Origin of the sequence: Kitasatospora sp. NPDC048407, assembly GCF_043200475.1 — a bacterium.
Lineage (GTDB): Bacteria > Actinomycetota > Actinomycetes > Streptomycetales > Streptomycetaceae > Kitasatospora.
Genome location: NZ_JBICXW010000021.1, coordinates 1 through 109,633 on the forward strand (window position 1 = coordinate 1; position 109,633 = coordinate 109,633).

Here is a 109,633-nt window from a genome sequence, read left to right on the forward strand (position 1 = left end):
TACGTCATGCTCGACCGCACCGGCCGCGTCCAGCTCCCCGCCAAGTTCCTCGCCGCCCTCGGCATGGAACACCGGGTCGCCGCCGACCTCGCCGCCGACCACATCGCCCTGTACCCGGACGACACCGACCAGGACTAACCGCTGGGCGGCGCCGCCAGCAGGCGGCGCAGCGCGGTCGGGGTGTGGCCGAGGTGGTGGCGGGCGGTGCGGGTGAGGTGTGCCTGGTCGGCGTAGCCGAGGTCGGCGGCGAGGGTGCCGAGGCTGGTCTCGCCGGCCTCCAGGCGGTCGAGCGCGCGGGCCAGGCGGACCCGGTGACGGTAGTGGGTGACGGTGACGCCGAGCTCGCGCGGGAACGCCCGGCTCAGCCGGTACGGGGACGCGCCGAGCAGCTCGGCCAGTCCGAGCAGCGTGCCGGACGCCGGGTGGTCGGCGGCGATCGCCTCCCGGGCGGCCGCGACCAGCGCCCGGTCCTTCGCGGCGGCCGGCCGGCTGTCCGTGCAGGGCGCCGGCCCGGTCGCCGTCCGGGTGACGGCGTTCGCCAGCAGGGCGAGCAGCTGTTCGGTGACGGCGAAGTCGACGTCCCCCGAGCGGGCGGCGAGCAGTACCCGCCGGTGCGCGAGGTCGAGCGGCGGGTCTACGTAGAACGCGCCCGCGCGGGTCTCCCCCGCCGTTGCGTGCCAGAGCGTGGGGGTGACGCTGATCGCCGTGCAGTCGTCGCCGCCCGCCGGGTGCGCGAACGACTCCTCCTCGCCGGGGACGCCCAGGTAGCCGAGGCTCGGGTCGAGGTCGGCGCCCGTCCCGTCGGTCCGGCGCCGGAACCGGCCGCGCCGGACCAGCACCACCCGGTGCCCGCCGTGCACCTCGGGCGGCGACCACCCGGTGTGGTCGCTGCGGCAGGCGACGGCGCTGATGTCGAAGTCGGGCCCGGCCGCGACGGGTTGGAGGGAGAGCACTGCCGCACCGTACTCGCCGGTACTGACAACGACCGTCGCCCGCAAGGATCTTCAAGACTCGGACGGACGGGGTGGGCGAGGCTCGTCACCGGAGCCGCAGTGGCTTCGTCCCTTCCCCGAGGAGTCTCCCGATGTCCACCCTCACCAAGCTCGCCACCATCTCGATCGACTGCGCCGACCCGATGGCGCTCGCCGCCTTCTACCGCCACGCCACCGGCTGGGAACTCACCGACAACGGCCCGGAGTTCGCCGCCCTCTCGGCCGGCCCCGACGGTCCCGGACTGGCCTTCGTCCACGTCCCGGGCTACCACGCCCCGGAATGGCCCGAGGGCGCCAAGTACCTGCACCTCGACTTCACCGTCGCCGGCCTCGACCGCGCCGTCACCGAACTGCTCGAACTCGGCGCCGCCCGCCCCGAGTTCCAGCCCGGCGACGGCGAATGGGTGGTCCTCACCGACCCCGAGGGCCACCCGTTCTGCCTGGTCCCCGCCGCGAGCTGACCACCAACTCCGCTGCGAGGAGCACCCGTTCATGGCAACGATCCACCGCGAGACCCTGCTCGACACCGCCCCGGACACGGGCTGGGCCGCCCTCCGCGACTAGGCCTGTCCGGTCGAAGGGCTAACGGCAACCGTCGGCCCGCCCTCCGCGTGACGTGGGGGGCGGGCCGTCGGGCATCAGCGCTCCGGGTCCCACTCCACCAGCTGGTCGAAGACCCGGCGTTCGCCGCCGAGCTTCACACTCTCCAGCGGGAGGCGGCCGTAGAGCATGAGCGCCATGTCGCTCGCCGGGCCCTCGGCGGTGGCGGTGCCCGTGGCGTCCGCCGGGACGGGCACGAGCACGGCGCCGTCGGCGGAGACCTGGTTGCGCCAGGAGCGGCCCTCGGTGGCGTGGTAGTCGGCGGTGGCGGGCTCGTGCGGCCAGGCCTCCGTCGTGGTGCACACGGTGGAGAGGAACTCCTCCACCGTGTCGACCGCGACCTCGGCGGGCAGCGGCTCGGCCGCGCCGATGGTGAACTGCGCGTCCCAGGTGTGCACGGTGATCTCGTGCAGCTGGCGCCGGGCCACGGCACGACTGGTCAGCGGGGTCTGCGACTTGCCCCACCAGCCCCAGCAGACCCGGCCGGGGCCGGCCTCGCGCAGCGCGTCCAGCAGCAGCTCGGTGGACTCGGCGAGCCAGCCGACCAGTGCCTCGCGTTCCTCGGGCGCCGTCGCCTCGCCGAGCGGCGCCAGCTTCGCGGTGGCCGCCGGCCCGGCCGCGATCGTCGCGGCCCAGGCGCGGCGGCCCTCACCGATGTGCTGGACGAGGTCGCGCAGCGTCCACCCCGGGCAGGAGGGCACCGGCGCGTCGAGGGACGGCGCGGCGGCGATCGCGGCGCGGAAGGCCGCCGAGCGGTCGTCGATCAGGCGCAGCACATCGGCGAAGGCGGGACCGGCGAAGTCAGGATTGTTTTCCACGCGCGGTTGTCTATCACCCGTGCCGGCCCGCCGAACAGTGGTTTTCCCGGCGGCGCGGCCGTCACCAGCGCATCCGGACGTCCTCCGCCCACCCCAACAGGCCGTCCACCGCGACTCGTTGGCCGTCGTCGGTGCGGATGCTGCCGTTGTAGTGGCCGAAGCACTGGTCGGTGCGGTTGGCGAGCAGACCGGCCTCGGTGCGGACCCGCCGGTCATGGAAGGGCGTGAAGGTCAGCTCCACCTGGTCGCTGCCGGGGGTGCTGATCCGCCAGGGCGCGAGCAGGTCCGCCGGGTCGTACTGCCAGTCGAGTTCGGTGCCGATCTTGCTGAGCCGGCCGTCCACGCACAGCGCGTTCTCGGTGGAGCCCGTCCCCGCCGTCCACTGCCCGCCGAACTGAAGCCCGACCACATGCCCGTCCGTACGGCCGGACGCGGCGCCCCAGTTCCAGCCGAGCGAACGCGGCCAGCGGCCCCGCCCGTGGTCGAGCACACCCCAGGCGTCCTCGTCGAACGCGTACGTGCGCCCCCCGAGCCGCACGGTGCCGGTGGCCGGGCGGGCGGTGTGCTTCGAGGTGTACTGAAAGCGCTTCCCGTCCCAGGGAACGACCACCGACATCGTCTCGTGGCCGTCGGGCATCGCCACCAGCAGATCCACCTCGAGCGTCCGCAGATCGGCCGTGAGCGCCCGAGCCAACAGCCGCGTGCCGCCGGGTTCGTGGCGGATCGCCACCCGGACCTGGCGACGGCTGGGACGCTCCGGGCCGACCGTGAGATCCGCCCCGTACGGCCCGCCGGAACCCGCGATGCCCTCCGGCATGGCCGTGCGGCGCAGCGGCACACCGGGGGCGAGCGCGGTGCGTTCGTGGTCCTCCAGCACGCCGTGCTCGTCCCAGGCGAGGAAGTGGACGGCGTCCAGCGTGAGGAAGTCCAGGTCGCTGACGGTCAACGCGACCAGGTGCGTCGGCGTGGTCACACACCAGTACTCGAACCGCTTGGTCCGCCCCCACCCCCGCAGATTCCCCCGGTGCAGCGGGGTCCGCGACCAGCCCACCGCCCCGGGGTTGAGCTCCCCGCCGGGGAGGCACAGATCGACGGGTTCCTTGATCTCACGCTCATGGGTCACCATCCGCGCACCCTACTGCCGCGGTGAGAGCACGACCAGGGACGGACCCACCCAACTGGGGCAACCGCGCCCCGGGTTGCTCGGTGTCAGGCACTGAGCAGCCCGAGGGCGGACGTGCTGATGGCAGGGCCGCTCACGGGCGCCGCCGTCGCGGGGTTCAGGGGGCGGTTCGGGTCTTCGCACATGATGCGGCCCCCGAGCACCCCGTCCAGCAGGCCGGACTTGACGGCGTCGCACAGGTCGGCCCAGTGGTCCGGGTCGAGCACGAGCACGCGGTTCCGGTGGTCGTCGGCCACGGTCAGGACCACGCCATCCGTCGATTCGGCGATGAGCACGCCGGCTGGGACCAGGATGCCGTCCGGATCGGGCCGGATCGCCCGCCACACCAGGTCGCGGTGGGCGGGCGAGAAGTGCGGGACGGGAACGGGTAGGCGGCTCAACGCTGTGGCACCTCGGCTTCTTCTTCGGAGGGCGGGCGGACTTCGGACCACACGCCGTTGCGGCGCGGGACCTTGTCGTGGCCGTACGCGTCGCCGCTGGCGAGTACGCGGAGGACTGCCATCGTCATGTCAGTCGTCATCTCCGACGGGTCTATTCGGATCGTGACCTTGAGGCCCCCGCCCCTGACCGCCAGGGTGAGCGCGGGACGTCCGAACAACTTGTGCAGCGCGTCCGAGATCCACCTCGCGCGGTCACGGACACTCTTCGAGCGGCGGTCTTCGACACTCTTCGGGTCATGCGTCATCTGAGCAGCTTTCCGTTCAATCACGCCGCGCGGGTGTTCGCGGCCATCACGGGCCGGCGCGCGGCGGCGGGGCTCGCGCCAGGTGTGACCACCATGGTGTGAAGCCACCGGCGCCGGTCGGCTGCCCGCTCCTGCCATGTCGCCCCGTGCCCCTCAGCACGGACGGGCACCACGCGGACAGCCGACCGTTCCACAGCCGCCCACCCGGGAGCGAGCCGGGTGAGCGGCCCCATCGCTGCGCACCGGGAGTGGTCGGCGACGGGCACCCGGGCGACTCATCGGGTGGGCTGGTCGCCCGCCTCAGCTCCGTGGCGCGGGCGCTGGGGCGGGCTGTACAGGGGGCCGGGTCACAGGAGGCTCCGGCTCCGGCTTCATCGGCGGACGGCGGCGAGCCGCCCCGCGCGGGACGAACCCGAGGTCCGCCAGCGACCTGTCCGGCCACATGTGCCGGAACACCCGCCGGTAGACGTAGTAGGGACAGCGGATCTCACCGGCCTCCACCCGCCCGACGTAGCGCGCGTCGCACGACACCTGCTCGCCGATCTCCCGACCGGCCCTGCGAATCCTCGTGGCGAACTCCCTCGGCGAGAGGTCGCCTCGCAGCTCCCGCATCGCCAGGTTGGGAACAAGCGCGAGCCTGTAGGTATGCATGATGGTCACCGCCTGTCTCCGTCCTGTCGTCGGTGTGTAACCAGCATCGACAGGAACAGGTACGGTGAACAGGGTGGGACCCGTGACAGTGATGCACTGTCAGGAGCAGAGGAAGAGAAGCGAGTTGGCCAGACGGGCATTCGAGCGCAGCACCAGCACGCCCCAGCCCAACATGACCCAAGCCGGCTTCGGATGGCTCCTGGAGCACTTCCGCGCCAAGGCCGGCCTGAGCATCGCGGAGTTGTCGCGGAAGGTGAACTGTGACGCGTCACTCGTATCCCGCTTCGAGAAGGGCGAGCGCGTACCGAGCATCGACATGGTTGAGCGACTCAGCCAGCTGCTCGGCGCCGACCGCCTGTTGATCGACGCGTACCACCGGGTGAGCTGGTACCAGGAGGGAGAGATCCATCCCAAGTGGTTCCGGGTGTACGCCGGACGGGAACGCCTGGCGGTGGAAGTGCTGAAGTACTCGATTGCGCTGGTCCCAGGTCCGGGCCAGCACCGCGACTACGCGGAGGCCCTGTTCCGGCGCGGGGAAGTCGATCCCGACCCCGCCGTCATAGCGGAGAAGGTGGCGGCGCGACTGACCCGTCAAGAACGGTTCCTCGCCGATGACGGGCCACGCCTGGTGATGATCCTGGACGAGGCCGCGATCCGCAGGACAGTCGGCGGGCCACAGGTGATGCACCGGCAGCTCGCACATCTCCGGCACCTGATGCGCCGCCCGAACATTGTCGTTCAGATTGCTCCGCTCGAACTCGGAGAACGCACTCCGGCCGCTTCGTCGTTCACGCTCCTCACCATGTCGGACGGCGAGCGACACCTCTACTCGGAGAGCCTGAACAGCGGGCACTTCACCACCGATCCCAGGGAAATCAACCGCTTCTCACGGGCCTATGATCGGCTTCGCGGCAGTGCACTCTCCGTTGCCGACTCGGCCGCCCTGATCCGTAGCGTCATGGAAGGACTGGTCAATCCCATGCAGCGAACTGGCGCTCCATCGCTTCGACACCTCGCCTACTTCAAGAGCGCGTCATACAGCGACAGCAACGGCGGGGACTGCGTCCAACCCGCCATCAACCTGGCAGAGTCGCACGGCGTGGTTCTCGTCCGGGACAGCAAGGACCCGAACGGGCCCGTCCTCACGGTCTCCCCCACTGCCTGGGCTGCTTTCGCTGAAGCGGCGGGAAGCGGGAAGTTCGGAATCGCCTGACACCAACTTGTCGAACCCACACCGCAGTTGAGCCCCCGACAAGCTCGCCGGGGGCTTCGCTTTCCCGATGCGGCGATTGCGAGCAACTCCCGTGGCGCGCCCGGCCGTTGGCATCGGGGGCCTGGCGCCGGAAACCCGCTGCGCAGTCGATCAGCACGCCGGGAAGATCCCAGAAACAGCAAAGGGCCCCGCCCTGGTCTTCCCGGCCGACACCTGGTCGTCCTTCATCGACGCCGTCAGGACCGGCCACTTCGGCAACCTGTGACCGCCCGCGCGCCACGAAGCCCCGCAGCTCAGGATTCCGGGCGGCGGGGTTTGGGGTTTCCAGAGGCGTCGAGAAGCTCCGCCCAATCGCAAGGCCGCGACGCAGGGCAGTGACCTGCACCCGATCACGGCCTTGCGGACGGAGCGTACGCCTGTCGCGCTTCGCGCCTACTTCGTGGCACCCTCCGCGACGGCCGGCTCCGCAGGTACGGCCCTCAGCGTCGCCGCCTTGCGCATGCCCGGGATGGCGAGGGTGACCAGCGCAGCCAGCACGGCCGCCCCGGCGCCGATCAGGAACGCGGTCCGGAAGCCACCCTCCGACGGCAGCGTGCGCCCGTGGAAGTTGGTCGTCATGTGCGCCAGCACCACACCGATGACGGCGGACGACGTGGACGTACCGATCGACCGCATCAGCGCGTTGAGCCCGTTCGCGGCGGCGGTCTCCGAGGCCGGCACGGCCCCCATGATCAGCGCGGGCATGGCCGCGTACGCGAACGCGATGCCGCCGCTGATCAGGCAGGAGAACACCAGGACGCCCCAGGCGTGGCCCATCAGTCCGAGCGCGGCGAGGTAACCCGCGGTGATGATCACGGCGCCGACCAGCAGCGAGACCTTGGGCCCCTTGGCCCGCGAGAGCTTCGCGGAGATCGGCGACAGCAGCATCATCACCAGGCCGGCGGGCGCCATCCACAGGCCGGCGGCGACCATCGACTGGCCGAGGCCGTAGCCGGTGCTGGTGGGCAGCTGGAGCAGCTGCGGGGAGACCAGGCTCATCGCGTACATCGCGAAGCCGATCACCACGGAGGCGAGGTTGGTCATCAGCACCTGGCGGCGGGCGCTGGTGCGCAGGTCGACCAGCGGCTGTTCGGTGCGCAGTTCCCACCAGCCCCAGACGGGGAGCACGACGGCCGCGACGGCGAACATGCCGAGGGTGGTGCCGGACGCCCAGCCCCAGTCGCTGCCCTTGGAGACGGCGAGCAGCAGGGCGACCAGGCCGATGGCGAGGCCGATCGCGCCGACCACGTCGAAGCGTCCGCCGGAGCGCACCGGGGATTCGGGGACGAGCGCGACGACGGCGCCGGCGATCAGCACGCCGAGCGCGGCGGAGATCCAGAACAGGGCGTGCCAGCTGGCGTGCTGGGCGATGACGGCGGACAGCGGCAGGCCGAACGCGCCGCCGATGCCGAGCGAGGAGCTCATCAGCGCCATGGACGAGCCGAGCTTCTGCGGCGGCAGTTCGTCGCGCATGATGCTGATGCCGAGCGGGATGACGCCGGCGCCGATGCCCTGCAGGGCGCGGCCGATCACCATCGGCGCGAGCGCGTTGCTGAAGCCGCAGATCAGCGAGCCGATGACGAGCAGGGTGAGGCTGATCAGCAGCACCTTGCGCTTACCGTACATGTCGCCGAGTCGGCCGAGCACCGGGGTGGCGACGGCACCGGCCAGCAGGGTGGCGGTGATCGCCCAGGACGCGTTGGCGGCGGAGGTGTGGAGCAGGTCCGGCAGTTGGGGGATCAGCGGGACGACCAGGGTCTGCATCAGCGAGACCACGATGCCCGCGCCGGCGAGCACTCCGACGACGGGGCCGGTGCGTGCCTGACTCATGGGGTTCTTCTCATCTCTTCGGTTTCTCCGACTAGCTTCATATGCATGATGCACATCATGTGTACCATACACATAAGACCCTCGCGGGATATGCTGCCGAAAAGCGACGCACCGGACGGAGGAGCATGCCGCACACCAAGGAACTCGCCCTGATCGAGCGGGAAATGATGCTGCTCGCCCGCCACCAGGTGCTCGCCACCGCCCGCACCTCCGGCAGCCCCGAAAGCCTCGACCGCAGCGCGTACACCCTGCTCAGCCGGATCGAGACCGAGGGCCCGCTCACCATCGGCCAACTCGCCGAGGCGTTCGGGCTGGACACCTCCACCGTCAACCGGCAGACCGCCGCCATGCTGCGGGCCGGCCTGGTCGACCGGATCCCCGACCCGGACGGCGGGATGGCCCGCAAACTGCGCATCACCGAGGAGGGGCTGCGCCGCCTCCACCGCGACCGCGACTGGACCATCCGAGGGCTGGCCAAGGTGGTCGACGAGTGGACGACCGAGGACCTCGCCGGGTTCGCCGAGGTACTGGAGCGCTTCAACCGCGACATCGAGAAGATCCAGGGCCGCCCCTGGCCGCGCGACTGACGCTCCGGCCCTGTTCGTTCTGCCAGCCCGGCGTCAATTCGCGCCGCCGAACGCTCCCCCGACCGCGTTGCACCCGAGTGGGTGGCGAGCGCGGCACGGCCCGGGAACTGCCGGGTAAAACCTGTCACCCGACGCCCGGCAGCCACCACCGCCGAAACGGTCAGGCCCTACGATCACCCCCAGGAGCGGACACCCGGGGCCCCGGGTCGGACCGTGCGGGAAAGGGCGGACGAGGCGAAGTGGCCGAAACGGCGATCGATCTCAATGCGGACCTCGGCGAGGGCTTCGGCCGCTGGAGCCTCACCGACGACGAGGCCCTGCTGTCCGTGGTCACCAGCGCCAACGTCGCCTGCGGCTTCCACGCCGGTGACCCGTCCACCATGCGCCGGGTCTGCGCCCTGGCCGCCGAACGCGGGGTGCGGATCGGCGCCCAGGTCTCCTACCGCGACCTCGCCGGGTTCGGCCGCCGCGCGATGGACGTCCCGCCGGAGGAACTCGCCGACGAGATCGCGTACCAGATCGGCGCCCTCCAGGTGTTCGCCCGCGCCGCCGGCTCCCGGGTGTCGTACGTCAAGCCGCACGGCGCCCTCTACAACCGGGTCGTCCACGACAACGAGCAGGCGGAGGCGGTGGTTTCGGGCGTCCTGCGCTCCGGCGCGATCTGCGACGGCCCGCTGCCGCTGCTCGGCCTGCCCGGCTCCCGCCTGCTGGCCGTCGCCGAGGGCGTGGGCCTCCCCGTCGTCACCGAGGCGTTCGCCGACCGCGCCTACACCTGGGCCGGCACCCTCGTCCCGCGCCGCGACCCCGACGCCGTCGTCCACGACCCTGAGGCCGTCATCTCCCGCGCCGTCGGCATCGCCCGCGACGGCACCGTCACCGCCGTCGGCGGCGAGCCCATCGCCGTCCAGGCCCGCTCGCTCTGCGTCCACGGCGACACCCCCGGCGCCGCACAACTCGCCTGGCGGGTAAGGGGCGCGCTCGCCACGGCAGGCGTCCGGGTGGAGGCCTTCACCTGACGGCCCGGCGCCGCCGAGAAATTCTCGAATTCGCCGCGCCGCGCCCGCCCGAGAACACCCCTTCCCCGCCCTCCGCGACACCCGCACGCCCCTCCCGCCCCCACCCGCGACCGTGGCGGCGGGGCCCGCCGAACCCCCCTCCAGCGCCGCTTGCGAGCCTTCGCCACACCACCCCTGACCTGGTGTTTTCCCGGATTTCCCCTAGGGTTGGGGCACTGCCTGAGCACATCGGAGGGGACACCGTGACGCATGCGTACGACGCCAGTCAGATCGTGGTGCTGGAGGGCGTGGAGGCCGTCCGGAAACGGCCCGGAATGTACATCGGCTCGACCGGCGAACGGGGCCTTCACCACCTGCTGTACGAGGTGGCCGAGTCGGCCGTGGACGAAGTGCTACTCGGACGCGCCGGCCGGGTGGAGGTCGTCCTGCTGGCCGACGGAAGCGTGCGGGTCACCCACGACGGCACGTACGAACGCTCCCTCGACGCGCAGTTGACGGTCATGCAGACGATCAGCAGGTACCGGAGCGATCGCCGCGTGGTCAGCCGGTTCGACCTCGGCCTCTTCGTGGTCAACGCACTGTCCGACCGGCTGGTCGCGGAGGAGCGGCGCGACGGGGTGACGGCCCGCCAGGAGTACTCCCGCGGCAAGCCGATCACCCCGCCCCACCCGACCGAACCGGCGGACGGCACCGGCACGACGATCACCTTCCGGCCCGACCCGGAGATCTTCACGACAGCCGTCTTCGACCGCTCCACCGTGGCCGAGTACTTTCGCGAACTCGCCGCACTGAACCGCACCTTGGACCTGGTCCTGACCGACGAACGCGGCGACGCACCGCACACCGAACGCTTCCACGCCCCGGACGGCGCCCGGGAGTTCCTCGCCCACCTCGGCGCCGACCCGGCCGAGGCGATCGTCTTCGAACGCGAGGACGACCGCATGGGCGGGTCGATGGAGATCGCCCTCGCCCCGGCCGGCGACGGCGAACCACGGATCGCGCAGTTCGCCAACTCCCGTCGCACCCACGGCGGCACCCACCTGGAGGGCTTCCGCGACGCCGTGACGGCCGTACTCGGCGCCGACGCCCGGCTGACGGCGATCATCTCGGTGAAGCTGGACACACCCGAGTTCGAAGGCGCCTGCCGCGACGTCCTCGGCAACACCCCGGTCCGAACCTGCGTCGCCGAGGCCGTCCAGCACGCCCTGGAGACCTGGCGGGACCAACACCCGGAGCGGGCAGCCGCCTTGACCGCCCGCTGACGCCACCTGCCGGCGCCTCAGACCTCGACCCGGGCCACCCCCGGGTCGAGGTACCGCACCGTCACCGCCGCACTGTGCGCCGCCAGCAGCTCCTCCAACTCCTCTGCCGCCAGCACCAACTGCTCCCCGTCCGGCTGCAGCGTCTCCAGCATGAACACCGCGTCGACCGCGTGCTCCGTGACCCGGGTCCGGTGCGCGTCGCGGTGGTTCCAGTGGCGCGTGAGCACGCCCGCCGCATCCCGGTAGATCACCTCACCGGCCTTCGGTCGCTCCACCGTCTCCGGCTCCCCGAGCGGCGTGAACTCCTCGCTCCCGTCGGCGAATCCGATCACCACCTCGCCCTCCACCGCCGCCAGGTCGAACGCCCCCGCCGGCAGCCCGTGCCGGACGGACACCACGTTGTACGAGTCCACGGCGGGGTTGATCCGAGGCAGCACCCCCTGCTTGGCCATCCGCCGCCCCAGCGCATCCACACTCGGCCGAATCCGCCGCGGATTGGTCCCGAACGCCCGGTACGCGGCATGCCAGACGTCGATCCGCGCATCCCCCTCACCGGCCGGCTGCCAGTCGCCACCGGCGAGTTCACCCTCCAACCTCTCCAGCGCAGCGACGGTGCCGGGCCACGGCTCCGTCCCACGAATGCCGCGCGCGGTGATGAGCGCGATCCGAGCGCCGGGAAAGGCCTCGGCGACGGCGGGGTGCAGGTGCACAAGTGTCATGTGGTGGTGCTCCGTTCAGAGAGGTACCAGCAAATCAGACGGGGCCCGGCACGACCTGGCCGCCCTCGCCCTCGCCCTCGCCCTCCTCCTGCAAGAGTTCGACGACGATCTCGATACCGAGCGCGTAGGCCGGCGTGCCCGAGGTGATGAGCGCGGTCTCGGCGACTCCGATGAGGTCGGCGATTCCGGCGCCCGCGTGGAGTGCTCCCCGGGCGTGGATCCGGGCCGGTTCGGGTCGGCCGAGAGCCAGCAACTGCCCGAAGTGGACCAGCTGTTGCACACGACCGCCGAGTGGGCTCTCGGCCAGGACGATGTGGCGCAGGGTCGTGAACGCCTCCTCCGTCGTTAGCCGGCCGAAGGCCTGGGCCACCCGCAGACGGTCCTCCACTGCGCGCGGGACGGCTCCGAGCGTCGTGCGGTAACGAGCCCGCAGGGCTTCGGAACGTTCGGCGAAGGTGTGGTCGGTCATGACGAGACCCGTGCGATCGAGGCCCGGACAGCCTCCAGGGCGCCCGCGGGGAAGTCCACGGCCCCGCCGATCGCCGCCGCGGCGATCTCGGCCTGTGCGCTCTCCTCGATCGCCACCACAAGGTGGCCGGCCGCCACCGCGTCCGGGCCGAACACCAGCAGCCCGTGGTTGGCCAGCAGGACTGCGGCTGTCGTCGGCCGCCGTTCCAGGACCTCGGCAATACCCCGGACCGACACGTCCGACCCGCGCGGCCCCCAGGGCACCACCGGTACGTCCTCGGGCTGTCCGAAGCGCAGCATCGGTTCGGTGCGGCACGGCAGCGGCCGGTGGGCCACCGCGAAGGCCGTCGCGGCGGGCGAGTGGGTGTGGATGATCGCGCCCACCTGCGGACGAGCGCGGTAGACGACGCTGTGCATGGTGATGATCTCGGCGCTGACGGACCGCAGTTCTCCCTCCAGGACCTGCCCGTCGAGACCGACGGTCGCCAGCTGGTGGGGCTCCAGGTCGCGGACGAAGCCGGGGGTCAGCAGAAAGCGGTCGGCGTCGAGCCTGACGCTCAGGTTGGCGTGCCCGGAGTACGACATCACCCCCGCCACAAAGAGCTGTCGAGCAGCCTCAATGAGCTGGTGAGCCCGGTCCTTCACCTCTGCCGCGTGTGCCATCTCTCTCCCATCTCCCAATTCCCTTTCGGCGGTGGCCGGTTCGCCACCGCTGCACGTGCCGCCCACTCTGCGACTTGAACTAAGGTTCAAGTCAAGCGCCGGACCAGCGCGACGGCGGAGAGAGAGGATCGGCGGAGCATGCGCATGACGATCGGTCAACTTGCCGAGATCACCGATGTCCCCGCGTCGGCCATCCGGTTCTGGGAACGCCACGGCCTGCTGCCAGCACCCGAACGCCAGAGCGGGCAGCGACGCTATCCGCCACAGGCCGCAGAGCGAATCATGCTGCTGCGCAAGTTCCAGCAAGCCGGCCTGAGCCTGGCCGAGGTCAGAGAGTTCCAGCAGGACCAGCCGCGGCGGCAGGCGATGATCCGCGCCAAGGTCGCCGAGATCGAACAGCGCATGATCGATCTCGACCACGCCCACCAACTCCTGACCCATGCCCTCCAGTGCGGCCAGTCGGACATCGTCAGTTGCCCGACCTTCCGGGACCAGATGGCGACCTGGAGCCACTCCGACTGACGCCCGATCGACGGCACCCCGCTCGGCGACGCCGGAACGAGTCAGACGCCGGGCGGCGGCGTCAGGCCGAAGCGCGAGATGACGTCGGGCAGCCAGTCGGGCCGCCCGAACCGGAGCCCGTACTTGGCGGCGAGCGCCGGAATCGCATCCTCCGTCCCCGGCGGCCCGTCGGAGAACCCAAGGACTCACCGACCACGCGGCGGTCGAGCTCATGGTCACCCTGCCGGGAGCGGTCGGCACCAAGCCCTGACATCAGGGCTCACCAATGAACGCGCGCCCGCCGTCGGCCCGTTGGCTTGTCCCGGGGCGGTGCCTCCGGACGGCAACTGGCGTGTCGCGTACACGGTCGAGGATGATCGTGGGGCGGGTGCTCCCTGTGGAGACCGCCGCGACGTCTGTAGCAACCTGCGTCGCACACTGCCGAGCCCGATCGTTCCCGGTCCACGAGCCGGACTCGGAAACATCGGACCCGGACCGGACGGGGGTGGACGTGCCCAGCACCGAACTGAGCCACAGCTACGACATCGCGGCGCCGCCCGCCGCCGTGCTTGCCCATCTGGCGGATCCCGAGAACTACATCGGGCTCTCCCCTCTGCTCGTGGACGTGCGGGACGTGCAGCACGAGGACGGGGTCACGCACTACGTGGCCGTTGAACGCTTCCGGTTCCTCGGACTGATCCAGCACGACAACGTCATCCGGGTCACCCTGCGCACCGACGACGCCGGGCTGCCGGACGAGGCGACGGTCAGCGGCGAGGTGGTCAGCCCGGGTGGTGTGCGGATGGACTACCGCTTCGCCGTCACCGCCCGAGGCGCCGACGGCTCCCTGGTGCTCGATCGACTGCGGCTGCACGCCCCGTTCGGCCTGCTCCGCTACGCGGCCGGGAAGGCCGGAGCAGTGCAGGCCGAACGCGGCCGGGTGCTGGCCCGGCGACTGGGCGGCGGCAGCTGAACCGGGCGGAGCCGCAGACGTCACCGAGCGCACTGCGCTGCTTCGTCGCGTCGGGCCGGACGGCGGGTTGAGCACCCTCCCGCTGGACGTCCCGGACGTCCCGGACGTCCCGGACGTCCCGGACGTCCCGGACGTCCCGGACGTCCCGGGCGGGATGCGCGGCCGGCACCGGGAGCCGTCCGGTTGATCTGGTGCGGCCGAGTCGGCGTCAGCTAGCATCCCTCGTGACCGTGTTCAGTCATTTATGCGAGCTCATGGGGGCGGGTCGTGCGACCCAGAATCGGCATCACCGCGCGCTTACGCAGGTCGGTACAGAGCCACGCTGTCCACCAGGCATACGTCGAACAGGTCGCGCGCGCAGGCGGTGTACCGATCATCATCCCGTTCGGCGACGAGAAGCTGTGCGAGCCGATCCTGTCCGCGCTGGACGGTCTGCTGCTCACCGGCGGCGAGGACATCGATCCCGCCCACGCTGCCGGAACGCCCCGGCAGGAGGGGTACGACTACCACCCCGAGCGCGACGTGTTCGAGCTCCGGCTGGTCGAGTTGGCCCTCGACGCCGGGATGCCGACGCTCGGGATCTGCCGCGGCTGCCAGGTCCTCCATGTCGCGGCCGGGAACCGGCTGATCCCGCACATCCCCGACGAGACCGACGGCAGCGTCTCCCACCGGCTCTCGGTCTCCGAATCCTCGCGGCACCGGGTCGAGCTCGTCGCCGACGGTGAGGTGGCGCGGGCGTACGGGGAGCGCTCCCTGCTGGTCACCTCCTACCACCATCAAGGGCTGGCGATGCCCGAGCGGGCCGATCCGCGGTGGCGGGCGACCGCGCATTCCGACGACTCGCTCGTCGAGGCCATCGAGTTCACGGGCGACAGCTGGGTGGTGGGCGTGCTCTGGCATCCGGAGCTGCCCGCGGCACCGGACCCGGCCGGCGGTGCGGACCCGTTGATCTCCGCCTTCGTCTCCGCTGCGGGGCGCCGGAATGTTTGAGGTCCACCGGCTCGGCCCCGGGGATCTCGGGCTCATCCTCGATATGCAGGAACGCATCCGCGCGGGCCTGGCCGACCAGACGATCTTCCAGCCCAGTACGGAGGAGTTCATCTCCTACTGCCTCGCGGACGGCGGCCATTGCTACGGCGTCTCCCACGACGGCGAAACGGTCGCGTACCGGATGGTCTATTTTCCGCGTGATCGCGAGTTCAACCTCGCCAAGGACACCGCGCTCCCGGCCACCGAGTACGACCGGGTCGCGCACTGGGACACCATCGCCGTCCTGCCCGACTGGCGCGGACACCGACTGGCCCGGCTGCTGAACACCCGGGCCCTGGCCGATCTGGTGGCCACCGACGTCCGCCATCTCTTCGCCACCAGCTCACCGCGCAACCCGCACGGGATCCGTTCGCTGATCGAGACGGGCTTCCGGCCGATCCGGCTGGTGGAGAAGTTCGGCGGAAAACTCAGGTTCCTGTTCTACCGGTCCACTCCGGCCGGCTGGCCCGAGGCCGCCGGTCCGGCACAGGCCGTCGCGCTGGCGTCCACCACAGAGCTGGAACTCGCCTTCCAGGACGGGTGGATCGGCACCGGCATCACGATCGACGACTCCGGGCCCCGACTTGTCATGCAGAAGTGGTCTCTTCCCTCCAACGACGAAAGGTTCTTCTCGTGACCAAGGTCCTGATGGCCACAGTCACTTCAGGGCTCGAGGGTTCGGACTTCCTGAAGTCCGGAAACATCGTCCACGCACCGGAGTTGTCGCTCGCGTCGGACGAACGGGTGGTCGACTGCGCCATCCAGCACGGTGCCGATGCCCTGATCACACCTCGACGGCCCGATGACTCGGCACTGCGCCTGTGGTCGGAGTCCGTTCCCGGCCCCAAGTTCCTCTCCTATGTGATCGGCATACCGGGAGCGACCCGGCTGCCCGGCATCACCGAATTCCAGCAGAACGACACCGACTTGGACGCCCTGGCCACGGCTCTGCGACGCTGCGAGCAGCAGTTCGCCCTCGGCCGGCCTTCCGTCGGCGGCGATCCGCAGAACCGTGAGGTCGTCCTGATCGGCGCCGGGATCGTCAACCTGGTCACCGCGCTGGAGCTGACCGACAACGGCTACCACGTCACCGTGCTCGACAAGTCCCCGTCACCCGGAAGCAAGGACTGGCGGCAGTACGGCTGCACCCACGCGGGCGACGATGCCCGGATGTTCACCTTCACCGAGATGGACAGCTACAACAACCAGGACTTCCACGGCAGCGCCCCGTCCTGGTTCCGGGCACCGGTCACCGAGAACGGCTGGCTGGCCAAGAGCGGCTCCGCCCTGCCGAGTTCGGAACGGGCCTGGATCGAGGAGTTCCAGCGCGTTCCCGCCTGGCTCGCGCGGGCCTACAACGAGGACATCTTCGCCTTCACCGCGGAGGCCTTCCACGGCTGGAACCGGTTACGCGGCGACCACCCCGACCTCTTCGAGGACGCGGTGTTCGCCGAGGACATCCTGCGGCTCTACTCCGACCCGCGCGGGCTCGAGGCCGCGCTGGCCCGCCACCGCCGGATCGGCGCCGTGCGCCGCGAGTTGACGCCTGCCGAGGTCGCCCGTGACTTTCCCGGTCTGGCCCGGCCCGTCCAGGACGGGGAGCTGGCCGGTGGCCTGCTGGTACCCGGATTCACGGTGAACGTCCACAAGTTCGCCGGGAAGATCATCGCGCAGCTCGAAGCCCGGGGCGCCGTCTTCCACTGGGACACCCCGGTCCGCGGCGTACGGCGGGACGACGCCGGGAGGCTCACCGGATTCACCTGCGACCGACCCGTTCCCGAGACCGCACACGTCGTGGCCTCGCCGGGATTCGAGGGACAGGAATTGCTCGCCGGATCTCCGTGCGAGGGGCGGATCCACGGTGTGCTGGGCGGTTGGATCCGGATCAGCAACAAGGGCATCGACCTGACGCACTCGCTCAAGGTCGCCCGCAAGGGACACGTGACCGAGGACGCCAACGTCACGGTCGCCGTGGACAGCGACGGCCAGGAGATCCTGATCGTCGGCTCCGGCTACGGGTACGTCGGCACCACGACGGACGGCATCGACGAACGGCAGCTCGCGGCGATGCGGGAGGGCATCCGCGACACCATCGAGCGGCTGTTCCCCGACCGGGCCGAACTGCCTGAATCCTCCGACCCGGCCGAGAACTACGCTTTCAAGTTCTGCGTCCGCCCCTGGACCGCGACCTCACTGGGCCTCTACCACGCCGAAACCACGGTGAACGAGCGCCTGTTCATCATCAACGGCGGCCACAACACCGGCGGTTTCGCCCAGGCGCCCGCGATCGGCCGCGCCGTCCTCGCCTCGCTCCGCGGCGAGCCGCACCCGATGCACGCGCTCTACCACCCGGAACGCTTCACTGCCTTCATCGAGGGAGGAAACCACTGATGGGCAACCTCGATCCCGCCGACTGGCAGGAGTTCCGGGACCTCGGCAAGCGGATGATCGACGACATGGCCGACTACCTCGAGGGCGTCCGTGACCGCCCGGTCTGGCAGCCCGTCCCCGACAAGGTCCGCACGGCCCTCGACACCGAACTGCCGCGCAGCGGTACGCCGATGGCCACCGTGTACGAGGAGTTCTGCGAGTCGATCCTGCCGTATCCGCGCGGCAACATCCATCCGCGCTTCTGGGGCTGGGCCAACGGCTCCGGCGTGCCCATCGCCGCCTACGCCGATCTGCTCGCCTCCGTCATCAACTGCACGCTCGGTTCGGGCGAGAACGCGGCGATGCTGGTCGAGCGGCAGGTGATCGAATGGCTCAAGCAGGCCTTCGACTGGCCCGCCGAAGCCTCCGGGGTGCTGACCAGCGGCTGTTCGATGGGTCAGATCATCGCCCTCGCCGCCGCGCGCCAGGCCGGCGGGAGTTGGGACATCCGTCGCCACGGCAACCTCGGCGGTCCGCAGCTCACCGTCTACGGATCCGTCGAGACGCACCACTCGTTCGAGAAGGCGGCCGAACTCCTGGGAATCGGACGGGAGTTCTTCCGCCAGATTCCGGTCGACCGGGACTTCAGGATCGACCCGGCCGCGCTGCGCGACGCGATCCGGCGCGACCGCGAGGCGGGGTTCCATCCGCTGTGCGTGGTCGGAAACGTCGGCACCGTCAACACCGGTGCCATCGACCCCCTGGAAGAGTTGGTGGCCGTCACGCGCGAGGAGGGGCTCTGGCTCCATCTCGACGGCGCCTTCGGCGCGTTCGCCTATCTGCTGCCGACCCACCGACGGCTGCTGGCATGCCTGAACCAGGCGGACTCGCTCGTCTTCGATCTCCACAAGTGGCTCTATCTGCCGTTCGACGTCAGCTGCGTCCTGGTCAACCGGCCGGACGGCCTCGAAGCGGCCTTCAGCTCGAACGCGGACTACATCAGCCGGACCGACCGCGGCCCCGCGGCGTACGAAGTCGCGTTCTCCGACCGGAGCATCGAGCAGTCCAGGCGTTTCCGGGCACTGAAGGTCTGGTTCGCGCTCAGGACACACGGCCTCGACGCCTTTGCCGACGCGATCTCGGGCAACATCGCACAGATCTCCCACCTGACCCAACTGGCCGACGCCTCAAGCAGTCTGGAGGTCGTCTCCCGCAGCCTGCTGAACATCGCCTGCCTGCGCTACGTCTGGCCGGACGCCGAGGCGGACCAACTCGACCGGGTCAACCGGGAGATACTGTCACAGCTCCAGGTCGGTGGCTTGGCGATGCCCTCGCACACCGTCATCGACGGGAAGTTCGTCATCCGAGTCGCCAACAACAACCACAGGACGACAGTGGCCGACATCGAATTCCTGGTCGACCGGATCCAGGCGATCGGCGACCAGCTCACCGACCGTCCGCCGAAGGCCCCCGCAGGTGATTCCCGTTAAGGCACCCAACTACTCGATCGGCCTCCCGGCGGCACTGGCCGCGACCGCCCTGTGGGGATTCACCTTCCTCGGGCCCGCCGCCATCGCCCCGGTCAACATCTACTACCTGGTGGTGGGCAGGTACGCGGTCTTCGGCCTGATGTCGATGGCCGTCCTGGCGCTCAACCTCGGCAAGGCACGGAGGATGGGGGCGCGGAGCTTCCTGAAGGCCATGCACCTGGGCGTGGTCGGATACATCGGCTTCTACCTGCTGCTGTCCCTGTCCGCCACGATCGGCGGCGGAGTCCTCGCGTCCACCCTGACGGGCCTGATCCCCGCGATGGTCGCCCTGGCCTCCAACGTCTTCGAGAAGGTGCTGAGTTGGCGACGGCTCCTGCTGCCGACCCTCATCGTCTCCGGCGGTCTGCTCCTGGTCGACCGCGGCTCCGCGGCCGACCGGGCCGACGGCTCCGCGAACCACATCCTGATCGGGATCGCCCTCGGCTTCGCGGCCTGCCTGGCCTGGGCCTACTTCGTCATCGTCAACGGAATCATCCTCAAGCGCGCCAAGGTGCCCGTCGACAACGCGGTGTGGACCGCCAGCATCGGCCTCGGCGCGTTCTGCGGATCCACCCTCCTGATCCCGCTGGCCCGATCCGGCAGCGGCCCCTCGCCATTCGCCGACCCCGGCACCTTCTGGCCGTACCTGGGCTGGTGCGCCGCACTGGCGCTCCTCGGCTCCTGGTGCGCCACCTGGTTCTGGAGCGCGGCAACGAAACGCCTGCCCACGACGATCATGGGCCCGATCATCGGAATGGAGGCCGTCTTCGGCGTGGTGTTCAACCTCCTGTGGCAGCACCGCCTGCCCGGCTTCTACGAACTCACCGGCGCCCTGCTGGTCGTGACCGGCGTCTTCCTCTGCGCCTACCTGTTCAACCGCGCGGCGGCCGCACCACCACCTGTGCTCAGGGCGGCCGAGTCGCCTTGATCCTTCACGCCCGGCCGCCCGTCAACCGGCCGACCGGGACGTCGCTCTGTGGGTGCGTTTGGCCAGCAGGCCCGCGAGCAGCATGACGAGCAGGCTGATTCCGACGCCGCAGAACGTCCACAGCACCCGGTAGCCCTCGGCGGCGTAGTCGGAGGGCTGCGGGAGGTCCACCAGAACGAGAACGCCCGCGGCGATGGCCGCGCAGTAGAGCGCGTAGTTCCAGAAGCGAATCGCCGCGCCGTGCACCAGCAGTACGAGTGCGACCACTTCGAGTCCGCGTAGGACGGCGAAGAATCGCAGCCCGTGCTCGCTGGTGGGAATCAACAGCAGCAGCGCAGCCGCGACCGCGCCGATCAACGCGCCGGTCAGCCGCTGCGCAGAGACCAGCGTGGCCTGCTCCAGATTCGGCTTCATCGCGACCATGGCAGCGATCGGCATCCAGTAGCCGTGCGACAGGTCCAGCCCGAAGGCGAGCGCGACAGTGCCGGCGATGGCCAGGGCGCGGATCACCGCGAACATGATCAGCGGCCGGGTCAGTTTCCGGCGCGAGGTGTCGCCCGGGAGTTCCGTCACCGGCTGGGGCCTGTCCACGCGTCCCTGAATCAACCATCCGGCGAACGTGACGACGATCCACAACGCCGAGCCACCTGCCCAGGCAACCGTCTGGGCCCAGGTGTAGCTGGTGATGCGCGCGTGCTGATGGAAGCTGGAGGCGGCGCCGAGGGTGACGATGAACCAGAGGTTGAGGAGCATGGCGGTGACGAACCTTCGCGTCCCGTACGCGACCGCCAGGCCGGCCACGAGGGTGACCACGAAGGCCGCGAGCACCAGCCAGCCCCAGGCGTCCCCGCCGATGCCGAACCCGAGCGCGGTCACCCCCGCACCGAGCAGGGCGAAGACGGCGATGTGCGACACCCGGCTCCGGTAGCTGCCGCCCGGGTCGTCCAGCGCTGCGAACAACAGGCCGAAAACCGCGCTGAGCAAGTACTGCTCGTGCCCGATCGCCCAGAAGACGACCAGCGGCACCAGCGCGACATCGAGGAACATCACCGCCCGCGGCCAGTTCAGGCCCGCCGGGTTGAGTGCGAACACTTTCGAGAGCCCACTCGTGATCCTCCGGCGGGCCGGCTGTCCGGCTCGACTGCTGGTACCGGTCATGGACACCCTCTCTCTCGCGGCATTTCACCGTTCACGTCACTTCAGGCGCATTGTTCGATCCTCTCGGCGTTGCCGTGCGGCGGCCCGCCGGGCCGTCCGTGACGAGGGCCTGTTCACCCGGCGCTGTTACTCGTGCGCCCCCAGATGGTTCAACCCTGAGGCGGGTACGGACACTCAGGCGGCTTCCTCGGTGCGCTCGGGCAACAGCAGCACCGCGCCGATCAAGAAGCACACCGCGCCGATCAGTGTCTGCGTGTTCGCCCGGTCGAGGTTGTGAACCTGGCCGGTCACCGGGCTGACCCAGCCGGCCACGGCGGAGACTCCGAACGCGATGGAACCGATCAGATTGACCAGCGTGATCCACCAGGCCCAGGTTCGGGGGCGCCAGGCCAGCCACCCGTGGCAGGCCTCGTACCAGGCGAGCGCGCTGGCCACCAGGAAGCAGACCGAGCCGATCGCGTCGGGCCGCCACACATGCCGGTGTGCCGCCTGCGCGGAGAGGTTGTCGGCCATGGCGAGTGCGGTGCTGACGTTGAAGTAGACGGTCCCGAGAAGTTGGACCGCGGTGGCCCACCAGTCGATCCGGCCGGGCTGGACGACGAAGAAACGTCGGCGGCGAGGATTCTGCGCCGGTAACGAGGCGTCGACTGCCTCCCGGTAACAGAGGAACGAAGCCGTGGTGAAGAACAGCGAACCGACGAAGTAGGTGATCGCGTCGCCGCGCGACGACCCGAACGCATTGGCGTACCCCGGGATCGAGCCGACCGCGAACAGCAGCGACCCGACGGCGAACAGGACGGCGATCCACCATCCGCGCGCCGCGGGCGCCCACCACGTCGATCCGGCGGCCGGCTCCTGGTGCTTGCGGTGGCGCCGCGATCCCCGGCGGACGAGCACCCCGTTCGGGCCCACGTGCTCCACGAACGTCAGCGCGGCACCGCGGCCCCGACCCCGACCGGCCTTCTGTCCCCCGGTCATCACGACGACCTGCCCGTTCGCCTCATCGCTCTTCTCCCTCACCCTGACCCGGAACCGTGCGCCGCCGACGCTGCCCTCGTCTCCCTGGAGGAGCTGGCGACCCTGCTCCGTTCTCACCACGCGTGATCCCAATGGGTGTCACATCACGCCGTTCACCGCACATGCCCAGCGGGACACGCTCAGGATTCCCCGGCCGGACGCCCTGCGCATCCGCCACCGCCTCACCGAACTCCAGAAGGCGCTGGACGAATCCGACGACGGTCGGCGGCGAACGGCCCGTCGCAGGCCGAGTCATTCAGGCACTCCTGCTCAGCTGGTGGCTCGCAGTGCGTTGCGGTCCGGCTGCGGGAGCCACCAGTCGGCGACAGCAGCCTTCACCATCCCCGCGGCCAAGCGGGCACGAAGGCTGCAGGCCATGGGCGAACCCGAGCACGCCAACGCGAGCTGAGCCCGGAACACGAAGAAGGCCCCGACCACTGAGTCGGGGCCTTTCGTTTGCCCTGGCGGGCGAAGGCGGAGGATACGAGATTCGAACTCATGAGGGGTTCCACACCCCGGTCGCCATGCAGCGAGTTGCGAAGTCGCCTTCGAGCCGGGGCGCCACGCTCACCGCTCCCCGACATCACTCATTCGTGTTCAGCAGTCAGGATGACAAGAGCCCACTGAATGAATCGAGCCGGAGTCCTCACCTACGGCTTCACATCGAGACGCACGAGCGCGCCGATCTCGACGAGTTGGTCCGGCAGCGCCAAGTCGGAAACGCCCATGACCGTGCTGGTGGGGCGGTGCTCCCCGAAGTACTCGGCGTGGAGGCGTGCTGTCGTGTCGAAGTTCTCGCGCAGGTTCCGCACCAGAACCGTGGTCTCTACTATCTGGCTGCGCTCGGCCCCGAACTGCTTCAGTACCAGGTCCAGGTTCTCCAGCGTGGTGCGGACCTGCAGTTCGAAGTCGTCGGCACCCACGAAAGTGCCGTGACGGTCATGGGACAGCTGCCCCGACACATAAACCGTGTCACCGACCTGAGTGGCCTGGCTGTATCCGTACAACGATTCCCACGGCATGCCGAACCCGAATGCCTTCACCTGAGTACTCATGACTCACTCCCTTGATACAACTTGTGGGCCGCTGGCTGCGGATAGGTCCTTACGCGAAGAATTTACGGGTTCGTGTAAACGACGATTGTCCGGAAGTGCCTTCGAAGTGTTCTTCGTGCGCACAAAATTGGCTGCGTTGGGCCCCTTCGGTCGCTGGTGTGATGAGCGGAACCATCCGGACTGTTCCCGCCCGCACCCGGAAAAGCGCTTGCCGCGCCCGCGCCCGAGTGATCTGCTCGCCCGATGGACATCCGCCTGCGCACCGACCGACTGACCCTCCGTCGCCTCTCCCCCGCCGACCTCCCCGCCGTCACGGCGCTGTGCGGCGACCCGGAGGTGATGCGGCACCTGGAGGACGGCCGTCCGATGCCCGCAGCGCAGGTCGCCGAGGAGGTGCTCCCGGCGGTGCTCGACGAGTACGACCGACTGCCGGCCGGCCTCGGCTGCTGGGCGCTGGCCACCGGCACGGAGAGCTTCCTCGGCTGGGCGGCCCTGCGCCCGGCCCACTCGGTGGGGCTGGAGACCGGCCCGTCCGGCGGACTGGAGATCGGCTACCGCCTGCTGCCCGCCGCCTGGGGCCGGGGGTACGCGACGGAGGCAGCCGTCGCCCTGGTGCGCGCAGCGTTCACCGAGCTGAAGGCGGAACGGGTGGTGGGCACCACCATGGCGGTGAACTCCGCCTCCCGGCGGGTACTTGAGCGGGCCGGACTGCGCCACGTCCGCACCTTCTTCGAGGACTGGCCGGACCCGATCCCGGGCAGCGAGCACGGCGACGTGGTCTACGAGCTGACCCGCACCGACTGGGCGGCGAGCCACCCGGCCTGACCGGGCGGGCGTCAGGAGTCCAGGAACGCCAGGAAGTTCGGCCAGGCCTGCATGTGCGCAGCCTGGTTCGCGGCAGCGTCGCCCCCGAGGTCGATCGGCGAACCGACGACGGGGGCCACGGTGCTCCCGGTGGGCAGGTACGGGATGCCGGCGACCGCGTGTCCGGCACCGGCGTGGAGCACGGCCTGCCGGTTCGGCGCGGCGGCGGTCGGGGTGCCGAGTTGGAGCGCCCACCGGGGCGACGGCCAGAGCCGGTCGCGCTCGCCGGCAACGGCCAGGATGGACGCGGGGGTCCGGTCCAGCGCGATCGGGCCGGCCGGAACGGGCGCCCCGTTCAGCGTCCAGGCCGCCCCGTCCGGCAGCCCGGCGTTGACCTCGGCGGACGGCGCGTACACCATCACCCGCCGTACCAAGTCGGGCAGTTGGCCGGCCACCAGCAGCGCGAGCTCGCTGCCGCGCGAGTTGCCCTCCACCGTGATGTCGCGGCTGCCGGTCCGCTCGGCCAGCAGCCGGGCGGCGCCGACGGCGTACTCGACGGGGATGTTCTGCAGGGTGTCCGGCAGTCCGGGCAGGCCGAAGTAGGCAACGGCCAGCGCGGGGTGGCCGTGCGAGGCGAGCAGCGCGGCGGCGGCGACGCCCGAGTTGCCGCCCTCGGAGCCGCCGAGCAGCAGGACGGGGGATTTGGCGGGCGTTCCGGCGGGCGGCAGGTAGAGGGTGCCGGCCACGTGGTCGGTGGCGGGGTTCAGTTCGGTGCGGGTGACGCCGTCGGCGGTCCAGCGGCGGAGCACGGTGAATTCGCCGGTGGCTCCGTCGTCGGCGACGGCGGTGATCCGGACCGGGAGGGCGGCCGCGTCGTCGGCGGCGGGTGGCGGCGGGCTGAACACGGTGTTGGCGCTGCCGTTGGTCGGCAGCATCGACCAGAACAGGCCCATCCCGTCGGCATGGTGGTAGGAGCCCCTGATGGGCGCGTCGCCCTCGAGGTGGACCTCGCCCCGGCCGTCGGCAAGGTAGACGGCGGTGGACCGCCAGCCGATGCCGGCCTGGTCCTCGGCCTCCGCGGTGACGGTCACCACCTGGCCCGACGACATTCCGGCCACCACCAGCCGCACGGGCCGGTCCGCGAGCGCTCTCCGGTCGTCGAAGAGAATGGCCAGACGGTGCGTTCCCGTCCGCTTCGGCGTGCAGCCGGTCGAGCCGGTGAGCAGCAGCGCGGCCAGGGCGATGCCCAGGCTGCGGCGCGTTGTCCAGACCATCCGATCCCCCCGTGTTTCGGAGCATTCTGCCCCCGGCATGAGTCCCCATCAAATGCGCCGGCCTCGAACTCCGCTTCCGCACCCGGAGGTTGGGCACCACGACGGCCGCCCGCCCGTCCTCACCCTCTGAGCGTCGAACCCCTCCGGACACCCGGAGGAAAGGTCCGCGACACCTGGAGCCCCTATTGTCCGGGCCACACCGGTCCGAGCCCCCGAGCCGCCGCCGGGCCATCTCACGAGCGAACAGGACTGACGCCATGCTGAACCACCGATCGATATCCGCGGGGTTTGTCCGGTGATCGACTGGTTCCACGGGGCCGTGCTCGGTCTCGTACAGGGTCTGACCGAGTTCCTGCCGGTCTCCTCCAGCGCGCACCTGCGGGTGTTCTCGGCCCTCGCGGGCTGGGACGACCCGGGCGCGGCGTTCACGGCGGTGACGCAGTTGGGTACCGAGTCCGCGGTGCTGATCTACTTCCGCCGCGACATCGGCGCGATCATCAAGGCGTGGACGCTGTCGCTGTTCCGGGCCGAGTGGCGGCGGGACCAGAACGCGAAGCTCGGCTGGTACGTGATCGTCGGCACGCTGCCGATCGGCATCATCGGCAAGCTGTTCCAGGACACCATCGAGACCACGCTGCGCGACCTGCGGCTGATCGGCACCACGCTGATCGTGTTCGGTCTGATCCTCGCCGTCGCCGACCGCTCGCGCGCGGTCCGCAACGCCCGCCCGATCAGCTCGCTGACCTTCCCGCACGCGCTGATGTACGGCGCCGCGCAGTCGCTGGCGCTGATCCCGGGCGTCTCCCGCTCGGGCGGCACGATCAGCGCCGGTCTGTTCCTCGGCTACAGCCGCGAGGCCGCCGCCCGGTACTCGTTCCTGCTGGCCATCCCGGCGGTGCTGGCCTCCGGCACGCTCGAACTCTTCAAGATCGGCGAGGGCCCGGCACCTGCCTGGGGGCCGACCATTCTGGCCACCGTGATCGCCTTCGCGGTCGGCTACGCGGCGATCTCCTGGTTCCTGAAGTACATCTCGCACAACAGCTTCATGCCGTTCGTGATCTACCGCGTCCTGCTCGGCATCACCATCATCGGCCTGGTCACCGCGGGCGTCCTCGCCCCGGACGCGGGCGCGATGCACTGACCTGCCACCACCCCGGAAGGGGCGGGCCCCGGAACGACCGGGCGGCCCGCCCCTTTTTCGTGCGCGCTACTTGTCGTAGAGCATCCACCACTGGTGCAGTCGGCCGTCGGCCGGCTCGATGGTCACGGACTGGTCCTCCCCGTTGGCCTGAAGGACCATCTCCGGGTCCTCGTTGCTGGCGATGGTGCTGCGCTCCCGGTCGGTGTCGACCACCCACTTCTGGTACTCGTCGTCCGGGTCGCAGACCAGTTGGGTCACGGAGTGCCCGTCGCCGGCGTCCGCGATGCACTTCCCGTAGTGGCCGCCCTTGATGGTGTAGACGCCCAGGCCGTCGGACGTCTCGGCGACCTTGGTGAACGTCCAGTCCTGGTAGCCGAGTTCGGAGTCCCGGGTCAAGAAGGCGGCTCCGAGGTACTCGTCCAGGTTGGTGCCGTCGCTCGCGGCCTGGACGGACTTGCTGAACGACTCGCCCTCGGCCCTCGCCGGACCGCCTCCGAGGACGACGACGCCGGCGAGTGAGACCGCCGCCGCGAGGGTGGCGGCGGCCTTCCTGGTGATGTGCACTGCCTCTCCTTGTCCGAGCTGTTCGCGGACACCTGGGGCCCGGACCGGGCCCGTCCGCCCAGTCGCGAAGCTAGAGCGCGCACCACCGGTTCGCGCCCGCCACGATCCGCGTCGCCCTGATCGGCCACGGCAATTCACCTGAGCAGCGCACACTGCCCGCCCGACACGCCGCAGCCACCTGCATTGCTTGTGATTCGATCAGGTGTGCGATTTGATGCGGTGCCATGACACTCGCTTGGAAACTGGTCGTTGACAGCGCCGACGCCTCCGCCATCGCCGAGTTCTGGGCCGCCGCCCTCGAGTACGAGGTCGAGGACCCCACCGCGCTGATCGACTCCCTGCTCGCCGCCGGTCGCCTCCCCGCCGCCGCCGTGCTCGAACTCCCGGACGGCCGCAAGCAGTTCCGCGGCTTCTCCGCCGTCCGCCACCCCGACGACCCGCACGACCCCGTCAGCGGCATCGGCAAGGGCCGGCGCATCCTCTTCCAGGACGTCCCCGAAGCCAAGTCCACCAAGAACCGCCTCCACCTCGACATCCACTCCGACGGCCGACTCGAACCCACGGTCGAGCGCCTGGAGTCCCTCGGCGCCAAGCGCGTCAAGGAACACGACCAGGGCCCGGTCGGCCACTGGTGGATCATGCTCGACCCCGAGGGCAACGAGTTCTGCGTCGCCTGACGTCCCGTCACCCCGCCCCTGGTGCGGCCGGCCGGCACGGACGGGCATCCTCGCGCTGTGCGAAGATGCCCGCCATGACGACGACTTGAAGAGCGCCCGGCCGCCGCCCGTACTGGCTGAAGGTCCACCCCTGGGAGCCCCGCCGCGACGGGGACCGCTACCTGTGCGGTGACTGCGACGCCCCCGTCCGCTCGTACCTGTACCGGCTCCACCCGCCCGAGTCGTCCGGCTACGAGCGCTGCGTCCGGCTCGGCTGGTGTGCCGGTTGCCGGGTGTACTCCACCGCGCTGGTCTTCGTCCCGCGCGGGCGCGTGCTGACCGATGCGCTCGCCGGCCTTCCCGCCGAGGAGCGCGAACGGCTGCTCCGCAAGGAACACCTGCTGGTGGCCCACCTGGCCAGGCTGGATCGGACACAGAGTCCCTGACGGCCCGTCACAACCCCGGCCGCCCGTCCGCGAGGTGGTCGCCGAGCGGGGTGCGGTGGTAGAGGACGCGGCGGCCGAGGCGGGTGCGGTCGACCAGGGCGGTGTCGCGCAGGACGGCGAGGTGGCCGCCGACGGTGCCGACGGACTGGCCCATCAGGGTGGCGAGTTCGCTGGTGGTGGCGGGAATGTCGAGGTGGCGGAGGATCGCCGCGCGGCCGGCGCCGACCAGCCGGGCGAGGGCCTGGTCACCGGCGGCGGCGGGGCCGGGTACGCCCGTTCCGCGGGCGGGGTAGACCAGGGCGTGCGGGCGGCCGGGTGCATGGCACAGCCAGGAGCTGCTGCGGGAGCTGACCGGGACGAACAGCATCCCGTCCGGCCCGACCACCTGGTCCGGGCCGGGCCGGTCGCTGAACCGGATGGCGTCGGCGCCGACCCACGCGGTGCGTCGGCTCATCAGGTGCAGGGCGCGCGGCCAGCCGTGCGCGGCGAGCAGTCCGGCCCGGTGGGTGACGTCGCGCTGCAGGACGGCCCGGCGGGCCGGCCACTCGGCGGCGAGGTGGGTGTCCCAGACCGCGCGGAACAACTCGGCGGCCCGCGCGCCGTGTTGGCGTCCGGTGAGCCAGTCCAGGTGCCGGTCGCTCTCCCAGCTGTGCGCCAGCGACAGCCGCAGGCTCTCCCGTACCGCCTCGTCCGGCACCCGCGCCGCCTCGGCGAGTTCGGACTCCAGGGTGGTCTCCATCCCGCCGCCGGGCGGCACCACCAGATGCTCGGGAAGCCACTTCGTGGCCGAGATCAGCCCGACCAGCCCCCGCGCGTACGGGTCCGCCCGCAGCCGGGCGTGGAACTCGACGCGATGCCGGGCATGCCACTCCGGATGCCACGAATCCGCTGCGGGGCGGGCGAGTTGGACGATCGCGGCGAGCGTCTCGGCGAACGGCGACAGCGCGAACCGGGAACGTGACAGCGCCAGCGAGTCCAGTCGCAGCATCACCATGGCGAACGTCCGCCCCTTCCTCAGCTTTCGTCGGTCGCCGAAACGATAGAGGCCCGGCGGTGCGGCCTCGCACACTCTGCGGGTGCTTCCACCACTCCTTCACCACCCCGGTTTCCGCTGGTTCTTCGCCGGCCGCGCGATCTCCCTGCTCGGCAGCGCGATGGCGCCGGTGGCACTGGCGTTCGCGGTGCTCGACGGCTCCGGCCGAGCCACCGACCTGGGCGTCGTCCTCGCGCTGCGGACGCTCCCCCTGCTGGCGTTCCTGCTGCTGGGCGGCGCGATCGCCGACCGCCTCCCGCGCCGCACCGTCCTGCTCGCCACCCACCTCGGGGCCGGCCTCACCCAGGGCCTGGTTGCGGCACTGCTGCTGACCGGCCACTACGCGCTCGGCCCGATCGCCGCCCTCGAGTTCCTCAACGGCCTGCTCACCGCGTTCACCTCGCCCGCGCTGGTCGGCGTGCTGCCCGAACTCGTCCCGCGTGAGCAACTGCGGCCCGCGAACGCCCTGTTGGGCATCGCCGCCAACGGCAGCAAGGTACTCGGCCCGGCACTGGCCGGACTCCTCGTGGCGGGCGTGGGCGCCGGCTGGGCGGTGGCGGGCGACGCCCTCAGCTACCTGCCCGCCGCGCTCTGCCTCGCCCGCCTCCCGGCCGGCCGGATCCGCGCCCAACGGGCATCCCTGCTACCGGAGTTGCGCGAAGGCTGGACGGCCTTCCGGCGCACCCGCTGGATCTGGTGGACGACCTGGTCCTACTGCGCGACCAACCTGCTGCTCACCGGCCCGTGGCAGATCCTCGGCCCACAGCTCTCCGGCCCCGCCCTCTGGGGCACCCTGCTCGCCGCCCGCGGCACCGGCCTCCTGCTGGCGGGCGCCGCCCTCTACCGGCTCGCCCTCCCCCGCCTGCTCGCCGCCGGCCAACTCGCTGGCCTGACCCTCCCGTTGCCCCTCCTCGCCCTCGGCCTGCACGCCCCCACCCCCTGGCTCCTCGCCGCCGCCCTCACCGCCGGCCTCGGCAGCGCCCTCGCCACCACCGCCTGGGACACCTCACTCCAGGAACACCTCCCACCCGACCTCCTGTCCCGCGTCTCCTCCCACGCCGACGTCTTCTCCTACCTCGCCATCCCCCTCGGCCAGCTGGCCTGCGGCCCCCTCGCCACCCACTACAGCCCCCACCTGCTGGCCACCACAGCCGCCCTCACCCAGGCCACCCTGACCCTCCTCCCCCTCCTCTCCCCCCACGTCCGCACCCTCCCCCACCTCAAACCGGCCTGACCACAACCCCGAACCCCGCTCCGCAGTCCGGACAGGCTGAACTCCCGCTCGTACAACCGGGCTGGGGGCCGTCGAGTTGGTCCGTCTCGGCCGGTCGCACCGGCACCGCATGCGTCGTCCCGTCGTGGGCAGCCGCGATCTGCGCCAGGCGGGGCAACGCCGCCCAGCTCGCCGGGTACGCGGTGTCCAGCTGCGGGCACAGGTGGTCCATCAACTCCGGCCAGCGGGCGGCCGGGTCGGCGGCGAAGCGTTCGAGTAGCGCCGGTAGGTGGTCCGCCGGTCCGCAGGCGTCGGTGAGCAGTGACCAGTCCATCAGTGCGGCCGTGCGCGACGGCTACTTGTCGCGGCGGGAGGACCTGCGACGCACCGCGAAGGCGATCAGCGTGCCGAGCACCACGACCGCGGCGAGGCCGCCGAGGACGATCGTGGTGATGCTTTCGGTGTCCTTCTCGGACACGACGGGCGTGCCCGAGGCGGTGGCGGACACCGACGGCGCGGCAGAGGACGGCGCGGTGGCGGACGGCGCGGCGGAGTCGCTGGCAGCGGCCGAAGGCGTCGCGGCAGCGGGAAGCGGGGTGGCTCCGGCGGCGGCCGGGCGGAGGGCGAGGACGGGGGCCGGGTGTTCCGGCTTGCTGTCGCCCTGCGGGAGTTCGATCCACCGGTCGGTGTGACCGTCGGAGTAGTCGACCAGGGTCTTGAACACCACCGAAGTGGCGGCGGGGAGTTGACGGACCTTCACGGAGAACTCCGCGGCCGCGCCGGGCGCGAGGGCCGGCCCGGCGACCGTCCAGCCGTCGGCGGTGGGGGTGAATGCCCAGCCGTCGGGGGTCTTGACGGAGGTGATGTCGGCGGGGGCGAGCCCGGCGGGCAGCGTGACCTTGAGGCCGGTGATGCCCGCCGTGGAGGACTCGCCCTCGGCGGAGAAGGTGACGGTGGCATCGACGCTGAGCGCCTGCGCGGTCGAGGTGTTGACCTCGACGTGGGCGGCGGCGCCGCCGGCCGCCCCGAGGAGCATCCCTGCGGTGAGGAGGGCTGTCAGGGCGTGGCGCGGAGCTCGCGATCGCTGCATGGGCGTGACTCTACCGGTCGCGGGCCGTCAGACGGCCGCGAACGGCGGCATGGACCTCGGCTTCCTCGGCGGGGTCGGCGGCGAGTCGGCGCAGACGTTCGAGGACGCGGGCGTCACCGGTGGTGGTGACGTGGGTGGCGGCGAGTTCCCGGGTGGATTCCTCGCAGTCCCACAGGCATTCGACGGCCGGGCCCTCCCCGAAGTACGGGTCGGTGACGGCGAGTGCCTGGGCGGCCCGGCCGCGCAGTTCGGAGGAGGCCGCTTCGCCGTAGACGTGCCGCAGGGCTGGCACGGCCGCGGCGGCGCGCAGTCGGCCGATGCCGTCGACGAGGCTGCCGAGGGCGGTGCCGGTGACACCGTTCAGCGAGATCCATTGGTGGAGCGCGGCGACCACCAGCGGTGCGTCGCACGCTTCGCCGGCGTCGGCGAGGAGGCGGACGGCGGCCTGGCCGAGGGCGCTGTCGGCACTGCCGGTCGCCGGGTCGGCCCAGCGGCGGGCGTGCTTGAGCGCCTCGGGACCTCGCATCCGGCCGAGCAGTTCCAGCGAGGTGGCGACGATCCGGTGGTCCAGGTCGGCGGCGGCGGTCTCGATGTATTCGGCGGCGGCCGGGTCGCGTTGTTCGACCAGGTGCCGGAGGGCGGCGCAGCGGGCGCCGGCGGGGCCACCGGCGGCGGCCTCGTGCAGCAGTGCCGCGTCCTCGGGTCGGACGACGGCGGTGAGGCAGCGGGCGGCCGCGGCGGCGCGCCGGGCGAGGGCGCCGGGTTCGCGGCTTTCGCCCTGGTCGGCCCAGGCGAGGACGTCGGCGGTGGACCAACCGGGCGTGACGCCGGGGCGGTTGAGTTGCCGCTGCCACAGGTCGAAGGGGGACTGCTCGCTCGCGGTGGCGATCCGCGGGTGGTGGACGGCCCACAGCCGCCAGACCCGTGGCTCGTACGCGGCGCGGATGGCTTCGCGCAGTTCGGCGTCGCCCTCCGGACCGGCCGGGAAGCGGCGCAGGACGGCGGGAGCCAGGGCGAGCAGCGCCTCGTCGGTGTCGCGCAGGGCGAGTTCGTCGAGGGCCCAGGCCCAGTTGGTCCCGGTGGTGGTGTAGGCGCGCAGCAGGTCGAGGGCGTCGCGGCGGCCGTAACCGGCGAGGTGGCCGAGTACGGCCAGGGCGAGGCCGGTGCGGGCCTCGTCGGTGTCGGTGGCGTCCTCGGGGGAGGTGAGGTGGAGTTCGAGGCCGGTGAGGGGGGCCTCCAACTCCATGTAGAGCCGCGCGTAGTACAAGGAGCGGTTCTCGACCTGCCAGTCGGCGCGGGGGTCGTTGGTCACGCAGCTCTCGACGGCGGTGATCGCCTCGTCGCGGTCTGCGGCCAACGCATGCAGCTGCCCGTCCCCGCGGCCTCTCTGGAGGAGGCCGAGGAGGCTGGCGCTGGGCGCTATCACTGGCTCGAACATGAGGTCAGCATCCGTTGCGGCGGTCGTCAAGGCAACGGGATTTCCGTCGCCGGGGTCGGTTGGCACAGCTCAGGCGCCCGGGCGCCGGAATCACCGAAGGTTACCGGCTCGGGGGCCGATCCGCACACAGGGCAACGGATTTCCGCAGGTACGGCCAGTCCGAGCCGGTTCCGTCCGTACCGGATCGACCGGTTCCGGACGTCGGGTCCGCGCGCCGGGCGCGTGCCACACACTTGTCACGCGCCCGTCACGCACCGGCGGCTCAGATCGGCCGGGGGTCCCGGGGCGCGGGCAGTGCGTCGCGGATCCGTTCGCGCAGTTCGGCGACGGCCGGCAGGCCCTGGTGGCGTTCGGCGAGCCGGTCCATCTCGCGGAGCCGGTCCCAGGTGCGCTTGGAGGAGGTCTGGTCGATCCCGTCGAGGACGCTGTTCGCCTGCGTCACGGCCGCCTCGGGTTCGCCGGCGATCCAGTGCGCGGAGGCCAGCGTGATCCGGTCGAGCAGCGCGGAGCGTTCCCGGCCGGTCTTCTGCCGCAGCCGGACGGCCTCTTGCGCGTGGTGGACGGCCAACGGGACGGCGCCGGCGTCGTGTTCGGCGAGGGTGCGGTGAACGAGCGCCTGCATGCCGTGCATTTCGGCCTCGTCGAACAGCTGCATCCAGCCGGGGGCGGGCCGGTCGGCCTCCTGGACGAAGAGGTGTTCGGCCTCGCCGAGGGTCCGGCGGGTGGCGTCGGAGCGGCCGAGCGAGGCGTGCGCCCAGGCTTCGACGGTGCACAGCATGGCGCGGGTGCGGGGCAGTGCGCCGTCGGCGGGGCGGGTGCCGGCCCGGGCGAGCTGCATGAGTTCGAGTGCCTCGTCGGCGCGGCCGAGGTGGAGCATCTGGCGGGCGGCGCGGGAGACGGCCTCGGCGGCCCGGGGTCGGTCTTCGGCCTCCCGGGCGGCCTGGGCGGCGATCACGAAGTAGCGCTGGGCGGTGGGTTCGAGTCCGACGTCGTGGGACATCCAGCCGGCCAGTACGGCGAGGTTGGCGGCGACCGTCCAGAGCCGGCGTTCCAGGGCGGCGGGGTGGCCGTGGGTGAGCAGGCCGCCGACTTCGTTGAGCTGGCCGACCACGGCCTTGCGCTGGAGTCCGCCGCCGCGGGAGGCGTCCCAGGCGCGGAACACCTCGACCGAGCGTTCGAGGGCGGTGACTTCCTCCTCGCCGACCGGGCCGGCTTCGTAGACGTCGGCCACGGGGCCGGGGCCCCGGGTGCGGGGGCCGCTGGCGGCTTCGGCGGCCGCGCCGCCGGTGAGCCAGTCGTGCAGGTTGTCGGCGATGACCGCGCCCGCCGCGAGGGCCGCGGAGGCGCCGACCAGTCCGCGTCTGTTCAGCATGAGGTCCATTCCCGTGAACTCGGTGAGGACCGCGGCCGTCCGATCCGGTGCCCCGGGTTCCGTCGGCGGTGGTGCCGTGCTGCCGGACCTGGCGGATCGGTGCCGTTCGAGACCTAAGTCCTCAGTGGTGACGACACGGCCGAGCCGCTCGGTGAACACCGCCGCCAGCACCCTCGGCACCGGGTCGCGCGGGATTTCGCCCTGCTCGATCCAGCGCCGGACCCGGGAGGTGTCGGTGGACAGCTGCTGCTCGCCCAGTGCGGCACCCCGCCGGTTGACCAACCGTGCCAGTTCGCCCTTCGACCAGCCGGTCAGTGCGAAGTGGTCGGCCAGTCTGCTGTTCGGCCCCCTGCTCAAATGAGCCCCCAGGTTCATCGGCTGGCTCACGACCCTAGTGGCTCTGTCACATGCCAAGCGACCATTCGCCAGGGTTCGCCAGGGTCCGCTATGTGGCGTGCCAGTGCCGATCGGGTGTCAGGTAGGTATGCGCCACCCCGACTTCGCGTCGGAACGGCCCCCGACCGGCCCGGATGTCGACCCGACGGCCAGTCAGGAGCCGGTCCCAGCCGCGTGGTTCAGGGGGTGGCGCAACCGGGTGGCGCGGGGGCACCGGGCATGGCACGGACGGTCGGAGCGGACGCATTTCCCCAGGGTGCGGCCGGTTCGCCGGGTCCGGCTCCGTGCCCGGCGCCCGCTCCCCACCCGGCGGCCCGACCCCAGTCGTGTCCGGGCCCCGTGAAGCTTTGCCGCCGGTCAAGGAAGGACCCTCACCCGCCCATGTACTCCACAGCCAGCACCGGTACTCGACCGACCGCCCCGATCGGGGTGGACGGCGCGGCCGCGCGCCCGCCACGCTCCGGTCTGCGCCCCCCGACCGCCGGTGCGGGCCGTCCCGTGCCGCGCACCGTGGAGCTGCGCGACCCGCGCGGGCGCACCACCCTGGTGACCCGTCCGATGCCGGAGCAGACGGGCCGGATCGGCCGTCCGATGCCCGGGCGGGGCGTCGAGGCGTTCGTGGACCGGGTGGATCCGGCCGCGCTGCAGACCCCGGCGGTGCGTGCGGTGCTCGCCAACGTCGCGCGGATATGTCCCGCGTTCCTGCCCCGGCAGGTGCTGCGGGAGGGCAGCCGGCACATCCTGGTCGCGGGCACCATCGGCCGGGCCCCGGTGGTGGCCAAGTGCCTGGCGCCGGGGGCGCTGCGCGGCCCGCAGGCGGCACAGCTGATGGACCGGTTCCACCACGAGGTGGCGGTGTACCGGGCGTTCGTGCGACACCGCCCGCCGGTCCGGCTGCCGCGCCTGGTGGCGGCCGACCACGACCGCTGCGTACTGGTGCTGGAGCGGGTCCCGGGCCGTCCGGCGGCCCGCGAGCGGCACCCGGCGAACGCGCCGACGCCGGGCGAGGTGCGCGCGGTGCTCGGCGCGGTACGCACGCTGAACCTGTGGCGGCCGCCGACGGACGTGTTCGACCAGCCGCTGGACTACCAGACGGAGATCGCCCGCTTCCACTCGCTCGGCCTGCTGACCGACCGCGACGCGGGCGACCTGCGCGGCCTGCTGCACGGGCTGTCCTCCGTCCCGCGCCAGCTCTGCCACGGCGACGCGCTGCTGGGCAACGTGCTGCTGGCCCCGTCCGGCCCGGTCCTGCTCGACTGGGAACAGGCCGGCTGGTACCTGCCGGGCTACGACCTGGCGGTGCTGTGGAGCGTCCTGTCGGGCGACACCGCGGCCCGCCGCCAGATCAGCCAACTCGCCCAGTCCGGCGGCACGTTGGCCCGGGACGCGTTCCTGGTCAACCTGACGCTGGTACTGATGCGGGAGCTCCGGATGCACGACCTCCCGGGCGCGGGCGAGGAGCAGCGGATCATGATCCGCCGGCTCTACGACGACGCGTCCCTGGCCCGCCGCGCGGTCCGCGCGGCGGTCGGCACCCGCTAAGCCGTCCCCAACAGGGCTTCGCCGAGGGCGTCCAGGACGGCGTCCTCGGCGGGCAGTTGGGTGCGCAGGCCGAGGGTGTCGCGCAGGTGGCGCTCCAGCGGGTGGCGGCGGTCGAGGCCGGCGCAGCCGGTGAGGGCGAGTGCCTGCTGGACGGTGTCGGCGGCGGTGCGGGCCGCCAGCAGCTGGACGGCGGGGGCGCGCCCGGCGGCGGCCGGGTCGGCGTCGATGCGGGTGGCGAGGCCGTGCACGAGTTCCTCGGCGCCGGTGAGCCGGGCGTCGAGTTCGCCGATCGGGCGGCGGTGGGCGGCGCTGCCGCGCAGGTGTCCGGCGGACCAGTCGAGGGCGGCCCGGGCGGTGCCCAGCAGGACGGCGGCGAGGGCGAGTTGACGCCGGGCGGCGGCCAGCGGGTGGCCGGCCGGGGCGGGGGTGCGGGGCAGCAGGACGGCGTCGGTGCCGACCCGGGCGCCGTCCAGCAGGACGTCGTGGCCGGCGGCGGCGCGCAGGCCGAGTTGGTCGGCGGCGGGGTCTATCTCGAGTCCGGGGCTGTCGGCGCGGATCAGGAACAGGCCGGTGCGGGGCCGCTGTTCCTCGGTGCGGGCTTCGACGGCGAGCCAGGCGAGCGCTTCGGCGCCGGGACACTGCGCGGCGCGGCCGCTGAGTCGCCAGGCGTCGCCGTGCCAGTGGGCGGTGACGGCGGGCGGCCGGCCGGGGGCGGCGCGCAGGGTGCCGACCAGGGCGGGGCCGCGGCGGGATTCGGTGAGCAGTCGCCGGTAGAGCGCGGCGGGCCAGGGCGCGCCGGCGGCCTGTTCGGCGTGGTGCAGCAGGGTGTGCGCGGTGAGCAGCGCGACGGACGCGTCGCCTCGGCCGAGCCGGGCCAACACCCGTACGGTGTCGGCGAGTCCGGCGCCGGGTCCGCCGTAGCGGTGGCCGACGGTCAGGGTGAGCAGCCCGGCTTCGTGGACGGCTTCGATGCCCTGGTACGGGAAGGTGCCGTCGCGGTCGTGTTCGGCGGCGCGGGCGGCGAGCAGGTCGACCACCCGGGGCAGCCGGCCGAGGACCCGTTCGAGGGCGGTCTCGTCCCGGCTGTTCGCAGAATCGGTTCCGCGTGCGGCGTCGGTCGGGCTTCCGGCGGCGACGGCGGGGGTGTGCGCGGGGGTGCGGGGCATGGCGGCGGTCCTCCGGGCGGGCGTGGTCGGTCGGGCGGTCCTGGACTCGGGAAGGGTCAGGACGCCGGACAGGCCGCGCCGGCGGTGCGCCGGAGGTCCACGTGCAGGCGGCGGGTGAGCAGCAGTGGCCGGGGCATCGCGCGCCTAGTCCTGCTGGAACATCTCCGCCGGAAGCGGCTTCAGGAGCTGGTAGAGGTCGTCCGAAATCGGCCGGTCCCAGGAGGCGATGGTGACCTGGACGTCGTCGCTGCGCCCGAACTGGGAGCAGTACAGGCGCCCTTCGCTGACCTTGACCTTCCGGACGATCAGCAGGTCGTCGCCGAGCATGACCGGGAAGTCCTCGGCGGAGACGAAGTCCACCGGCTCGTCGTTCTCCAGGGCGGCGAGCAGCTGCCGGACCTCGAAGGGCACGCCGTCCTCGCTCTCGCGGGCGGGTGACCCCTGCGGGACGTTGCCGATCAGCATCGCGGGGCCGCGGCCACCGAGCAGGTCGTAGCGCAGGAAAATGCCTTGGCAGGATCCGTCCGGACCGGCCATGATCATGGCCCCGAACAGGCCGGGCCAGTCGCCCGGGTCCATCGCCAGGACGTCGAAGTCCGGGCCGGCGGGCTGTCCGGAGCGACGGCGGAGAAATGACATGGGCCCATCGTACGTGCCCGGTGGGCGGGGGCAGGTGAGTGGGTCCGCGATCAGGCCGGGATCTACGCTCAGGGACCAATGTTGACTCTGAGCAACCGTCCGGGCTACGTTCGGTTCAGCACGACGGCCGCCCCGGGCGAGATCCACAGGGTGCGGCTTGTCGCAGCGTGCCTTGCGCGCATTCCCTCACTGCGCACGCGGTCGTGTGAACGTCAGTCGTGTGAACTCACAAGCACCATTTGCTGATTCAATCGGTCTTCCAACTCTTCGCCGCCGCGGAGAGCCTGCGCGACGCGGCAAGCGTCGGAGCGGTGGACGGGCCGGAGGAAGCGGCACACAAGAGCCATAGGAAACACCGAGCCAGGTCCGCGGGGGCCCTCCCGCCGTCGCGTTCGCGGACCTTGCCCGGATCACCGCCGCGTGGGGGCGTGCGGAATCCGGGTTTTGGCCCTGCCGGGGAGTAGCTCTTCCCGGTCGGGCTCGCTCCCGTCGCGACGGCTGCCGCACTCTGTGCGGTTCTGGGTGGGAGGGCCCGTCATCGGCGCCGGTGACGGGCAGCACAAGCGGGCGCCGTGCCAGACCGCGTGGGGGCGGTCGGCACGGCGTCTGCCTGCTCTTACTCTCTGGCAGGCTTGTCGGACAGTCAACAAGTTTCGGCCCATCAGAACTCTTTTGTAACCTCGGAGTATGCCCGCTCGTCACCTTCGCGAGCGGTTTCGACGGGTGCGGATCAGGGCAGTCCGGGCGTACCGGTCACCTTCGAAACGGCCGAAATCCGCCCGCGTGCGGCCGAATTCGACACCGGGGGGGCCGAATTCGGCCCGGTGGGTGCCGAGTTCGGCCACCGCGCGGGGTGCCGGCGCCCTCGTCAGCCGTGGTCAGCCCTGGGTCTGCCGGTTGGGGTCGAATTCGCCGTCCCGCGCGCCGAGGACGAAGGCCCGCCATTCGGCGGGGGTGAAGATCAGCGCCGGGCCGTCCGGCTCCGCGCCGTTGCGCATCGCGATGTAGCCGTCGACGAAGGCGATCTGCACACCGTTCGGGTCGTCGTTCGCGGACTGCCACTCGGCTCCGCTCACATCCAGCTCGATCTTGCGCCGGTCCGCCGCCTGTGCCGCCATGGTGGTGCTCCCTCCGCTGCCGTACCGGCCCTTGCCGATCTGTGCCGACAGCCGACCCGTGTCGGTCTCTGTCGGTGTTCGAGCGGCCAGCCTAGCCATCGCGGGCGGCGGGTTCGGCGGATCGCGCCGGGTCTGCCCCGCGGGTGGTCGAGATGGTCCGATCCGGCCGTGTCCGGCCGACACCTGTGCTAAAGGCAGGCCACGGGGGCCCGTTCGAGGTAGGGATGGGTGGCGATCAGTCAGCCACACACCGGGGAGCAGCCGATGGACCAGCGGGACGGCAGCCGCGCCGACGTCATCCCGATCACCACCGCGCCGTCCGCCCCGGCGGCGGGCACCGCGACCGGCACGCTGCCCGCCCCGACGCCCACGGTGCCGCGGCCGTCGCGGCCGGCCGGGCACGGGCGGGTCGGCGTGGTGCTGGTCTCGCACAGCCACGAGGTGGCGGACGCGGTGCGGGCGCTGGCCCTGGCGGTGGCGGAGTCGGGCGATCCGGCGCCGGTGGTGGCGACCGGCGGCTCGATCGCGGACGGTCTGGGCACCAGCGCGGTGCTGGTGGCGACGGCGGCCCGGCGGGTCGACCAGGGCCACGGCGTGGTGGTGCTGTGCGACCTGGAGAGCGCGGTCGACACGGTGCTGGCGCTGCTGAGCGAGGCCGACGAGCACCTCCTGCCGTTCCCGGTGCGGTTCGCGGACGCGCCGTTCGTGGAGGGCGCGGTGGCGGCGGTGGCGACCGCGACGGCCGGCGGCGATCTGGCGGCGGTGCTGAACGCGGCGGAGGAGGCCGGGCGGCGCCCGAAGCGCTGAAACCCGCCGTGCGGCTGCCCGTTCTCGGCCGGTCGTCGTACGGGATTGTGGCCGATGGGACGGTTTGGGTGCGACTGACCGGGTTTTCGGCCCGGTGGGCCCGGACGCGCGGCTAGAGTCGGCGCATCGGCCCGGTGGGGGGATCCCCGGGGCCCGGCGGAGGGGTGGTGTGCGGCGATGCGAGTGGTGATCACCGGCGGGGCCGGGTTCATCGGGGCCAATCTGGCCCGGGAGTTGACGGCCCGTCCGGAGGTGTCGGAGGTCCGGGTGGTGGACGACCTGTCCACCGGCAGCAAGGCCAACCTGGCGGGGGTGGACGTCACGCTGTTCGAGGGCACCATCCTCGATCCGGCGCTGCTGGACGCGGCGTTCACGGGGGCGGACGCGGTGGTGCACCTGGCGGCGCTGCCCTCGGTGCCGCGCTCGGTGGCGGCGCCGCTGGCCAGCCACCACGCCAATGCCACCGGCACGCTGGAGGTGCTGGAGGCGGCCCGCCGGGCCGGCGGGCTGTACGTGGCGGCGGCGTCCTCGTCCTCGGTGTACGGCGCCAACCGCGAGTTGCCCAAGCGCGAGTCGATGCGCACCGCGCCGATGAGCCCCTACGCGGTCTCCAAGCTCGCCACCGAGGCGTATCTCGGGGCCTACCACCACTGCTACGGCCTGGGCGTGCTCCCGCTGCGTTTCTTCAACGTCTTCGGCCCGCTCCAGCCCGCCGGCCACGCGTACGCCGCCGTCGTCCCGGCCTTCCTCGACGCGGCGCTGCACGGCCGGCCGGTGACGGTCCATGGGGACGGTCTGCAGAGCCGCGACTTCACCTATGTCGGCACGGTCGCGCAGGTGCTCGCCGAGGCGGTGCTGCGCCGGGTGGTCAGCGCCGATCCGGTCAACCTGGCGTTCGGCACCCGCACCACCCTGCTGGAGCTGATCGCCCTGCTCGGTGAGGCGCTGGGCGAGCCGGTCGCCGCCGAGCACGTCGATCCCCGGCCGGGGGACGTCCGGGATTCCCAGGCCGACAACTCCCGCCTGCGCGAGCTGTTCCCCGACATACGGCCCGTCCCGCTGTCGGAGGGCCTGCACCGCACCGCGGCCTGGTTCCGGACGCCCTGAGCCGCCGCCCGGCGCGAACTGCCGCCCCGGGGTGCGCCGTTGCGCGCTCCGGGGGCACGGCGGTCAGCCGGTCAGGCTTCGCCCAGTTCGAAGTACGCCGTGCTGTTTCCGGCCAGCGCCAGCTCGATCCGTTTGCGTGCGGACGCGTCCAGCTCGGGCAGCGCGTCCGGGTGGAACCAGCCGACCTCGAGCGATTCGTCGTCGTTCACCCGCGCCTCCCCCGCCAACGGGCGGCAGCGGAAGGTCAGTTCCAGGTACTGGGCGTGGTCCCCGTTCGGGTACTCGATCACCGGCGAGACGGTCACCGAGGTCAGCGCCTCCGGCAGCACCGTCACACCCGTCTCCTCCAGACACTCCCGCACCGCCGCGTCCGCGGGCTGCTCCCCCGGATCGACGATCCCCCCGACCAGCGACCACTCCCCGTTGTCCGCCCGCCGCCCGAGCAGCACCCGCCCGTCCTCGTCCACCGGCACCACACCGACACCGGACAGCCACAGCGGCCGGTGGCCCACCAGTTCGCGCAGCTCGGCCAGAAACACAGGAATTCCCATGCCCAGGAGCCTAACCGGCGCCGATCAGGGCATCGGCCGGGCCGGGGCGCCGATCACGGTGGTGCGCGCCGGCACGTCGCGGGTGACGACGGCCCCCGCGCCGACGAACGCGGCGGGGCCGACGGCGCGGCCCTGGAGGACGACGGCGCCCGAGCCGACGGTGGCGTCGTCGTGCAGCAGGACGGCGCCGGAGACGTTCGCGCCCGGGTAGACGGTGACGCGGGCGCCGAGGCGGGCGTCGTGGCCGACGGTGGCGTTGTAGTGGACCTGGCTGTGCGCGCCGAGGACGACGCTGCTGGAGACGTGCGCGCCGCCCATCACCAGACAGCCGGCGGCGAGTTCGGTCTCCGGCGCGACGATCGCCCGCGGGTGCACCAGGGTGGCCGGGCTGCCGCCCGCCGCGTCCAGCAGCAGGGCCAGCCGGGCCCGCACCGCCGGATCGGCGATCCCGATCAAGTACGGTGCCCCGGAGGGGAGTTCACCGGGCTTGCGAACGGGCAGCCCGCGCACCCGCTCCCCCGCCAGCCGGTCGTCCAGGAACCCGGCGACGGGCACACCCGCCGCGATCGCGACGTCCAGCGCCTCCCGGCCGACCCCACCCGCACCAGCGATCCACAGCATCCCGCCCCGCCTCCACTCGCACCGACTGCCCCGGACCATACGGCAGACCGGACGGCCGCGGGGTGAGCCGCTTCCGCCCGGCCGCACACGCCGAATCGTTTTTGTCAGCCGCGCAGCTCCTCCCGGGCCAGCCGGGGCGCGGCCGCGGTGGCCTGTCGCGGCAGCACCACCCGCGGCGCGGCCGGGGCAGGCGCCTCGGCGGGGACCGGGAAGCCCGGGTTGACGCCGCCGGCCGCGGTGATGCCGGTGGGGCGCAGCAGCATCCTGGCGGTGCCGACCAGGATGCGCAGGTCGAGCAGCAGGGTGCGGTGTTCGATGTACCAGAGGTCGAGTTCGATCCTTTCGGGCCAGCTGATCGAGTTGCGGCCGCGGATCTGCGCCCAGCCGGTGAGGCCGGGGCGCAGCGCAAGGCGGCCGCGTTGCCGGGGTGAGTAGTGGACGACCTGTTCGGGCAGGGTGGGGCGGGGGCCGATGACGCCCATGTCGCCGCGGACGACGTTCCACAGTTGTGGGAGTTCGTCGAGGCTGGTCTTCCGCAGCAGCGCGCCGAGGCGGGTGATGCGCGGGGCATCGGGCTCGTCCGGGTGGCGCTTGTCGCGCATGGTGCGGAACTTGAGGATGCGGAACTCCTGGCCGTGGCGGCCGGAGCGGGTCTGCCGGAAGATCACCGGTCCGCCCATGGTGGCGCGGATCAGGAGGGCGATCACCAGGCCGAGCGGGACGGCGATGATCCCGGCCAGTGCGGTGACCGCGAGGTCCCCCCCTCGCTTCATTTCTCCCCCAGTGGGTTGCTGCGTGGTGGTGTGGTGGGCCCCTGCCGGGGCTGGTGGTGGGCGCGCCGGGCTGCTGGCGCGCGTGACGGTGGCGCTCGGGGCAAGGCGGTGAACGTGGTGCGGGTGGCGCCGGGTCAGTCGGTGGTCCAGGGCAGGCCGCGCCGGTGGGCGACGGCGGCGTAGGTCTCCAGGGAGATCCGGGCGACGGTGCGCTGGTCGAACTGTTCGAGGGCGCGGCGGCGGGCCGCCGTGCCCAGGCGGGTCCGCAGGTGCGGCTCGGTGAGGAGCCGGTCGAGCGTGTCGGTGAGGGCGGCGGCGTCGGCGGCGGGGGCGAGCAGCAGGTGCTGGTCGTGGGTGCCGATCTCGCGGCAGCCGCGGATGTCGCTGAGCACCATGGGCAGGCCGCTGGCGGCGGCTTCCATGCCGGAGCGGGAGAACCCTTCCCGGTAGGAGGGGAGGACGAAGACGTCGAGCGCGGCGTACACGGCGGGCATGTCGTCGCGGCTGCCGAGGAATTCGAGTCCGGCTTCGGCGGCGCGCAGCGCGTCGGGCTTGTCGGGGTCGTCCGGTCCGATCCACACGAAGCGGGCCTTGCCGGCCAGTGCCCGGGCGGCTTCGGCGTATTCGCGGATGCCCTTCTCTGCGACCCGCCGGCCGACTCCGCCGACCAGCAGTTCGTCGTCCCGTACGCCCAGCTGCTCCCTTACTGCTGCGCGCAGCGCGTCCCGTTCCGGCCCGGGCGCGGGGAAGCGGTCGAGGTCGACGCCGTTGCCGACCACCCGGGCGCGCCGGGCGGGGACGCCCCAGCGGGCGAGGGTGCGGTGGTCCTCGGCGTTCTGGTACAGCTCGGCGTGCGAGAACCGGGCGGCGAACGCTTCGGCGCCGAGCACCAGCAACCGCTTGGCGAGCGGGTCGTGGGCCTGCGCCCAGAGTCCGTGGCAGGTGTTGACGACGACCGGCACCCGGGCGAGCCGCCCGAGGACGCGGCCGAGGACGCCGGTCTTCGGGTTGTGGGTGTGCAGCACGTCGGGCCGGATCTCGCGCAGCGCGGCGAGCAGTTCGCGGGCGGCGGCGAGGTCGGCGGCGGGCTGCCAGGCGCGGGTGAGCGAGCGCAACGGCCGGTACTGGACGCCGAGCTGCTCGACCCGCTGCCGGTAGGGGCCGGGGGCGCTGAGGCCGTACGTCGCCAGGCCGTGTTCGACGTCGACGGCCAGTTCGGTGGCCAGCAGCAGGTGCAGCGACATGTCGACGGTGGTGAGGTGGGCGACTCGCAGCGGCCGCCCGCCCTCGCCCCGGAACCGCAAGGGCTCAGGCACGGGCGCCCACCGCCTTCGCGGTGGCGACGATCCGGGCGTAGGCGCGTTCGGGGACCAGCCGGCCGTAGAGCTTGGCCCGGAAGAAGTCGATCGGGTCGGTGCGGCGGACCGGGACGCGGTGGAAGCGGACCGGGTCGCCCCCGGGCAGGTTGCGCCCGACCCGCCCGGTGGCGCTGGTGCGGAACCGGGCCCGCAGCGCGGCCTCCATGTGCGGGACGGGCGTGCCCCAGGTGTAGGCGAAGTGGCGCGGGCGGGTGCCGAGGTGTTCCTCGACGTCGTCGCCGCAGGCGTCGAGTTCGCTGGTGGTGAGCAGCGCGGGGCGGGCGTGGCTGCGGGTGTGGTTGGCGACGGTGCACAGCCCGGACGCGGCCATCTCGCGCAGTTGCTCCCAGCTCAGCCCGGTGGCGGGGGCGCCTTTGGCGGTGGAGCCCTCCCAGCGCATCGGGCCTCCGACCATGCCGCTGGCCAGGTAGACGGTGAACGGCAGGCCGCGTTCCCGAAGGATCGGCCAGGCGGTGTCGTAGGTGTCGGCGAAGCCGTCGTCGAAGGTGAGGACGGTGCTGGGGGTGCGCAGGCCGGCGTCGAGCCGGTCGGCGGCGGTGTCCAGCGGGACCACGCGGCCGGGCGGGAGCTCGGCGAGCAGGTCGGCCTGGGCGGTGAAGTCGGCGGTGGCGAGGTCGAGCTCGTCAGTGGTGCCGCCGCCGATCCGGTGGTAGATGAGGACGGTGGCGCCCTCGCCGGGAGCGCGGCCGGCCGCGCGGGCCAGCTGATGTTTGACCTTCGTCCTGATGCCTGTGGCGTCGCCGGCGGTGCTCGCCATGACGTCCCCCCTCGCGGTGCCCCCGCACCGACCCCTGGTGAAACTCCCCCGGCCCGCGGCTTGCGCGGGCGATGGGTTTCACAGTAGGGGGAAGTGTGGTGTCACTGCTGGGGAAACGTGAAAGAAGTGCGTAGGTAAGCCGAAAATCGGTCGATCTGACCGGCACTGTCCGTTTGGCCGACACCTTCCGGTCGCCCGGCCGGTTCGCCCCTCCCGGGAGCCGGTCGCCGGGGGCGTCAGGCGCGGGGTGTCAGCACGCGGCGCGGGGCGTCAGGCGCGGGGTGTCAGCACGCGGCGCGGGGCGTCAGGCGCGGGGCGTCAGGACGCAGCGTCGCGGCCGGGCCGCAGCAGCGCCAGGCCGACCCGGGCGAGCAGCAGCACCCCGGTGGCCAGGCAGCCGGCCACCGCCATCACCCAGCCGGGGCCGTCGCTCTCCGGGACCAGCACGGCGACCAGGATGCCGAGCACCACGCAGCCCGCGCCGACCAGGGACAGCAGCAACTGGTGGCGGCGCAGGGCGCAGCCGCCGAACACGGTGGACCAGCGCGTAGCGGCGCGATCACTTGGGGTGTCTGCCATGCCCTCCACGGTAACCCGGCCCCGCGCACCGGGCCACGGCCTTTGGGCCCTGGCCAGGAGGCACGGCCCGGTCCCGCAAGGGTCGAGCGGCCGACTCCCCCGTCCGCCGTCCGGACGGTTCCGCGCTGCCGTTCGGACGGTTCCGCGCGGTCGTTCGGACGGTTCCGCGCGGTCGTTCGGACGGTTCCGGTCGGCCGTTCCGGGGCGCCCGCGAAATCTCGCCGTCCGCCGTACAACCATCCCGCCACTTCGGTGGTCTCCACTACATTGAGCGATCCAGGAGCCGTCCGACGAGCGGGATTGGGAGTACCCGCCGCGGGCTAGATCACTCGGGAGCGGAGCCGCCGTTCCCGGGGTCGGAGGCCGGGCTCCGCCTGCCGACGGTACCGCCACGCCGCATGCCGGCGACCGAGGGGGGAACCGTGCCGTACGCCACCGCCACCGCCACCACCGCCGCCGCCGTCTGCGCCCCGCCCCAGCCTGCCGCCGTACCCGCCGTACCCGCCGTCGCCGCGCCCGCCGTCGCACCGGACCAGCCCCGGGACCGGAGCAGCTGGCTGCGGTTCAGCCCGGCCCAGCCGTTGTTCCGGGCCAGGGCCGCGCAGCGGCTGGCCGTGCTCGCCTATCACGGCATCACCGATCCACGGTCGTTCGGCGCCCAGCTCGACCGGCTCCGACGGCTGGCCACCCCGGTGTCGGTGCAGGACGTGGAGCGTTCGCTGGCCGAGTGCCGGCCGCTGCCGCCGCGCTCGGTGCTGGTGACCTTCGACGACCCGGACCGCACCGTGCTGCGGCACGCCCTGCCGGAGCTGGTGGCGCGCCGGATCCCGGCGGCCGCGTTCGTGATCGCCGAGGTGGTCGGCACCGAGCAGCCGTTCTGGTGGCACGAGGCGGCGTTCCTGGCCCGGCACGGCGGCCGGGCCCGGCTGCTGCCCCGCGGCGGGGACCCGGCTCGGGTGCTGGCGCTGCTCAAGGCGCTGCCCGACCCGGACCGCCGCCGCAGCCTGGCCGAGCTGCGGGTCTCCGCGTCCCGCCGCCCGCCGGCCCAGGAGCAGCTGCACCCGGAGGACCTGCGGGCGCTGCGCGAGGCGGACGTCACGGTGGGCAACCACACCCTCGGGCACCCGTCGCTGCGGCGCTGCGACGAGGCGACGGTGCACGCGGAGATCGCGGGCGCGCACCGGGCGCTGACCCACTGGCTGGGCGAGGCCCCGTCCGCGTTCGCGTACCCGGACGGCGGGTTCGACGAGCGGGCGGACGCGGTGCTGCGCCAGCTCGGCTACCGGCTGGGCTTCCTGTCCGACCACCGCCTGGGCCCCCGGCTGCCGGCCCACCCGCTGCGGATCAGCCGTCTCCAGGTGGACTCCACCACCTCGACCCGCCGTTTCGACACCATCCTGTCGGGCCTGGAGCCGGCGGTTCAGCGCCTGCTGGGCGCCCAGGCGTAACGGTTCGCCTCGGTACCGACCGGGCCGTCACGCGCGGTCGCGCGGCAGCAGCGCGGCAAGCACGGTGTATCCGGCGAGAACCCGACCCGGCCGCGCCGCCCCACGCGTCAGCCGGACGGAGCAGATCCGGGTTCAGCTCCCGCTCGGGGCCATCTCCCACGGCTCCTGCGGCAGGGGCTCTCCCGTCTCCAGCAGCGACTTCAGGTTCGCCAGGACGGCCGGCCAGCCGTGCGAGATCGCCCGCAGCGCGGTGCGGTCGCGCAGCTTCTCGTGGGTGACGGTCAGCCGGACGATGTCCCGGCCCGGCTCGATCAGGAAGGTGACGGTGGCGGCCTGGTCGATGAACAGGTCCGGCCGGTCCTCGAAGGTGAGCACCAGCCGGGTCGGCGGCTCGGCCACCAGCACATGGCCCGTGACGTCGGCCGTACCGGAGCCGTCGGTGCGGCGGTGCTCCCAGGTGGATCCGGCCTGCCAGTCGGAGACGTTGGCGTGGCCCCAGAAGCGGGCCGTCAGCTCGGGGTCGGTAAGCGCTTTCCACACCTGCTCCGGGGCGGCCCGGATGTAGGTGGCGTACACGTAGGCCGGGATGGCACCGGTCTCGGATTCGCTGCTCATGGCGCACTCCTCCTCTGCCGGGCCATCGTGCAGACGGGTTCCGGCCTGCCGCAAACGCGGGCGGCGGGCGGGCCTCGGCCCCCGTGCGCGGTGCAGGTGGCCCCCCACTGGCCGGGCCGGGGTCCGTGCCGGTCAGGGAGTAGAGTCGTTGCTCGTGAAGATCGCCCTCGTGGACTCCGGAATCGGACTGCTCGCCGCCACCGCCGCGCTGCGCCGCCTGCGGCCCGACGCGGACCTGGTCATCTCCTGCGACCCCGACGGCATGCCGTGGGGCCCCCGCACCCCCGAGGACATCACCGAGCACGCCCTCGCCTGCGCCCGCGCCGCCGTCGCCCACCGGCCCGACGCTCTGGTGGTCGCCTGCAACACCGCGACCGTGCACGCGCTCGCCCGGCTGCGCGCCGAGTTCGAGCCCGAACTGCCGGTGATCGGCACCGTCCCCGCGATCAAGCCGGCCACCGCGGCGGGCGGCGTGGTCGCCATCTGGGCCACCCCCGCCACCACCGGCAGCGCCTACCAGCGCGGCCTGATCGCCGAATTCGGCGGCGACGCCACCGAGGTCCACGAGGTGGCCTGCCCCGGCCTGGCCGAGGCCGTCGAGCACGCCGACGAGGACGCCATTGCCGCCGCGATCGCCTACGCCGCGGCCCGCACCCCCGCCTCGACCACCGACGTCGTCCTCGGCTGCACCCACTACGAGCTCGTCGACGACCGCATCGCCTCCGCGCTGGCCGTCCCCGCCCGCTTCCACGGCTCCGCCGACGCCGTCGCCGCCCAGGCGCTGCGCCGCGTCTCCCCCGGTGCCCCGGGCGCCGGCACCCTCACCGTCCTGCACTCCGGCCGCCCGGCCGCGCTGCAGACCGCCGCCCTCAACTACCCGCAGGGCGAGATCCTGATCGGCGCCCGCGTCTGACCTTCCGGGCGTCGCGCACCACCGACCGATCGCGCTGCCGGCCCTGCCGCCGACCACGACGGCGCCCGCGCTGATCGCCGCCCGGCTGCCACCTGCCGATCCCCGCACTCCACCGGGGCACCCCACCCGCCCGCGCCCACCCGCCCGCGCCCCGCGGCCTCGCGGCAGCCCGTCGCAGCCCGTCGCGCCTCGGGGTCGCCCCGCCGCTGGTGGGGCAGACTGCCGGGGTGACCGTCCTGTGGTGGGTGTCGGTGGTGGCGCTGGCGGCGTGGGTGTGGCTGGCGGTGTGTCACGGCGGGTTCTGGCGGACCGATCAGCGGTTGCCGCCCGGGGGTCCGGAGCCGTCGCGGTGGCCTGACGTGGTGGCCGTGGTGCCGGCCCGCGACGAGGCCGGCGTGCTGCCGCTCTCCCTTCCGACGCTGCTGGCGCAGCAGTACCCAGGCCGGGCCCGGGTGGTCCTGGTGGATGACCACAGCACCGACGGCACGGCCGAGTTGGCGCTCGCGCTGGCGGCGGCCGGTCCGGGGCTCGCGCTGGAGGTGACCACTCCCCCGCCTCTCCCCGAGGGCTGGACGGGCAAGTTGTGGGCGTTGCGGCACGGCGTCGAGCACGCGGGCCACGCCGAGTGGCTACTGCTGACCGACGCCGACATCGCGCACCGGCCCGGCTCCCTGCGGGCACTGGTCGCGGCGGGCGAGGGACACGGCCTGGACCTGGTGTCGCAGATGGCGCGCCTGCGGGTGGCGTCCGGCTGGGAGCGGCTGATCGTCCCGGCGTTCGTGTACTTCTTCGCGCAGCTGTACCCGTTCCGCCGCTCCAACCGCCCCGCCTCCCGCACCGCCGCCGCGGCCGGCGGCTGTTCGCTGGTGCGCCGCCGGGCGCTCGAACGGGCGGGCGGGGTGGCGGCGATCCGGGGCGCGGTGATCGACGACGTGTCGCTCGCCCGCGCGGTCAAGCGCACCGGCGGCCGCACCTGGCTGGGGCTCGCCGACCGGGTCGACTCCGTCCGCCCCTACCCCGGGCTGTCGCCGCTGTGGCGGATGGTCTCCCGCAGCGCGTACGCCCAACTCCGTTACTCCCCACTGCTGTTGCTCGGCACGGTGCTCGGCCTGACGCTGATCTACCTGGTGCCGCCGATCGCCGCCGTGACCGGTCTGCTCGCGGGCTTCCAGTGGACGGCCGGCGCCGGGTTCGCCGGGTGGGCGGTGATGGCGGGCACGTACGCGCCGATGCTGCGCTACTACGGCCGTCCGGTGACGGAGGCCCCGCTGCTCCCCTTCACCGCGCTGCTGTACCTGCTGATGACGGTCGACTCCGCCGTCCAGCACTGGCGCGGACGCGGCGCGGCCTGGAAGGGCCGGACGTACCCGCACCCGCAGCGCGCCGAGGGCAGGATGGACTGATGGAACGTCAGGAGCTCGGACGCATCGCCCACCGCGACCACCCCGTGGCCGCCCCGCTGTCGGACGCGTCGGTGCACCGCCTGCTGGAACGCCAGCTGCGGCGCTGCCCGAACAGCTCGGCCCTCGACCTCGGCTGCGGCGAAGCCGCTTGGCTGGTACGGGCGTTGACCATGCACCCCAACTTGCAGGCCATCGGCGTGGACACCGACCCGGCCGCCCTCGACGACGGCCGGCGGGCCGCCGAACGCGCGGGCGTCGAAGGCCGCCTCGCCCTGCACCACGCCGACGTACGGGAATTCGAGGCCGCCGATTCCTTCGACGCCGTCCTCTCGGTCGGCGCGACGTACGCCTTCGGCGGCCTGCTGCCGACCCTCGAAGCCGTCCGCCCGCTGCTCGCCCCGGGCGGCACCCTGCTGCTCGGCGAGAGCTACTGGGAGGACGGCCGACCTACCGACCACGCACGCGAGTTCTTCGGCGACGACCTCACCGACCTGTCCGGCGTCCTCGCCACCCTCCGCGCCGCCGGCTGGTGGCCGATCGCCGGACACACCTCCACCCGCGAAGAGCTCGACACCTACGAATGGTCCTGGACCGGCTCCCTCACCGACTGGGCCCTCGACCAACCCCCGGGCCCCGACCGCGACCAGGCCCTCGCCGCCGCCACCCGCCACCGCCACCAGTGGCTGAACGAGTACCGCGACGGCTTCGGCTTCGTCACCCTCCTGCTGCGGCCGGCCGTTAGCGCGTGAGCAGCCGCCGGGCCGTCGGCTTCACGTACTCGTAGCGGGTCATCTGCTCGAGGTCGCGGAGCCAGGCGGTGCGGCCGGGGGGTTGGCGGAGGAGTTCGCGGTAGATCTCCTCGAAGGCGGTGGAGACGTGGTCGAGGGAGAACCGGCCGACCACCCAGTCGCGGCCCCAACTGCCGAGCTCGGCGCGGCGATCCGGGGAGTCGGCCAGGACGCGGATCTGGGCGGCGAGGGCCTTGGAGTCGGCGGGGCCGTCGCCGTGGCCGTACATGCAGCGGGAGGCGTGGGGTTCGACCAGGGGGCCGGGTTCGTGGATGGCGGTGTAGCCGTTCGCGCCGTGGACGATGACGGGCTTGGCGAAGGCCAGGCCGCGCAGCGCGGAGCCGCCCATGCCGAGGACGAGGTCGGCGGCCTCGTAGGCGGGGCGGGGGTCGGAGCGCTGGCCGGTGAAGACGATGGCCTCGCGGCCGAGTTCGGTGTTGAGGCGGGCGGCTTCGGCGCGCAGCGGCTCCTCGCTGGGGCCGCCGCCGACGACGGCGAGGACGAGGGACGGGTCGTCGAGCAGGCGGACGGCGGCCATGGTGCGGCGGACGCCGGCGTCCTTCTCCAGGCCGGAGACCAGGCGGGTGACGATGCACAGCAGCAACTGGCCGTCCCCGGCGCCGACTTCGGCGCGGAAGGGGGAGCCGGGGACGGATCCGGGGGCGTCGAGGACGGTGTTGACGGGGGGTTCGATGAGTCGCAGGTCGCGGTGCCCGAAGGCCCGCGCGTCGCCCATCAGTGCACCGAGGCCGAGGACCAGGGGCTGGTGGCGGGGCATGCCGCGGAGCATCCGGATGCCGTAGAAGGTGGTGACGATCGGCAGGCGGCCCTGTCGGCCGGGGCCGAAGTAGGCGTTGCGGGCGGCCCGGACCTCCCAGGCGTGGACGAGTTGGGAGCCGTGTTCGTCGGCGAGGCGGCTCAGGCGGGCGCGGATGACCGCGTGCGGGGTGTCGGGGTCGCCGGCGACGACGAGGTCGAGGTCGTGTTCGGCCGCGAGTTCGACGAGTGGCGCGGGGCCGTCGACTCCCTGGGCGAACAGGACGGGTTGGTGGCCGCGGTCGCGCAGGGTGCGGGCGATGTCGACGGCGTTGAGCTGGGCTCCGCCGAGGGCCAGGTTGTTGAGGTGGACCAGGACACGGACCGAACGCACGGTCACTCCTCCCACTGGTGCGGTACGAAGACCGGCGCGGCGAGCACGACCGCGCGCGGCGGGGTGTCCAGCATCGGGCCGAACACGTCGAACTGGCCGGCGGAGTGCCAGCTCATCAGGGTGCCCCCGTCGGTCTTGCCGATCGAGTAGACGCCGGTCCACAGGGTGTAGCGGCCGCGCGGCAGCGGCAGCCGGGGGATGACGCAGGCCACCCGGTGGTCGCCGCCGGCCAGCCGGATCTCGTGGCTGATCTGGAAGATCGGGCTGGAGGTGCCCTCGCTGACGCCGAGGTGCAGGGTGGCGTCGCCGCGGTAGTCGCCGCCGAGGGTGAGTTCGACGGTGACGGGCTCGTCGGTGTGCAGGTTCTCCTCGCCGTCCTCGCCGCGCACCTCGTACTTCAGCAGTTGCAGCGGCTCGCCGACCCGGGCGGTGGCCTCGGACTGGGCCTCGATGGAGTCGCGGTAGCCGGCCAGCGCGTCCTTGATGCCGGCGTCCACCCGGACGGTGCCCTGTTCCAGCCAGACGCCGCGCCGGCAGATCGACTGGACGGCGGGGAGGTCGTGCGAGACGAAGACGATGGTGGTGCCCTGTTCGGCGACTTCGCGCATCCGGTCCAGGCAGCGCTGCTGGAAGACGGCGTCGCCGACGGCGAGGACTTCGTCGACCAGCAGGACGTGCGGCTCCAAGTACGCGGCGACCGCGAAGCCGAGGCGCATCTGCATGCCCGACGAGTAGAACTTCACCTGCCGGTCGATGGCGCCGCCGAGCCGGGCGAACTCGACGATGTCGTCGAAGCGTCCGGCGACCTCGCGGCGCTTGAGGCCGAGCAGCGCGCCGAACAGGTAGATGTTCTCCCGGCCCGTCAGGTCGGGGTGGATGCCGGCCCGGATCTCGATCAGGGCGCCGATCCGGCCGCGCACGTCGATGACGCCCGCGTACGGGTACATGACCCGGGTGAGCATCTTCAACAGGGTTGACTTTCCTGACCCGTTGGAGCCGATCAGGCCGACGGACTCGCCGGGTTCGATGTGCAGGTTGATGTCGCGCAGCGCCCAGCGCCAGTCCTCGCCGCGGTCGCCGCGCAGCCGGCGGGCGGCCTGTTCGACCCGGTCGCGCAGCAGCATCCGCTGCTGGTCGGCGCGGAAGCGCTTCCAGACCTGTTCGGTGCGGATGGTGCCCAGTGGGTAGTCACGCGACATCGGCGATCCCCGTTTCCAGCTTCTTGAAGAACAGGTACCCGCCGACCAGGAACACCAGCGAACTGACCGCCGCGATCAGCGTCATCCGGGCGTCCGGTGCCTCGCCGTACAGCAGTGCCTTCCGGTAGCCCTCGATGACCGCGCCGAGCGGGTTGACGCCGACGTAGATCTCCTGCAGCCGGTGCGGGATCTTGGCCAGCGGGTAGGCGACGGGGGTGGCGAACACTCCCATCTGGGTGATGATCGGCAGCAGGTGGCGGACGTCGCGCAGGTACACCACGGCCACCGAGAGGATCAGCGCGATGCCGTAGGTGAACGCGAACTGGATCAGCAGCAGCGGCAGCGCCCACAGGAAGGTCGCGGCGGGGGCGGTCCAGAACACCAGGAACATCAGCGCGAGCACGCCGACGCCGATCACCATGTCCACCGTGGCGACCAGCATGGTGGCGAGCGGGAACACCTCGCGCGGGCAGTACACCTTGTTCAGCAGGCTGAGGTTGTTGGCCAGGCTGAGCGCGCCCTGGTTCATCGTGTTGCTGAAGAACTGCCAGACGATCAGGCCGACATAGGCGAACAGCGTGTACGGGGCGGCGCCGGTCTCGATCTTGACGGCACGGTGGAACACCAGGGTGAAGATGGCGCACAGCGCGAGCGGGGTGAGCACCGCCCAGGCGAAGCCGAGCACCGCCTGCTTGTACCGGGCCCGCAGGTCGCGTTCGGCCAGCGCGCGCACCAACTCCCTTGCCGCCCACAGCTCGTGGGCGACCTGGACGGGGCGCAGCCGCCGTTTGAAGACCAGTTCGGGCGGTGGCCCGGCCGGGATCGCGACGCCGGGAGGTGCCGGTTCGCCCTCGCGGTCGTCGATGACCTGTGCGCGCTGTCCCCCCACGGACTCCCGCCCTCTCCGAGCACGGTGCGGCCGCGCCCGGTGTCTGTGTCGACTGTGTCGGAGCCGGGCGGACGAGACGGTCCGGGCGGCCCGGCGACCACCATGGCACAAAGTGTGGGGGCGGCGGGCGGGTTCCGTGAAGATTGCGCCAGCTCAGGCCGGTTGTCGACGGGTTGTCGACGGGTTGTCGACGGTTTCGGGCCGAACTTCCCTGCTGGGCAGCGGAGTTCGCCTCGATCAGTGGCCGGCGTTCCGGTCGGTCAGTGGCCGGGGCTCCGGTAGGTCGGTGGCCGGGGCTCCGGTCGGTCAGTGGCCGGCGTTCCCGTCGGCGACCAGTTGGTCGAGCGCGGCAGGCACGTTCTCCACGCCGCCGGCCCGGGTGGGCGAGGTGCGGCCGTTGCCGTCGACCACCACAGTGGGCAGTTCGTTGACCCGGTAGTCGGAGAACAGCTTGGGCGCCTGCTCCACGGCCCGGTCCACCTCGGGGGAGTGATAGGCCGAACGGAACTTGGCGGCGTCCATGCCGTGTGCGGCCGCCCACTGAGTGGCGCGCTGCTCGGTGGTCAGATCGGCGTGCTCGTCGCGGACGGCGCGGAACACGGCGGCCTGCTGGCGGTCCACCTCGCCGAGCCGGTCCAGGGTGTAGAACAGCCGTGCGTGGGTGCGCTGTTCGGCCTCGTCCGGGCTGCCCACCCAGATCGCCGGGACGCGGCGCAGCTTCACGTCCGACTGGTGCCTGGCGGCCCAGTTGGTGAGCGGGGACTCCAACCGGGCGGAGTGCGAGCAGTTGTACCAGAAGAACTCGACGGCCTCATGGGTACGGGCGGCCTTCGGCCCGTTGGCCTGCGGTCCGCCGGCTTGCGGTCCACCGGCTTGCGGCCCGCTGGCCGGGGCCTGCTGCTGCGCGGGAGCGTCCGGTCGGGCGGCCGGGGGTGCCCCGTGGTGGTTGGCCGGCCTTGGCTGCTGGGCGGCGGCGAGGTACTGACCGGGTGCCATCAGCTGCTTCCCGGTCAGGCCGTGCGGTGTGGCCGGATAGGCGGACACGGCGTGTGCGGCGGCGGCCGGGGCGGCGACCAGGCCCCCGGCGACGGCGATCAGGACGGTGGTTCTCAACAGCGGCTTCACCAGGGCAGCGTGGCAGCCCGCCCGGGCACGGGCCAGGCGATCCGGCGCCGGTCGGCCGAATTCGCCGGAACGGAGCAGCACCGCTCGAACTGGCGTCGGAGAGACGAACGTTGGGGAGACGGACGCTGGGGAGACGGGCGCCGGGGAGACCGGCCGGTTCCCGGCGGGCGGGCGGCGCCCCCGCACACCCGCCCACCGGAACCCGGCTACCGGCGGCCCCGGGTCACTTGCCGAGGGCGCGCAGCTGGGCCTTGGCGTCGGCCTCGGAGGTCTGCGGGACGCCGATCTGGACCTGGTCGGAGCCCTCCTCCTTCATCGGGCAGTACCGGGCGTCCTTGACCGGCATGGGAAGGCTGAGCACGCCCTCGTTGCGGACCAGCACCAGCAGCGAGCCGGTGGTGCAGGACGCGTTCGGGGCGACGGGCGGCGAGGCGAGCCAGGTGACGGCCTGGTAGATCGGCACGTTGGGGTGCAGCACGGTGCCGTTGGCCTTGTCGGTGGCGAAGGTGCCGGAGCCGAGGACGCCGCTGGCGAGCTTCTGGAACTGCGCGGTGTGGTCGGTGCGCAGGTCGGGCTTGCCGTAGACGACGCACTCCGTGCCGGTGGTGTTGGTGAGCTTGATGACGCCGGTGATCCGCGGGTCGGCGCTCCGGTCGAGGGTCAGCTCCGCCTTGACGTCGCTCTCCTTCTCGGAGTTGCCGCAGATGCGGATGTCGGCGGCGGGCTTGGCGCCCGGGGCGGAGGACTTGCCGCCGGAGCCTTCGGTGGAGCCCGAGGCGGTGGCGGACGGCTGGCCGGCCGGGTTGCTCGCGGCGGAGCTGGTGGCGGGCGCCGGGTTGGCGGTGGTGTCCGGGTCACAGGCCGTCAGGGCGAGCACGGAGCAGGCCAACAGAGCGAGCGCGGCGGGCTTGTGGAGGTTCATCGGAGGCTCCTGTGGGGGCGTGGTGCGCGGTCCGCCGGTGGGCGGGCAAGCGTCACCACGCGTCCGGTTGTCGGACGGTTCCTCCGGTTTCCGTCCGCTTACACCGCTGTTACACAGCGGCGCTTTCCGGCAGGGGTGAACTCCGCTCAGGGCAAGGTCGGTTCGGGTGCAGAAGGCTTCGCATGCGTGACACTTTTTACCTCGACGCGGTCCAGCTCCACGCCCCAGCCGGCCGCGGCGGGCCTGACCTCACGCAGCAGAGCGAGCCGCAGTTCCTCGCGCGCGGTGGACAGTTCGTCGAAGGTACGCTGCTCGGCCTCGGTGCGCAGCACCACCAGCGCGAGGTGGCAGATCGCCACGCCGTAGTTCCGCACCTCGACGATCGCCGCCACCGGATCCGCCACCCGGAAGGTCAACGCCGCCTCGACGCACGCCCGTTGGCCGTCCTTGGTCCGCCCCTGGAACGGCACCGCCACGCAGGTGTCGGACACATCGACGCGCTGCAACTGGTCGGCGAACGGCACCAGCAGAGTCAGCCCCGGCCGCAACGTCCGCTCACGCACCTTGCCGAGCCGGAACACCACCCCGCGCTCGTTCGCCCCCACCCGCTTCACACTCAGCCGCGCCAGCAGCAGCACCACCAGCCCCGCGACGATCAGCCCCGCCATCGGATCCCTCCCCCGCCCTCGGCCTCTGCCCAGTATGGGCGGCGGGCCGTCGATCGTCAGGGGTCGGTAGCGGTCGATAAAGTTCGACCGTGAGCCTTGAGGAACTGCGCGGCCATGTCCACTGGTTGACGTCGGTCGCCATTCGGACCGACCTGCGACCCAGCGAGGCTGTCATCGAACTGCGCTCCGAGAGCGCCCGTGCGACCTTGCGTCTGATGGGCATCGTGCACGCGAGAGCCGACCTGGGCGACCCGGACGGCGGCTTGGTGGACGAGGTCCTCGTCCGGGAACTGCCCCAGTACGGCCCATGGCCGCCCGAAGCCCGCCACCTCCTGCATCACCACAACAACCGCTGCGCGCTGCAGTGGCTGACCATCACCGGGCCGAGCGAGGAAGTGGAGATCCTCGCCGAGGAGTTCGGCGAACGCTAGGCCCTTCATCCCCGCCTGCTATCCACCCACGGCACCATCAGCACGAACCCCGGTGGCACGACGCGCTCCTGCAACCGGCCGCGCCGGAACATCAGGCCACGCTCGGCCGCGCGCACCCGCCGCACGCTCCCCCGCGCCACCGGCAGCACCAGGAACACCACCACGAGCCCCGGAAGAATCAGCCAAGCCATTGGTCCCCCCGTCCTCGCTCCGCGCCCACTACGGGACGGCCTCCTTCAACCGCCATCGGCCGTGGGCGACTTGGCGCAGCGGATACCGGGCGGGGAGTCCGCGCCAGCCGAATCCGAGGCGTCCCACCGCAGCGGGGCCAACGCGTAGGCAGGTGCCGGGCGGGCCTACGCGCTGGCCCGGTGGGCGTACGGGCGGTCGGGGCAGTGCGGGCAGGCGAACAGGTGCAGGCTGCCCATGTCGCCGAGCATCAGATCGGCGGCGCTCTGGATCAACCGCCGTTCGTCGTAGGGCAGTTCCCAGACGGTTCCGGCGGCCGGGGTGTCCTCGACCGCGAGCCAGGTGCGCCAGCTCTCGCCGTCGAACTCGGCGCTGCCGACGGACAGCAGGTGGTCCATCCGGCGCTCGCAGCTGGGGCAGTGCGGCCAGTCCGGGTCCTGGCTCCAGGTGGGGTAGCCGCCGGCCTTGGTCCCGTCAGGCACCGACAGGTGGTACTCGTACGACCAGCCCGTCTCCTCCTCGACCTGCTCGAACCGCTCCTCCAGTGCGTCGTGGAGGTGTTCCGGCAGGTCCCAGGAGGGGTACTCGGTGATGCGTTCGGGGTGCAGCACGCACGGGTCGGGCAGGTAGCTGTGGGGAGCGCCGTCGGGCCGGGGCGGGTCGGCGGGTTCGAGGTCGGCGCGTGAGCCGTCCCACCAGTACACCTGTGGCCGCGGCGCGTAGCCCTCCTCGTGGTCGAACGGGCACCACAGCACCTGGAGCACGTCCGTGCCGTCCGGGAACGGCAGTTCGGGCACGTCGGCGGCGAGCAGTTGCACCACCGGCACCAGCGGAACGGGCCCCGCACCGCGCGGCGGCGCGTACGCCGTACGCGGGTGCTCATCCGTGCAGTGCGGCCACGACTCGGCACGCGGCCACCGCACCGGGCCGCCCAGCGAACTCTCCCCCGGCCCGGGCTCCCCGCGCCTGGGATGCAGCCGCACAGCGTCCCGCCGCAGCGCCGCCACCTCGGGGAACAGCGCCTCGACGTCGAGCGGACGGGACGGGCTGGTGCGGACCATCGAACGTACTCCCTCCATCGGAATCCTGCCGGTCGGCAGCGTAGCCGCGGCCGGAGACACCCGATCGTCAGGCACCGTCGGCGACTTGGCGCAGGAGGTGCTGCCAGCGGGTGGCGACGGCGGTGAGGTCGAAGTGGGTGAGGGCGTGTTCGCGGGCGGCCTGGCCGTACGGGGTGCGGTCGGTGGCGAGGAGGGTACGGAGGGCTTCGGCGGTGGCGGACGGGTCGTCCGGGGGTGTGAGCAGGCCGGTCCGGCCGTCGCGGACGATGTCGGAGACCCAGCCGACGTCGGTGGCAACGGCCGGAAGGGCGGCGAGGGCGGCTTCGATCAGGACGCCCGGGACGCCCTCGGAGTCGCTGGTGAGCAGCAGCAGGTCGGCGGCCCGGTAGAGCGGGGCGGGGTCGGCGAGCGAGCCGAGCAGGTGGGTACGGGGGCCGGCTTCGGCGGTGAGGCGTTCGCGGAGCGGGCCTTCGCCGGCGAGCGCGAGGTGGACGTCCTCGGGGAGTTGGGCGTGGGCGGCGAGGGCGAGGTCCGGGCGCTTCTCCGGGCTGAGGGCGCCGACCCAGGCGATCAGCGGGCCGCCGGCGGGCAGCCCGAGAGCCTCGCGGGCGGCAGCCTTCTCGGCGGGGCCGGCCGGGGGCGAAAAGCGTTCGGCGGGACGGGCGTTGGGCAGTACGTGCAGTCGACGGGCGGGCAGCCGGAAGCGGGTGCGCAACAGCTCCACGCCCTGCGGGGAGATCGCGGCAACGGCGGCGGCCCGGTGCAGGAACGCGCCGACTCGCAGACGGCGGGCGGGAGTTGACGTCCAGTGCCGGGGGTCGCCGATGTTGACGTAGACGAACGGGGTGCGGGCGGCGAGCAGTCCGAGCGCACACGCCTGGAGCGTGGACGACCCGTGCGCCACCACCACGTCGGCCCGGCGGGCGGCCCGCCGCAGCGCACGCAAGGTAGCCGGGTGGTGGCGGGACGGCCCCAACACGGCGACGGGGTCGGCCGAATCGGCGTCCGGGTGCGGGTGCAGCGCGACCAACTCGGACGCCTGGCCACGACGCACCAGTTCGGCATGCAGATCGCGGGCGAGACACTGCGCGCCCCGGGCGCGCGGATCGGTGATCACGTGCAGAACGCGCGGCTCGGCCATGCGCCCGACCCTACCGAGACGCCTCGCGCCGGCGGGCCGAGTTCACCCAACTGCGCCCTCCTGTGCACTGGTTGACCCAAACCTTGATCGCACGGGTCCTACCTCCTGGCGGCGGCGAGGAGGTCACATATCGGGCCGCGGGGCACCTCTACGGGTGACGTCATTGATATCAACTGGGGCGACTCGCGCTGGGAACTTGAGCTGACGCAGCGCCCGTTCGACACGCACTCCCCGCAGTCGAGCACTACGCGCGGAAAGGCCCGCTGGCGCGGTCACAGTCCACCCAAGCCCCGGCGGCAGATGTCCGCGGGACCTCAGCCGCGCCCCCACGCACCACGGCTCAATGGCGCGCACACTCGCCGAGGAGACCTCGACCCGCGACCAGTTGGCGGCGGCGCTTGCACCAAGCTCGTCCAGGACCCGGCGGTAGAGCTTGGCCCGCGTGTGGGTCCGGATCCACACGGTGACGCGGAGGTCGACCGTCCACCAAGGCACGCCGAACAGCTGGCCGCGAAGGCAATCGCAGCGAGCACCGCAGTGAAACTCCGCCATCACCGCCATCTCCCGCCCAGGCCCGCCACACCAGAATTGACGGTGCACAAAAGGCTCAAATCACCCTCCAGCCATACATATTCAGCACCAAGGGGAATGAAGAACCGGAATCTTCCTCATTGATCTCCGCAAATTGGGCCCAATGAGATGCGTCCGGCTGGCAAAGTCGGCATCGAACAGCCCACCAACCTCGCCCGACAGGAGCCATTACTTGTTACGCAAGATCAGCACTGCCGCCACGGTCCTCATCACCGCTGCCGTGGTCACGACCACCTCGCTCGTCACCGCCCCACTCGCCGGAGCGTCGACACCGCCGAACGATAAAAACGATCAAGGGCTCACCCCTGGCTCCCCCAGTTCTTCCACCATCGTCACGGTGGACAAGGCAACCCTCCATCGCCAGTACCAGTTGGATGCCCTCGCGGACCGAATCACCGGCAAGTCCGGGACCGAGGCGGAGCACACCGGCGGATATGCCGGAGCCGTGGTGAAGGCCAAGGACGGGGAGCTCGCCTTGTACTGGAAGGGGGCGGTGCCGCAGAGCGTCAAGGATGCACAGAAGGACGCCGCCGCCCAGGGGCTCAAGGTCTCCGTCACCCAATCCTCCTACTCGGCGAAAGAATTGGAAGATGCCCGCCGAAGGCTGGAGGGAGCGGTCAAGGGCAAGGACGCAACAACTGAGCCCGTCGCAGCATGGAACTCCATAGCCGTCTTGTCGAACGGCACCGGTCTGTACATCAGCTACAACAGCCCCACATCCCAAACCCTGGCGAACCCCTCGCCCTCCGAGGTGCCGGCTCAACGCGTGACCACCGTGTCGGCCCAAGAGTTCGCCACCCGCGCCCAGGCCCTGGCAGGCGTCCCGGTCCAGGCTGCCGAAGGACCGGAGGGTACTGACACGTACAGCCGCCACGACGACTCGTCCGCCTTCTGGGCAGGCGCCGAACTCAACACGCCTGGCCATCAGTTCTGTACATCCGGGTTCGCCGGATCGCATGGTGGCAGCGACGTCGTTCTCACCGCTTCACACTGTGGAACCTCCGGAACCTTCACTACCGGGACCGGCAACATCGAGGGGTGGGCACAGTCCTCCGACCTCGGTTTCGACACAACCTTCATCACACTCAACGGCTCCGCTGGAAACCAGTTCTACGACGGCGCGTGGAACGATCCCAACGGATACCACAAGCACGTCGCGAGCTGGGGCCTCAACCATGATGGCGACTATGTCTGCACATCGGGCGCCATGTCCGGCGTCAAGTGCAATATCCAGGTCAGGTACGCCGGAGTTGATTCCAACATTGGTGGAATCACTCGGCACAATGTGGTTCAGGCGATGCGCACCAACACCGGCGACCACGCTGCCGCACAAGGAGACAGCGGCGGCCCGGTTGTCACCAGCCCTGACGGCACCTATGGAAATGACATGCAGGCCCGCGGTCTGATCAGCGGATCCTGGGGACAATACGTCGTGTGTCCGACATGGGGTGTCGGCATCGCCATGGAAACCACCTGCTACGAAGGCGTGCAGTTCATCGGCATGTCTGCCATTGTGAACACGCTCGGCTTCACCTTGTACACCTGATGCATCGAGGAGTCCCCCGTGAATCAGTCCGTCATTCGTACTGCCGCCGTGACGCTACTCGCCATGGGCCTGGCTGCATGCGGCACCACTCACGGGGGCTCTCCCATCTCTCCTCCGCCCGCCGCAGACGCCGAGGGACAAATCATGTCTGTGACCGGAGACGGATTCACGCTCTGCGGCATCTCCAACACCGCCACCCCGGCCGGCCGTCACTATCGGGTAGACGTCTGCGGCGACACGGCGAAGGCCTACGCGGCGCTCGAGCAGCGCTTCCCGGGGTTGACCGATGTTCACACGTATCAGCCCGACGAGGGAGGAAAGCACACTCCGCAGCAACTCGTCACCCGGTACTGGGTGAATCGCACCACTGGTGACGGCTTCACCATCACCTCGACTCGGATCACCTCTGATGGCACAATCGCGGTCGGTGTCGACGGTGACCTCGACAAGGCCCGGTCTGTCCTGAACAAGCAGTTCCCGAACTGGACGACCGTCCACGCGGAAGCGTCATCCAATCCGCTTTAGTACTGCAACAGGGCCCACCGCAGCGGGTGTTGGCCACAGCGTCAATGGCTGAGGCCTCTCACGGCAGGCACCACGGCGGTACCGGCGCCGGCAAACATGCTCGAACAGCTGCGGGCCGTGAGGCACGTGGGATGACCGGGTGGCATCGCCACGGGGTCGGCGAACTCGGCCTCCGGTGCGGGTGCAGCGCGACCAGCTCGGACGCCTGGCCGTGACACACCAGTTCAGCATGCAGGTCACAGCCGAGACGCTGGGCGCCACGGGCGCGCGGATCGGCGCTCATGTGCAGAACGCGCGGCTCAACCGTACTGAGACCTTTTCGGAGCGGCAGGGCTCGATCGGCCAACTGCGCTTTCCCGCACCGCCGGTTGGTCCACCGTCACGTTCGCAAGAAGGAGCGAGGGCCGCACCAAGTGGCACGGCCCTCGCTCTGGGTGTGGGGCGCCCCGTTCCCGCCCTCGTCGTGGATCTGCACGGTGGTGGTGAGCTGTTCGGTGTGCTCTGTCACTTGTGCGCGTTGCTGAGCTGCGGTGTTGGTGAGGAATCGAACCCCTGCGCTGCTCTTCGCGCGCCAGGGCCGGATGAACCGCCGGCCGCGGTGTGTGCACGCCTCCACGACTACCTGCTTCCCACACCCGGTCTGTGGGGAGGTCAGTCCTCGATCAGGTCGATCTCCCAGTTGGTGCGCTGGATCAAGGTGTCCACCTCGCGGATCTCCTTGGCCAGCAGGTCTGCCTGGGCGCGGAGTTCGGCGACCGGGAGGGCGGACAGGATCCGGAGTTCGGACCGCAGCTGCCGGACGGCTCCGCGCTGGTCGCGGCCGGAGGCGGCGTCGGCGGCGGAGGTGAGGACCGAGTGGCGCAGGCGCAGGACGTCGCGGCGGGCGAGGGCGTCGGTGAGGGTGCCGCCGCCTTCGACGATCACGGTGGCGTTGGTGCGGTTGATCCGGCGGATCAGCAGCTCCAGTTCGTCCAGCACCTCTGCGGCCTGGGCCAGGATCTCGGCGGCGTTCTCGGCCGGCTCCTCGCCCTCCTGGTAGCGGGCGCTGCCGACGACTCGGGCCCGCAACTGCTCCACCTGCCGCACCGCAGCCGCGCGCTGTGCGAGCGCTTCAGCCAGTTTCACCGCACCATCACCTCTACGTACGAATGATCGTCCGGTAAGTATGCACACCAGCACGACGGCGCAGCTCGCGGGGGGCTCACACAGACCGGCCGTCGGCGAGCTCGCGCAGCGCCGGAAGGTTGCCGGCGAGGAACTCGTCCACCGGAACGCCGCCGCGTGGAGGCGCGAGCACGACACCCCGGAACAGGCCGGCCGCCTGCTCGACCTCGCCCTGACCGGCATGCTCACCACCGCCCCGCCGGCGGCCAGCTGACCGGTTTCGCGGACGCGGGCCCGGCTGGGCTGGGATGCTGAGCGGCGGTCAGGGGGTGGCCTTGGCGAGGGGGTTGCTGCGGTGCGCGTGGTGTACGTGATCGACAGTGTGAGCCGGGTGGGTGGCGCCGAGCAGGGCCTGGCGGCGATGGCCCCGTTGCTGGTGCGGGCGGGCGTGGAGTTGCAGGTGGCGTTCCTGAAGGAGTCGCCGGGCGGGTTCCAGGCCGAGCTGCGGGCGGCGGGCGCCGAACCGGTGCCGGTGCTGCGCGGCTCGCGTCCGGCCCGACTGGCCGCGCTGCGCGCCGAGTTCCGCCGCCGCCGGCCGGACCTGGTGCACACCACGCTGTACGAGTCGGACGTGCTGGGCCGCCCGGCGGCGCTCGCGGCGCGGGTGCCGGTGGTCTCCAGCCTGGTGAACTCGGCGTACGGGCCGGAGCATCTGCGGGCCCGCGGTCTGAGCCCGTGGAAGGTGCGGGCCGCGCAGGGCGTGGACGCGCTGACCGCGCAGGGCGTGCGCCGCTTCCACGCGCTGACCGATCACGTCGCGGACGCGATGGCGGCCCGCCTGCTGGTGCCGCGCCGCCGGATCGACGTGGTGCCGCGCGGCCGCGACCCGCTGCTGCTCGGCTCGGTGACGCCGCAGCGGCGGGCGGCGGTGCGGGCGGAGTTGGGGCTGGACGAGGAGGTGCCGGTGGTGCTGGCGGCGGCCCGGCAGCAGTACCAGAAGGGCCTGGACGTACTGCTCTCCGCCTGGCCCGCGGTGCGCGCGGCACGCGCGGACGCGGTGCTGCTGCTGGCCGGCAGCCGGGGCGCCGAGACGGCCCGGCTGGAGGAGCTGGCCGCCCGGACGTCGGGGGTGCGGTTCCTGGGGCCGCGGGACGACGTGTTCGACCTGATGGCGGCGGCGGACGCGTGCGCGGTGCCCTCGCGCTGGGAAGGGCTGGGCAGCGCGGCGATGGAGGCGATGGGCGTCGGGGTGCCGCTGGTGTGCGCGGACGTCCCGGCGCTGCGCGAGACGGTCGGCTCGGAGGACTACGCGCTGCTGGTGCCCCCGCAGCGGCCCGGCGAGCTGGCGGCCGCGCTGCTGCGGACGCTGGACGGGCGCGGCGAGGCGCTGGTGCGGGCGAAGGCGGCCCGGGCGCGTTTCCTGACCAGGTTCACGCTCCAGCAGGTCTCCGCCCGGATGGTCGAGTTCTACGAACGCGCACTGACCTGACGCGGGGCGGACGGTTCGCTCCCTCACCAACCCTTCACCGGATCTGACTATTCGTCACCTCGCCTGCGGGCGTCCGGAATACGTCCACAGCTTGGCACCGGAATCGCCAAAGTGCTTGCGCCGCAGGTCCGGGCCGGGAAGCATCGTTCGCCAGGGGATGTGGTCTGGGGGGACCGTCCAACTGTGCGCGGCCGCAGCCGCATGGACCGCCCGTCGGGCGGGGGCGCGGGCGTCGGGACGAGGCGAGGGGAACCAACCGGTGGAACCGGCAAATCTGTTCACCGTTCTGCGGCGGTACTGGCGGCTGCTGGCCGGCTGTACGGTCGCCGCGCTGATCGTGGGATTCGTGCTGACGCCGACCGGTGACACGGTGGACAACGGCAAGTGGCAGTGCAAGGTGGCGATAACTCCCGTCGCGGGCGCGGCGGACACCGTCCGGGCCGACCAGGTGCTGTCGTACGCGCAGGGCTCGGCGGTGACCACGGCGGCGGCGCAGAAGCTGCACATCACGGACGTCGCGGGCCTGTCGGCGCGCCGTACGGTGGCGGCCGCGTCCACCCAGATGCTGGTGTTCACCACCACCGGCCCGACCCAGCAGTCCTGCGCGGACCTGGCGGCGGCGCTGTCGGAGGCCACCATCACCGGCTACGGCCAGGAGTCGAAGAAGAGCGCCGACGAGTCGATCAAGCGGCTGCGCGCCCAGGCCGATGCCCAGCAGCAGCAACTCGACGATCTGCAGAAGCAGTTCAGCCGTGCGAATGCGACCGATCAGGCCAAGCTTCAGCCGCAGCTGTCCACCGCGACGGCGGCGCTGACCAAGACCCTGGGCGCGATCGCCGACCTGCAGAACTACAGCCAGACCGACGCGATCCAGCAGTGGGGGTCGATCGACGCGAAGGAGCTCGGCGGCAACCTGCTGACCTCGCCGACCCGCAGCGTCCGCCTCGTGCTGGCGGTGGTGCTGGGCCTGGCGCTCGGCGTGGTGGCGGCGCTGATGCTGTCCCGGATGGACACCCGGCTGCGCACCCGCGACGGCGTCGAGGAGGCGTTCAACCTGCCGGTGATCGGCGAGATCCCCCGGCTGTCGCGGCGCCTGCGCCGGCTGCGCGAGCCGCTGGTGACGGCCCGCCCGGAGGATCCGGCGACCGAGGCGTACCGCTCGCTGCGCTCCACCCTGCTGCTGACCGGCCCGCGCGCGCTCTCGGTGCAGCTCGGCCAGGGCGGTCTGGACCCGGACGACCGGCGGGCCCGGCGGGCCACCGGCCCGGCGCCGGTGGTGCTGGTGATGTCGGGGCGCTCCGGGGACGGGCGGACCACCACGGTGGCCAACCTGGCGGCGACGCTCGCCGAGACCGGACGCCAAGTCCTGGTGCTGGACTGCGACTTCCGCCAGCCGGGCCTGCGCGGCCAGTTCGGGGTGGACGAGGGCCCCGGCATGGCCGAGCTGCTGTCGGGCGAGCAGCTGCCGAACCTGGTGGACCTGATCCGCCGCACCAACGTGTCGGGCGTGGCGCTGATCACCGGTGGCAACACCACCGCGTACCCGGCGGCGCTGGTGCTGCGCGCCGGGGAGGTGCTGGAGCTGGCCCGCCGGCACGCGGACGTGGTGCTGATCGACTCCTCGCCGCTGCTGCACGCCAACGACGCCTACGACCTGGTGCAGCACGCGGACACGGTGCTGGTGACGGTGATGGCGGGCAACGTCCGCCCGGAGGAGGCGGACCGGGTCTCCGAACTGCTTGCCCGCACCGGCGTGCCGGTGGCGGGCGTGGCACTGCTGGGCGCCGAGGGCACCACGGGACGGCGCAAGCGCACCCCGCGACCGGGCCGCGCACCCGCCGAAAAGACCGCCGGGAAGGCCACTGGGAAGGCCACTGGGAAGGCCACTGGCAAAGCCGCAGCGAAGACCGCCCCGCCCGTCCCCGAGCAGCAGCGCCGCGCCGAGCCGCCGCCCCGGGTGGAGCCGCAGCGCCGCGCGGGCGAGCACCAGCGGCCCGCCGACCCGCGTCCGGGCGCGCCGGTGTACGGCGAGGGCCCGGACCGCCGGGACGGCGCGACGAGTTGGGGCCGCCGGCCGGCCGAACTGCCCCCGGAGGAGCCGGCGGAGACCACCCTGCAGCTGCGCCTGGGCGAGGAGCGGTGACGGGGCGGCCGGCCCGGGTGCTCTGGCTGGCCAAGGGCCTGGGCCGGGGCGGCGCGGAGCAGCTGCTGGTCAACTGCGCGCGCCACGCGGACCGTTCGCGCTACGCGATCGAGGTGGCGTACGTGCTGCCGCACAAGGACGCGCTGGTGCCCGCGCTGGCGGCGGCCGGCGTCCCGGTGCACTGCCTGGGCGCGGCGCCGGCCCGGCGCTGGCCGCTGCGGCTGCGGGCGCTGCTCGCGGAGCGCCGGTACGACCTGGTGCACACCCACATGCCGGTGCCGGCGGTCGCGGCCCGGCTGCTGCCGGGCCGTCGGAAGCTCGTCCACACCGAGCACAACCTGTGGGAGCGCTACCGGCTGCCGACCCGCTGGGCGAACGCGCTCACGTACGGACGCAACGACGCGGTGATCGCCGTCTCGCACGCGGTGGCGGCGGGCATCGAGCGCCGACGCCCGGGCGACTGGCTGACGGTGGTGCACCACGGCCCGGACCTCGGCGACGCCCCGTCGGGCCCGGCCGCCCGCCGCGCGGTCCGGGCCGAACTCGGCCTGCCCGAGGACGCGTTGGTGATCGGCACGGTCGGCAACCTGACGGCGAAGAAGGACCAGGCCACACTGCTGGCCGCGTTCGCCCTGCTGCGCGGCGAGCACCCGAACTCCCGGCTGGTGCTGGTCGGTTCGGGCCCGCTGGAGGCGCAGCTGCGCGAACGGGCGGACGAGGGCGTGCTGTTCGCGGGCTCCCGGGGGGACGTGCCGGCGCTGCTGCCGGGCTTGGACGTGTTCTGCCTGAGCTCGCGCCAGGAGGGCCTGCCGGTGGCGCTGATGGAGGCGATGACCAGCGGCCTGCCGTCGGTGGTGACCAGGGTCGGCGGCATGCCGGAGGTGCTGGACGACGGCGTCGAGGGCCGCCTGGTGCCGCCCGGCGACCCGGCCGAACTGGCCGCCTCGTTGGCCGAGTTGGCGGCCGATCCGGAGCTGCGGGCGCGAATGGGCGCAGCCGCCCGGGAGCGGTCGAAGTCCTTCGACGTGGCGGGCGCGCAGCGGGCGATCGAGCGGGTCTACGCACGGGTGCTGGCCCGCTGAGTCCGGAGGGGACGAGCACGACGTGAGCGGTGAACTGACGTACCGCGGGCTGGAGTCGGCGGATGTGCCGATGGTCCTGGAGCTGCTGACGGCTTCGCTGGCGGGCGGCCCGACGGGGCGGCGCAGCGCCGAGTTCTTCGACTGGAAGCACCGGGCGAACCCGTTCGGGTCGAGTCCGGGGCTGGTGGCCGTCGCACCGGACGGGCGGATCGTGGGCGTGCGGCTGTTCCTGCGCTGGTCGTGGCTGGGTGCGCGGGGCCGCGAGGTGGCGGCGGTGCGGCCGGTGGACACCGCGACCCATCCGGACTTCCAGAAGCGCGGGATCTTCCGCCGGCTGACCATGGAGCTGCTCGAACAGGTCGCCGGTGAGGCCGAGTTGGTGTTCAACACGCCGAACGCCAACAGTCTGCCGGGCTACCTGCGGATGGGCTGGCGGGAGCTGGGCCGGGTGCCGGTGGCGCTGCGGGTGGCCCGGCCGCTGTCGTTCGCCCGGGGCGCGCGGGCGGCGCTGGCCCGCCGCCCGGGCCCGTCGGGGCCGCCGCACTGCGAACTGCCCACCGCCGCCGACTGGTTCGCGTTCCCGGACCCGCGGCTGCCGGAGCTGCTGGCGGAGCGGGAGCTGGCGGACGCCGCCGAGCCGCGGCTGCGCACGGCGCGCACCGCCCGGTACCTGGCCTGGCGGTACGGGGCCGCGCCGGGCCTGGACTACCGGGTGGTGACGGTGGAGCGCGGCGGCGAGCTGGTCGGGCTGGCGTTCGGCCGGCCCCGGCGGCGCGGCCCGCTGGCCGAGTTCACCCTCGCCGAGCTGATCGTCCGCCCCGGCGACCGGGCGGCGGCCGCCGGGCTGCTGCGCGCCGCCGCCGCGTCCGGCTGCGACCACGCGGCGACCCACCTGGCGCCGGGCACCGAGGCGGCGGAGGCGGGCCTGCGGGCGGGCTGCCTGACGGCGCCGCGCACCGGCATGGTGCTGGCCGCCCGCACCCCGACCGGGCCGCTGCCCGCCGAACGCACCCTCGCCGACTGGCGGTTCAGCCTCGGCGACCTGGAGGTCTTCTGATGGCGACGGCCCCCGTCGGCCCTCCCCGGCCGCTCCTCCGGTTGCGCGAGGCGGTGCGGCGCGGTCGGCTCACGGCGCTCGCCTGGGCGCTGGTGATGGGCTACGTGACGGTGTTCGTGCTGGCGATGGTGCACACCACGTACGACACCTGGGGGGCGCTGCTGGTCGCGCCGGCGCTGATGGCGATCGGCACCCCGATCCTGGCCCGGATCGCGGCGAACAATCCCGAACGCGGCGTCTTCAAGCTGCTGATCATCGCGATGGGAGCCAAGCTGGCCTGCGCGTTCCCGCGCTACCTGATGGCGTTCGTGCTGTACGGCGGCGCGGCGGACGCCAAGATGTACGACCAGAAGGGCTCGGACCTCGCCCAGTACCTGACCACCACCGACCTGCTCGGCGGGCTGCACTACGACCTGGGCATGAAGGTCGCGGGCACCGGCTTCGTCATCATCGTCACCGGGGTGGTCTACGCGATCACCGGCCCGACCCTGGTCGGCGGGTTCCTGGTGTTCTCCTGGCTGGGTTTCTGGGGGCTGCTGTTCTTCTGGCGGGCGTTGCAGATCGCCTTCCCGGAGGCCGATTCGCGGCGCTACGCGAAGCTGGTGTTCTTCCTGCCCTCGCTGCTGTTCTGGCCGTCCAGCATCGGCAAGGACGCCTGGATGATGTTCTGCCTGGGCCTGACCACGTACGGCGTGGCCCGGCTGCTGGACCGCCGCTTCGGCGCGTTCGTGTGCATAGCGGTGGGCTCGCTGGGCACCGCGATGGTCCGCCCGCACGTCACGGTGCTGGCGGGCGCCGGGCTCACCGTCGCGTACGTGCTGCGCAAGCGGCCGCAGCAGGTGTCCGCGCTGGGGCCGCTGCGCACGGTGCTGACGGTGGCGGTGCTGGGCGTCGGCGTGATGCTGATGCTGCAACAGGTGTCGACGTTCTTCGGCACCAGCGGCACCGGCGGGGACGCCGTCAACCAGGTGCTGTCGGAGACCTCGCGGCGCACCTCGCAGGGCTCCTCGGTGATCAACGCCGCGACGGCGGAGGACCCGGCGCCCGCGTTCAGCCTGAACCCGGCGCGGCTGCCGATGTCGGTGATCAGCGTGCTGTTCCGGCCTTTCCCGTTCGAGGCGTCGAACATCCAGAACCTGATCCAGTCGGTGGAGTGCTTCGCGCTGCTGGTGATGTTCGTCCGGGCCTGGCCGCAACTCGCCCGGATCCCGAAGCTGTTCGTCCAGCGCTCGTACGTCGCCTTCGCGGTGGTGTACACCCTGCTGTTCTGCTGGGCGTTCTCCACCATCAACAACATGGGCATCCTGTCCCGCGAGCGGGTGCAGGTGCTGCCGCTGGTCCTGGTGCTGCTGGCGATCCCCCGGCCGGCCGGCTCCGGCCGGGTGGCGCGCAGGCGGCGCCCGCCGGTGTGGCGGGTGCAGCCCGGCCAGTGGGGCGGCGGCCCGGGGCCCGAACCTCCGGTCGCCGTCGGCGCACCGGACCCGTACCGAACCCAGGGGGGATCGACCACATGACCACCGACCAACTGCGCCCCGCCGTCCTCGACGGCGCCCCGGCCTTCCCCGACGGCCTGCCGCTGACCCGCGTCCGGGTGCCCGACCGCGAACGGCTGCTCGGCAAGCTCGCCGAGGTGCTCGACTCGGGGATGCTCACCAACGGGCCCACCGTCCGCCAACTGGAGGAGCAGGCAGCCGAGTTGCTGGGCGTGCCGCACGTCGTGGCGGTGTCGAACTGCACGGCCGGCCTGATGCTCGTCCTGCAGGCCGCCGGGGTCGGCGGCCACCGCCCGGTACTGATGCCCGGCTTCACCTTCTCCGCCACCGCGCACGCCGCGCACTGGGCGGGCGGCACCCCGCTGTTCGCCGAGGCCCGCGAGCAGGACATCACCCTCGACCCGGCGGACGCCGAGGCCCGGCTGAAGGCCGCCGACGCGCCCGCCGCGATGATGGCCACCCACGTGTACGGGACGCCCTGCCAGACCGAGGAGCTGCAACGGATCGCCGACACGGCCGGCGTCCCGCTGGTGTACGACGCCGCGCACGGCCTCGGCTCGGCCCGGCGCGGCGTGCCGGTCGGCAACTTCGGCCTGGCCGAGGTGTTCTCGATGAGCCCGACCAAGGTCGCGGTGGCCGGCGAGGGCGGCCTGGTCGCCACCCGCGACGCGGCACTCGCCGCCACCCTGCGCACCGCCCGCGACTACGGCAACCCCGGCGACTACGACACCCTGTTCCCCGGCCTGAACGCCCGGATGAGCGAACTGCACGCCGCCGTCGGCCTGACCTGGCTGGCCGGCCTGTCCGCCCGGGTCGCCCACCGCGGCACGCTGGTCGCCGAGTTCGCCCGCGCCACCGCCGGCCTGCCCGGTCTGCGGCTCGCCCTGCCGGAGGACGGCGACACCTCCACCTTCAAGGACCTCACGCTGATCCTCGACGCCGGTGCGTTCGGTTTGAACAGCCGTGAGCTGGCCGCCGCGCTGAAGGCCGAGGGCATCGACACCCGCCGCTACTTCCACCCGCCCGTCCACCGGCAGCGTGCCTACGCCCACCTCGGCCAGGCGGAGGAACTGCCGCGCACCGACCGGCTCGCCGACTCGGTGCTGACCGTCCCGCTGTGGTCGCACATGAACGCCGCCACCGTCCGCCGGGTCGCCGACGCGGTGGTGCGGGTGCGGTCCTTCGCACCGGAGGTCCGGGCGGCACTGGGCGACGTCTGAGCTACGCCGTGCGGCGTCTGAGCTACGCCGTGCGGCGTCGGCGCATCGCCGTGCGGCGTCCGCGCATCGCCGTGCAACCCCTGAGCGGGTCTCGCAAGCCGGTTCGGCGGATTCGTCGGATCAGGTGAACTCGGTTGGACCGCCCGGAGGTTGGCCCGCCAGGATGGCGGGCATGTTCAAGGGATTCCGCAGCTTCCTGCTGCGCGGCAACGTGGTCGACCTCGCGGTCGGCATCGTCATCGGCGCCGCGTTCACCGCCGTCGTCACCGGTTTCGTCGCAGCCTTCCTGACCCCGCTGGTCGGTGTCGCCTCCGGCGCGGTCGGCGACTTCAGCAAGGAGGCGTTCACCGTCGCCGACGTCACCTTCCCGTACGGCGCCTTCCTCCAGGCGATGATCAGCTTCGTGCTGGTCGCCGCCGTCATCTACTTCGCCGTCGTGCTGCCCGTCGCCAAGCTCCAGAACCGGTTCAACCCGGTCAAGGACGCCCCGGTGGCCAAGGCCGACTGCCCCGAGTGCCTCAGCACCGTCCCCGCCGCCGCCACCCGCTGCGCGCACTGCACCAGCGAACTGACCGGCCGCCCGGGCTTCCCCGTCCAGGCCACCGCCGCGAAGGTCGCCCGCTGAGCCACGCACGCCCCCGCACACCCCCGCACCACCCGGCCCGGACGGCACACCCGCCGCCCGGGCCGAAGCCTGTCCGGAACCCGCCGCCCCGCCCCCTCGCCGTTTGACCGCACCGGCCCGGTGCCGATAGTGATCCCCGTCGTCCCCGTGGCAGTCGGGGGCGTCAACCACCGTGCGGGGAGGGCTCGATGGGCACACTCGGCTGGCTGCTCGTGATCGCGGCGGTGGCGGCCGCGGCCGTGCTGTGGCGCTGGCTCCAGTACCCGGGCGCGTGGCGCTACGCGTTCGAGGCGCGGTACGCCGACCACCGGCGTGATCTCGGCACCCACCGCAGCCATCTCTGCGCGGTCCGGCGCGCCTCCCGCCGCACCGTCTCCACCGCCCGCGACGGCGCCGCCCGGGCCGCTGCCGCGCACCGTTCCCGGGTCGTCGCGGCCCAGGCCGAGGTCGACCGGCTGCGCGACCCCGGCCGCGGCGCCGAGGGCGAAACGCTCGGCTCGCTGCGCCTGTTCGAGCACAAGCTGGTGCTGACCACCAACGGCCGCGCCGCCGATCACGCGCTCGACGCCGTCCTGCTGCACGCCGACCACACGGCCGGCGCCAGCCACCTCCACCTGGTGCTCCCCGACGGCGCCCAACGCGAACTGCCGTTCGCACACAGCGAGTTCGCCGAGGAGAAGATCCGCGCCTTCGTCATCGCCGCACGCGACGGCGTGGCCCGCGCGAAGACCGCCCGACTGGAACGCGAGGCGAAACTTCCCGCCGCCGAGGCCGCCCTGACCGAGGTCCGCGCCGACACCGCCGAGGTGGACCGGGCCCGCGAGCGGCTGGACGAGATCCGCGCCGAGCAGGACGCCGACCCCGCCATCGCCGAAGCCGAACAGGCATTCGAAGCCGCCTGCGGCCGCTGGCAGAAGCTCACCGGCACCCGACCCCTCCGCCCCCGCGCCGCCCGATGAGATCGCGCACGGACCATACGTCTGGGATGGCCGAAATGAGCCGAACCCGTTCGCCCGACTAGCTCCGGGATTGTCCGATTTCGGCTCGCGAAGAGTCCGTAAACATGTGAACTCCGGGCCCTCCCGCTCTCCTCAGCAGGCATGTTGTGGGCTTACGGTAGGCCCCATGACCTCGCCCCGCTCCTACGACGGAGTCGGCTACCCCTCTCCGTCCTTCTCCTCCTCCTCCGGCACGCCCATCTACGACAGCCTGGTCGCAGAGCGTGGCATCCCGCAGATCGCACCCATCAACGTGCCCCCGGCCAACGCGGCCCCCACCTGGTCCACCGCCTACGGCGCCGGCTTCACCGGCGGGCTCGGCGGCGGCTTCGACTCCCCCGCGTCGAACCTGCCCGCTCTGCCCCCGGCCCGCCTCGCCCTCGGCCCCGGCCCGAGCAGCAGCCCGGTGCCCGCCCCGCACATCCCGGTGCAGCCCGGGTACGCGGCCGCGCCCGTGCCGCCGCAGCCGTTCATGCCCAGCCAGCGCCCGGCCGCCCCGGCCTACCCGCAACCGGCCCCGGCGAACACCTTCGCCACCGCGCCGCAGAGCTTCGCCCCCCAGCAGCAGTTCGGCGGCCAGGCCCAGCAGTTCGGCGGCGGCCAGCAGTTCGCCCCCTCCCAGTTCGGCAGCCAGCAGCAGTTCGGCGCCCAGCCGGTCGCCCAGCAGCAGAGCTTCGGCGACCAGTCGTTCGGCGGCAACACCCTGCGCCCGGCCCAGCCCAACCCGCCGCAGCAGTACCCCCAGTACCGCCAGTACCCCCAGGCAGGCTGACGGGCAACACCCCTCCCCACAGGGGCAAGGTCTCATAGCAAGTAGTTCTTACTGATATCCCCGCGCCCTCGAGGGCCGGACGAATCGCACTCGTTCCCCGCGTCCCGCCAGGGGCGCGGGGAACTGCGCGAAGGGGGACGGGAACGCCGGTGAGGTCCGTCCGACCGGCAGGCCCTCGCTCCCCGGACGGCCTCTGGCAGGATGGGCCGCATGCCAACGCTCGCGTCCCTCCACGTGTACCCCGTCAAGTCCATGTACCGCCTCAGCCCGGCCACCGCCGAGGTGCACCCGTGGGGCCTGGCCGGTGACCGTCGCTGGATGCTCGTGGACGCGGAGGGCGTCGCCCTCACCCAGCGCGACGAGCCGTCAATCGGCCAGTTCCGCCCCGCCCCGTCCGCTGATGGCACGTCACTCACCCTGACCGCCCCGGACGGCGACGCCCACACCGTCCCCGCGCCGTCCCTCACCACGGGTGCCCCCGAGGCGACCGTCGAGGTCTTCGGCACCCGTTTCTCCGCCGCCACCGCCGCGAAGGAGACGTCCGCCTGGCTGGCCGAGCACCTGCCCGCGAAGCTCGGCGAGGTGCGGCTGGTGCACCTGGACCGCCCGGAGGTGTCCCGTCCGATCAACCCGAAGTACGCGGGGCCGGACGAGACGGTGTCGATGGCGGACGGCTACCCGCTGCTGCTGACCACCAGCGCCTCGCTGGCCGAGCTGAACGCCCGGATCGCCGAGGACCACCCGGGCGACGAGCGGAAGGGCGCGGCGCTGCCGATGGAGCGGTTCCGGCCGAACCTGGTGGTGTCCGGCACCGAGCCGTGGGCGGAGGACGGCTGGCGCCGGGTCCGGGTCGGCGGCCTGGAGTTCCGGGTGGCGAAGCCCTGCGCCCGCTGCGTGGTGACCACCACCGACCAGGAGTCGGGTGAGCGTCGCGGCCCGGAGCCGCTGCGCGCGCTGGGCCGGCACCACCGGTTCGGCCAGAAGCTGGTGTTCGGACAGAACCTGATCCCGGTCCGTCCCACTCCCACCGCAGAGACCGCGGAGGTGCTGGGAACGCTGACGGTCGGCGACGAGGTGGAGGTCCTGGAGGCGGTGGAGGCCCCGCTGCCGGACCGCCGCTGACGGGCACCCGGAACCACCCCCCGGCTCATTCGTTGAACCGGGCGACGGCCCGGTCGGCCTCTCGCGCTACGGTGGGGGTGATCGCGCAGCGTCTCGCACGCACTCGACGAAGGCGGGGATGACAGATCGTCATGGGTGAGCTCAGGGTCCGGGTCACGCAGGACAGCGCCTCCCGGTGGCGGCGGCGCAGCGGGGAGTACGCGACGCTCCGCGAGGCCCTGGAAGTGGCCGAGCCGGGTGACACCCTGACGGTGCGGGCGGGGACCTTCCGCGAGGCGGTGCTGGTCGACAAGCCGGTGACGCTGGTCGCCGAGCATGGTCCCGGCAGTGTGCGGATCTCGCCGCCGGAGAGCGCGGTGCGCGGCGGCACGGCGTTGACGGTGACGGCGGGCGCGACGATCCGCGGCCTGACCATCGAGGGTTCCGACCGTTCGATCCCGGCGGTGCTGCTGGCCCGCGCGGACGGCGCGGTGCTGGCGGACTGCCGGATCGAGACGTCCTCCGCGGTGGGCGTGGAGCTCGCCGACGGCGCCCGCGCGCAGTTGGTCAACTGCACGGTGGAGAACCCGTCCGGTCTGGGTGTCCGGCTGCGTGCGCAGGCCGACGCGGAGTTGGTGGACTGCGAGATCTCGGCGGCGGGCCAGAGCGGTCTGGCGGTGCTGTCGGGTTCGAAGCTGCGCGCGGAGCGGCTGCGGGTGCACCACACGGGCGGCGCGGGTGTGCTGCTGGCCGACCCGGGGTCGCTGGCGGAGCTGATCGGCTGCCAGGTGTACGAGGTGCGCGGTTCGGGCGTGCAGGCCGAGGCGCAGGCGGTGGGGCGGCTGACGGACTGCACGGTGCAGCGGGTGTCCGGCAACGGGCTGAGCCTGGACACCGGTGCGGAGCTGGAGCTGACGTCCTGCCGGGTGCACGAGGTGCCGGAGAACGCGGCGGACCTGCGCGGCGGCGCCAAGCTGACGCTGCGGCAGGTGACGGTGCACGCGTTCGGCCGGGGCGCGCTGTCGGTGTGGGACGGCGGGACGAAGGTGTTCGCGGAGAGCAGCCGCTTCCACTCCGCGCAGGGCGACTACCCGGCGCTGTGGGTGAGCGACGGCGCGGCCCTGGAGCTCGCCGACTGTTCCCTCGACGATCTGCCGGACGCGCTGTTCGTCCTCGACCAGGGTTCGTCCGCCTCGGCCCGCGACTGCTCGTTCACGGCGATCCGCTCCTCGGCGGTCTCGGTCTCGGGCGGGGCGAGCGCGGACCTGTCGGGCTGCCGGATCCAAGGCGCGGGCACCGGCCTGTGGTTCCGCGACCACGGCTCGGGCGGCCTGCTGACGGACTGCGAGATCGCGGACGTCGCCACCGGTGTGATCGTCACCAAGGGCGCGGACCCGGTGCTGCGCGAGTGCACCGTGCGCGGCGCGAGCGAGGCCGGGGTGTACGTGTCGGCGCAGGGACGCGGCGAGTTCGACACCGTGCGGGTGTCGCAGGGCGGCGGGTTCGGCTTCCACGTGATCGACGGCTGCCGGACGAAGCTGGTGCGCTGCCGGGCGGAGCGCAACGACCGGGCCGGCTTCGAGTTCTCCGAGCCCGGCCCGATCGCCGAGGGCTGCACCTCGGACGACGCCGCGCCGCTGCCCGCCCCGCGCCCCGCCGAACCGGCCGCTCCCCCGCTGGCGACGCTGGCGCCCGCCGTCCTGACCTCGTCTTCGTCCGTTGGCCCCGCCCTCGCCGTGATCGCCCCCATCCCGGACTGCCGCCCGGCCGAGGAGGCGCTGGCCGAACTGGACTCCCTGGTCGGCCTGGCGACGGTCAAGCAGGAGGTGCGGACCCTGATCGACATGATCTCGGTCGGCCGGGCGCGGCAGCGCGCGGGCCTGAAGGCCCCGTCGCCGCGCCGGCACCTGGTCTTCACGGGCTCCCCCGGCACCGGCAAGACCACCGTCGCCCGCCTGTACGGCGAGATCCTGGCATCACTCGGCGTCCTCCAGCGCGGCCACCTGGTGGAGGTGGCCCGCCTCGACCTGGTCGGCGAGCACATCGGCTCCACCGCGATCCGCACCGCCGCCGCGTTCGACAAGGCGCGCGGCGGGGTGCTGTTCATCGACGAGGCGTACGCGCTGGCCCCCGAGGACGGCGGGCGGGACTTCGGCCGGGAGGCGATCGACACCCTGGTGAAGCTGATGGAGGACCACCGCGACGAGGTGGTGATCATCGTGGCGGGCTACACCGCCGAGATGGAGCGCTTCCTCGCCGCCAACCCCGGCCTGTCGTCCCGTTTCTCCCGCACCGTCACCTTCCCCGACTACACCGCCGACGAGCTCCTCGACATCGCCCGCGCCCAGGCCACCGAGCACGAGTACCACCTCGACGCGGCCACCGAGGCCGCCCTGCACGCCCACTTCACCACCCTCGACCGCGGCGTCGGTTTCGGCAACGGCCGCACCGCCCGCCAGGTCTTCGAGAGCATGATCGAACGCCACGCCTCCCGGGTCGCCCACCTCACCGACCCCACCACCGAGGACCTGCAACTCCTGGTCCCCGCCGACCTCCCGTCCTGAGTTCTCCGCCCAGGCGTTCAGACCAGCCGGCCGCCGCCGTCCACGTGCAGGACGGTGCCGGTGACGTACGGGCTGTCGATGGCGTACAGCACGGCCTTGACCAGGTCCTCCGGGGTGCCGACCCGGCGGGCCGGGTTACGGGTGGCGACTCCCTTCAGAAACTCCTCCTTCCCCGCCCCGAGACCGTCCCAGGAGCCGCTGTCGACGATGCCCGGCGAGACGGCGTTGACCCGCACCGGGGCGAGCTCCACCGCGAGGGCCTGCACCAGGAACGCCAACGCCCCGTTGGTGGTGGCCATCACCGTCCGGGCGGGCGCGGGACGCCAGGCGGCGACACCGGAGAAGAACGTCATCGACCCGTCCTCGGCGAACTGCCCCGCCAGGTGCTTGGCCAGCAGCATCGGACCGATCACCTTCGCGTCGAACGCCCGCCGGATGTCCGCGAGTTCGAGCTCTTCGAGCGGCCCGTTGGCGGGCATCGCGGCCGTCGACACCAGGTGGTCGACCCGCCCGGCCCGGGCCGCCAGCGCCTCGATCGACGCCTCGTCCGCCAGATCGACGGGCACCACGGTGGACGGGCCGGCCAGCTCGCCCGCCGTCCACTCCAGCTTCCGCGGATCGGGCCCGGCGAGCACGAGTTCCGCCCCGGCGGCGGAGGCGGCGTGCGCGAGCAGCCGGCCGGTGCGCGAACCGGCACCGACCACGACGACGCGACGACCAGTAAGACCTTCAGACATGTGCGGAGCTCCTATCAGCTCGATTGGGACTCCTTCACCCTCCCGGACCTGCGCCGATAGGTCCAAGGCTTGTTCTTCACCCCACCCATAAACTGCGTGCATGGCAGCAACGCTCCGGCAGCTCGAATACCTGGTCACCGTGGTCGACACCGGCTCCTTCACCCGGGCCGCCGAACACCTCCACGTCACCCAGCCCGCCCTCTCCCACCAGGTCCGGGCCCTGGAATCCGCCCTCGGCGGCCCCCTCCTCGAACGACTCCCGCGCGCCGTCCGCCCCACCCCGCTCGGCCGGGCCGTCCTGCCGCACGCCCGCGCCGTCCTCGCCGACGCCCAGCGCCTGCACGCCGCGGCCCGCCGCACCGCCGGCCTGGAGGACGGCGAACTCGAGGTCGCCACCGTCCACTCCATCGCCCTCGGCATCCTCCCGCCGGTCCTGCGCGCCTGGCGCCGCCAGCACCCCACCGTCCGCATCCGCCTGCGCGAATACCCGCACGCCGACCTGCTGCGCGCCGCGATGGCCGCCGGCGGCGCGGACCTCGCCATCGGCCCGGTACCCACCGACTGGGACGGCCCCGTACGGGAGTTGGGCGTCGAGGAGTTCGCCCTCGTCCTCCCCACCGACGACCCGCTCGCCAACCCCCCGGACGGCACCCTCCCCCTCGCCGCCCTCGCCGACCGCGCCTGGGTCCACTACGCCCCCGGCCACGGCCTCGCCGAACTCCTCGACCAGTCCTGCGCCCGCGCCGGCTTCCTCCCCCACCCCGCCGTCCGCACCGAACAGACCGCCGCCGCCCCCATGCTCGCCGCCGCCGGCCTCGGCCCCGCCCTCGTCCCCGCCACCACCCTCCCCCCCACCCTCGACGCCGCCATCCTCCGCCCCCACCCCCCGATCCACCGCCCCCTCGCCGCCTACACCCGCACCCGCCCCGACCGCCTCACCACCACCTTCACCGAAACCCTGGCCACCCACGTCGGCCTGGCACCGCGCCCGGCATGATTGCTGTCACCTCCCGGACGCACCGACGCAACGGGCAGGCGACGAACGCGGCTTCGGAAGGATGCGGAATGAGCAACCTGGGCAAATATCAGGACATCGTGATGGAGGCGAAGCGCGCGGGCGGCGTCGACAAGTTGATCGAGATCATCGAGAAGAACGCTGCCGGCAAGAGCCACGCGAAGGGCGTCAAAGACGGCGCCGTCGGCACCGTGGCAGTGGCCGTCCTGATAGCCGGCGGAGCCGTCGCCAAGCGCGCCTGGAACCGCCGAAAGACCCGCCAGGCCGAAGAGGCCAAGGCACAACTGCGAACCATCGCCGAGTCCGGCTCACCTGACGGCTCCGGTCAGTAGAACCACTGACCCACCGGACCGGCCCTCAGCTCGCGAGGGCGCGTTCGATCCGCTCCCGCTGCCGTACCGCTCGCGGGTCGCGGTAGCCGGCCAGCAGGGCGAGCGCGGCGGTCCAGTGGCGGCGGGCGGCTTCCGTGTCGAGGCCGTGCAGGGCGTGGGCCAGTCCGTCGAGGCTGCGGGATTCGTGCCAGGGGTCGCCGAGTTCGTGGTGGGTGGTGGCGGCGCGGCGGAAGAAGGCGGCGGCCTCGTCGGGGCGGTCGAGGTGGAGTTTGGTCTGTCCGGCGCCATGCCAGGCGAGGGCCTCACGGCTGCGGTCGCCGAGACGGCGGTACAGGACGGCGGAGCGGTGGTAGGAGTCGAGCGCTTCGGCGTACTGGCCGACGGCCTGCTGGCTGTCGCCGAGGGTGATCAGCCAGAACGCCTCCAGCCGGTGGTTGCGCAGGGCGAGTGCGATCTCGACCGCGTCCCGAGCCGCCGCCAACGCGCCGACCAGATCGCCCTGTTCGCGCAGGATCTCGCCGAGCAGGCGCAGGGCGTTGCCCTCCGCGCGTCGGTCGCCCGAGGCGCGGTGTGCGGCGAGGACCTGCTCGGCGGCGGCCCGGGCCGGTTCGGGCCGCCCGGCGTGGTGGTGGGTACCGGCCAGGTTGGCGAGCACGGTGGTCTCCCAGTGGGTCTCGCCGAGCTGCCGGAACGTGGCGATGGCCTGGTCGAAGTGGGCGGCCGCTTCGTCGAGTTGACGCCGCCGCAGGTGGCCCAGGCCGAGCAGGTTCAGCGCATGGGCCTCGTTGCCGCGGTCGCCCAGCTCGCGGAAGAGCGCGAGGGCGTCACGGTGGTGCGCCTCGGCGGCGTCGAGGCGGTTGACCCGGGTGTGGGCTATCCCGAGGTCGATGAGCAGCAGGGCCTTCGCGGACCGGTCCTGCAACCGGTCGGCCGCTGCCAGGCCGAGGCGGCCGGCCGGAATCCAGTCGGCACCCGGCGCGGAGGGGGCGGGCGCGTTGAAGAGTGCGGCGGCCAACTGCCAGGTCGGGCGGTCGAGTCCGGCCGCGGCAGCGGCGCCGACGGCGTGCAGGAGGTTGGTCCGGTCCCGCTCGGCCCAATCGGCGGCGGCGTTGTGGTCGGCGAAGGTCAGCGGCTGCACACCGTCCGCCGGCGGATCGAGCGGGAGCCGGGCCTCGGCCGGGCTCAGCCACTGCTGGGCGGCGTCGGCGGTGTGCAGGTACCAGTCGAGCACCCGCCGGAGCGCGTCCTGTCGCTGCGCGGGCGACTCCTCCTGCTGGGCCTGGTCGGTGGCGTAGGCGCGCAGCAGGTCGTGGAACTGGTACCGGTCGGGGGCGGTCTGTTCGACGAGGTGCGCGCCGACCAGGGTGTCCAGGAGCTGCCGGGCCCGAGCGGTGGTCAGTTCGGCCAGCGCGGCGGCGGCGTGCAGCCCGAACTCCGGCCCCGGGTGCAGGCCCAGCCGCCGGAACAGCCGGGCAGCCGGCTCGGGCAGGGCGCGGTAGGACCAGGCGAAGACGGTGCGGACGGCGTCGCTCTCCTCCTCGTCGCCGACGCTCAGCACGTCCCACAGCGCGGATTCGTCCCGCAGGTCGGCGATCAGGTCGTCCAGCCCCAGATGCGGCAGGCTGGCGGCGCGCTCGGCCGCGATCCGCAGGGCGAGCGGGAGTTGGGCGCACAGCCGGGCGAGTTCGGCGAGTTCGGCGGGGTCGTCCGCCGACCGGTGGTCGGCGGTGACGGCACGCAGCAACGCGACGGCCTCAGGCTCGGGGAGGGTGCCCAGGGTGAGGCGCCGGGCACCGTCGCGCACGGCGAGCCCGGACAGTCGGCTGCGGCTGGTGACGATCACCAGGCAGCCCGCGCTGCCGGGCAGCAACGGCCGGACCTGGGCGACAGTGGCGGCATTGTCCAGCACCACCAGCACCTGGCGGTCGGCCAGCAGGGACCGGTAGAGCGCGGCAGCGGCGTCCTGGTCCGGCGGGACGGACGCGGCGGGAACACCGAGCGAGACCAGGAACCGGTCCAGTGCCTCGCGGGCGGTGACGGGCCGCCCGGGGTCGTAGCCGCGCAGGTTGACGTACAGCTGCCCGTCCGGGAACCGGTCCCGCGCCCGGTGGGCCCAACGCAGCGCGAGCGAGGTCTTCCCGGCCCCGGCGGTACCCGCGATGACACACACCGGTGCGTCGTGGCCGGCCAATACCGCGTCCAGCTCGCGCAGTTCCGCGGTCCGGTTGACGAATCCCCGGACGTCCGCCGGGAGTTGGCGTGGCGTGGGGGCAACGCGCTCGGGCTCCGAGAGGCCGTGCAGGTGGATACCGCCACTCACCGTCCCCACCTGGACGGCCTGGTGCGCGTTCCCCGACAGCTCGTTGTGCGACCCGCCGCCGCTGTGCCCGTCGATCGTCTACACCTCCTCCGTGCGAGGCGGCGCCAGGGGTGCCACTTCGCGGGCGAACCAGGACGCAACATCCTCCCCTCGGCGGTACAGCGACTGGATGAACTCCTGCCATTCGTCGACGGGTTCGGGGCCGGTCCAACGGATCGCGCCGTCCGGCGTACCCGTTGCCGTGTACAGCACCTGGTACAGGGTGCGGCCGCCGAGCACCACGATCTCGGGCAGCGGCCCGGAGTCCTCCGCCAACTCCTCGGCCGGCACGATCCGCACGCGCTCCCCGCACTCGGCGCGCATCCGCAGCGAGTGCAGCTCCCATTGCAGGTAGCCGGTCAGCGGCCGCTCGACCACTCGGACCCGGTGGAAGAACGATCCGCGCTCCTCGTCCTCCCGCCCGATCGCCTCCAGCGCGCCGCGCCGCTCCTCCAACAGCCGCAGCGCGCCCGCCCAGTCGCCACGCCGCAGCGCGTCCCGGCTCGGGCTGTTCTGCTCCTCGAAGTACTGGCGCCGTTCGAGCTTCCAGGAGTCCCGCCCCCGGATCTCCGCATCCCGTTCCCGGAAGTCTCGCCGATACTCCTCCCTGGTGAGCCGGCACCCGTTCTCGGGGTTCAGCGCCGGGGCGCGAAGCTCAGGCATCCGGGATGTCCGGCTTCGCGGCAGCGAGCATCGCACCGGGGATGACGACCAGGCGTTCGCCCTCGCCGACCCGGACGCCTTCGGGCAGCCGGCCGCGATAGGCCTCGGTCACGTCCGCGCCGATGACGGCGACGTCGCCGTTGGCGAGTTGCCAGATGTCCGGGCATTCGTCGCGGCCGTCGGAAGAGCCCAGCTCTGCGGCCGACTTCCCCAGCCGCCTGGCGAACGGTGCGGACAGGTCAACGTGCCATGCGTTGCTCATGCTTGTCTCCTCCGCTGACACAACACCGGCCCATCACCCTATCGCTGACCGTCCGTCAGCACACGATGCCTGCGCGTGCCATTCGCTTGGCCGGTCCGTCATGCCTACGGCGCCGGGAAGCAGCCGTTCGTGCCCGCGCCCGTCAGCAGGGTGCCGATGGCGAGGGCGGTGGCGGCGATGCCGAGGGTGACGGCGGCGAGGCGGAGGAGTTCGGGGTCTTCGAGGTGGCGACGGATGCCGCGGGAGAGGAGGCCGGTGATGGCGCCGGCGGCGGTCAGGAGGGCGAAGCAGAGGGGGGTGAAGAGGAGGAGGGTGGTGCGGCTGCCGGGGTCGAGGTGGGTGGCGCAGCCCATCCAGTTGTGGGCAATGGTGCGGACGGTGACCACCGTGGTGGCGGCGGCGAGGGCCGTGCCCAGGGTGGCGGTGGCGGGGCGTCCCAGCAGGTTCACGGTGTGTCTCCTTCGCGGGGCCGCGCCCGTCGCGCCCGCCCGCCAGGACGGACGGGCTGCGCGGCGGGGCGGTTGCACCCGGCGGAAGGTCAGAAGACGGCGGTGAAGGCGGCCATCCGGCTGTCGTCGAGTTCGGGGCGGAGTCGGCCGCCGCGGGCGAGGGTGGCCATGCCGTGGAGGGTGGACCAGGCGAGTTCGGTGTAGCCGGCGGGGTCGAGGCCGGCGGCGGTGGCGCTCGCGGTGGCGGGGTCGGCGATGGCGGCGAAGGCTTCGTGCAGGGCGGCGGGTGCGTCGGGGGTGCCGAAGGGCAGGGGGTTGGCCATGGTGAAGATGGCGTCGTAGAGGGCGGGGTTGGCGGCGGCGAACGCCAGGTACGCGCGGGCGACGGCGGCGAACGCGGCCCGGGGGTCGTCCAATTCGGCGGCTGCGGCGCGGAGTTGGACGGCGAGTTCGGCGCAGCCCTCGACGGCGACGGCGGCGACGATCGCGTCCTTGCCGGCGAAGTGGCTGTACAGGACGGGCTGGCTGTATTCGATGCGTTCGGCGAGACGGCGGGTGGTGACGGCGTCCCAGCCTTCGGTCTCGGCGAGTTCGCGGGCGGCCCGGACGATCAGCTGTTCGCGTTCGGCGCGTTCGCGCGCCCTGCGTTCCTTGATAGCCATGCCCGAAACCCTAGCAGCGCTAGACAACTGACGGACCGCCGGTCTAGCGTTGTTCACATCGCTAGCGCCGCTAACAGGCAGGCAGCGCAGCCCACTTCACGAGCAAGCCAGGGGGAACCACCATGTCCGCAACCACCATCAGCACGAGGGTCCACGTCGCCACCGTCGGCACGGTGCTGCTCGGCCTGTTCCCGCTCTGGTTCGGCCTCAGCTACATCCTCGCCCCGGAGTCCACCGCCCCGAGCTTCGGCCTCCCGGCGTGGCCGCACGGCGACGCGGCGATGTTCCTGATCACCAAGGGCATCCGCGACGTGGTCTCCGGCCTCGTCCCGCTGGCGCTGCTGCTGCTCGGGCAGCGCCGGGCCTCGGGCTGGGCGATGCTGGTCACGGCGCTCGTCCCGATCGGCGACGCGACCACCATCCTGACCCACCACGGCAGCGCCCTGACCGCGTTCACGATCCACTTCGCGACGGCCGCGGTCATGATCGCCGTCGCCGCCCTGGTCCTGACCGAGCGCAAGACCAAGTGACGAACCCTCAGCCGTCCGCCCAGTCGCCGCCCGCGAGGAACGCCTCCAGGGCGGCGCGGTGCGGCCCGGGGTCGATGCGTTCGGCGGCGAGCCACTGGGCGGAGTAGTACTTGTCGAGGTAGCGGTCGCCGGGGTCGCAGATCAGGGTGACGACGCTGCCGGTGCGGCCGTCGGCGCGCATCTCGGCGACGATCTTGAGCGCGCTGTACAGGCCGGTGCCGGTGGAGGCGCCGGCCTTCTTGCCGAGGACGGCCTCCAGCAGGTGGATGGCGGCGACGGACGCGGCGTCGGGGACGCGCATCATCCGGTCGATCGCGCCGGGCACGAAGGACGGTTCCATCCGGGGGCGGCCGATGCCCTCGATCCGGGAGGAGGTGGAGACGGTGGCGTCGGGGTCGCGGTGCACCCAGCCGTCGAAGAAGCAGGAGTTCTCCGGGTCGGCGACGCAGATCCGGGTGTCGTACTGCATGTAGTGCACGTACCGGGCGATGGTGGCGGAGGTGCCGCCGGTGCCGGCGGTGGCGACGATCCAGGCGGGTTCGGGGTGCGGTTCCATCCGGAGCTGGGCGAAGACGGATTCGGCGATGTTGTTGTTGCCGCGCCAGTCGGTGGCCCGCTCGGCGTAGGTGAACTGGTCGATGTAGTGGCCGCCGGTCTCGGCGGCGAGGCCGGCGGCGGCCTCGTACACCTCGCAGGCGTTGTCGACCAGGTGGCAGCGGCCTCCGTGGAACTCGATCAGTTCGATCTTGGCGCGGCTGGTGGAGCGGGCCATCACGGCGATGAACGGGACGCCGATCAGCTGCGCGAAGTACGCCTCGGAGACGGCGGTGGAGCCGCTGGACGCCTCGATGACGGGCTTGCCGGGGCGGATCCAGCCGTTGCACAGGGCGTACAGGAACAGCGAGCGGGCGAGGCGGTGCTTGAGGCTGCCGGTGGGGTGGGTGGACTCGTCCTTCAGGTACAGGTCGATGCCCCACTCGGCGGGCAGCGGGAAGCGCAGCAGGTGGGTGTCGGCGGAGCGGTTGGCGTCGGCCTGGACGCGGCGGACCGCCTCCTTCAGCCAGGCCCGGTACTCGGGGTCGGACCGGTCCACATCCAGAGTGGGAACACTCGTCGCGGTCATCGCACTCTCCTCGCATCCGCCGGATACCCACTTACTGTAACAGGCAACTACGATAAGTGACGATTACGGCGGCCCCAGCTTCCACTTATGGGGAAACCGGGGCCGCCGCGTACGAAACGATCAACTCCGAAGCCGGCGACGGGTCATGAGGCGGCCACCGCCCCCAGAATGTCCAACCGGGCGGCCCGGGCGGCGGGCCGCAGTCCGGCCAGCGCCCCGGCCGCCAGGCCGACCAGCGCGACGATCGCGAGCCGCCCGGCGGGCAGCGCGAACGAGCCGGTGCCGGCGCTGTCCGCGGCCCGGGTGAGCGCCCAGCCGAGCAGCGCGCCCAGCGCCAGCCCGCCGGCCGTGCCGAACGCGGCGACCAGCACCGACTCCCAGCGCACCATGGCCCGCAGCTGGGCCCGGGTCTGGCCGACGGCCCTCAGCAGGCCGAGTTCGCGGATGCGTTCGTGGACGGCCAGGGTGAGCGTGTTGGCGATGCCGAGCAGGGCGATCAGCACGGCGAGCGCGAGCAGGGCGTAGACCACGGAGAGCATCATGTCGACGCCGGAGGCGGAGCTCGCGGCGTACTCGGCGCGGGTCTGCACCTGCGGGTTGCCGTAGGAGTCGGCCACCCGGGCGATCGCGGCCTTTCCGGCGTCCAGGCTCACGCCGGGCTTCAGCGCGACGGCGACCAGGCTGTCGGAGTCCTGGACGCGGTGCGGCTGCCAGGCCGCACGGCTGATCAGGTAGTCGCCGGTGACGCCCCCGCCGCGGTACAGGGCGCGGACGGTGAAGGTGGCGGGGCCGTCGGCGAACCGCATCGGGACGGCGGTTCCGAGCTGCCAGCCGCGGGCGGCGGCCTCGGTGCGGGAGACGGCGAGGCCGTCGGTGCCGAGGTCGGCGAGCGAGCCGTCGATCCGTCCGAGGTCGGTGACCTGCGTCAGCTGGGCGGGGTCGGCGACGTCCAACTGCTTGCCGTGGCCGTCGACTTGGGCGACTCCCCGGCCGAGGCCGGCGGCCGCGCGGACCTCCGGCAGGGCGGCCAGCGCCGGCGCCAGCTTCGGGGAGACGCCGCTGCCGCCGGCCCCGGCGGCGGGGGCGGTGACGGCGAGGTCGCCGGCGAAGGACCGGGAGACGGTGTCGTCCAGGGTGGCCTGCACGGAGGCGCCGAACACGGTGAACAGGGTGACCACGGCGACGCCGACCATCAGCGCGCTGGCGGTGGCTGCGGTCCGCTTGGGGTTGCGGGCGGCGTTGCGGCGGGCCAGCGCGCCGGTGACGCCGCGCAGCCGGGCCAGCGGCGCGCCGAGCACCCGGACGGCGAACGCGGCGGCAACGGGGCCGAGCACCACGGTGCCCAGCAGCAGGGCGAGCGCGCCGCCGACGGTCAGCGCCAGCGACGGTCCGCGGGTCGCGCCGAGGATCAGCGCGGGCAGTCCACCGGCCACCAGCAGCGCGCCAACAGCCACACGCACCAGGGCACTTCGTCCGGTGGCGGCCTCGTCCACAGCGGTGTCGCGCAGCGCGGCGAGCGGGGCGGTGCGGGCGGCCCGCAGGGCGGGGGCGAGTGCGGAGCCGGCCGCGACCAGGGTGCCGACCAGCAGCGGCAGGACGATGGTGGCGGCCTTGATGACGGTGCCGCCGGTGGGCAGGGTGAAGCCGATCGCCGCGAACAGCGCCTTGAGGCCGGCGGCGACGCCGAAGCCGCCGAGCAGGCCGAGCGCGGAGGCCAGCAGTCCGATCGCGAGTGCTTCGCCGAGGGTGGTGCCGAGCACCTGTCGGCGGCTCGCGCCGAGGGCGCGCAGCAGGGCGTTCTCGCGGGTGCGCTGGGCGGTGACGATGGCGAAGGTGTTGTGGATGGTGAAGGTGGCGACCAGCAGGGCGATGCCGGCGAACACCAGCAGCAGGGTGGTGAACAGTCCGAGGAAGCGTCCGGAGACGTCCGCCGTTGACTGCGCGGTGGCGTCCGCGCCGGTCAGCGCCTCGACGCCGCCGGGCAGCAACGGCCTTACGCGGTCCACCAGTTGGCGCTGGCCCAGGCTGTCGGACCGGAGCCGGATGCTGGAGACCTGGCCGCTGCCCTTGGGTGTCAGGTTGGCCTGGGCGTCGGCGAGGGTGAGGGCGGTGAAGGTGCTGGGGCCCATGCCGTCGGCGTCGGCGCCGAAGGTGGCGATGCCGACCACGGTGATCCGCACCGGGTCGGGGGTGCGCAGCACGGTGGTGTCGCCGACGTGCAGGTGGCCGGTCTTGGCGGCGCCCCGGTTGATCACGGCTTCGCCGGGGGCGGCGGGGGCGCGGCCTTCGGCGAGCCGGTAGGGGTTGAGTTTCGGGTCGGTGATCCAGTTGCCGGCCCAGGTGGGCGGGCCCTGGCCGCCGATCGGTTTGCCGTCGGCGCCGATGAGCTGGCCTGCGCCCTGGACGGACCCTTCGGCGGCGCTCACACCCGGAATGGCGCGCAGTTTGGCCGTCAGCGAGTCGTCGAGGGGGGCGCGGACGCCGCCGGGGACGCCGGTGGCGTCGAGCGAGTCGGCGCTGCGGACGACGGCGTCGGTGCCGGCGTTGGCGTCGGCGAACAGGGTGTCGAAGTTGGCGCGCAGGGTGTCGCCGAGGACCATCGTGCCGGTCAGGAAGGCGACGCCGAGGACGATCGACAGCACGGTGCCGGCCAGGCGACGGCGGTGGGCGAGCAGTGAGCGCGCCCCGATCCGGACGCTCGCGTTCACCGGGTGCCCGCCTCGGCCCGGCGGCCGTCGAAGGCCTTCATCCGGTCCAGGACCCGTTCGGCGCTGGGCTGTTGCATGGTGTCGACGAGGCGGCCGTCGGCGAGGAACAGCACGGTGTCGGCGTACGCGGCGGCGGCCGGGTCGTGGGTGACCATCACCACCGACTGGTGCATGGTGTCGACGGCGGAGCGCAGCAGGCCGAGGACTTCGCCGCCGCTGCGGGAGTCCAGGTTGCCGGTGGGCTCGTCGGCGAACACCACCTGCGGGCGTCCGGCGAGGGCCCGGGCGACGGCGACGCGCTGCTGCTGGCCGCCGGAGAGCTGGCTGGGGCGGTGGTGCAGGCGGTCGCCGAGGCCGACCACCTCGATCAGGGTGTCCAGCCAGTCGGGGTCGGGCGCGGTGGCGCCGAGGTCGAGCGGCAGGGTGATGTTCTCCCGCACGGTCAGGGTCGGCACCAGGTTGAACGCCTGGAAGACGAAGCCGATCCGTTCCCGGCGCAGCAGTGTCAGTTCCCGGTCGCCGAGCGCGGACAGTTCGGTGTCGCCGAGCCAGGCGCGGCCGCCGCTGAGCGTGTCGAGGCCGGCCGCGCAGTGCATGAGTGTCGATTTGCCGGAGCCGGAGGGGCCCATCACGGCGGTGAACCGGGCGGCGGCGAACTCGACGCTCACCCCGTCCAGGGCCCGCACCCGGGTCTCCCCCGCGCCGTACTCCTTCACGGCCTGCTCGACCCGGGCGGCGGCGCTCATCGCTTCACCCCCGCTCATCGCTTCACCCCCGGCGTGTCCTGGCCCTCGGTCAGGACGGCGCGGCGCTCCCGGTACTCCTCGGCGTCGATCTCGCCCTGTGCGTAGCGCCGCCCCAGCACCGCGAGCGGGGCGTGCTCGAAGGAGCCGCCGCCCCACCAGCCGCGGCGCCGCCACACCACCCGGCGCAGCACCAGCACCACGAGCACCACGACCAGCAGCCAGAAGAACGGGAACACCAGCACCCACGGCCCGGGCCAGTGCCCGTATCCATCGGCCAGCAGTCCGACCATCGGAACTCACCTCCTGGAGAGCGGGCCGGGATCCCCGGCCACCCCTCCACCGTCCCGCCGCGGCCACCCCCGCCGCGTCCCCCACCGGGCGGCACCCCCGCTACTCCCGGGGGACTACCCCAGCCAGCCGGGCCGGACCAGGCCCGATTCGTAGGCGGCGACGACGAGTTGGGCGCGGTCGCGGACGCCGAGTTTGACCATGGTGCGGCTGACGTGGGTCTTCGCGGTGAGCGGGCTGACCACCAGGCGGCGGGCGATGTCCTCGTTGGTGAGGCCGAGTCCGACCAGGGCGAGCACTTCGCGTTCGCGTTCGGTGAGGACGTCGAGGCGGGCGGTGGACGGTTCCTTGGAGCGGGCGGCGAACTCGCCGATCAGGCGGCGGGTGACGCCCGGGGAGAGCAGCGCGTCGCCGGACGCGGCGACCCGGACGGCGCGCAGCAGTTCGCCGGGTTCGGTGTCCTTGACCAGGAAGCCCGCAGCGCCGGCCCGTAGCGCCTCGAAGACGTACTCGTCGAGTTCGAAGGTGGTCAGCACGACCACCCGCACGGCCGTCAGTTCGGGGTCGGCGCAGATCCGGCGGGTCGCGGCGAGGCCGTCCAGCCGGGGCATCCGGATGTCCATCAGGACGACGTCGGGGCGCAGTTCGGCGGCCCGGGCGACGGCCTGTTCGCCGTCGTCGGCCTCGCCGACCACCTCGAGGTCGTCCTGGGCGTCCAGCAGGGCCCGGAATCCGGCCCGGACCAGCCGCTGGTCGTCGGCGAGCAGCACCTTGATCACGCTTCGACTCCGTTCGTGACGAGCGGCAGCCGGGCCCGGACCTGCCAGCCGCCGGTGCCGTGCGGGCCGGCGTCCACGGTGCCGCCGAACGCGGCGGCGCGTTCGCGCATGCCGATCAGGCCGGTGCCGCTGCCGCCCGCGTCGCCGCCGCCGGGCGGCCCGGGGTCGGTGACGGTCAGCTCCAACCCGTCCGGCTTCCACGAGAGTTGAACATCAGCGGTGCGGGCGGTGGAGTGCCGCAGCACGTTGGTCAGCGCCTCCTGGACGATCCGGAACGCGGCGAGTCCGAGGCCCGCGCCGAGCGGGCCGGCCCGGCCCTCGGTGCGGACGGTGACGGCGAGGCCCGCGTGGCCGGCCTGCGCGACCAGTTCGTCCAGCCGTTCCAGGCCGGGGGCGGGGGTGCGCGGCGCGGCGGCCCCGGGGGTGCGCAGCGTGCCGAGCACCTGGCGGACTTCGCCGAGTGCCTCCTTGCTGGTCGCCTTGATGGTGGTGAGAGCGTCCCTGGCCTGCTCGGGGCGGGCGTCCAGCAGTTCCAGGGCGACGCCCGCCTGGAGGTGGATCAGCGAGATCGAGTGCGCCAGGATGTCGTGCAACTCCCGTGCCATCCGCAGCCGTTCCTCGTCGCTGCGGCGCGCCCGGGCCTCCTCCTCGGCGGCCCGCACGGCGGCGATCTGCTCGCGCCGGAACCGGGCCAGTTCGGCGCCGACGAAGACCAGCAGCAGCCAGGCGGTGACGCCGAGCTCCTGCCAGCCCACCGCCTCGCGGGCCGGCGCCCGCAGCCAGGACGCCGGTACGACGTAGCTCAGCAGCAGGTGCAGCAGGTAGAACGCGCCGGCGCTCAGCCAGGCGGCCCGTCGCCGGCCGCGCTGCACGGCCGAGAAGAACGCCACCACCAGCGCCACGAAGGCCGGCCCGTACGGGTATCCGGCCCACAGGTAGGCCGCGGTCACGGCCGCCACGGCGGCGACGGTGAACGCCGGGTACCGCGCCCGCAGCACCAGCAGCGCCGGGCCGAGCGCCAGCAGCAGGTAGCCCCAGGCGTCCAGCGGCAGCCGCGCGCTCTGGTGCCGGGCGGCGACCGTCGTCCCGGCCACCTGGACCACCGTCACCACGACGGCGGCCGCCACCGGCCATCCCGCCTTGCCGGCCCGCACCCAGACGGGCACCCACGGCTGCCGAACTTCTCCCATACCGGAAGGCTAGCGGCGCCTCCGGCCTGCACCATCGGCCCCACGGAGCAGACACACCTACTCCCGCCGCAGTACGGGGCTGTCACCCAGCGCGACGGCGTTGGTACGGTCGGTGCCGTCCGCGACCGCACAGGAACGAGAAGAGGCCCCATGCGTGCCACCCTCCGCCGAGCCGTCATCCCCGCGGCCGGCCTCGGCTCCCGGCTGCTCCCGCTCACCAAGGCCACCCCGAAGGAGATGCTGCCGGTCGGCGACCGGCCGGTGATCGAGCACACGGTGCGGGAGTTGATCGACTCCGGCATCACCGACATCACCATCGTGGTGTCCGGCGACAAGTCGCTGATCCAGGACCACTTCCGCCCCAACCCGTCGCTGGTCGCCCAGCTGCGCGCGGCCGGCAAGGACGCCTACGCCGACGCGGTGGAGGACGTCGCGGACCTGTCCCGGCGCGGCCACATCACCTACCTGTTCCAGCACGGCCCGTACGGCAACGGCACCCCGGTGCTGAACGCGGCCCGCGACTTCGGCGACGAGCCGTTCCTGGTGCTGTGGCCGGACGACGTGTTCGTGTCCCAGGTGCCGCGCGCCCGCCAGTTGATGGCCGCGCACGAGAAGACCAGCGCCCCGGTGCTCGCACTGATGCCGATGGACCCGGCCGAGTCGCACCGCTACGGCGTCCCGGTGGTCAAGGAGGACCTGGGCGACGGCGCGCTGCGGATCACCGGCCTGGTGGAGAAGCCCGACCCGGCCGTCGCCCCGTCGCACTACGCGGCGATCGGCGGCTACGTGCTGACGCCCGGCGTGGTGGACGAACTGCGCGAGCAGCACCGGCGGTTCCGGGCCGACCCGGTCGGCGAGCTGTACCTCACCGACGCGCTGAACGCGTACGCGTCCCGCCGCGCCGTGTACGGCCAGGTCATCGAGGGCCGCTGGTACGACACCGGCAACCCGCACGCCTATCTGCTCGCCCAGTTCGCCCACGCCCTCGCGCACCCGGACTACGGCCCGCCCCTGCTCGACCTGGCCCGCACCCACCTCGGCCCCGACGCCGGCTGAACCACCGCCGGGGCGAGGGACTTTCAGGGGATGCGCACCGCCCGGCCGGTGACCCGCACCCGGGTGTCCTCGGCGGCCAGTTCGACGGTCAGCAGGCCGGGCCGGCCGAGGTCCTCGCCCTGGTGCAGCGTCAGCCGGGCGGCGCCCAACTGCCGCAGGTGGCGCAGGTAGGCGCCGAACGCGGCGGCGGCCGCGCCGGTCGCCGGGTCCTCCACGATGCCGCCGACCGGGAACGGGTCGCGGACGTGGAAGGTGGTGGCGTCCTGCTCCCAGACCAGCTGAAGGGTCACCAGGTCGAGTCGGCGCATCAGCGCGGCCAGCGCGTCGAAGTCGTAGTCGAGGTCGGCCAGCCGGGCCCTGGTCGCGGCGGCCAGCACCAGGTGCCGGGCGCCGGCGTACGCGATCATCGGCGGCAGCGTCCCGTCGAGTTCCTCCGCCCGCCAGCCGAGCGCGTCGAGCGCCTCCAGGACGTCCTCCGGGGCGATCTCCTCGACGTACGGCGGAACACTCGTCAACGTCGCCGTGAACTCTCCGGACCCGGTGCGCGCCACCTCGACCGGCACCGGACCGGCCTTGGTCTCGAACAACAGCTCGCCGGGGCCGATTCGTTCACCCAGCGCCACCGCCGCGGCGATGGTGGCGTGCCCGCAGAACGGCACCTCCGTCAGCGGGCTGAAGTAGCGCACGGTGCGGGTGCGCGGCTGGTCGGGCACCTCGGTGAGGAACGCCGTCTCCGAGTAGCCGAGTTCGGCGGCGAGGGCCAGTTGCCGCTCGTCGCTCAGCGCGGAGGCGTCCAGCACCACACCGGCGGGGTTGCCGCCGGCGGGGTCGGCGGTGAAGGCGGCGTAGCGCAGCGGCTCGGCGGGATCGGCCTGGGTGTTGTCGCTCATGCCCCGTGAACGGGCGGGCGGGCGCACCGATTCCCGGAGGCGGTCACCGTGCGCGAATCCCGTGCGGCTCCCGGGCGCTGGCCGGAGCGGCCCCCCGGAACGTACGTGCGGGGATCAACGCTAGACTGCCGCATCCGGCTCTCATAACCGTATCGAGGATAGAAGAAACATGGCTGAGGCCCACCCGAAGGTTGTTGTGGTTGTTCCGACGTACAACGAGCGGGAGAACCTCCCGATCCTGGTAGGTCGGTTGGGCGAGCTCGGCATGCCGAACCTGCACGTTCTGGTAGTGGACGACAATTCCCCCGACGGCACGGGCGACGTCGCGGACAAGCTGGGCGCCGAGTCGGGCGGCACGCTCACCGTGCTGCACCGCACCGACAAGGACGGCCTGGGCCGGGCCTACATCGCGGGCATGACGCAGGCGCTGGAGAACGGCGCCGACATCGTGATCCAGATGGACGCCGACCTGTCGCACCCGCACACCGCGATCCCCGCGATGGTGGAGAAGCTCACCACCACCGACGCCTCCGTCGTGCTGGGCTCGCGCTACGTCCCCGGCGGCTCCACCGCGTCCGAGTGGCCGTGGCACCGCAAGGCGCTGTCCGCCTGGGCGAACTTCTACGTCAACGCGATCCTGCGCCTGAAGGTCAAGGACGCCACCGCGGGCTTCAAGGCCTGGGAGGCGCAGGCGCTGCGCAAGGTCGACCTGCAGTCCGTGCGTTCCAACGGCTACTCGTTCCAGGTCGAGATGAACTACCGCGTGGTCCAGCGCGGCATGCGCATCGCCGAGGTGCCGATCCGCTTCGAGGAGCGGGTCGAGGGCATGTCGAAGATGAGCCTGGGCGTGCAGCTGGAATCGGCGGTCGCCCCTTGGAAGCTCCGCTTCGGCAAGTGACGTTCCAGTAGTGCGCCGGACGGCGCGGGTTGACTTTCCGTCAGCCCGCGCCGTTCGCGTTTCCGGATGCCTTCAGGGGGTTGCCACGGCCTGCGGGTCCTCCAGGTAGGGCTCCCAGGCGAGTTCGGCGGCCCCGACCAGCCCGGCGTGCACGACCTGTGCGGGGACGATCGGCACCCGTCCGCTGCGCCCCCACAGGCAGCGTTCGGCGACCACGGCGGCGAGCCGGTCGGGGGCGGCCGCCAGCAGCTCCTGGTGCAGGCCGCTGAGCACGATCCGGTCGGGGTTGAGGATGTTGACCAGCCCGGCCAGGCCCAGGCCGAGGCGCTCCACCAGGTGGTCGACGGCGTCGGCGGCCTCCGGGTCGTGGGCCAGTTCGCGGGCCTGCGCGAGCAGCGGCCTGCCCGGGTCGGGGCGGCGCTTGGCGGCGGCGAACAGCGCGTCGGTGTCGGTCTCGGCGTTCAGGCAGCCGCGGTTGCCGCACGGGCAGGGCCGGCCGAGCGGGTCGACGGTGAGGTGGCCGACCTCCAGGGCGAGGCCCGAACTGCCGGTGTGCAGGCGGCCGTCGAGGACCAGCGCGCCGCCGACGCCGCGATGCCCGGAGGTGACCAGCAGCAGGTGCCGGGCGCCCTGGCCGGCGCCGTGCCGGTGTTCGGCGAGCGCGGCCAGGTTGGCGTCATTGGCGACGGCGGTCGGGAGCGCGGTACGGGCGCGCGGCCCGAGGTCCGCGCCGGCCACCTGTTCGGCGAACAGCTCGGCGACGGGGGTGCCGGACGGCCAGTCGAAGTGCAGCGCGGCCAGCGCGGTGCCGTCGGGCTCGGTGACGGGGTTGGGCAGCGCGAGGGCGAAGCCGAGCACCCGGCGGCGGCTGCCCCGGGCCAGCTGCGCGCCCGCCTCGGCGGCCGCGCCGAGCAGACGGGCGGGCGAGGTGTCGGCGGGCAGCGGCAGGTGGACGGCCTCCAGCAGCCGGCCGCCGAGGCCCGCGAGCGCGGCGGAGACGCCGTCGGCGTGCAGCTGGGCGGCGAGCACGGCGGGGCCGGGGTCGGCGATCGCGAGCCGGTGCGAGGGGCGGCCTCGGCCGCCGCCGGCCGGGCGGGAGTCGACGCTGATCAGGCCGAGCGCCTCGAGTTCGGCGGTGACCGCGCCAGCGGTGGCGCGGGTGACGTCGAGGGCGCCGGTGAGCGCGGAGCGGGTGGGGGCCTGGCCGGTGTGGATCAGGCGCAGCGCCGGGCCGAGCAGGGTACGGCCGCGGTCGGGGGCGGTGCGGCGCGGGGTGCTCACGGCGGGGCTCCGGTTCGGGCTTGAAGGTGTGTGCGGCACTCCCCTATTCTGACTTTGTGCCGCTACTGAACAAAACAGAAGCCCGCTCCTCCTCCGTTGGCTCTCCGTCCGGCCGCAGCTCGACCTGGTCGGCGACACGCCTCGCCCTCACCGCCTTCTTCGCCGTCGACGGCTTCCTGTTCGCCGCCTGGGTGGTCCGCATCCCCGACGTCCGCGCCCAGGTCTCCGCCACCCACAGCGCACTGGGCCTCGCCCTGCTCTGCATCTCGGCCGGCGCGGTCGCCACCATGGCCCTGGTCGGCCGGCTCTGTCTGCGCTTCGGCTCCCGCCCCGTCACCGTCGCCGCCCTCGGCGTCCTCTCCCTCGCCGTCGCCCTGCCCGCACACACCCACTCCGTGCTCGCCCTCGGCGCCGTCCTGCTGCTGTTCGGCGCCGGATACGGCGCCGCCAACGTGGCGATGAACAGCGCCGCCGTCGACCTGGTCGCCGAACTCCGACGGCCCGTCATGCCGAGCTTCCACGCCGGCTACAGCCTCGGCGGACTGCTCGGCGCCGGCGCCGGCGGCCTGCTCGCCGGCTCCGTGAGCACCGCCTGGTCGCTCGCCCTGGCCGGCGCCCTCGGCCTGGCCGTCACCGCCATCGCCGGCACCGCCCTGCTCCGCGCCCCGGCCGCCCGCCCGCGCCCCGCCTCCGCCCCTTCCGCCTCCCCCTCCCGTCAGCTCGGCCGTGCCCGCCTGCTCGTCCTGCTCCTCGGCCTCACCGCCCTGTGCGACGCGTACGGCGAGGGCGCACTCGCCGACTGGGCCACCCTCCACCTCACCGACGACGTCCACGCGAGCGCCGCCCTGGCCGCCGCCGGCTACGCGGCCTTCGCCTTCGCCATGACGGCGGGCCGCCTCTCCGGCACCTGGCTCACCGAACGCCTCGGCCCCACCCGGGTCGTCCTCTTCGGCGGCCTCGCCGCCGGCGCGGGCATGACCACCGCCGCCCTCGCCCCGTCCGTCCCCGCCGCCCTGGCCGGCTTCGTCCTGGTCGGCCTCGGCCTGGCCAACATCTTCCCCCTCGCCATCGCCCGGGCCGGCGCCGCGGCCGGCCCCCAGGGCGTCGCCACCGCCTCCACCCTCGGCTACGCCGGCATGCTCCTCGGCCCCCCGGTCATCGGCTTCCTCGCCGACGCCACCTCCCTCCCCCTCGCCCTCCTCACCGTCGCCACCACCTCCGCCGTCGCCGGCCTCCTCTCCCTCACCACCCGCCACCACCGCACCCCCTGACGGCCCGGAACTTCAGGCCGCCACACCCAGCTCGGAGCGGCTCCGTCGCAGAAAGTCCCTGACAGCGGGCTCCCGCTGCCAGGGGCCGAGGGCGGCGTCGAACTCGCGGACGTAGTCCAGGGCCCGGGCGGATCGCACCGCGCCGAGGACGTCGACGGCGCGGTGGCCGAGGGAGCGGCAACGGTGCCTGGGCCGGATGCCTGCCCCGGACGCCGCCGCACTGCGCCCCCTACTGGGCATCGCCGTCCTCCCCGCGGACGTGGACGCGCTCGACGGGCTGTTCGCCGGTGAACTGTCCGGCCCCGAACGCGTCGCGGCCACCGTCACCCTGGTGCGGGCCCTGCACACCGCGGCCGCCGACGGCGTCCCGGATCCGGCGCTGGTGGACCAGATGTGCGCCCTGGCCGTCGCAGTCGACCGGGTCGGCAAGGTCTTCGACCTGCTGGCGGCCGTGTCGGAGGGCCGCTGGGCAGACTGGCGCGGCCGGGCGGCGCTTGCTCGATGCCCACCGCGCCTCCGCCTGAGGCAGTTTCGGCTCATCTCGCGGCCCGGACGAAGATGGCAGCGAGAGCGGGTCGCCACCGTCCCTCTCGTGTCAACAGGCCGCGGCGGCGAGGCCCAGCAGTTCCGAGATCCGTGCGTAGGTGTCCGGTCGGCCGTCGGCCAGCACGGTGGCGATGCCCAGCTCCTGCGCCGGCGGCAGGTTCGCCGGGTGGTCGTCGACGAAGACGCAGGCTTCGGCGGGCAGGCCCATCCGGTCGAGCACCAGCCGGTAGATGGCGGGGTCGGGTTTGGCGAGGCCTTCGAGTTCGGAGATCACGGTCACGTCGAACAAGTCCCGGACCCCGCACGCCGCGTAGGGGTCGAACGGGTCGAGGCCGAAGCTGTTGGACAGCATCGCCACGGTGCGGCCGGCCTCCCGGGCCGCCGCAGCCAGTTCGATCATCTCGGTGGCCGGCGAGACACGTTTCCAGGCCCGGCCCATGAGGTTCTCGTGCTCGGTGAGTCCCAGGATCGGTGCGGTCAGCCGGTTCCACTCGGACTGGCTCAGCCGGCCGACCTCGAGTTCGGCGTACAGCTCCTTCACCACCGGGTGGGTGGTGAGCGTCCGGCGCCAGGCGTCCGCGTCCAGCCCCTGGCTCAGGCTCCACCGGCGGAGCATCGGCGCCGGGTCGGGTGTCAGCACGCCCACGAAGTCCAGGATCAGGCCTCGGCACGCCGCTGGGGCACCGGTGTCGGGCATGGCCGTCCTTCCGCTCGAAGCCACCCGTCACCGTACTGGGCCCGCACCTGCGGGAGAAGTGGACAGGCGGCCCGCACGCCCCCACGCGCACGGACCGCCGTCCCGTCAAATGGGCCCCGGTCAGGGCTTTGTGGAGCCGCGTGACGCTCTGCAGCGCGCCCTTCGGGTCGAGCTTCACCACGTACTGGTTGCCGTGGCAGCGACCCAAGATCCACGAGGGAGCATCCTGCCCCACTCGACAGCACTCACCACACCGATCCGGCCCTGCCGGTTGCCGGTGTTGTCCACCTGTGACAGTCGTTGCAGCCCGTGCCACCCACCGGAGTCAGCTCCCGGCCCCGGCCCGCCCGTTCACATCCGACGGTTAAGCCTCGGGGGCGGCGCTCTCGCCGGGCAGGCGGAGGTCCCAGCCGACCAGGGCGCGGAGCTGTTCGGCGGTGACGCCGTCGGGGACGGGGCGGGGGGCCTCGTGGCGGATGGGGGGCTGCCAGCCGGCTTCCGGGTCCCAGGTGCGGACCTGGCGGGCGGGGGCGCCGGCCACCACCGCGAAGTCGGGGACCTCGCCGGAGACCACGGAGTTGGCGGCGACCACCACGTTGCGGCCGAGCCGGGCGCCGGGCAGGATCACCGCGCCGGTGCCGATCCAGGAGCCGGCGCCGATCGAGACGGGCTCGTTGCGCGGCCACTGCTTGCCGATCGGCAGTTCGGTGTCGCGGTACTCGTGCGCCTGGTCGGTGATGTAGACGTTCGGGCCGGTCCACACGTCGTCACCGAGCACGATCTGCTGGTGCCCGACGATGTGGCTGCCGCGGCCGATCACGCAGCCGCCGCCGATCCGGACGATCGGCTCGGGGCCGAGGTCGAGCCCGGGCAGGAAGCCGGCCGAGATGGTGACGCGTTCGCCGATGATGGAGAACGGGCCGATGGTGATCCACTGTTCGTTGAACACGGTGCCGAGCGGGAACGCCAGCTTGGTGCCGTCACCGAGCTCCCCGAACCGGTACGGCCCGGGGTTGCGGTTGCTGACGGCGCCGGCGTCCTGTACCCAGCGCCAGCCGCGGTGCACCGCGCGCCCGGCCGCCCGGCGCGACCTCTCGCGGACGGACCCCAGCAGCGCGCGGACGATCGACATGCGCTCACCGTATCGGCCGGTGGCGGCCCGCGACGGGCAACGGGACCAAACTCACACCGGCCGGTAACTTGCGCCGAAAATCCAGCTCGGCGCACCCGGCCGACTCAGCCCGGCCAGAAGGCTCAGCGCACCCAGCGCGCCGGCCGCTTCTCCAGGAACGCCCGCATGCCCTCCTGCGCCTCCTCGGAGCCGAACAGCCGCGCGGACTGGGCGACCAGCTCCTCGGTGTGCCGCTCGAAGGACTCCCGGACGGCGGCGTTGGCAAGGTACTTGGACTCCGCGAGGCCCTGCGGCGAGCACAGCCGCAGCGCGTCCAGGATGGTCTTCAGCGCGGCGCCGGTGTCGTCGGCGGCCTCGGTGACCAGGCCGATCCTGGCGGCCTCGGCGGCGTCGAAGGTCTCGCCGGTGAGGTAGTAGCGGGCGGCGGCGCGCGGCTCCAGCTTGGGGCGCAGCGGCAGCGAGATGACGGCGGGGGCGAGGCCGAGGCGGGCCTCGGTGAAGGCGAAGGTGCAGTCGGGTCCGGCGACGGCGAGGTCGCAGGCACCGACCAGGCCGAGTCCGCCGGCCCGGACGTGGCCGTCGAGGCGGGCGATGACGGGCTTGGGGCAGTCGACGATGGCGCGTTGCAGGGCGACCAGGCCGCGCGGTCCGACGGTGGGGTCGTCGCCGGTGGCCTCGGAGAGGTCGGCGCCGGCGCAGAACACCCGCCCGGTGTGGCCGAGGACGACGGCGCGGACGTCGGGGTCGGCGGCGGCATCGGCGAGGCCCCGGGTGAGTTCGGCCATCAGCCGGGTGGAGAGCGCGTTGCGGTTGTGCGGGGAGTCGAGTTCGAGGGTGGCGACGGCGTCGGCGGTGCTGCGGCGCAGGAGGGGCGCTTCGCTGGTCATCTGGGCTGGTCTGCCTTCCGGCTGAGGGTGGGTCGGACGGTATCCGCCTGCACCCTGGCACGACAGCGCCCCCGCTGGCCAGTATCCGGTGCGTCCACACCCTCAACTCTCTTAAGGTCTAGACCTATTGACTGTTAACCGTCAACCTGGGTTGAGTGCTCGGCACACCGCTCGTTCCCCCCACAAGGAGTGGCCGATGTCCCCCATCCGAACCACCCGAACCACCCGAACCACCCGACCCACCCGACCCGTCCCCCACCGCCGCCCGCGCAGCACCCGCGGCCGGATCGCCGCCCTGCTGACCGGCGCCCTGGCCGCCACCGGACTGGCCGTCATGGTGCCCGCCTCCTCCACCGCGGCCACCGCCTGCGCCACCCCGTACGCGGCCTCGCAGGTGTACACCGGTGGCATGACCGCCTCGTACAACGGCCACAACTGGAACGCCAAGTGGTGGACCCAGGGCGAGACCCCGAGCACCGCCGGCAGCGGAGTCTGGGCCGACCAGGGCGCCTGCGGCACCGGCGGCGGCACCACGCCGAGCCCGAGCCAGACCGGCGGCACCGCGAGCCCCAGCCCGAACCCCACCGGCACGGCCTGCGCCTTCCAGATCTGGGTCGCGGGCACCCAGTACACCACCGGCACGGTGGTCAAGTACGTGCCCAACGGCCAGTTCTACGTCGCCACCCACGACAACCCGGGCTACGACCCGACGATCTCCACCTGGTACTGGAGCCCGTCCAACTGCGCCACCGACACGCCGTCCCCGAGCCCGACCACGACGACGCCCAACCCGGGCGGGTTCGTGGTCTCCGAGGCCCAGTTCAACCAGATGTTCCCGAGCCGGAACCCGTTCTACACGTACAGCGGGCTGGTCGCGGCGCTGAGCGCCTACCCGGCGTTCGCGGGCACCGGCTCCGACACCGTGAAGAAGCAGGAGGCGGCGGCCTTCCTCGCCAACATCAGCCACGAGACCGGCGGGCTGGTGTACGTCGTCGAGCAGAACACCGCCAACTACCCGCACTACTGCGACACCACCCAGCCCTACGGCTGCCCGGCCGGCCAGGCCGCCTACTACGGGCGCGGGCCGATCCAGCTGAGCTGGAACTTCAACTACAAGGCGGCGGGCGACGCGCTCGGCATCGACCTGCTGAACAACCCGAACCTGGTGCAGACCGACGCGGCCGTCGCCTGGAAGACCGGCATCTGGTACTGGATGACGCAGAACGGCCCGGGCACCATGACCGCGCACAACGCCATGGTCAACGGCAAGGGCTTCGGCGAGACCATCCGCTCCATCAACGGCTCGCTGGAGTGCAACGGCGGCAACCCCGCGCAGGTGCAGAGCCGGATCAACGCCTACACCAGCTTCTCCGCCATCCTCGGCGTCCCGACCGGCTCCAACCTGAGCTGCTAGGACGACGAACGGCGCGGGTGACGGTCCTCGACGAACCGTCACCCGCGCCGCCGCGGCCCCGACAAGAACTCAGCGCCGCCGCACCACCAGCGTCATCCCGAAGCCCGCCGCGGCGAACAGCGCGCCCAGCAGCAGCCAGCCGACCGTCCCGTTGGCGATCACCACCGAGGTGATCAGCACCGGGCCGAACATCATCGCGCCCGACATGCCGGTGTTGAACACGCCCTGGTAGGCGCCCTGCGAGTGCTCCTTCGCCAGGTCGTAGCCCAGCGCCCACGCACCGGCCTGGCTGTACACCTCGCCGAGCGCCTGGAGTCCGACGCCGGCCGAGATCACCAGCGCCGCCACCCAGCCGGGCAGGCCCGCGGCCAGCGCCAGCACCGCGCAGGAGCCGGCCACCAGCAGCGCGCCGCGCCGGAAGACCCGGGCGGCCGCGCCGATCTCCTCGGTGCCCCGGGTGGCCCGCACCTGAAGGGCGATCACCAGCACGGTGTTGACCAGCAGCGCGCCGGCCGCCATCCAGCGCGGCGCGTCGGTCTCCCGCACCACCCACAGCGGCACGCCGACCTCGATCATCACGAACTGCAGGGTGATCACCGCGTTCAGGCCGGTCGCCGCCAGGTAGCGCCCGTCCCGCAGCACCGCCAGCATCCCGCCCTCGGCCTTCGCCTGCGCGGCCTGCTCGGCGCTGCGCCGCGGGACGGGCACCATCAGCAGGTACATCACCGCGATCACGCCGTACGTCACGCCGTCGAACAGCAGCGCCGTCAAGTACGCGCCCCGGCTGTCGAGTTGGAGCACCGCGGCGGCGGCGACGGTGCCCAGCCCGATGCCGATGTTGGTGACCGAGCGCAGGTACGCCCGGCCCGCCACCCGGCCGTCCTGCGGCAGCACCTCGGCGAACAGCGCGCCGCGCACCGCCATGCCGCCCCGGTCGGTGGCGGCCACCAGGCAGGCCAGCACCGCGAACACCGCCAGGTCGTGCACCAGCACGTACCCGACCGAGCACACCCCCTGCGCCACCAGCAGCACCACCAGCACCGGCTTGGGCCCGAACCGGTCGGACAGCCAGCCCGCCGGCATGCCCGCCGCCAGCCCGAACGCCCCGGCGACGGTCAGCACCACGCCGACCTGCGCGACCCCGAACCCGAGGATGCGGGTGAAGAACAGCACCGACAGGGTCATCGACAGGCCGTTGCCGGCCGTGTTGATCAGGGTGATCACGGACAGCCGGCGCAGCACCGGGTCCTGGGGCAGCAGCCGGGCGAACCGGCTGGGGGCATGGCTGGGCAACGCGGCCTCGTCGGCCGCGACTTCAGTGGCGGTCATGATCCGATCAGACCGGGTACGGAGCGCTCGTGGTATTGATTTAGCCCGGGTCTGAATCCACGGCCCGGACGGGGGCACACCATGACGTTGCGGTTCCGGCTGGGCCTGGCCGATCTGGCCGGCACGTACTTCACCTGCTCGCCGCTCCAGGAGACGGTGCTCAGCCTGCGGATGTGGACGCACCCGGGCCAGTACCCGCACGGGGCCGCGTTCGAGGCGATGCGCCCGGCCTTCGAGGCACTGCCGGCGGCGCCGCTGCTGCTCGCCCTGGTGGCGAGCAACAAGTACGTGCCGGACTTCATGACGCCCCGCCCGAGCGTCCCGTTCCCGGACTTCGCGGCCGAGCTGGCCGTCGTCCGCTCCTTCGAACCGGCCCGGCTGCGGCGCGAGTTGGAGATCACCTTCCTGCCGCACGACCGCGCTATACCGCCGCTGCTGGCCGCCTACGACGACCGCCCGGCGGAGCTGATCCAACTGATCGCGGACGCCCTGGAGCAGTACTGGACGCGGGTGCTGGAGCCCAACTGGTGGCCGCGCGCCCGCTCGGTGCTGCACGCCGACATCGTGCACCGCGCCCGGGTGCTGGCCGAACGCGGCGCGGCCGGCCTGTTCGCCGACCTCGACCACCGGCTGCACTGGACGGACGGGGTGCTGACCATCGACCGGAACTGGGGCTACGGCGACCTGGACATCGTGGTGGACCGGCGCGGCCTGGCCCTGCTGCCGACCTGCTTCGCGCGCGGCGCGATCACCGCGATCGGCCCCGACCTCACTCCGTCGATCAGCTACCTGGCGCGCGGCCAGGGCAACCTGACCGGCCCCGCCGACCCGCCGCCCGCGCCGCAGGCCCTGGAACAGCTGCTCGGCACGCCCAAGGCCCGCCTGCTCACGCTGCTCCAAGAACCCACCGCCACCACCGAGTTGGCCGTCCGGCTGGGCGTCACCCCGGGCGCCGTCAGCCAGCACCTCTCCGTCCTGCACGCCACCCGCCTGGTCACCCGCGCCCGGCACGGCCGCCGGGTGCTGTACGCGCGCAGCCCGCTCGCCGAACAGCTCCTCGGACCCTGAGACCTCGTCAGCAGAACGCCATGACCGCGCCGGTCTCCACCGAGTGCCGGGCCGCCCGCATCAGCTGGAGGCAGATGAACGACTCGGTGCCGTAGCGCCGCCAGCCCTCGGGCGCCGGGTCCTCGCCGTCGAGCACGGCGGTGACCTCGTCCGAGTGCGGGTCGAGTTCCTCGGGCAGACCGAGCGCAGCGGCCACCACCCGTAGCTCCGCCAGCAGCCGCACCGAGGACCCGAGCATCCCGCCGGACAGCTCCTCGTCGATCAGCACCGGCCCGAAGTCGACGGGCACGTAGTAGCCCTCGCAGTCGGAGTGGTGGATCAGGTGGTCGAACGGGCCGGCCGGGTCGTCCGGGATGTCGTAGTACGCCTCCTCCAACTCCCGGTCGTCGGTGGCGCGTTCGTCCTCCGCCAGCGGCTCGGGCAGCTGCCCCTTCGCGGCCAGGTGGGCCGCGACGCGGCGCAGCGTGTGCAGCCCCGAGTACCCCCACACGCGGTCGCTGAACCGCGGCCCCGCCTCCGGCTCCTGCCAGGTCGGCAGGCCCTCGCGCTCCAGCACGGCGCGGATCGTCACGCACTCCGCGCGGAACCACTCCGCCACGTCGTCCTCGGCGCAGATCAGCGCCCCCACCATCACGTCGAGTCCCATGCCGAGGATGCTGCCAGCCGGCACCGACAACCGGCGGATCCCGTCGTCAACTCCCTTTCGGTACATCACGGTTGGGTAACGGCAGCTCCTTCGTGTGACCGCGCGCATCCCCGCACCCGTGTAGAGCTCAGAGCCGCGTTCGAGCGGGTCCGCATGGCCGGCGTGCGCAGATGACGACAGAAGGTGAGTCAGAGAATGAAGGACTTCCGTACGGACCTGAGTGACGAACTGACCGCGCTGACGCCGCCGCCCCTGGGTGACGTCGTGGCGGAGGCGACCAGGAAGGGCCGCCGCGCCCGCCGGGTGCGGACGGTCGGGCAGGTGGCCGGGTCGGCGCTGGCGATGGCGGCCGTCGCCGTGCTGGTCGGCGGCCAGTTGCACGGCGCCGGTGGCGGGAACGGGCTGGTCGGCCCGGCGGCCGGCGGCGCGCCCGCCCTGGCCGCCTCCGCGGCCTCGACCCCGTCGCCGGCGGCGTCCGGCGCCCTGGTCCGGGTGAGCGGCGCGGCCGTGCTCTCGACGGTGCTGGACTCGCTGCCCGCCGGCCTGGAGACCAGCGGATACGCGGCGAACGACGCCACCGAGGCGCACGACAAGTACGCCGCCGACGTCCCGTTCGCCCAGGTCAACGTCCGGACTCCCAAGGGCCTGGGCATGATGCGGGTCTTCGTCGGCACCGCGTCCCCCGACGCCAAGTGCTCGACCAGCGACGGCTGCCACCGGGACAAGTACGGCCAGCAGGTCCGGGTCCAGCACGTGGACGACAACTGCATCCAGAACACCGTGGTCACCGTCCGCCACGCCGACGGCACCGCCGTCACCGTGCAGATGGCCAGCTGCCTGGCCTGGGACGGCAAGGCGAACCTGCCCGGGGTCGTCCCGCTCACCGAGGAGGCCGCCGCCGAACTGGCCGGAAACCCCGCTTTCCACAACATGATGACCCCCGCCCAGGGCGCGGAGGCCGCCGCCCGCTTCCCGGCACTCCCGCAGATCGGCTGACCTGCCCCAGTGCGGCCCCGGGCCTCCGGGGCCGCACTCCCTGCCCGGAATCCATCGCACGCACGATCGGGGAGCATCACTGGTGCGGAAAGAAGCAGAGTTCACCGCGTTCGCCGAGGCCGGGGCGGTCAGGCTGCGCCAGATCGCCTACCTGATGTGCCGCGACTGGCACCTGGCACAGGACCTCACCCAGACGACGCTGACCAAGATGTACCTCGCCTGGCCGCGGATCACCCGCCGGGACCTCGACCCGTTCGGCTACGCACGCAAGGTCCTGCTCAACAGCCTGCTCGACCACAAGCGCCTGCGCAGCACCGGCGAGGTGGCGGTCGATCAGATCCCCGACCGAGCCCCCGACACCGGCCACCACGGCGCCTCGGCGGACATCCGGCTCACCCTGATCGACGCTCTCGCGCTGCTCACCCCCAGGGACCGGGCGATCGTGCTGCTGCGCTACTGGGAGGACCACACCGTCGAAGCCACCGCCGAGATGGTGGGGGTCAGCAACTCCGTGGTGAAGACCCAGAGCATGCGCGCCCTGGCTACCCTGCGGGCCCACCTCGGCGAGGATCGCGCCGATCTCTTCGCTTCCTGAGGCTTCGCCCCGTTCCCGACCCCCCGCGCCCCGCCAGAGGCGCGGGGAACTGCGCGAAACGGAAGGCGCCCGACAGAAAGATCCGCCCGAGGAAGGGCTCTCCCCTCCCCGGGCGGACCCAGGACCACGTCAATTCGCGGACGCGTGTCCTCAACGTCCCGCGACCGACGCCAACTTCCGCGCCGCCCGGTGGTCCCGCATGATCTGCGCGAACGTCGTGTGACCCTGCGTGGTCCGCGCGAACGCCCGCCAGGCCGGGTTGATCAGCGAGACCGCCAGGTGGAACATGTGCGGCCGCTTCTCGAACGAGTCCAGCATGATCTTGCCGGCCCGCATCTCCACGCCCAGGCCCGCCTTGATCGCGAACGAGTAGTTGAGCGCCTGCCGCCGCACGTCCGCCGCCCCGTTCGCCTCGGCGACCTGCACGGCCCACTCGCCGGCCAGCCGGCCCGAGCGCAGCGCGTACGAGATGCCCTCGCGGGTCCACGGCTCCAGCAGCCCGGCGGCGTCGCCGGCCACCAGCACCCGGCCGCGGGACAGCGGCGAGTCCTCGGCCCGGCAGCGCGTCAGGTGCCCGGACTCCACCAGCGGCTTGAACCCGGACAGGCCGAGCCGCCGGATGTAGTCCGCCAGGTACTGCTTGGTCTGCTCGCCCTGCCCGCGCGCCGAGATCACGCCGACCGTCAGCGTTCCGGAGTCGGTCTTCGGGAACACCCACCCGTACGAGCCGGGCAGCGGGCCCCAGTCCAGGTGGATCCGGCCGGCCCACTCGCGGGAGACCGCGTCGGGGACGGGGATCTCCGCCTCCAGGCCCAGGTCGATCTGGTCGAAGCTGACGCCGACGTGACGGCCGATCCGGCTGGCGGAGCCGTCCGCGCCGACCACCGCGCGGGCCTCCACCCGACGGCCGTCGGCCAGCGTCACGAACACGGTGCGGCTGTCGCCGCCCTGCTGCTCGACGCCGGTCGCGGTGACGCCGGTGAGCAGCACCGCGCCGGCCTGCTCGGCGGCCTGCACCAGGCGCAGGTCGAACTCGTCGCGGTTGACCACGCCGAACAGCATCCGCTTCGAGCGCCGGGTGCGGGTCCACTTGCCGTTCAGCGCGAAGGTGACGGCCGAGATCCGGTCCTGCAGCGGGAGCTTGAAGTCCGGCGGCAGCGAGTCCCGGGACGGGCCGATGATGCCGCCGCCGCAGGTCTTGTACCGGGGGTGCTCGGCCTTGTCGAGCAGCAGCACCCGCCGGCCCCGGGTCGCGGCCGCGTACGCCGCCGACGATCCGGCCGGTCCGGCGCCGACCACGACCACGTCCCACACCTCGTCGAGCAGCGCCGTCTTCTCGGCGTCCGCCTCCGCGTCGGTGCTCACGCTCTCCGCCGACGCAACGTCCGACGCCTCGTCCGACGAATCCGACGGCTCGTCCGACGGCTCCGACGGCTCGTCCGCCACGGCGTCCAACGATCCGTCACCGGCGTCGTCGGCAAGGGCCGCGACCGGCTCGACGGGGTCCAGGTCCTGGGTGCTACCGGTGTCAGTCACGGTCGCCCATCCTAATCTGCCCACCCGGCTCTCCGGCCAGGACCCGCCCTTGCCGAACACCGGCCGAACAGCAGCTGGAAGACAGCCCGACGACGGCCGGAGGACGCGCGCCCAACCGGCCCGTCGCCTACCCGCTGTGACGGCACAACCGCAGGTCAAGGGCTTGCCAAGGACCTCCCGAACCGGTTCAGTAAGGGCCATGCCGCATATCGAGCTCCCCGCCCCCCACCCCGGAATCCGGGGCCTGCTCTCCTTCAACCCCGCGTCCGGCCTTCGCCTGAGCGAGCTCGCCGAACAGATCCTGCGCGGCGAATCCCCGCTGTCCGTCGGCGAACGCGAACTGATCGCTGCCTACGTCTCCTCGCTCAACTGCACCCGCTACTGCGCGGCCGCCCATGGCGCCACCGCCGCGCACCGCCTGGACGGCGACTACGCCCTGGTCGACGCCGTCCAGAACGACCTGGCCACCGCCCCCGTCTCCGACCTGATGCGGGCACTTCTCCAGCTCGCCGGCAAGGTCGCCGAGAGCGGACTGTCCGTCACCGAGCAGGACATCGCCGCCGCCCGGGCCGTCGGCGCGGACGACGCGACCATCCACGACACCGTGCTGATCGCCGCCGCGTTCTGCATGTACAACCGGTACGTCGACGGCCTCGCCGCCCTCACCCCCGACGACCCCGAGATGTACCGCATGATCGGCGCCCACCTCTCCGACCACGGCTACCTCCCCCAGCCCGGCGAATAAGCCCTCCCCCGCCGCCCGGACACCCCCGCCCGGGCGGCGGCCCCATCCGGGCGGCGGCCCACCTCACAACTTGCCGAGGAAACGCTCCAGTTCGGACCGCGACTGGAACGACACCTTCACCCGCACCGGCCGCCGCCGCCCCGGCAGCCGCAGCCGCACCGAGTTCCAGGTCGTGCCGAGTTTCGCCTTCGTCACCATCGTGCCCGCCTCCGCGAGCGGCACCACGTGCAGCACCCGACTCGGCCCGTCCGCACTGGCCGCCCCGCTCAGCACGTACACCGAACGATCCGTCGCGACCAGGTAGTAGCCCTTGGCCAGCCACCGCCCCAGGAACGGGCCGAACGCCGCCATCAGCCAGTTGACCCCGCCGCTCACTCCCAGCACCACCAGCCGGGGCCGTTCGGTCTCGTCCATCCGCAACACGACCCGCCGCGCCGCCGAGACCAGCTCTAGCTTTCGCTCCGTCACGCTTTCCCCACCTGTTCCGCCAACGCACGCACGTTCGTACGCGCAGCGGCAGAGACTACCTCCCCCGTCCGTCGACCTGTGCCGGCGTCAAAGCCCCCGCAGGACACGGTCGAGCGCCGCCCGCCCCGCCGGCCCCCAGTTCGACTTCCCGCCGGGCAGGCCGCGATCCCCGTTCTGCCCCATCAGCATCAGGAACAGACTCTTCATCGCGGCCAGCCCACGCGCCCGCCGGACCGACCCCTCGTCCGCCTGCCCGTACCTGTCGAAGAACCGCGAAGCCCCACCCTCCGGAAGCAACAGCCAGGCCGCCGCGAGGTCCCAGGCCGGATCC

The 109,633-nt window shown here is 72.7% G+C and carries 115 protein-coding genes (1 of these 115 cut by a window edge); 51 read left to right on the top strand and 64 right to left on the bottom strand.

Annotation, left to right across the window (positions count from 1 at the left end):
- The first annotated feature begins 6 nt into the window (after positions 1-6).
- Positions 7-138 (top strand): hypothetical protein, encoded by a 132-nt coding sequence (locus ACGFWJ_RS29305; RefSeq protein ID WP_392955112.1) that lies wholly within the window; start codon positions 7-9, stop codon positions 136-138.
- On the opposite strand, the gene ACGFWJ_RS29310 is transcribed toward ACGFWJ_RS29305, so the two are convergent.
- The gene (locus tag ACGFWJ_RS29310; RefSeq protein WP_392954938.1) at positions 135-953 is read right to left on the bottom strand and encodes a helix-turn-helix domain-containing protein; all 819 of its coding nucleotides are present in this window, start codon (positions 951-953) and stop codon (positions 135-137) included. The genes ACGFWJ_RS29305 and ACGFWJ_RS29310 overlap by 4 nt on opposite strands.
- A gap of 131 nt (positions 954-1,084) precedes the next feature.
- Between ACGFWJ_RS29310 and ACGFWJ_RS29315 the strand changes: the two genes are divergently transcribed.
- Positions 1,085-1,453, top strand: a complete 369-nt coding sequence (locus tag ACGFWJ_RS29315) for a VOC family protein (protein ID WP_392954940.1) — start codon at positions 1,085-1,087, stop codon at positions 1,451-1,453.
- A gap of 177 nt (positions 1,454-1,630) precedes the next feature.
- On the opposite strand, the gene ACGFWJ_RS29320 is transcribed toward ACGFWJ_RS29315, so the two are convergent.
- The 5 genes from ACGFWJ_RS29320 to ACGFWJ_RS29340 form a co-directional block, all read right to left on the bottom strand.
- On the bottom strand, positions 1,631-2,410 hold the full coding sequence (locus tag ACGFWJ_RS29320; RefSeq protein WP_387648380.1) for a maleylpyruvate isomerase family mycothiol-dependent enzyme: 780 nt from the start codon (positions 2,408-2,410) through the stop codon (positions 1,631-1,633).
- A 61-nt stretch (positions 2,411-2,471) separates the two neighbouring features.
- Complete coding sequence (locus tag ACGFWJ_RS29325; RefSeq protein ID WP_392954942.1) at positions 2,472-3,536, bottom strand: DUF2804 domain-containing protein; 1,065 nt, start codon at positions 3,534-3,536, stop codon at positions 2,472-2,474.
- 83 nt (positions 3,537-3,619) lie between these two features.
- Positions 3,620-3,973 carry a hypothetical protein gene (locus tag ACGFWJ_RS29330; RefSeq protein WP_392954944.1) on the bottom strand — a complete coding sequence of 118 codons (354 nt, stop codon included), beginning with the start codon at positions 3,971-3,973 and terminating at the stop codon, positions 3,620-3,622.
- Complete coding sequence (locus ACGFWJ_RS29335; RefSeq protein WP_392954946.1) at positions 3,970-4,101, bottom strand: hypothetical protein; 132 nt, start codon at positions 4,099-4,101, stop codon at positions 3,970-3,972. The genes ACGFWJ_RS29330 and ACGFWJ_RS29335 overlap by 4 nt, the downstream gene beginning before the upstream one ends.
- A 477-nt stretch (positions 4,102-4,578) precedes the next feature.
- Positions 4,579-4,938, bottom strand: coding sequence for a hypothetical protein (locus ACGFWJ_RS29340; protein WP_392954948.1), 360 nt, complete (start codon positions 4,936-4,938; stop codon positions 4,579-4,581).
- 82 nt (positions 4,939-5,020) lie between these two features.
- On the opposite strand from ACGFWJ_RS29340, the gene ACGFWJ_RS29345 reads away from it, so the two are divergent.
- Positions 5,021-6,142: a Scr1 family TA system antitoxin-like transcriptional regulator gene (locus ACGFWJ_RS29345; protein ID WP_392955114.1), complete on the top strand. Its 1,122-nt coding sequence runs from the start codon at positions 5,021-5,023 to the stop codon at positions 6,140-6,142.
- 432 nt (positions 6,143-6,574) lie between these two features.
- On the opposite strand, the gene ACGFWJ_RS29350 is transcribed toward ACGFWJ_RS29345, so the two are convergent.
- Positions 6,575-8,011 carry an MFS transporter gene (locus tag ACGFWJ_RS29350; RefSeq protein WP_392954950.1) on the bottom strand — a complete coding sequence of 479 codons (1,437 nt, stop codon included), beginning with the start codon at positions 8,009-8,011 and terminating at the stop codon, positions 6,575-6,577.
- 125 nt (positions 8,012-8,136) lie between these two features.
- Between ACGFWJ_RS29350 and ACGFWJ_RS29355 the strand changes: the two genes are divergently transcribed.
- The 3 genes from ACGFWJ_RS29355 to ACGFWJ_RS29365 all read left to right on the top strand — a co-directional run bounded on the left by ACGFWJ_RS29355 (position 8,137) and on the right by ACGFWJ_RS29365 (position 10,876).
- Entirely contained in the window at positions 8,137-8,598 is a 462-nt protein-coding gene (locus tag ACGFWJ_RS29355) for a MarR family winged helix-turn-helix transcriptional regulator (RefSeq protein ID WP_392954952.1), read from the top strand.
- 239 nt (positions 8,599-8,837) lie between these two features.
- Complete coding sequence (locus ACGFWJ_RS29360) at positions 8,838-9,614, top strand: LamB/YcsF family protein (RefSeq protein ID WP_387648392.1); 777 nt, start codon at positions 8,838-8,840, stop codon at positions 9,612-9,614.
- Positions 9,615-9,856: 242 nt separating this feature from the next.
- The gene (locus ACGFWJ_RS29365) at positions 9,857-10,876 is read left to right on the top strand and encodes a DNA gyrase subunit B (protein ID WP_392954954.1); all 1,020 of its coding nucleotides are present in this window, start codon (positions 9,857-9,859) and stop codon (positions 10,874-10,876) included.
- Between the two features lie 17 nt (positions 10,877-10,893).
- On the opposite strand, the gene ACGFWJ_RS29370 is transcribed toward ACGFWJ_RS29365, so the two are convergent.
- From ACGFWJ_RS29370 to ACGFWJ_RS29380, 3 genes are read right to left on the bottom strand one after another with little or no spacing between them, the layout of a single operon-like run.
- Positions 10,894-11,595 carry a B3/4 domain-containing protein gene (locus ACGFWJ_RS29370; RefSeq protein WP_392954956.1) on the bottom strand — a complete coding sequence of 234 codons (702 nt, stop codon included), beginning with the start codon at positions 11,593-11,595 and terminating at the stop codon, positions 10,894-10,896.
- 34 nt (positions 11,596-11,629) lie between these two features.
- Positions 11,630-12,064 (bottom strand): carboxymuconolactone decarboxylase family protein, encoded by a 435-nt coding sequence (locus tag ACGFWJ_RS29375; RefSeq protein WP_392954958.1) that lies wholly within the window; start codon positions 12,062-12,064, stop codon positions 11,630-11,632.
- Positions 12,061-12,726: a class II aldolase/adducin family protein gene (locus ACGFWJ_RS29380; RefSeq protein ID WP_392954960.1), complete on the bottom strand. Its 666-nt coding sequence runs from the start codon at positions 12,724-12,726 to the stop codon at positions 12,061-12,063. The genes ACGFWJ_RS29375 and ACGFWJ_RS29380 overlap by 4 nt, the downstream gene beginning before the upstream one ends.
- A gap of 138 nt (positions 12,727-12,864) precedes the next feature.
- Between ACGFWJ_RS29380 and ACGFWJ_RS29385 the strand changes: the two genes are divergently transcribed.
- The 7 genes from ACGFWJ_RS29385 (at position 12,865) to ACGFWJ_RS29415 (ending at position 20,056) form a co-directional block, all read left to right on the top strand.
- On the top strand, positions 12,865-13,248 hold the full coding sequence (locus ACGFWJ_RS29385; RefSeq protein ID WP_392954962.1) for a MerR family transcriptional regulator: 384 nt from the start codon (positions 12,865-12,867) through the stop codon (positions 13,246-13,248).
- Positions 13,249-13,738: 490 nt separating this feature from the next.
- Positions 13,739-14,200, top strand: coding sequence for an SRPBCC family protein (locus ACGFWJ_RS29390; protein WP_392954964.1), 462 nt, complete (start codon positions 13,739-13,741; stop codon positions 14,198-14,200).
- A gap of 267 nt (positions 14,201-14,467) precedes the next feature.
- Positions 14,468-15,190: a gamma-glutamyl-gamma-aminobutyrate hydrolase family protein gene (locus tag ACGFWJ_RS29395; RefSeq protein ID WP_392954966.1), complete on the top strand. Its 723-nt coding sequence runs from the start codon at positions 14,468-14,470 to the stop codon at positions 15,188-15,190.
- 43 nt (positions 15,191-15,233) lie between these two features.
- A complete protein-coding gene (locus ACGFWJ_RS29400; protein WP_392954968.1) occupies positions 15,234-15,866 on the top strand; it encodes a GNAT family N-acetyltransferase in 633 nt (210 codons plus the stop codon).
- Positions 15,863-17,620 (top strand): NAD(P)/FAD-dependent oxidoreductase, encoded by a 1,758-nt coding sequence (locus ACGFWJ_RS29405; RefSeq protein ID WP_392954970.1) that lies wholly within the window; start codon positions 15,863-15,865, stop codon positions 17,618-17,620. Before ACGFWJ_RS29400 ends, ACGFWJ_RS29405 begins: the two co-directional genes overlap by 4 nt.
- Entirely contained in the window at positions 17,620-19,089 is a 1,470-nt protein-coding gene (locus ACGFWJ_RS29410; RefSeq protein WP_392954971.1) for a pyridoxal phosphate-dependent decarboxylase family protein, read from the top strand. Before ACGFWJ_RS29405 ends, ACGFWJ_RS29410 begins: the two co-directional genes overlap by 1 nt.
- Complete coding sequence (locus tag ACGFWJ_RS29415; RefSeq protein WP_392954973.1) at positions 19,076-20,056, top strand: DMT family transporter; 981 nt, start codon at positions 19,076-19,078, stop codon at positions 20,054-20,056. The genes ACGFWJ_RS29410 and ACGFWJ_RS29415 overlap by 14 nt, the downstream gene beginning before the upstream one ends.
- A 21-nt stretch (positions 20,057-20,077) precedes the next feature.
- On the opposite strand, the gene ACGFWJ_RS29420 is transcribed toward ACGFWJ_RS29415, so the two are convergent.
- The 3 genes from ACGFWJ_RS29420 to ACGFWJ_RS29430 all read right to left on the bottom strand — a co-directional run bounded on the left by ACGFWJ_RS29420 (position 20,078) and on the right by ACGFWJ_RS29430 (position 23,286).
- Positions 20,078-21,214 carry an FUSC family protein gene (locus ACGFWJ_RS29420; protein ID WP_392954974.1) on the bottom strand — a complete coding sequence of 379 codons (1,137 nt, stop codon included), beginning with the start codon at positions 21,212-21,214 and terminating at the stop codon, positions 20,078-20,080.
- A 174-nt stretch (positions 21,215-21,388) separates the two neighbouring features.
- Positions 21,389-22,192, bottom strand: a complete 804-nt coding sequence (locus ACGFWJ_RS29425) for a hypothetical protein (protein ID WP_392954976.1) — start codon at positions 22,190-22,192, stop codon at positions 21,389-21,391.
- 689 nt (positions 22,193-22,881) lie between these two features.
- Complete coding sequence (locus ACGFWJ_RS29430) at positions 22,882-23,286, bottom strand: RidA family protein (RefSeq protein ID WP_387648434.1); 405 nt, start codon at positions 23,284-23,286, stop codon at positions 22,882-22,884.
- Positions 23,287-23,529: 243 nt separating this feature from the next.
- On the opposite strand from ACGFWJ_RS29430, the gene ACGFWJ_RS29435 reads away from it, so the two are divergent.
- A complete protein-coding gene (locus tag ACGFWJ_RS29435; protein WP_392954978.1) occupies positions 23,530-24,111 on the top strand; it encodes a GNAT family N-acetyltransferase in 582 nt (193 codons plus the stop codon).
- 11 nt (positions 24,112-24,122) lie between these two features.
- Here the strand turns inward: ACGFWJ_RS29435 and ACGFWJ_RS29440 are convergent, their stop codons facing one another.
- Positions 24,123-25,364, bottom strand: a complete 1,242-nt coding sequence (locus tag ACGFWJ_RS29440; protein ID WP_392954980.1) for an acyl-CoA thioesterase/bile acid-CoA:amino acid N-acyltransferase family protein — start codon at positions 25,362-25,364, stop codon at positions 24,123-24,125.
- Positions 25,365-25,662: 298 nt separating this feature from the next.
- Here ACGFWJ_RS29440 and ACGFWJ_RS29445 point away from each other — a divergent pair, with 298 nt between their 5' ends.
- Complete coding sequence (locus ACGFWJ_RS29445) at positions 25,663-26,505, top strand: undecaprenyl-diphosphate phosphatase (RefSeq protein ID WP_392955116.1); 843 nt, start codon at positions 25,663-25,665, stop codon at positions 26,503-26,505.
- Positions 26,506-26,571: 66 nt separating this feature from the next.
- On the opposite strand, the gene ACGFWJ_RS29450 is transcribed toward ACGFWJ_RS29445, so the two are convergent.
- Positions 26,572-27,069, bottom strand: coding sequence for an RICIN domain-containing protein (locus tag ACGFWJ_RS29450; RefSeq protein ID WP_392954982.1), 498 nt, complete (start codon positions 27,067-27,069; stop codon positions 26,572-26,574).
- A 224-nt stretch (positions 27,070-27,293) separates the two neighbouring features.
- Between ACGFWJ_RS29450 and ACGFWJ_RS29455 the strand changes: the two genes are divergently transcribed.
- A complete protein-coding gene (locus ACGFWJ_RS29455; protein ID WP_387648447.1) occupies positions 27,294-27,746 on the top strand; it encodes a VOC family protein in 453 nt (150 codons plus the stop codon).
- Positions 27,747-28,018: 272 nt separating this feature from the next.
- Positions 28,019-28,171, top strand: a complete 153-nt coding sequence (locus ACGFWJ_RS29460; RefSeq protein ID WP_392954984.1) for a hypothetical protein — start codon at positions 28,019-28,021, stop codon at positions 28,169-28,171.
- A 7-nt stretch (positions 28,172-28,178) separates the two neighbouring features.
- Here the strand turns inward: ACGFWJ_RS29460 and ACGFWJ_RS29465 are convergent, their stop codons facing one another.
- Positions 28,179-29,165 carry an ArsR/SmtB family transcription factor gene (locus ACGFWJ_RS29465; RefSeq protein WP_392954986.1) on the bottom strand — a complete coding sequence of 329 codons (987 nt, stop codon included), beginning with the start codon at positions 29,163-29,165 and terminating at the stop codon, positions 28,179-28,181.
- A gap of 82 nt (positions 29,166-29,247) precedes the next feature.
- Between ACGFWJ_RS29465 and ACGFWJ_RS29470 the strand changes: the two genes are divergently transcribed.
- Positions 29,248-30,438 (top strand): MFS transporter, encoded by a 1,191-nt coding sequence (locus tag ACGFWJ_RS29470; RefSeq protein WP_387867436.1) that lies wholly within the window; start codon positions 29,248-29,250, stop codon positions 30,436-30,438.
- On the opposite strand, the gene ACGFWJ_RS29475 is transcribed toward ACGFWJ_RS29470, so the two are convergent.
- The 4 genes from ACGFWJ_RS29475 to ACGFWJ_RS29490 form a co-directional block, all read right to left on the bottom strand.
- Positions 30,425-30,751: a hypothetical protein gene (locus ACGFWJ_RS29475; RefSeq protein WP_392954988.1), complete on the bottom strand. Its 327-nt coding sequence runs from the start codon at positions 30,749-30,751 to the stop codon at positions 30,425-30,427. The two genes, ACGFWJ_RS29470 and ACGFWJ_RS29475, sit on opposite strands and share 14 nt — an antisense overlap.
- A 21-nt stretch (positions 30,752-30,772) precedes the next feature.
- Positions 30,773-31,507: a DUF1775 domain-containing protein gene (locus ACGFWJ_RS29480; protein WP_392954989.1), complete on the bottom strand. Its 735-nt coding sequence runs from the start codon at positions 31,505-31,507 to the stop codon at positions 30,773-30,775.
- A gap of 10 nt (positions 31,508-31,517) precedes the next feature.
- A complete protein-coding gene (locus ACGFWJ_RS29485; RefSeq protein WP_392954991.1) occupies positions 31,518-32,945 on the bottom strand; it encodes a HEAT repeat domain-containing protein in 1,428 nt (475 codons plus the stop codon).
- 262 nt (positions 32,946-33,207) lie between these two features.
- Positions 33,208-34,674 (bottom strand): hypothetical protein, encoded by a 1,467-nt coding sequence (locus tag ACGFWJ_RS29490; RefSeq protein WP_392954993.1) that lies wholly within the window; start codon positions 34,672-34,674, stop codon positions 33,208-33,210.
- A 420-nt stretch (positions 34,675-35,094) separates the two neighbouring features.
- Here ACGFWJ_RS29490 and ACGFWJ_RS29495 point away from each other — a divergent pair, with 420 nt between their 5' ends.
- Complete coding sequence (locus ACGFWJ_RS29495; RefSeq protein WP_392954995.1) at positions 35,095-36,255, top strand: aminoglycoside phosphotransferase family protein; 1,161 nt, start codon at positions 35,095-35,097, stop codon at positions 36,253-36,255.
- Here ACGFWJ_RS29495 and ACGFWJ_RS29500 read toward each other — a convergent pair.
- The 4 genes from ACGFWJ_RS29500 to ACGFWJ_RS29515 all read right to left on the bottom strand — a co-directional run bounded on the left by ACGFWJ_RS29500 (position 36,252) and on the right by ACGFWJ_RS29515 (position 39,178).
- Positions 36,252-37,421, bottom strand: coding sequence for an acyl-CoA dehydrogenase family protein (locus tag ACGFWJ_RS29500; protein WP_392954997.1), 1,170 nt, complete (start codon positions 37,419-37,421; stop codon positions 36,252-36,254). The two genes, ACGFWJ_RS29495 and ACGFWJ_RS29500, sit on opposite strands and share 4 nt — an antisense overlap.
- Before the next feature lie 56 nt (positions 37,422-37,477).
- Positions 37,478-37,558, bottom strand: coding sequence for a putative leader peptide (locus tag ACGFWJ_RS29505; RefSeq protein WP_341869173.1), 81 nt, complete (start codon positions 37,556-37,558; stop codon positions 37,478-37,480).
- Positions 37,559-37,565: 7 nt separating this feature from the next.
- A complete protein-coding gene (locus ACGFWJ_RS29510; protein WP_387648470.1) occupies positions 37,566-38,060 on the bottom strand; it encodes a hypothetical protein in 495 nt (164 codons plus the stop codon).
- An 878-nt stretch (positions 38,061-38,938) separates the two neighbouring features.
- Complete coding sequence (locus ACGFWJ_RS29515; protein ID WP_392954999.1) at positions 38,939-39,178, bottom strand: DUF397 domain-containing protein; 240 nt, start codon at positions 39,176-39,178, stop codon at positions 38,939-38,941.
- 372 nt (positions 39,179-39,550) lie between these two features.
- Here ACGFWJ_RS29515 and ACGFWJ_RS29520 point away from each other — a divergent pair, with 372 nt between their 5' ends.
- Together ACGFWJ_RS29520 and ACGFWJ_RS29525 are read left to right on the top strand one after the other, a co-directional pair.
- Positions 39,551-39,985, top strand: a complete 435-nt coding sequence (locus tag ACGFWJ_RS29520; protein ID WP_387648674.1) for a PTS-dependent dihydroxyacetone kinase phosphotransferase subunit DhaM — start codon at positions 39,551-39,553, stop codon at positions 39,983-39,985.
- Between the two features lie 177 nt (positions 39,986-40,162).
- Positions 40,163-41,092 (top strand): NAD-dependent epimerase/dehydratase family protein, encoded by a 930-nt coding sequence (locus ACGFWJ_RS29525; RefSeq protein ID WP_392955001.1) that lies wholly within the window; start codon positions 40,163-40,165, stop codon positions 41,090-41,092.
- A 71-nt stretch (positions 41,093-41,163) separates the two neighbouring features.
- Here ACGFWJ_RS29525 and ACGFWJ_RS29530 read toward each other — a convergent pair whose 3' ends face one another.
- The 6 genes from ACGFWJ_RS29530 to ACGFWJ_RS29555 form a co-directional block, all read right to left on the bottom strand.
- Positions 41,164-41,643, bottom strand: coding sequence for an NUDIX domain-containing protein (locus tag ACGFWJ_RS29530; protein ID WP_392955003.1), 480 nt, complete (start codon positions 41,641-41,643; stop codon positions 41,164-41,166).
- 24 nt (positions 41,644-41,667) lie between these two features.
- The gene (locus ACGFWJ_RS29535) at positions 41,668-42,264 is read right to left on the bottom strand and encodes a NeuD/PglB/VioB family sugar acetyltransferase (protein ID WP_387867457.1); all 597 of its coding nucleotides are present in this window, start codon (positions 42,262-42,264) and stop codon (positions 41,668-41,670) included.
- 104 nt (positions 42,265-42,368) lie between these two features.
- The gene (locus ACGFWJ_RS29540; RefSeq protein ID WP_392955005.1) at positions 42,369-43,037 is read right to left on the bottom strand and encodes a sugar transferase; all 669 of its coding nucleotides are present in this window, start codon (positions 43,035-43,037) and stop codon (positions 42,369-42,371) included.
- Between the two features lie 134 nt (positions 43,038-43,171).
- Positions 43,172-44,353 carry a glycosyltransferase gene (locus tag ACGFWJ_RS29545; protein WP_392955007.1) on the bottom strand — a complete coding sequence of 394 codons (1,182 nt, stop codon included), beginning with the start codon at positions 44,351-44,353 and terminating at the stop codon, positions 43,172-43,174.
- Positions 44,346-45,173, bottom strand: coding sequence for a polysaccharide deacetylase family protein (locus tag ACGFWJ_RS29550; protein ID WP_392955009.1), 828 nt, complete (start codon positions 45,171-45,173; stop codon positions 44,346-44,348). Before ACGFWJ_RS29550 ends, ACGFWJ_RS29545 begins: the two co-directional genes overlap by 8 nt.
- A gap of 318 nt (positions 45,174-45,491) precedes the next feature.
- The gene (locus ACGFWJ_RS29555) at positions 45,492-45,752 is read right to left on the bottom strand and encodes a hypothetical protein (protein ID WP_387648490.1); all 261 of its coding nucleotides are present in this window, start codon (positions 45,750-45,752) and stop codon (positions 45,492-45,494) included.
- Between the two features lie 422 nt (positions 45,753-46,174).
- On the opposite strand from ACGFWJ_RS29555, the gene ACGFWJ_RS29560 reads away from it, so the two are divergent.
- Positions 46,175-47,200 (top strand): polysaccharide deacetylase family protein, encoded by a 1,026-nt coding sequence (locus tag ACGFWJ_RS29560; RefSeq protein WP_392955011.1) that lies wholly within the window; start codon positions 46,175-46,177, stop codon positions 47,198-47,200.
- A 132-nt stretch (positions 47,201-47,332) separates the two neighbouring features.
- On the opposite strand, the gene ACGFWJ_RS29565 is transcribed toward ACGFWJ_RS29560, so the two are convergent.
- Positions 47,333-47,815, bottom strand: coding sequence for an SRPBCC family protein (locus ACGFWJ_RS29565; protein WP_392955013.1), 483 nt, complete (start codon positions 47,813-47,815; stop codon positions 47,333-47,335).
- A 154-nt stretch (positions 47,816-47,969) separates the two neighbouring features.
- Between ACGFWJ_RS29565 and ACGFWJ_RS29570 the strand changes: the two genes are divergently transcribed.
- From ACGFWJ_RS29570 to ACGFWJ_RS29580, 3 genes are all read left to right on the top strand, one after another.
- Positions 47,970-48,728, top strand: a complete 759-nt coding sequence (locus ACGFWJ_RS29570) for a glutamate racemase (protein ID WP_392955015.1) — start codon at positions 47,970-47,972, stop codon at positions 48,726-48,728.
- 227 nt (positions 48,729-48,955) lie between these two features.
- Positions 48,956-50,131 carry a glycosyltransferase gene (locus tag ACGFWJ_RS29575; RefSeq protein WP_392955017.1) on the top strand — a complete coding sequence of 392 codons (1,176 nt, stop codon included), beginning with the start codon at positions 48,956-48,958 and terminating at the stop codon, positions 50,129-50,131.
- On the top strand, positions 50,131-50,880 hold the full coding sequence (locus ACGFWJ_RS29580; protein ID WP_392955019.1) for an SAM-dependent methyltransferase: 750 nt from the start codon (positions 50,131-50,133) through the stop codon (positions 50,878-50,880). Before ACGFWJ_RS29575 ends, ACGFWJ_RS29580 begins: the two co-directional genes overlap by 1 nt.
- Here the strand turns inward: ACGFWJ_RS29580 and ACGFWJ_RS29585 are convergent.
- The 6 genes from ACGFWJ_RS29585 to ACGFWJ_RS29610 all read right to left on the bottom strand — a co-directional run bounded on the left by ACGFWJ_RS29585 (position 50,870) and on the right by ACGFWJ_RS29610 (position 56,872).
- The gene (locus tag ACGFWJ_RS29585; protein ID WP_392955021.1) at positions 50,870-52,069 is read right to left on the bottom strand and encodes a glycosyltransferase family 4 protein; all 1,200 of its coding nucleotides are present in this window, start codon (positions 52,067-52,069) and stop codon (positions 50,870-50,872) included. The genes ACGFWJ_RS29580 and ACGFWJ_RS29585 overlap by 11 nt on opposite strands.
- A 2-nt stretch (positions 52,070-52,071) precedes the next feature.
- Positions 52,072-53,268, bottom strand: coding sequence for a polysaccharide ABC transporter ATP-binding protein (locus ACGFWJ_RS29590; protein WP_387648507.1), 1,197 nt, complete (start codon positions 53,266-53,268; stop codon positions 52,072-52,074).
- Positions 53,258-54,157, bottom strand: a complete 900-nt coding sequence (locus ACGFWJ_RS29595; RefSeq protein WP_387648510.1) for an ABC transporter permease — start codon at positions 54,155-54,157, stop codon at positions 53,258-53,260. Before ACGFWJ_RS29595 ends, ACGFWJ_RS29590 begins: the two co-directional genes overlap by 11 nt.
- 306 nt (positions 54,158-54,463) lie before the next feature.
- Positions 54,464-55,282: a thiol:disulfide interchange protein DsbA/DsbL gene (locus ACGFWJ_RS29600; protein WP_392955024.1), complete on the bottom strand. Its 819-nt coding sequence runs from the start codon at positions 55,280-55,282 to the stop codon at positions 54,464-54,466.
- 223 nt (positions 55,283-55,505) lie between these two features.
- Positions 55,506-56,204 carry a hypothetical protein gene (locus ACGFWJ_RS29605; protein WP_387648515.1) on the bottom strand — a complete coding sequence of 233 codons (699 nt, stop codon included), beginning with the start codon at positions 56,202-56,204 and terminating at the stop codon, positions 55,506-55,508.
- 146 nt (positions 56,205-56,350) lie between these two features.
- Entirely contained in the window at positions 56,351-56,872 is a 522-nt protein-coding gene (locus ACGFWJ_RS29610; protein WP_392955026.1) for an SPFH domain-containing protein, read from the bottom strand.
- An 89-nt stretch (positions 56,873-56,961) separates the two neighbouring features.
- Here ACGFWJ_RS29610 and ACGFWJ_RS29615 point away from each other — a divergent pair, with 89 nt between their 5' ends.
- Positions 56,962-57,303 carry a hypothetical protein gene (locus tag ACGFWJ_RS29615; protein ID WP_392955028.1) on the top strand — a complete coding sequence of 114 codons (342 nt, stop codon included), beginning with the start codon at positions 56,962-56,964 and terminating at the stop codon, positions 57,301-57,303.
- A 5-nt stretch (positions 57,304-57,308) separates the two neighbouring features.
- Here the strand turns inward: ACGFWJ_RS29615 and ACGFWJ_RS29620 are convergent, their stop codons facing one another.
- The 3 genes from ACGFWJ_RS29620 to ACGFWJ_RS29630 all read right to left on the bottom strand — a co-directional run bounded on the left by ACGFWJ_RS29620 (position 57,309) and on the right by ACGFWJ_RS29630 (position 59,694).
- Positions 57,309-57,494, bottom strand: coding sequence for a hypothetical protein (locus tag ACGFWJ_RS29620; RefSeq protein ID WP_392955030.1), 186 nt, complete (start codon positions 57,492-57,494; stop codon positions 57,309-57,311).
- A 165-nt stretch (positions 57,495-57,659) separates the two neighbouring features.
- Positions 57,660-58,553: a DUF1963 domain-containing protein gene (locus ACGFWJ_RS29625; protein WP_392955032.1), complete on the bottom strand. Its 894-nt coding sequence runs from the start codon at positions 58,551-58,553 to the stop codon at positions 57,660-57,662.
- Positions 58,554-58,620: 67 nt separating this feature from the next.
- Positions 58,621-59,694, bottom strand: coding sequence for a glycosyltransferase (locus ACGFWJ_RS29630; protein WP_392955034.1), 1,074 nt, complete (start codon positions 59,692-59,694; stop codon positions 58,621-58,623).
- A 763-nt stretch (positions 59,695-60,457) separates the two neighbouring features.
- On the opposite strand from ACGFWJ_RS29630, the gene ACGFWJ_RS29635 reads away from it, so the two are divergent.
- On the top strand, positions 60,458-61,831 hold the full coding sequence (locus ACGFWJ_RS29635) for a hypothetical protein (protein WP_392955036.1): 1,374 nt from the start codon (positions 60,458-60,460) through the stop codon (positions 61,829-61,831).
- A gap of 18 nt (positions 61,832-61,849) precedes the next feature.
- Positions 61,850-62,356 (top strand): hypothetical protein, encoded by a 507-nt coding sequence (locus ACGFWJ_RS29640; protein ID WP_387867491.1) that lies wholly within the window; start codon positions 61,850-61,852, stop codon positions 62,354-62,356.
- A gap of 651 nt (positions 62,357-63,007) precedes the next feature.
- Here the strand turns inward: ACGFWJ_RS29640 and ACGFWJ_RS29645 are convergent.
- Positions 63,008-63,481 carry a DIP1984 family protein gene (locus tag ACGFWJ_RS29645; RefSeq protein WP_387648526.1) on the bottom strand — a complete coding sequence of 158 codons (474 nt, stop codon included), beginning with the start codon at positions 63,479-63,481 and terminating at the stop codon, positions 63,008-63,010.
- Positions 63,482-63,521: 40 nt separating this feature from the next.
- Between ACGFWJ_RS29645 and ACGFWJ_RS29650 the strand changes: the two genes are divergently transcribed.
- The 12 genes from ACGFWJ_RS29650 (at position 63,522) to ACGFWJ_RS29705 (ending at position 78,004) form a co-directional block, all read left to right on the top strand.
- A complete protein-coding gene (locus tag ACGFWJ_RS29650) occupies positions 63,522-63,734 on the top strand; it encodes a hypothetical protein (protein WP_392955039.1) in 213 nt (70 codons plus the stop codon).
- Between the two features lie 81 nt (positions 63,735-63,815).
- Positions 63,816-64,949: a glycosyltransferase family 4 protein gene (locus ACGFWJ_RS29655; RefSeq protein ID WP_387648532.1), complete on the top strand. Its 1,134-nt coding sequence runs from the start codon at positions 63,816-63,818 to the stop codon at positions 64,947-64,949.
- 259 nt (positions 64,950-65,208) lie between these two features.
- Positions 65,209-67,092 carry an AAA family ATPase gene (locus ACGFWJ_RS29660; RefSeq protein WP_392955041.1) on the top strand — a complete coding sequence of 628 codons (1,884 nt, stop codon included), beginning with the start codon at positions 65,209-65,211 and terminating at the stop codon, positions 67,090-67,092.
- Entirely contained in the window at positions 67,089-68,174 is a 1,086-nt protein-coding gene (locus ACGFWJ_RS29665) for a glycosyltransferase (protein ID WP_392955043.1), read from the top strand. The genes ACGFWJ_RS29660 and ACGFWJ_RS29665 overlap by 4 nt, the downstream gene beginning before the upstream one ends.
- Positions 68,175-68,196: 22 nt before the next feature.
- Positions 68,197-69,231: a GNAT family N-acetyltransferase gene (locus tag ACGFWJ_RS29670; protein WP_392955045.1), complete on the top strand. Its 1,035-nt coding sequence runs from the start codon at positions 68,197-68,199 to the stop codon at positions 69,229-69,231.
- A complete protein-coding gene (locus tag ACGFWJ_RS29675) occupies positions 69,231-70,745 on the top strand; it encodes a hypothetical protein (protein ID WP_392955047.1) in 1,515 nt (504 codons plus the stop codon). Before ACGFWJ_RS29670 ends, ACGFWJ_RS29675 begins: the two co-directional genes overlap by 1 nt.
- Positions 70,742-71,944 (top strand): DegT/DnrJ/EryC1/StrS family aminotransferase, encoded by a 1,203-nt coding sequence (locus tag ACGFWJ_RS29680; protein WP_392955049.1) that lies wholly within the window; start codon positions 70,742-70,744, stop codon positions 71,942-71,944. Before ACGFWJ_RS29675 ends, ACGFWJ_RS29680 begins: the two co-directional genes overlap by 4 nt.
- Positions 71,945-72,116: 172 nt before the next feature.
- On the top strand, positions 72,117-72,569 hold the full coding sequence (mscL, locus tag ACGFWJ_RS29685; protein WP_387648548.1) for a large conductance mechanosensitive channel protein MscL: 453 nt from the start codon (positions 72,117-72,119) through the stop codon (positions 72,567-72,569).
- A 188-nt stretch (positions 72,570-72,757) separates the two neighbouring features.
- Positions 72,758-73,528 (top strand): hypothetical protein, encoded by a 771-nt coding sequence (locus ACGFWJ_RS29690; RefSeq protein WP_392955051.1) that lies wholly within the window; start codon positions 72,758-72,760, stop codon positions 73,526-73,528.
- 166 nt (positions 73,529-73,694) lie between these two features.
- Positions 73,695-74,339: a hypothetical protein gene (locus ACGFWJ_RS29695; RefSeq protein ID WP_392955053.1), complete on the top strand. Its 645-nt coding sequence runs from the start codon at positions 73,695-73,697 to the stop codon at positions 74,337-74,339.
- A gap of 210 nt (positions 74,340-74,549) precedes the next feature.
- Positions 74,550-75,461 carry an MOSC domain-containing protein gene (locus ACGFWJ_RS29700; RefSeq protein ID WP_392955055.1) on the top strand — a complete coding sequence of 304 codons (912 nt, stop codon included), beginning with the start codon at positions 74,550-74,552 and terminating at the stop codon, positions 75,459-75,461.
- 131 nt (positions 75,462-75,592) lie between these two features.
- Positions 75,593-78,004 carry a right-handed parallel beta-helix repeat-containing protein gene (locus tag ACGFWJ_RS29705; RefSeq protein ID WP_392955057.1) on the top strand — a complete coding sequence of 804 codons (2,412 nt, stop codon included), beginning with the start codon at positions 75,593-75,595 and terminating at the stop codon, positions 78,002-78,004.
- A gap of 17 nt (positions 78,005-78,021) precedes the next feature.
- On the opposite strand, the gene ACGFWJ_RS29710 is transcribed toward ACGFWJ_RS29705, so the two are convergent.
- Positions 78,022-78,741: an SDR family oxidoreductase gene (locus tag ACGFWJ_RS29710; RefSeq protein WP_392955059.1), complete on the bottom strand. Its 720-nt coding sequence runs from the start codon at positions 78,739-78,741 to the stop codon at positions 78,022-78,024.
- A 100-nt stretch (positions 78,742-78,841) separates the two neighbouring features.
- On the opposite strand from ACGFWJ_RS29710, the gene ACGFWJ_RS29715 reads away from it, so the two are divergent.
- Positions 78,842-79,738: a LysR substrate-binding domain-containing protein gene (locus tag ACGFWJ_RS29715; protein WP_392955061.1), complete on the top strand. Its 897-nt coding sequence runs from the start codon at positions 78,842-78,844 to the stop codon at positions 79,736-79,738.
- Between the two features lie 68 nt (positions 79,739-79,806).
- Entirely contained in the window at positions 79,807-80,088 is a 282-nt protein-coding gene (locus ACGFWJ_RS29720; protein ID WP_387648567.1) for a hypothetical protein, read from the top strand.
- 25 nt (positions 80,089-80,113) lie between these two features.
- On the opposite strand, the gene ACGFWJ_RS29725 is transcribed toward ACGFWJ_RS29720, so the two are convergent.
- From ACGFWJ_RS29725 to ACGFWJ_RS29745, 5 genes are all read right to left on the bottom strand, one after another.
- Positions 80,114-82,408: an ATP-binding protein gene (locus tag ACGFWJ_RS29725; protein ID WP_392955063.1), complete on the bottom strand. Its 2,295-nt coding sequence runs from the start codon at positions 82,406-82,408 to the stop codon at positions 80,114-80,116.
- 78 nt (positions 82,409-82,486) lie between these two features.
- A complete protein-coding gene (locus tag ACGFWJ_RS29730) occupies positions 82,487-83,110 on the bottom strand; it encodes a DUF6879 family protein (protein ID WP_392955065.1) in 624 nt (207 codons plus the stop codon).
- Positions 83,103-83,372 carry a hypothetical protein gene (locus ACGFWJ_RS29735; protein ID WP_387867518.1) on the bottom strand — a complete coding sequence of 90 codons (270 nt, stop codon included), beginning with the start codon at positions 83,370-83,372 and terminating at the stop codon, positions 83,103-83,105. The genes ACGFWJ_RS29730 and ACGFWJ_RS29735 overlap by 8 nt, the downstream gene beginning before the upstream one ends.
- A gap of 104 nt (positions 83,373-83,476) precedes the next feature.
- Positions 83,477-83,821 (bottom strand): hypothetical protein, encoded by a 345-nt coding sequence (locus ACGFWJ_RS29740; protein ID WP_392955067.1) that lies wholly within the window; start codon positions 83,819-83,821, stop codon positions 83,477-83,479.
- Between the two features lie 89 nt (positions 83,822-83,910).
- Positions 83,911-84,483, bottom strand: a complete 573-nt coding sequence (locus ACGFWJ_RS29745; RefSeq protein WP_392955069.1) for a TetR/AcrR family transcriptional regulator — start codon at positions 84,481-84,483, stop codon at positions 83,911-83,913.
- A gap of 122 nt (positions 84,484-84,605) precedes the next feature.
- On the opposite strand from ACGFWJ_RS29745, the gene ACGFWJ_RS29750 reads away from it, so the two are divergent.
- On the top strand, positions 84,606-85,013 hold the full coding sequence (locus ACGFWJ_RS29750) for a DUF4267 domain-containing protein (RefSeq protein WP_387648583.1): 408 nt from the start codon (positions 84,606-84,608) through the stop codon (positions 85,011-85,013).
- Positions 85,014-85,020: 7 nt separating this feature from the next.
- Here the strand turns inward: ACGFWJ_RS29750 and ACGFWJ_RS29755 are convergent, their stop codons facing one another.
- The 6 genes from ACGFWJ_RS29755 to ACGFWJ_RS29780 all read right to left on the bottom strand — a co-directional run bounded on the left by ACGFWJ_RS29755 (position 85,021) and on the right by ACGFWJ_RS29780 (position 91,847).
- Entirely contained in the window at positions 85,021-86,136 is a 1,116-nt protein-coding gene (locus tag ACGFWJ_RS29755) for a PLP-dependent cysteine synthase family protein (protein WP_387648585.1), read from the bottom strand.
- A gap of 143 nt (positions 86,137-86,279) precedes the next feature.
- Positions 86,280-88,844, bottom strand: coding sequence for an FtsX-like permease family protein (locus ACGFWJ_RS29760; protein WP_392955071.1), 2,565 nt, complete (start codon positions 88,842-88,844; stop codon positions 86,280-86,282).
- On the bottom strand, positions 88,841-89,608 hold the full coding sequence (locus ACGFWJ_RS29765; RefSeq protein WP_392955073.1) for an ABC transporter ATP-binding protein: 768 nt from the start codon (positions 89,606-89,608) through the stop codon (positions 88,841-88,843). The genes ACGFWJ_RS29760 and ACGFWJ_RS29765 overlap by 4 nt, the downstream gene beginning before the upstream one ends.
- On the bottom strand, positions 89,605-89,880 hold the full coding sequence (locus ACGFWJ_RS29770) for an SHOCT domain-containing protein (RefSeq protein ID WP_387867532.1): 276 nt from the start codon (positions 89,878-89,880) through the stop codon (positions 89,605-89,607). Before ACGFWJ_RS29770 ends, ACGFWJ_RS29765 begins: the two co-directional genes overlap by 4 nt.
- A 114-nt stretch (positions 89,881-89,994) precedes the next feature.
- Positions 89,995-90,657 (bottom strand): response regulator, encoded by a 663-nt coding sequence (locus ACGFWJ_RS29775; RefSeq protein WP_392955075.1) that lies wholly within the window; start codon positions 90,655-90,657, stop codon positions 89,995-89,997.
- Entirely contained in the window at positions 90,654-91,847 is a 1,194-nt protein-coding gene (locus tag ACGFWJ_RS29780) for a sensor histidine kinase (protein ID WP_387867534.1), read from the bottom strand. The genes ACGFWJ_RS29775 and ACGFWJ_RS29780 overlap by 4 nt, the downstream gene beginning before the upstream one ends.
- Positions 91,848-91,997: 150 nt before the next feature.
- Here ACGFWJ_RS29780 and ACGFWJ_RS29785 point away from each other — a divergent pair, with 150 nt between their 5' ends.
- Positions 91,998-92,903, top strand: coding sequence for a UTP--glucose-1-phosphate uridylyltransferase (locus ACGFWJ_RS29785; RefSeq protein ID WP_392955078.1), 906 nt, complete (start codon positions 91,998-92,000; stop codon positions 92,901-92,903).
- A gap of 23 nt (positions 92,904-92,926) precedes the next feature.
- On the opposite strand, the gene ACGFWJ_RS29790 is transcribed toward ACGFWJ_RS29785, so the two are convergent.
- Complete coding sequence (locus ACGFWJ_RS29790; protein ID WP_392955080.1) at positions 92,927-93,793, bottom strand: PhzF family phenazine biosynthesis protein; 867 nt, start codon at positions 93,791-93,793, stop codon at positions 92,927-92,929.
- Positions 93,794-93,962: 169 nt separating this feature from the next.
- Between ACGFWJ_RS29790 and ACGFWJ_RS29795 the strand changes: the two genes are divergently transcribed.
- Positions 93,963-94,691, top strand: a complete 729-nt coding sequence (locus ACGFWJ_RS29795) for a polyprenol monophosphomannose synthase (RefSeq protein WP_387648604.1) — start codon at positions 93,963-93,965, stop codon at positions 94,689-94,691.
- 72 nt (positions 94,692-94,763) lie between these two features.
- Here the strand turns inward: ACGFWJ_RS29795 and ACGFWJ_RS29800 are convergent, their stop codons facing one another.
- Positions 94,764-95,972 carry an ROK family protein gene (locus tag ACGFWJ_RS29800; protein ID WP_392955082.1) on the bottom strand — a complete coding sequence of 403 codons (1,209 nt, stop codon included), beginning with the start codon at positions 95,970-95,972 and terminating at the stop codon, positions 94,764-94,766.
- Between the two features lie 56 nt (positions 95,973-96,028).
- Here ACGFWJ_RS29800 and ACGFWJ_RS29805 point away from each other — a divergent pair, with 56 nt between their 5' ends.
- A complete protein-coding gene (locus ACGFWJ_RS29805) occupies positions 96,029-97,243 on the top strand; it encodes an MFS transporter (protein WP_392955084.1) in 1,215 nt (404 codons plus the stop codon).
- A 12-nt stretch (positions 97,244-97,255) separates the two neighbouring features.
- Here ACGFWJ_RS29805 and ACGFWJ_RS29810 read toward each other — a convergent pair whose 3' ends face one another.
- From ACGFWJ_RS29810 to ACGFWJ_RS29825, 4 genes are all read right to left on the bottom strand, one after another.
- The gene (locus ACGFWJ_RS29810) at positions 97,256-97,483 is read right to left on the bottom strand and encodes a hypothetical protein (RefSeq protein WP_392955086.1); all 228 of its coding nucleotides are present in this window, start codon (positions 97,481-97,483) and stop codon (positions 97,256-97,258) included.
- A 355-nt stretch (positions 97,484-97,838) separates the two neighbouring features.
- A complete protein-coding gene (locus ACGFWJ_RS29815; protein ID WP_392955088.1) occupies positions 97,839-98,486 on the bottom strand; it encodes an HAD family hydrolase in 648 nt (215 codons plus the stop codon).
- A 364-nt stretch (positions 98,487-98,850) separates the two neighbouring features.
- Positions 98,851-99,618: an acyltransferase gene (locus ACGFWJ_RS29820; protein WP_387867554.1), complete on the bottom strand. Its 768-nt coding sequence runs from the start codon at positions 99,616-99,618 to the stop codon at positions 98,851-98,853.
- A 122-nt stretch (positions 99,619-99,740) separates the two neighbouring features.
- The gene (locus ACGFWJ_RS29825; RefSeq protein ID WP_392955090.1) at positions 99,741-100,505 is read right to left on the bottom strand and encodes an enoyl-CoA hydratase family protein; all 765 of its coding nucleotides are present in this window, start codon (positions 100,503-100,505) and stop codon (positions 99,741-99,743) included.
- A gap of 286 nt (positions 100,506-100,791) precedes the next feature.
- On the opposite strand from ACGFWJ_RS29825, the gene ACGFWJ_RS29830 reads away from it, so the two are divergent.
- Entirely contained in the window at positions 100,792-101,919 is a 1,128-nt protein-coding gene (locus ACGFWJ_RS29830; RefSeq protein ID WP_392955118.1) for a glycoside hydrolase family 19 protein, read from the top strand.
- Between the two features lie 69 nt (positions 101,920-101,988).
- Here ACGFWJ_RS29830 and ACGFWJ_RS29835 read toward each other — a convergent pair whose 3' ends face one another.
- A complete protein-coding gene (locus ACGFWJ_RS29835) occupies positions 101,989-103,248 on the bottom strand; it encodes an MFS transporter (protein WP_387648624.1) in 1,260 nt (419 codons plus the stop codon).
- Between the two features lie 81 nt (positions 103,249-103,329).
- On the opposite strand from ACGFWJ_RS29835, the gene ACGFWJ_RS29840 reads away from it, so the two are divergent.
- Positions 103,330-104,316 carry an ArsR/SmtB family transcription factor gene (locus ACGFWJ_RS29840; protein WP_392955092.1) on the top strand — a complete coding sequence of 329 codons (987 nt, stop codon included), beginning with the start codon at positions 103,330-103,332 and terminating at the stop codon, positions 104,314-104,316.
- Between the two features lie 7 nt (positions 104,317-104,323).
- Here ACGFWJ_RS29840 and ACGFWJ_RS29845 read toward each other — a convergent pair whose 3' ends face one another.
- On the bottom strand, positions 104,324-104,962 hold the full coding sequence (locus ACGFWJ_RS29845) for a hypothetical protein (protein ID WP_392955094.1): 639 nt from the start codon (positions 104,960-104,962) through the stop codon (positions 104,324-104,326).
- Between the two features lie 195 nt (positions 104,963-105,157).
- Between ACGFWJ_RS29845 and ACGFWJ_RS29850 the strand changes: the two genes are divergently transcribed.
- Both ACGFWJ_RS29850 and ACGFWJ_RS29855 read left to right on the top strand, forming a co-directional pair.
- On the top strand, positions 105,158-105,958 hold the full coding sequence (locus ACGFWJ_RS29850) for a hypothetical protein (protein ID WP_392955096.1): 801 nt from the start codon (positions 105,158-105,160) through the stop codon (positions 105,956-105,958).
- A gap of 82 nt (positions 105,959-106,040) precedes the next feature.
- On the top strand, positions 106,041-106,553 hold the full coding sequence (locus ACGFWJ_RS29855; RefSeq protein ID WP_387648635.1) for a SigE family RNA polymerase sigma factor: 513 nt from the start codon (positions 106,041-106,043) through the stop codon (positions 106,551-106,553).
- A gap of 150 nt (positions 106,554-106,703) precedes the next feature.
- Here ACGFWJ_RS29855 and ACGFWJ_RS29860 read toward each other — a convergent pair whose 3' ends face one another.
- On the bottom strand, positions 106,704-107,918 hold the full coding sequence (locus ACGFWJ_RS29860) for a geranylgeranyl reductase family protein (RefSeq protein WP_387648680.1): 1,215 nt from the start codon (positions 107,916-107,918) through the stop codon (positions 106,704-106,706).
- 370 nt (positions 107,919-108,288) lie between these two features.
- Here ACGFWJ_RS29860 and ACGFWJ_RS29865 point away from each other — a divergent pair, with 370 nt between their 5' ends.
- Entirely contained in the window at positions 108,289-108,834 is a 546-nt protein-coding gene (locus ACGFWJ_RS29865; RefSeq protein WP_392955098.1) for a carboxymuconolactone decarboxylase family protein, read from the top strand.
- 63 nt (positions 108,835-108,897) lie between these two features.
- Here ACGFWJ_RS29865 and ACGFWJ_RS29870 read toward each other — a convergent pair whose 3' ends face one another.
- Positions 108,898-109,302: a hypothetical protein gene (locus ACGFWJ_RS29870; RefSeq protein ID WP_392955100.1), complete on the bottom strand. Its 405-nt coding sequence runs from the start codon at positions 109,300-109,302 to the stop codon at positions 108,898-108,900.
- An 87-nt stretch (positions 109,303-109,389) separates the two neighbouring features.
- Positions 109,390-109,633 carry the 3' portion of an aminoglycoside phosphotransferase family protein gene (locus ACGFWJ_RS29875; RefSeq protein ID WP_392955102.1) on the bottom strand. Its footprint extends 659 nt past the window's final position, so 244 of the gene's 903 nt are visible here — the last part of the coding sequence; the start codon falls outside the window, past its right edge; its stop codon occupies positions 109,390-109,392.

Coding starts and splice junctions, on each gene's coding strand:
- ACGFWJ_RS29305 (WP_392955112.1), top strand. CDS start 7: ATGCTCGACCGCACCGGCCGCGTCCAGCTCCCCGCCAAGTTCCTCGCC.
- ACGFWJ_RS29315 (WP_392954940.1), top strand. CDS start 1,085: ATGTCCACCCTCACCAAGCTCGCCACCATCTCGATCGACTGCGCCGAC.
- ACGFWJ_RS29325 (WP_392954942.1), bottom strand. CDS start 3,536: ATGGTGACCCATGAGCGTGAGATCAAGGAACCCGTCGATCTGTGCCTC.
- ACGFWJ_RS29335 (WP_392954946.1), bottom strand. CDS start 4,101: ATGACGATGGCAGTCCTCCGCGTACTCGCCAGCGGCGACGCGTACGGC.
- ACGFWJ_RS29345 (WP_392955114.1), top strand. CDS start 5,021: ATGCACTGTCAGGAGCAGAGGAAGAGAAGCGAGTTGGCCAGACGGGCA.
- ACGFWJ_RS29350 (WP_392954950.1), bottom strand. CDS start 8,011: ATGAGTCAGGCACGCACCGGCCCCGTCGTCGGAGTGCTCGCCGGCGCG.
- ACGFWJ_RS29355 (WP_392954952.1), top strand. CDS start 8,137: ATGCCGCACACCAAGGAACTCGCCCTGATCGAGCGGGAAATGATGCTG.
- ACGFWJ_RS29370 (WP_392954956.1), bottom strand. CDS start 11,595: ATGACACTTGTGCACCTGCACCCCGCCGTCGCCGAGGCCTTTCCCGGC.
- ACGFWJ_RS29375 (WP_392954958.1), bottom strand. CDS start 12,064: ATGACCGACCACACCTTCGCCGAACGTTCCGAAGCCCTGCGGGCTCGT.
- ACGFWJ_RS29380 (WP_392954960.1), bottom strand. CDS start 12,726: ATGGCACACGCGGCAGAGGTGAAGGACCGGGCTCACCAGCTCATTGAG.
- ACGFWJ_RS29385 (WP_392954962.1), top strand. CDS start 12,865: ATGCGCATGACGATCGGTCAACTTGCCGAGATCACCGATGTCCCCGCG.
- ACGFWJ_RS29400 (WP_392954968.1), top strand. CDS start 15,234: ATGCAGGAACGCATCCGCGCGGGCCTGGCCGACCAGACGATCTTCCAG.
- ACGFWJ_RS29410 (WP_392954971.1), top strand. CDS start 17,620: ATGGGCAACCTCGATCCCGCCGACTGGCAGGAGTTCCGGGACCTCGGC.
- ACGFWJ_RS29420 (WP_392954974.1), bottom strand. CDS start 21,214: ATGACCGGTACCAGCAGTCGAGCCGGACAGCCGGCCCGCCGGAGGATC.
- ACGFWJ_RS29425 (WP_392954976.1), bottom strand. CDS start 22,192: ATGACCGGGGGACAGAAGGCCGGTCGGGGTCGGGGCCGCGGTGCCGCG.
- ACGFWJ_RS29430 (WP_387648434.1), bottom strand. CDS start 23,286: ATGAGTACTCAGGTGAAGGCATTCGGGTTCGGCATGCCGTGGGAATCG.
- ACGFWJ_RS29435 (WP_392954978.1), top strand. CDS start 23,530: ATGGACATCCGCCTGCGCACCGACCGACTGACCCTCCGTCGCCTCTCC.
- ACGFWJ_RS29440 (WP_392954980.1), bottom strand. CDS start 25,364: ATGGTCTGGACAACGCGCCGCAGCCTGGGCATCGCCCTGGCCGCGCTG.
- ACGFWJ_RS29455 (WP_387648447.1), top strand. CDS start 27,294: ATGACACTCGCTTGGAAACTGGTCGTTGACAGCGCCGACGCCTCCGCC.
- ACGFWJ_RS29465 (WP_392954986.1), bottom strand. CDS start 29,165: ATGGTGATGCTGCGACTGGACTCGCTGGCGCTGTCACGTTCCCGGTTC.
- ACGFWJ_RS29475 (WP_392954988.1), bottom strand. CDS start 30,751: ATGGACTGGTCACTGCTCACCGACGCCTGCGGACCGGCGGACCACCTA.
- ACGFWJ_RS29480 (WP_392954989.1), bottom strand. CDS start 31,507: ATGCAGCGATCGCGAGCTCCGCGCCACGCCCTGACAGCCCTCCTCACC.
- ACGFWJ_RS29485 (WP_392954991.1), bottom strand. CDS start 32,945: ATGTTCGAGCCAGTGATAGCGCCCAGCGCCAGCCTCCTCGGCCTCCTC.
- ACGFWJ_RS29495 (WP_392954995.1), top strand. CDS start 35,095: ATGTACTCCACAGCCAGCACCGGTACTCGACCGACCGCCCCGATCGGG.
- ACGFWJ_RS29500 (WP_392954997.1), bottom strand. CDS start 37,421: ATGCCCCGCACCCCCGCGCACACCCCCGCCGTCGCCGCCGGAAGCCCG.
- ACGFWJ_RS29505 (WP_341869173.1), bottom strand. CDS start 37,558: ATGCCCCGGCCACTGCTGCTCACCCGCCGCCTGCACGTGGACCTCCGG.
- ACGFWJ_RS29510 (WP_387648470.1), bottom strand. CDS start 38,060: ATGTCATTTCTCCGCCGTCGCTCCGGACAGCCCGCCGGCCCGGACTTC.
- ACGFWJ_RS29515 (WP_392954999.1), bottom strand. CDS start 39,178: ATGGCGGCACAGGCGGCGGACCGGCGCAAGATCGAGCTGGATGTGAGC.
- ACGFWJ_RS29525 (WP_392955001.1), top strand. CDS start 40,163: ATGCGAGTGGTGATCACCGGCGGGGCCGGGTTCATCGGGGCCAATCTG.
- ACGFWJ_RS29530 (WP_392955003.1), bottom strand. CDS start 41,643: ATGGGAATTCCTGTGTTTCTGGCCGAGCTGCGCGAACTGGTGGGCCAC.
- ACGFWJ_RS29535 (WP_387867457.1), bottom strand. CDS start 42,264: ATGCTGTGGATCGCTGGTGCGGGTGGGGTCGGCCGGGAGGCGCTGGAC.
- ACGFWJ_RS29540 (WP_392955005.1), bottom strand. CDS start 43,037: ATGAAGCGAGGGGGGGACCTCGCGGTCACCGCACTGGCCGGGATCATC.
- ACGFWJ_RS29550 (WP_392955009.1), bottom strand. CDS start 45,173: ATGGCGAGCACCGCCGGCGACGCCACAGGCATCAGGACGAAGGTCAAA.
- ACGFWJ_RS29555 (WP_387648490.1), bottom strand. CDS start 45,752: ATGGCAGACACCCCAAGTGATCGCGCCGCTACGCGCTGGTCCACCGTG.
- ACGFWJ_RS29565 (WP_392955013.1), bottom strand. CDS start 47,815: ATGAGCAGCGAATCCGAGACCGGTGCCATCCCGGCCTACGTGTACGCC.
- ACGFWJ_RS29580 (WP_392955019.1), top strand. CDS start 50,131: ATGGAACGTCAGGAGCTCGGACGCATCGCCCACCGCGACCACCCCGTG.
- ACGFWJ_RS29590 (WP_387648507.1), bottom strand. CDS start 53,268: ATGTCGCGTGACTACCCACTGGGCACCATCCGCACCGAACAGGTCTGG.
- ACGFWJ_RS29605 (WP_387648515.1), bottom strand. CDS start 56,204: ATGAACCTCCACAAGCCCGCCGCGCTCGCTCTGTTGGCCTGCTCCGTG.
- ACGFWJ_RS29610 (WP_392955026.1), bottom strand. CDS start 56,872: ATGGCGGGGCTGATCGTCGCGGGGCTGGTGGTGCTGCTGCTGGCGCGG.
- ACGFWJ_RS29620 (WP_392955030.1), bottom strand. CDS start 57,494: ATGGCTTGGCTGATTCTTCCGGGGCTCGTGGTGGTGTTCCTGGTGCTG.
- ACGFWJ_RS29625 (WP_392955032.1), bottom strand. CDS start 58,553: ATGGTCCGCACCAGCCCGTCCCGTCCGCTCGACGTCGAGGCGCTGTTC.
- ACGFWJ_RS29630 (WP_392955034.1), bottom strand. CDS start 59,694: ATGGCCGAGCCGCGCGTTCTGCACGTGATCACCGATCCGCGCGCCCGG.
- ACGFWJ_RS29650 (WP_392955039.1), top strand. CDS start 63,522: ATGCACACCAGCACGACGGCGCAGCTCGCGGGGGGCTCACACAGACCG.
- ACGFWJ_RS29675 (WP_392955047.1), top strand. CDS start 69,231: ATGGCGACGGCCCCCGTCGGCCCTCCCCGGCCGCTCCTCCGGTTGCGC.
- ACGFWJ_RS29680 (WP_392955049.1), top strand. CDS start 70,742: ATGACCACCGACCAACTGCGCCCCGCCGTCCTCGACGGCGCCCCGGCC.
- mscL (WP_387648548.1), top strand. CDS start 72,117: ATGTTCAAGGGATTCCGCAGCTTCCTGCTGCGCGGCAACGTGGTCGAC.
- ACGFWJ_RS29690 (WP_392955051.1), top strand. CDS start 72,758: ATGGGCACACTCGGCTGGCTGCTCGTGATCGCGGCGGTGGCGGCCGCG.
- ACGFWJ_RS29695 (WP_392955053.1), top strand. CDS start 73,695: ATGACCTCGCCCCGCTCCTACGACGGAGTCGGCTACCCCTCTCCGTCC.
- ACGFWJ_RS29700 (WP_392955055.1), top strand. CDS start 74,550: ATGCCAACGCTCGCGTCCCTCCACGTGTACCCCGTCAAGTCCATGTAC.
- ACGFWJ_RS29705 (WP_392955057.1), top strand. CDS start 75,593: ATGGGTGAGCTCAGGGTCCGGGTCACGCAGGACAGCGCCTCCCGGTGG.
- ACGFWJ_RS29710 (WP_392955059.1), bottom strand. CDS start 78,741: ATGTCTGAAGGTCTTACTGGTCGTCGCGTCGTCGTGGTCGGTGCCGGT.
- ACGFWJ_RS29715 (WP_392955061.1), top strand. CDS start 78,842: ATGGCAGCAACGCTCCGGCAGCTCGAATACCTGGTCACCGTGGTCGAC.
- ACGFWJ_RS29720 (WP_387648567.1), top strand. CDS start 79,807: ATGAGCAACCTGGGCAAATATCAGGACATCGTGATGGAGGCGAAGCGC.
- ACGFWJ_RS29730 (WP_392955065.1), bottom strand. CDS start 83,110: ATGCCTGAGCTTCGCGCCCCGGCGCTGAACCCCGAGAACGGGTGCCGG.
- ACGFWJ_RS29735 (WP_387867518.1), bottom strand. CDS start 83,372: ATGAGCAACGCATGGCACGTTGACCTGTCCGCACCGTTCGCCAGGCGG.
- ACGFWJ_RS29745 (WP_392955069.1), bottom strand. CDS start 84,483: ATGGCTATCAAGGAACGCAGGGCGCGCGAACGCGCCGAACGCGAACAG.
- ACGFWJ_RS29750 (WP_387648583.1), top strand. CDS start 84,606: ATGTCCGCAACCACCATCAGCACGAGGGTCCACGTCGCCACCGTCGGC.
- ACGFWJ_RS29755 (WP_387648585.1), bottom strand. CDS start 86,136: ATGACCGCGACGAGTGTTCCCACTCTGGATGTGGACCGGTCCGACCCC.
- ACGFWJ_RS29765 (WP_392955073.1), bottom strand. CDS start 89,608: ATGAGCGGGGGTGAAGCGATGAGCGCCGCCGCCCGGGTCGAGCAGGCC.
- ACGFWJ_RS29770 (WP_387867532.1), bottom strand. CDS start 89,880: ATGGTCGGACTGCTGGCCGATGGATACGGGCACTGGCCCGGGCCGTGG.
- ACGFWJ_RS29780 (WP_387867534.1), bottom strand. CDS start 91,847: ATGGGAGAAGTTCGGCAGCCGTGGGTGCCCGTCTGGGTGCGGGCCGGC.
- ACGFWJ_RS29785 (WP_392955078.1), top strand. CDS start 91,998: ATGCGTGCCACCCTCCGCCGAGCCGTCATCCCCGCGGCCGGCCTCGGC.
- ACGFWJ_RS29790 (WP_392955080.1), bottom strand. CDS start 93,793: ATGAGCGACAACACCCAGGCCGATCCCGCCGAGCCGCTGCGCTACGCC.
- ACGFWJ_RS29795 (WP_387648604.1), top strand. CDS start 93,963: ATGGCTGAGGCCCACCCGAAGGTTGTTGTGGTTGTTCCGACGTACAAC.
- ACGFWJ_RS29810 (WP_392955086.1), bottom strand. CDS start 97,483: ATGCCCAGTAGGGGGCGCAGTGCGGCGGCGTCCGGGGCAGGCATCCGG.
- ACGFWJ_RS29815 (WP_392955088.1), bottom strand. CDS start 98,486: ATGCCCGACACCGGTGCCCCAGCGGCGTGCCGAGGCCTGATCCTGGAC.
- ACGFWJ_RS29820 (WP_387867554.1), bottom strand. CDS start 99,618: ATGTCGATCGTCCGCGCGCTGCTGGGGTCCGTCCGCGAGAGGTCGCGC.
- ACGFWJ_RS29825 (WP_392955090.1), bottom strand. CDS start 100,505: ATGACCAGCGAAGCGCCCCTCCTGCGCCGCAGCACCGCCGACGCCGTC.
- ACGFWJ_RS29835 (WP_387648624.1), bottom strand. CDS start 103,248: ATGACCGCCACTGAAGTCGCGGCCGACGAGGCCGCGTTGCCCAGCCAT.
- ACGFWJ_RS29840 (WP_392955092.1), top strand. CDS start 103,330: ATGACGTTGCGGTTCCGGCTGGGCCTGGCCGATCTGGCCGGCACGTAC.
- ACGFWJ_RS29845 (WP_392955094.1), bottom strand. CDS start 104,962: ATGGGACTCGACGTGATGGTGGGGGCGCTGATCTGCGCCGAGGACGAC.
- ACGFWJ_RS29850 (WP_392955096.1), top strand. CDS start 105,158: ATGAAGGACTTCCGTACGGACCTGAGTGACGAACTGACCGCGCTGACG.
- ACGFWJ_RS29865 (WP_392955098.1), top strand. CDS start 108,289: ATGCCGCATATCGAGCTCCCCGCCCCCCACCCCGGAATCCGGGGCCTG.